The organism is Salinivibrio sp. ML198 (assembly GCF_001996015.1).
In the GTDB taxonomy this organism is placed as follows: Bacteria; Pseudomonadota; Gammaproteobacteria; order Enterobacterales; family Vibrionaceae; genus Salinivibrio; species Salinivibrio siamensis.
The window spans coordinates 1-90,646 of the sequence record NZ_MUEZ01000016.1 but is presented as its reverse complement, the minus strand read 5'-3'; the positions used below and the strand labels follow the sequence as shown (position 1 = coordinate 90,646).

The 90,646-nt window shown below is 52.0% G+C and carries 80 protein-coding genes, 4 tRNA genes and 1 riboswitch; of the genes, 51 read left to right on the top strand and 33 right to left on the bottom strand.

What is annotated here, in order from left to right; translation table 11 throughout:
• The first annotated feature begins 136 nt into the window (after positions 1 to 136).
• A tRNA-Asp gene (locus BZG25_RS12180) sits at positions 137 to 213 on the top strand.
• Positions 214 to 394: 181 nt separating this feature from the next.
• Here the strand turns inward: BZG25_RS12180 and ilvY are convergent.
• Positions 395 to 1,258, bottom strand: a complete 864-nt coding sequence (ilvY, locus tag BZG25_RS12175) for an HTH-type transcriptional activator IlvY (RefSeq protein WP_077579527.1) — start codon at positions 1,256 to 1,258, stop codon at positions 395 to 397.
• A gap of 132 nt (positions 1,259 to 1,390) precedes the next feature.
• Between ilvY and ilvC the strand changes: the two genes are divergently transcribed.
• Positions 1,391 to 2,875 carry a ketol-acid reductoisomerase gene (ilvC, locus tag BZG25_RS12170; RefSeq protein ID WP_077579526.1) on the top strand — a complete coding sequence of 495 codons (1,485 nt, stop codon included), beginning with the start codon at positions 1,391 to 1,393 and terminating at the stop codon, positions 2,873 to 2,875.
• Positions 2,876 to 2,948: 73 nt separating this feature from the next.
• Here ilvC and BZG25_RS12165 read toward each other — a convergent pair whose 3' ends face one another.
• From BZG25_RS12165 to BZG25_RS12150, 4 genes are all read right to left on the bottom strand, one after another.
• On the bottom strand, positions 2,949 to 3,215 hold the full coding sequence (locus BZG25_RS12165) for a ubiquinone biosynthesis accessory factor UbiK (RefSeq protein ID WP_077579525.1): 267 nt from the start codon (positions 3,213 to 3,215) through the stop codon (positions 2,949 to 2,951).
• 93 nt (positions 3,216 to 3,308) lie between these two features.
• The gene (locus BZG25_RS12160) at positions 3,309 to 6,401 is read right to left on the bottom strand and encodes a multidrug efflux RND transporter permease subunit (RefSeq protein WP_046074486.1); all 3,093 of its coding nucleotides are present in this window, start codon (positions 6,399 to 6,401) and stop codon (positions 3,309 to 3,311) included.
• Between the two features lie 12 nt (positions 6,402 to 6,413).
• Positions 6,414 to 7,520, bottom strand: a complete 1,107-nt coding sequence (locus tag BZG25_RS12155) for an efflux RND transporter periplasmic adaptor subunit (protein WP_046074485.1) — start codon at positions 7,518 to 7,520, stop codon at positions 6,414 to 6,416.
• Positions 7,521 to 7,541: 21 nt separating this feature from the next.
• Positions 7,542 to 8,102, bottom strand: a complete 561-nt coding sequence (locus BZG25_RS12150) for a TetR/AcrR family transcriptional regulator (RefSeq protein WP_077579524.1) — start codon at positions 8,100 to 8,102, stop codon at positions 7,542 to 7,544.
• A 167-nt stretch (positions 8,103 to 8,269) separates the two neighbouring features.
• Here BZG25_RS12150 and rep point away from each other — a divergent pair, with 167 nt between their 5' ends.
• Complete coding sequence (rep, locus tag BZG25_RS12145; protein ID WP_077579523.1) at positions 8,270 to 10,291, top strand: DNA helicase Rep; 2,022 nt, start codon at positions 8,270 to 8,272, stop codon at positions 10,289 to 10,291.
• A 46-nt stretch (positions 10,292 to 10,337) separates the two neighbouring features.
• Here rep and BZG25_RS12140 read toward each other — a convergent pair whose 3' ends face one another.
• Positions 10,338 to 10,772 carry a cytochrome c5 family protein gene (locus BZG25_RS12140; protein ID WP_046074482.1) on the bottom strand — a complete coding sequence of 145 codons (435 nt, stop codon included), beginning with the start codon at positions 10,770 to 10,772 and terminating at the stop codon, positions 10,338 to 10,340.
• 323 nt (positions 10,773 to 11,095) lie between these two features.
• Between BZG25_RS12140 and BZG25_RS12135 the strand changes: the two genes are divergently transcribed.
• From BZG25_RS12135 to BZG25_RS12100, 8 genes are all read left to right on the top strand, one after another.
• Positions 11,096 to 11,172 (top strand) — tRNA-Arg (locus tag BZG25_RS12135).
• 35 nt (positions 11,173 to 11,207) lie between these two features.
• Positions 11,208 to 11,283 (top strand) — tRNA-His (locus BZG25_RS12130).
• Positions 11,284 to 11,308: 25 nt separating this feature from the next.
• A tRNA-Pro gene (locus BZG25_RS12125) sits at positions 11,309 to 11,385 on the top strand.
• A gap of 794 nt (positions 11,386 to 12,179) precedes the next feature.
• Complete coding sequence (locus BZG25_RS12120) at positions 12,180 to 13,898, top strand: ABC transporter ATP-binding protein (protein ID WP_046074481.1); 1,719 nt, start codon at positions 12,180 to 12,182, stop codon at positions 13,896 to 13,898.
• Between the two features lie 88 nt (positions 13,899 to 13,986).
• A complete protein-coding gene (locus BZG25_RS12115) occupies positions 13,987 to 15,540 on the top strand; it encodes an ABC transporter substrate-binding protein (RefSeq protein ID WP_046074480.1) in 1,554 nt (517 codons plus the stop codon).
• A 60-nt stretch (positions 15,541 to 15,600) separates the two neighbouring features.
• Positions 15,601 to 16,578 carry an ABC transporter permease gene (locus BZG25_RS12110; RefSeq protein WP_046074479.1) on the top strand — a complete coding sequence of 326 codons (978 nt, stop codon included), beginning with the start codon at positions 15,601 to 15,603 and terminating at the stop codon, positions 16,576 to 16,578.
• A gap of 3 nt (positions 16,579 to 16,581) precedes the next feature.
• Positions 16,582 to 17,520: an ABC transporter permease gene (locus BZG25_RS12105; RefSeq protein ID WP_077579522.1), complete on the top strand. Its 939-nt coding sequence runs from the start codon at positions 16,582 to 16,584 to the stop codon at positions 17,518 to 17,520.
• A 122-nt stretch (positions 17,521 to 17,642) separates the two neighbouring features.
• The gene (locus BZG25_RS12100; RefSeq protein WP_077579521.1) at positions 17,643 to 18,437 is read left to right on the top strand and encodes an SPOR domain-containing protein; all 795 of its coding nucleotides are present in this window, start codon (positions 17,643 to 17,645) and stop codon (positions 18,435 to 18,437) included.
• A 93-nt stretch (positions 18,438 to 18,530) separates the two neighbouring features.
• Here BZG25_RS12100 and BZG25_RS12095 read toward each other — a convergent pair whose 3' ends face one another.
• From BZG25_RS12095 to hemC, 4 genes are read right to left on the bottom strand one after another with little or no spacing between them, the layout of a single operon-like run.
• On the bottom strand, positions 18,531 to 19,727 hold the full coding sequence (locus BZG25_RS12095) for a heme biosynthesis HemY N-terminal domain-containing protein (protein ID WP_046074476.1): 1,197 nt from the start codon (positions 19,725 to 19,727) through the stop codon (positions 18,531 to 18,533).
• Positions 19,724 to 20,854 carry a uroporphyrinogen-III C-methyltransferase gene (locus BZG25_RS12090; protein ID WP_046074475.1) on the bottom strand — a complete coding sequence of 377 codons (1,131 nt, stop codon included), beginning with the start codon at positions 20,852 to 20,854 and terminating at the stop codon, positions 19,724 to 19,726. The genes BZG25_RS12095 and BZG25_RS12090 overlap by 4 nt, the downstream gene beginning before the upstream one ends.
• Entirely contained in the window at positions 20,847 to 21,611 is a 765-nt protein-coding gene (locus BZG25_RS12085) for a uroporphyrinogen-III synthase (protein WP_046074474.1), read from the bottom strand. Before BZG25_RS12085 ends, BZG25_RS12090 begins: the two co-directional genes overlap by 8 nt.
• On the bottom strand, positions 21,608 to 22,543 hold the full coding sequence (hemC, locus tag BZG25_RS12080; RefSeq protein WP_046074500.1) for a hydroxymethylbilane synthase: 936 nt from the start codon (positions 22,541 to 22,543) through the stop codon (positions 21,608 to 21,610). The genes BZG25_RS12085 and hemC overlap by 4 nt, the downstream gene beginning before the upstream one ends.
• Positions 22,544 to 22,932: 389 nt before the next feature.
• Between hemC and BZG25_RS12075 the strand changes: the two genes are divergently transcribed.
• A complete protein-coding gene (locus BZG25_RS12075) occupies positions 22,933 to 25,518 on the top strand; it encodes a class I adenylate cyclase (protein WP_077579519.1) in 2,586 nt (861 codons plus the stop codon).
• 42 nt (positions 25,519 to 25,560) lie between these two features.
• Here the strand turns inward: BZG25_RS12075 and cyaY are convergent, their stop codons facing one another.
• Positions 25,561 to 25,872, bottom strand: coding sequence for an iron donor protein CyaY (cyaY, locus tag BZG25_RS12070; protein WP_046074472.1), 312 nt, complete (start codon positions 25,870 to 25,872; stop codon positions 25,561 to 25,563).
• A gap of 77 nt (positions 25,873 to 25,949) precedes the next feature.
• Between cyaY and BZG25_RS15905 the strand changes: the two genes are divergently transcribed.
• Genes BZG25_RS15905 through BZG25_RS12040 form a run of 6 tightly spaced genes read left to right on the top strand, consistent with a single transcriptional unit; the run spans position 25,950 to position 30,564 of the window.
• Positions 25,950 to 26,060 (top strand): LPS translocon maturation chaperone LptM, encoded by a 111-nt coding sequence (locus tag BZG25_RS15905; RefSeq protein ID WP_046074471.1) that lies wholly within the window; start codon positions 25,950 to 25,952, stop codon positions 26,058 to 26,060.
• Positions 26,061 to 26,084: 24 nt separating this feature from the next.
• Positions 26,085 to 27,338: a diaminopimelate decarboxylase gene (gene lysA / locus BZG25_RS12060; RefSeq protein ID WP_046074470.1), complete on the top strand. Its 1,254-nt coding sequence runs from the start codon at positions 26,085 to 26,087 to the stop codon at positions 27,336 to 27,338.
• Between the two features lie 8 nt (positions 27,339 to 27,346).
• Positions 27,347 to 28,177, top strand: a complete 831-nt coding sequence (dapF, locus tag BZG25_RS12055; protein ID WP_077579518.1) for a diaminopimelate epimerase — start codon at positions 27,347 to 27,349, stop codon at positions 28,175 to 28,177.
• Positions 28,174 to 28,866 (top strand): DUF484 family protein, encoded by a 693-nt coding sequence (locus tag BZG25_RS12050; protein WP_077579517.1) that lies wholly within the window; start codon positions 28,174 to 28,176, stop codon positions 28,864 to 28,866. Before dapF ends, BZG25_RS12050 begins: the two co-directional genes overlap by 4 nt.
• Positions 28,863 to 29,834 carry a tyrosine recombinase XerC gene (gene xerC / locus BZG25_RS12045; protein WP_077579516.1) on the top strand — a complete coding sequence of 324 codons (972 nt, stop codon included), beginning with the start codon at positions 28,863 to 28,865 and terminating at the stop codon, positions 29,832 to 29,834. Before BZG25_RS12050 ends, xerC begins: the two co-directional genes overlap by 4 nt.
• Position 29,835: 1 nt before the next feature.
• Positions 29,836 to 30,564 (top strand): HAD-IA family hydrolase, encoded by a 729-nt coding sequence (locus BZG25_RS12040; protein ID WP_157891182.1) that lies wholly within the window; start codon positions 29,836 to 29,838, stop codon positions 30,562 to 30,564.
• On the opposite strand, the gene BZG25_RS12035 is transcribed toward BZG25_RS12040, so the two are convergent.
• From BZG25_RS12035 to BZG25_RS12020, 4 genes are read right to left on the bottom strand one after another with little or no spacing between them, the layout of a single operon-like run.
• Complete coding sequence (locus BZG25_RS12035; RefSeq protein WP_046074465.1) at positions 30,561 to 31,004, bottom strand: DoxX family protein; 444 nt, start codon at positions 31,002 to 31,004, stop codon at positions 30,561 to 30,563. The two genes, BZG25_RS12040 and BZG25_RS12035, sit on opposite strands and share 4 nt — an antisense overlap.
• A 3-nt stretch (positions 31,005 to 31,007) precedes the next feature.
• Positions 31,008 to 31,748, bottom strand: a complete 741-nt coding sequence (locus BZG25_RS12030; RefSeq protein WP_077639137.1) for a DNA-binding domain-containing protein — start codon at positions 31,746 to 31,748, stop codon at positions 31,008 to 31,010.
• Positions 31,745 to 32,584 (bottom strand): DUF692 family multinuclear iron-containing protein, encoded by an 840-nt coding sequence (locus BZG25_RS12025; protein WP_046074464.1) that lies wholly within the window; start codon positions 32,582 to 32,584, stop codon positions 31,745 to 31,747. The genes BZG25_RS12030 and BZG25_RS12025 overlap by 4 nt, the downstream gene beginning before the upstream one ends.
• Positions 32,585 to 32,638: 54 nt before the next feature.
• The gene (locus tag BZG25_RS12020; protein ID WP_046074463.1) at positions 32,639 to 32,899 is read right to left on the bottom strand and encodes a DUF2282 domain-containing protein; all 261 of its coding nucleotides are present in this window, start codon (positions 32,897 to 32,899) and stop codon (positions 32,639 to 32,641) included.
• Positions 32,900 to 33,140: 241 nt separating this feature from the next.
• Here BZG25_RS12020 and uvrD point away from each other — a divergent pair, with 241 nt between their 5' ends.
• Positions 33,141 to 35,321 (top strand): DNA helicase II, encoded by a 2,181-nt coding sequence (gene uvrD, locus BZG25_RS12015; protein WP_069360776.1) that lies wholly within the window; start codon positions 33,141 to 33,143, stop codon positions 35,319 to 35,321.
• A gap of 86 nt (positions 35,322 to 35,407) precedes the next feature.
• Here the strand turns inward: uvrD and BZG25_RS12010 are convergent, their stop codons facing one another.
• Together BZG25_RS12010 and rarD are read right to left on the bottom strand one after the other, a co-directional pair.
• Entirely contained in the window at positions 35,408 to 36,052 is a 645-nt protein-coding gene (locus tag BZG25_RS12010; RefSeq protein ID WP_077579513.1) for a LysE family translocator, read from the bottom strand.
• Complete coding sequence (gene rarD / locus BZG25_RS12005; RefSeq protein ID WP_077639140.1) at positions 36,049 to 36,981, bottom strand: EamA family transporter RarD; 933 nt, start codon at positions 36,979 to 36,981, stop codon at positions 36,049 to 36,051. Before rarD ends, BZG25_RS12010 begins: the two co-directional genes overlap by 4 nt.
• Positions 36,982 to 37,218: 237 nt before the next feature.
• On the opposite strand from rarD, the gene recQ reads away from it, so the two are divergent.
• The 4 genes from recQ to BZG25_RS11985 all read left to right on the top strand — a co-directional run bounded on the left by recQ (position 37,219) and on the right by BZG25_RS11985 (position 40,599).
• Complete coding sequence (gene recQ / locus BZG25_RS12000) at positions 37,219 to 39,033, top strand: ATP-dependent DNA helicase RecQ (protein ID WP_198531505.1); 1,815 nt, start codon at positions 37,219 to 37,221, stop codon at positions 39,031 to 39,033.
• Positions 39,020 to 39,322 (top strand): DUF3630 family protein, encoded by a 303-nt coding sequence (locus BZG25_RS11995; protein WP_046074460.1) that lies wholly within the window; start codon positions 39,020 to 39,022, stop codon positions 39,320 to 39,322. Before recQ ends, BZG25_RS11995 begins: the two co-directional genes overlap by 14 nt.
• A 112-nt stretch (positions 39,323 to 39,434) precedes the next feature.
• On the top strand, positions 39,435 to 40,103 hold the full coding sequence (locus BZG25_RS11990) for a 7-cyano-7-deazaguanine/7-aminomethyl-7-deazaguanine transporter (protein ID WP_046074459.1): 669 nt from the start codon (positions 39,435 to 39,437) through the stop codon (positions 40,101 to 40,103).
• A 61-nt stretch (positions 40,104 to 40,164) separates the two neighbouring features.
• Positions 40,165 to 40,599 carry a GNAT family N-acetyltransferase gene (locus BZG25_RS11985; protein WP_077579512.1) on the top strand — a complete coding sequence of 145 codons (435 nt, stop codon included), beginning with the start codon at positions 40,165 to 40,167 and terminating at the stop codon, positions 40,597 to 40,599.
• A 559-nt stretch (positions 40,600 to 41,158) separates the two neighbouring features.
• On the opposite strand, the gene elbB is transcribed toward BZG25_RS11985, so the two are convergent.
• Complete coding sequence (elbB, locus tag BZG25_RS11980; RefSeq protein ID WP_046074457.1) at positions 41,159 to 41,809, bottom strand: isoprenoid biosynthesis glyoxalase ElbB; 651 nt, start codon at positions 41,807 to 41,809, stop codon at positions 41,159 to 41,161.
• Between the two features lie 453 nt (positions 41,810 to 42,262).
• Between elbB and polA the strand changes: the two genes are divergently transcribed.
• Complete coding sequence (gene polA / locus BZG25_RS11975; protein ID WP_077639136.1) at positions 42,263 to 45,013, top strand: DNA polymerase I; 2,751 nt, start codon at positions 42,263 to 42,265, stop codon at positions 45,011 to 45,013.
• A gap of 558 nt (positions 45,014 to 45,571) precedes the next feature.
• On the opposite strand, the gene yihA is transcribed toward polA, so the two are convergent.
• On the bottom strand, positions 45,572 to 46,213 hold the full coding sequence (gene yihA, locus BZG25_RS11970; protein ID WP_046074455.1) for a ribosome biogenesis GTP-binding protein YihA/YsxC: 642 nt from the start codon (positions 46,211 to 46,213) through the stop codon (positions 45,572 to 45,574).
• A gap of 149 nt (positions 46,214 to 46,362) precedes the next feature.
• Between yihA and BZG25_RS11965 the strand changes: the two genes are divergently transcribed.
• The 5 genes from BZG25_RS11965 to hemN all read left to right on the top strand — a co-directional run bounded on the left by BZG25_RS11965 (position 46,363) and on the right by hemN (position 50,855).
• A complete protein-coding gene (locus BZG25_RS11965; protein WP_046074454.1) occupies positions 46,363 to 46,980 on the top strand; it encodes a cytochrome c in 618 nt (205 codons plus the stop codon).
• 669 nt (positions 46,981 to 47,649) lie between these two features.
• Positions 47,650 to 48,291: a class I SAM-dependent methyltransferase gene (locus BZG25_RS11960; RefSeq protein WP_046074453.1), complete on the top strand. Its 642-nt coding sequence runs from the start codon at positions 47,650 to 47,652 to the stop codon at positions 48,289 to 48,291.
• Positions 48,288 to 48,773: a Der GTPase-activating protein YihI gene (gene yihI, locus BZG25_RS11955; RefSeq protein ID WP_046074452.1), complete on the top strand. Its 486-nt coding sequence runs from the start codon at positions 48,288 to 48,290 to the stop codon at positions 48,771 to 48,773. Before BZG25_RS11960 ends, yihI begins: the two co-directional genes overlap by 4 nt.
• Before the next feature lie 13 nt (positions 48,774 to 48,786).
• Positions 48,787 to 49,281, top strand: a complete 495-nt coding sequence (locus tag BZG25_RS11950) for a DUF2489 domain-containing protein (protein ID WP_077639135.1) — start codon at positions 48,787 to 48,789, stop codon at positions 49,279 to 49,281.
• Between the two features lie 200 nt (positions 49,282 to 49,481).
• A complete protein-coding gene (gene hemN / locus BZG25_RS11945; protein ID WP_077639134.1) occupies positions 49,482 to 50,855 on the top strand; it encodes an oxygen-independent coproporphyrinogen III oxidase in 1,374 nt (457 codons plus the stop codon).
• A gap of 69 nt (positions 50,856 to 50,924) precedes the next feature.
• On the opposite strand, the gene add is transcribed toward hemN, so the two are convergent.
• The 6 genes from add to glnA all read right to left on the bottom strand — a co-directional run bounded on the left by add (position 50,925) and on the right by glnA (position 59,313).
• Positions 50,925 to 51,926, bottom strand: a complete 1,002-nt coding sequence (gene add / locus BZG25_RS11940) for an adenosine deaminase (RefSeq protein WP_077639133.1) — start codon at positions 51,924 to 51,926, stop codon at positions 50,925 to 50,927.
• An 85-nt stretch (positions 51,927 to 52,011) separates the two neighbouring features.
• Complete coding sequence (locus tag BZG25_RS11935) at positions 52,012 to 54,564, bottom strand: EAL domain-containing protein (RefSeq protein ID WP_077639132.1); 2,553 nt, start codon at positions 54,562 to 54,564, stop codon at positions 52,012 to 52,014.
• A 111-nt stretch (positions 54,565 to 54,675) separates the two neighbouring features.
• Complete coding sequence (gene glnG, locus BZG25_RS11930; RefSeq protein WP_077579492.1) at positions 54,676 to 56,085, bottom strand: nitrogen regulation protein NR(I); 1,410 nt, start codon at positions 56,083 to 56,085, stop codon at positions 54,676 to 54,678.
• Entirely contained in the window at positions 56,078 to 57,142 is a 1,065-nt protein-coding gene (gene glnL / locus BZG25_RS11925; RefSeq protein ID WP_046074446.1) for a nitrogen regulation protein NR(II), read from the bottom strand. The genes glnG and glnL overlap by 8 nt, the downstream gene beginning before the upstream one ends.
• Positions 57,143 to 57,251: 109 nt before the next feature.
• A complete protein-coding gene (locus BZG25_RS11920) occupies positions 57,252 to 57,791 on the bottom strand; it encodes a DUF4124 domain-containing protein (protein WP_077639131.1) in 540 nt (179 codons plus the stop codon).
• 112 nt (positions 57,792 to 57,903) lie between these two features.
• Positions 57,904 to 59,313, bottom strand: coding sequence for a glutamate--ammonia ligase (glnA, locus tag BZG25_RS11915; RefSeq protein WP_046074445.1), 1,410 nt, complete (start codon positions 59,311 to 59,313; stop codon positions 57,904 to 57,906).
• A gap of 518 nt (positions 59,314 to 59,831) precedes the next feature.
• Between glnA and typA the strand changes: the two genes are divergently transcribed.
• Positions 59,832 to 61,658 carry a translational GTPase TypA gene (gene typA, locus BZG25_RS11910; protein ID WP_077639130.1) on the top strand — a complete coding sequence of 609 codons (1,827 nt, stop codon included), beginning with the start codon at positions 59,832 to 59,834 and terminating at the stop codon, positions 61,656 to 61,658.
• Positions 61,659 to 61,725: 67 nt separating this feature from the next.
• Here the strand turns inward: typA and BZG25_RS11905 are convergent, their stop codons facing one another.
• Complete coding sequence (locus BZG25_RS11905; RefSeq protein ID WP_077579494.1) at positions 61,726 to 62,379, bottom strand: DUF2959 family protein; 654 nt, start codon at positions 62,377 to 62,379, stop codon at positions 61,726 to 61,728.
• 52 nt (positions 62,380 to 62,431) lie between these two features.
• Here BZG25_RS11905 and BZG25_RS11900 point away from each other — a divergent pair, with 52 nt between their 5' ends.
• Genes BZG25_RS11900 through BZG25_RS11890 form a run of 3 tightly spaced genes read left to right on the top strand, consistent with a single transcriptional unit; the run spans position 62,432 to position 64,778 of the window.
• On the top strand, positions 62,432 to 63,400 hold the full coding sequence (locus BZG25_RS11900; RefSeq protein ID WP_077639129.1) for a virulence factor BrkB family protein: 969 nt from the start codon (positions 62,432 to 62,434) through the stop codon (positions 63,398 to 63,400).
• Positions 63,372 to 63,806, top strand: a complete 435-nt coding sequence (gene dtd, locus BZG25_RS11895; protein WP_046074442.1) for a D-aminoacyl-tRNA deacylase — start codon at positions 63,372 to 63,374, stop codon at positions 63,804 to 63,806. Before BZG25_RS11900 ends, dtd begins: the two co-directional genes overlap by 29 nt.
• A 27-nt stretch (positions 63,807 to 63,833) precedes the next feature.
• Positions 63,834 to 64,778 (top strand): bifunctional GNAT family N-acetyltransferase/hotdog fold thioesterase, encoded by a 945-nt coding sequence (locus BZG25_RS11890; RefSeq protein ID WP_046074441.1) that lies wholly within the window; start codon positions 63,834 to 63,836, stop codon positions 64,776 to 64,778.
• On the opposite strand, the gene BZG25_RS11885 is transcribed toward BZG25_RS11890, so the two are convergent.
• The 4 genes from BZG25_RS11885 to hslR form a co-directional block, all read right to left on the bottom strand.
• Positions 64,775 to 66,619, bottom strand: coding sequence for an AsmA family protein (locus BZG25_RS11885; protein ID WP_077639128.1), 1,845 nt, complete (start codon positions 66,617 to 66,619; stop codon positions 64,775 to 64,777). The genes BZG25_RS11890 and BZG25_RS11885 overlap by 4 nt on opposite strands.
• A gap of 128 nt (positions 66,620 to 66,747) precedes the next feature.
• On the bottom strand, positions 66,748 to 68,376 hold the full coding sequence (gene pckA / locus BZG25_RS11880) for a phosphoenolpyruvate carboxykinase (ATP) (RefSeq protein ID WP_046074439.1): 1,629 nt from the start codon (positions 68,374 to 68,376) through the stop codon (positions 66,748 to 66,750).
• 322 nt (positions 68,377 to 68,698) lie between these two features.
• Complete coding sequence (gene hslO, locus BZG25_RS11875; protein ID WP_077639127.1) at positions 68,699 to 69,574, bottom strand: Hsp33 family molecular chaperone HslO; 876 nt, start codon at positions 69,572 to 69,574, stop codon at positions 68,699 to 68,701.
• Between the two features lie 34 nt (positions 69,575 to 69,608).
• The gene (gene hslR, locus BZG25_RS11870) at positions 69,609 to 70,013 is read right to left on the bottom strand and encodes a ribosome-associated heat shock protein Hsp15 (RefSeq protein WP_101494489.1); all 405 of its coding nucleotides are present in this window, start codon (positions 70,011 to 70,013) and stop codon (positions 69,609 to 69,611) included.
• A gap of 226 nt (positions 70,014 to 70,239) precedes the next feature.
• On the opposite strand from hslR, the gene gspC reads away from it, so the two are divergent.
• The 14 genes from gspC to cysQ are packed head-to-tail and all read left to right on the top strand — an operon-like array spanning position 70,240 to position 82,857.
• Positions 70,240 to 71,166: a type II secretion system protein GspC gene (gspC, locus tag BZG25_RS11865; protein WP_077639126.1), complete on the top strand. Its 927-nt coding sequence runs from the start codon at positions 70,240 to 70,242 to the stop codon at positions 71,164 to 71,166.
• Positions 71,167 to 71,222: 56 nt separating this feature from the next.
• Positions 71,223 to 73,220, top strand: a complete 1,998-nt coding sequence (gspD, locus tag BZG25_RS11860) for a type II secretion system secretin GspD (protein ID WP_198535225.1) — start codon at positions 71,223 to 71,225, stop codon at positions 73,218 to 73,220.
• On the top strand, positions 73,217 to 74,743 hold the full coding sequence (gene gspE, locus BZG25_RS11855; RefSeq protein ID WP_077607210.1) for a type II secretion system ATPase GspE: 1,527 nt from the start codon (positions 73,217 to 73,219) through the stop codon (positions 74,741 to 74,743). Before gspD ends, gspE begins: the two co-directional genes overlap by 4 nt.
• Positions 74,743 to 75,978, top strand: a complete 1,236-nt coding sequence (gene gspF, locus BZG25_RS11850; protein ID WP_077639124.1) for a type II secretion system inner membrane protein GspF — start codon at positions 74,743 to 74,745, stop codon at positions 75,976 to 75,978. The genes gspE and gspF overlap by 1 nt, the downstream gene beginning before the upstream one ends.
• Positions 75,979 to 75,982: 4 nt before the next feature.
• A complete protein-coding gene (gene gspG / locus BZG25_RS11845; protein ID WP_046074434.1) occupies positions 75,983 to 76,441 on the top strand; it encodes a type II secretion system major pseudopilin GspG in 459 nt (152 codons plus the stop codon).
• A 1-nt stretch (position 76,442) separates the two neighbouring features.
• Positions 76,443 to 77,009, top strand: coding sequence for a type II secretion system minor pseudopilin GspH (gene gspH / locus BZG25_RS11840; protein WP_077639123.1), 567 nt, complete (start codon positions 76,443 to 76,445; stop codon positions 77,007 to 77,009).
• Positions 76,990 to 77,367, top strand: coding sequence for a type II secretion system minor pseudopilin GspI (gspI, locus tag BZG25_RS11835; protein ID WP_241828715.1), 378 nt, complete (start codon positions 76,990 to 76,992; stop codon positions 77,365 to 77,367). Before gspH ends, gspI begins: the two co-directional genes overlap by 20 nt.
• On the top strand, positions 77,351 to 77,989 hold the full coding sequence (gene gspJ, locus BZG25_RS11830; RefSeq protein ID WP_077639122.1) for a type II secretion system minor pseudopilin GspJ: 639 nt from the start codon (positions 77,351 to 77,353) through the stop codon (positions 77,987 to 77,989). The genes gspI and gspJ overlap by 17 nt, the downstream gene beginning before the upstream one ends.
• Positions 77,986 to 78,990, top strand: coding sequence for a type II secretion system minor pseudopilin GspK (gspK, locus tag BZG25_RS11825; protein WP_077639121.1), 1,005 nt, complete (start codon positions 77,986 to 77,988; stop codon positions 78,988 to 78,990). The genes gspJ and gspK overlap by 4 nt, the downstream gene beginning before the upstream one ends.
• On the top strand, positions 78,959 to 80,203 hold the full coding sequence (gene gspL / locus BZG25_RS11820; protein ID WP_158010262.1) for a type II secretion system protein GspL: 1,245 nt from the start codon (positions 78,959 to 78,961) through the stop codon (positions 80,201 to 80,203). The genes gspK and gspL overlap by 32 nt, the downstream gene beginning before the upstream one ends.
• Positions 80,200 to 80,694, top strand: a complete 495-nt coding sequence (gene gspM / locus BZG25_RS11815; protein ID WP_077579506.1) for a type II secretion system protein GspM — start codon at positions 80,200 to 80,202, stop codon at positions 80,692 to 80,694. The genes gspL and gspM overlap by 4 nt, the downstream gene beginning before the upstream one ends.
• A gap of 3 nt (positions 80,695 to 80,697) precedes the next feature.
• A complete protein-coding gene (locus tag BZG25_RS11810) occupies positions 80,698 to 81,444 on the top strand; it encodes a type II secretion system protein N (RefSeq protein WP_052708041.1) in 747 nt (248 codons plus the stop codon).
• 42 nt (positions 81,445 to 81,486) lie between these two features.
• Entirely contained in the window at positions 81,487 to 82,041 is a 555-nt protein-coding gene (gene nudE, locus BZG25_RS11805; RefSeq protein WP_046074428.1) for an ADP compounds hydrolase NudE, read from the top strand.
• A 3-nt stretch (positions 82,042 to 82,044) separates the two neighbouring features.
• Positions 82,045 to 82,857, top strand: coding sequence for a 3'(2'),5'-bisphosphate nucleotidase CysQ (gene cysQ / locus BZG25_RS11800; protein ID WP_046074427.1), 813 nt, complete (start codon positions 82,045 to 82,047; stop codon positions 82,855 to 82,857).
• 43 nt (positions 82,858 to 82,900) lie between these two features.
• On the opposite strand, the gene sthA is transcribed toward cysQ, so the two are convergent.
• Complete coding sequence (gene sthA, locus BZG25_RS11795) at positions 82,901 to 84,319, bottom strand: Si-specific NAD(P)(+) transhydrogenase (protein WP_077579507.1); 1,419 nt, start codon at positions 84,317 to 84,319, stop codon at positions 82,901 to 82,903.
• Between the two features lie 195 nt (positions 84,320 to 84,514).
• Here sthA and fabR point away from each other — a divergent pair, with 195 nt between their 5' ends.
• Both fabR and BZG25_RS11785 read left to right on the top strand, forming a co-directional pair.
• A complete protein-coding gene (fabR, locus tag BZG25_RS11790; protein WP_046074425.1) occupies positions 84,515 to 85,150 on the top strand; it encodes an HTH-type transcriptional repressor FabR in 636 nt (211 codons plus the stop codon).
• A 13-nt stretch (positions 85,151 to 85,163) separates the two neighbouring features.
• The gene (locus BZG25_RS11785) at positions 85,164 to 85,547 is read left to right on the top strand and encodes a YijD family membrane protein (RefSeq protein ID WP_046074424.1); all 384 of its coding nucleotides are present in this window, start codon (positions 85,164 to 85,166) and stop codon (positions 85,545 to 85,547) included.
• An 85-nt stretch (positions 85,548 to 85,632) separates the two neighbouring features.
• Here the strand turns inward: BZG25_RS11785 and trmA are convergent, their stop codons facing one another.
• A complete protein-coding gene (trmA, locus tag BZG25_RS11780; protein WP_077639138.1) occupies positions 85,633 to 86,736 on the bottom strand; it encodes a tRNA (uridine(54)-C5)-methyltransferase TrmA in 1,104 nt (367 codons plus the stop codon).
• Positions 86,737 to 86,914: 178 nt separating this feature from the next.
• A riboswitch (cobalamin riboswitch) is annotated at positions 86,915 to 87,069 on the top strand.
• 55 nt (positions 87,070 to 87,124) lie between these two features.
• Between trmA and BZG25_RS11775 the strand changes: the two genes are divergently transcribed.
• Together BZG25_RS11775 and murI are read left to right on the top strand one after the other, a co-directional pair.
• On the top strand, positions 87,125 to 88,933 hold the full coding sequence (locus BZG25_RS11775) for a TonB-dependent receptor domain-containing protein (protein ID WP_077639119.1): 1,809 nt from the start codon (positions 87,125 to 87,127) through the stop codon (positions 88,931 to 88,933).
• A 79-nt stretch (positions 88,934 to 89,012) separates the two neighbouring features.
• Positions 89,013 to 89,834 (top strand): glutamate racemase, encoded by an 822-nt coding sequence (gene murI / locus BZG25_RS11770; RefSeq protein WP_077639118.1) that lies wholly within the window; start codon positions 89,013 to 89,015, stop codon positions 89,832 to 89,834.
• On the opposite strand, the gene BZG25_RS11765 is transcribed toward murI, so the two are convergent.
• Positions 89,788 to 90,270 (bottom strand): RNA-binding protein, encoded by a 483-nt coding sequence (locus tag BZG25_RS11765; RefSeq protein ID WP_046074421.1) that lies wholly within the window; start codon positions 90,268 to 90,270, stop codon positions 89,788 to 89,790. The two genes, murI and BZG25_RS11765, sit on opposite strands and share 47 nt — an antisense overlap.
• Positions 90,271 to 90,646: the final 376 nt, after the last annotated feature.

Genomic DNA, 90,646 nt, shown 5'->3' with positions numbered 1-90,646 from the left:
CCGAACTCAGTAGTGAAACGAAGCAGCGCCGATGGTAGTGTGGGGTCTCCCCATGTGAGAGTAGGACATCGCCAGGCTTTGATTACAATTGATTAAAGCAAAGAGATATAAGTCTTTAGTCATACAGAATTGGTGCGGAGTGGTAGTTCAGTTGGTTAGAATACCGGCCTGTCACGCCGGGGGTCGCGGGTTCGAGTCCCGTCCACTCCGCCACTACTTAGAAGCCCTGCTAATTTTAGTAGGGTTTTTTTGTTATTGGCAGGTTCGCCCTGCGGGCGAATGAGTCCCGGTTGCCCGCAACCCCGGCCCTCCGCCACTACTTAGAAACCCTAGCTGAAAAGCTGGGGTTTTTTGCATTTAAGCCCCAGCATCATTGTGTTGGGGCTTTTTGTGTTTATCGCATGACATCGAGTAGGGCGTTGAGTAAAGGCTCTTTAACGCGGGCGGCTTTACAACAAAGGCCCAGTTCGAGAGGTTGCACAATTTCTTGGCGTAATCGCTCAACCTTGTCTTTTACTGGGCTGTTATCAATCACTACATCGGGCGCGACACCAATACCACAGCCCAATGCCACCATACTGACAATCGCCTCATGGCCTGCTATTTGTGCGTAGACGTTTGGCTCGATACCTTTACTGGTCAACCATTGATCAGCGAGTTCGCGCGCTGTCCCTGCTTCGGGCAAGATTAATGGTGTGTGCTGCCAGTCAATGGCTTGTAGGTCAATGCCACTGCTGGCCATTGCCGGTGCGATAACCGACAAACTGACTGTATCAATCGGTTGAAACACCAAGCTGGATGACAAGCGTTTGGGTTTAGCGGCAATGGCAATGTCGGCGCTATTGTCTTGCACCTTCTCTTCTGCTTGGGCGGGATCGCCAGTCAGAAGCTGTAGCTCGATATTTGGGTATTGTTGACGAAACCGCGCGAGGAGCTCAGGTAAATGGCTATAGCTTGCAGTGACCGAACAAAAGAGCGTGAGCTTACCGCCGAGCAAAGAGGCATGTTCATTGATACTGGCTTTAGTGGTGTGCCAAAGCTGAAGAATATCGCGTGCGACGGGAAGCAGCGTTTTACCTGCTGGGGTGAGATCGACCGCTTTATTGGTGCGAATAAACAGCGGCTGACCGATATCTTCTTCAAGACGTTGGATGATTCGGCTCAAGGCTGAGGGGCTGACGTGCATCGCTTGTGCGGCCCGGGTGTAGCTTTTGGTGTCACAGAGATGGAGGAAGCCCGTGAGTTGCTTTGCATTCATGATTTTATTGTTGCTGTAATTGCAATGTTATATTGTGAATATATCACTTTAGGCAATATAGTGGTTAGGGTAGTATCAAAAATACGCGGTGAAAACACACCCAATCACGGATTTGAATCAATGGAGCACCCCATGGCGAACTACTTTAATACCCTGAATTTGCGTCAACAATTGGGACAATTAGGCGTATGCCGATTTATGGATCGTGACGAATTTTCCACCGAGGCCGAATTTCTCAAAGGTAAAAAAGTGGTGATTGTCGGCTGTGGTGCGCAAGGGCTCAACCAAGGCTTAAACATGCGCGACTCGGGTCTTGATGTGGCTTATGCACTGCGACAGGCTGCCATTGATGAAAAGCGTCCTTCTTATCAGAACGCGGCTGAGAATGGATTTGAAGTGGGTAGCTACCAAGATTTGATCCCACAGGCAGACTTGGTGATTAACCTTACACCAGATAAACAGCACTCCAATGTCGTCGAAACCGTGATGCCACTGATGAAAGAGGGCGCCGCGCTCGGTTACTCACATGGTTTTAATATTGTCGAAGTCGGTCAGCGTATCCGTGAAGACATTACTGTGGTTATGGTGGCACCTAAGTGTCCGGGTACCGAGGTGCGTGAAGAATATAAACGCGGCTTTGGTGTGCCGACGCTGATCGCTGTCCATCCAGAAAATGATCCTAAAGGTGAAGGCTTTGAGATTGCGAAAGCGTGGGCAGCTGCAACCGGTGGCCACCGTGCTGGCGTACTTGCCTCTTCATTCGTGGCAGAAGTGAAATCCGATCTGATGGGCGAACAAACCATCCTGTGTGGGATGCTGCAGGCAGGCTCGGTCGTTTGCTATGAGAAAATGATCGCAGAAGGTGTTGAGCCAGGTTATGCGGGTAAACTGATTCAGTATGGTTGGGAAACCATTACGGAAGCGCTAAAGTTCGGTGGCATCACTCACATGATGGATCGCTTATCCAACCCAGCGAAGATCAAAGCTTTCGAGCTATCGGAGTCGCTTAAAGAACTGATGCGCCCCCTCTATAACAAACACATGGATGACATCATCGCTGGCCATTTCTCCGCGACCATGATGGCCGATTGGGAAAACGGCGATAAAGACTTGTTCACATGGCGTGAAGAAACCGCACAGACCGCGTTTGAAAACTATCCCGAGTCGGATGTAAGCATCAATGAGCAGGAGTTCTTTGATAACGGTATTTTGATGGTAGCTATGGTGCGTGCAGGGGTCGAGCTTGCTTTTGAAGTCATGGTGTCATCTGGCATTATCGAAGAATCAGCGTATTACGAGTCATTGCATGAATTGCCTTTGATTGCCAATACTATTGCGCGTAAGCGCTTGTACGAGATGAACGTGGTCATTTCCGATACGGCTGAGTACGGCAACTACTTATTCGCAAACGTGGCGACACCGCTGCTGCGCGAACACTTTATGCCAACAGTGAGCGCAGATGTGATTGGTAAAGGGCTTGGAGAAACCTCTAACCAGGTCGACAACGCCACCTTAATCGAGGTCAATGACCGTATCCGCAACCACCCAATTGAGTATATCGGTGAGGAATTGCGCGGCTATATGACCGATATGAAACAAATTGCGCTCGACAAATAAAAGCGCGGATCGTTTGAGATAACGCGGAAGAGAAGCCTGGCCTGAGGGTCAGGCTTTTTTATATCTGCGTGGGTTATTCTTGGTTATCTGTCGATTGACCCACTTTTGTTTCCATGGCATCCAGCTTGGCTTCGAGTTCGGTGAGCTTTTGACGGGTGCGCAGTAACACCTGGGTTTGTACATCAAACTCCTCACGGCTTACTACATCCAGCTTAGTCAGTTGGCCTTGGATGGCTTGGCGCACACGGCTTTCCATATCCGTGCCTAACTCTTTAACAGGCTGAGGCATGGCGTCGTGAATTTGCTTGGCCATTTGCTCAAGTTTTTTGGGGTCAAACATGGAATACTCCTTTATTAACTGTCTTTATTCTATGTAAATACGCACAGCTTGTCGAAAGGATGATAAAAGAAAAGGGCCCGAAGGCCCTTTGGGTTAGTGTGATGCGCGATAGTCTTCATCGAGCTTATCAAGTTCATCGTCTTCGACAAACACAGGCAGTGGTTTGTGCTTGCTGGCCAGGTAGGTGTAAATCACTGGCAGAACGAATAGCGTGAATAACGTACCGATAGCGAGACCCGCTACGATCACAATCCCGATGCTAAAGCGTTGCTCGGCGCCTGCGCCGGTGGCGAACATTAGCGGGATGAGGCCTGCAATCATCGCGGCAGTGGTCATTAAGATCGGACGCAGACGAATTTTGGCCGCTTCTTTTACCGCGTCCATTCGGCTGGCTTGATGATGCAGTTGCTGCTCTTTAGCCACCTCACAGATCAGAATACCGTGTTTGGTAATCAGACCTATCAAGGTTATCAACCCGACTTGTGAGTAGATGTTCATTGATGACAGCCCCCACGCGAGAGCAATTAAGGCACCACAAATCGCAAGTGGCACAGAGACCAAGATCACCAGTGGGTCGAGCAAGGATTCAAACTGAATCGCCAGTACCAGATAAATGATCGCTAAGGCGAACAAGAAGGTGGCATACAGCGCGCTGCCTTCTGTCACGTATTGGCGAGACTCACCGAGGTAATCGTGCTGATAGCCTTTAGGCAACTCTGCTGCCTTGCTTTCGAACCAATCCACCGCGGTACCCATGGTGACACCGGGCGCAGATACCGCACTGATGGTCGCAGCGTTTAGCTGATTAAAGTGCGGGAGTGAGCGAGGCTCCGCGGTGACTTCAATGTCAATCAGCGAGCCCAGCGGAATGGAATCACCGTTGGCCGCACGAACATAGTAGCTCTCAATGGACTCAGGGTTGAGGCGATATTTACGCTCCACTTGCGGGATCACCTCATATGAGCGGCCATCAAAGTCGATACGGTTGACGTAGCCATCCGCCATCATGGTGCCAATGGTGGCGCCAATATCACGCATCGTCACGCCATATGACCCAGCTTTGTCTTTATCAATGCTGATATTCATGGTGGCCGAATCAAAGTTAAGGTTCAGCTCCGAATAGACGAAGTTCGGGCTAGATTGTACCTCGGACATAATTTCGGCGGTCACTTGATAGAGACTTTCGAAATTATTCGGGGTCGTCACCACAAATTGGATCGGCAAGCCGGAGGAGGCACCGGGCAGTTCTGGCATTTCAAAGGTGGTGACCTTCATACCCGGAATGTCTTTCACTTCGTCAGCCATGCGTTTTACCACTTCGGACTGACTGGCTTCCCGCTCACTCCAAGGCACCAGTGAGGCGATACCAAACGCTTGATTCGATTTCGGCACCCCAGAAAAGACCTGAGAAAAGGCCACTTCTGGTTGTTCGTCGAGCTTTTGGTTCACTTCCGCCATGCTGTTTTGGATGTAATCTAGGTTAGCCGTCGAGGGCGCCGTCCCCATCATGACTACCACGCCTTTATCTTCCGATGGTGCGAGTTCACTGGGGATAAAATTAAATAGCACGGGTAAAGAGGCAAAGACGATGACCGCAAAAGATACCACCACAGGACGGCGTTGCATCACCTTACTAAGAAGATGAGCATACTTGTCGGTCATTCCATCCAAGAAGCGGTGAACGGCAAGTTCAAAGCGACTTGGCTTGGCGTTGGCTTTCAGCATGGTCGAACACATTACCGGTGAGAGTGTTAATGCGACAATCCCGGAGACAAACACTGCCCCAGCAAGCGTTAACGCAAACTCTTTAAACAGCGAGCCGGTGATCCCGCCCATCATGGCGATAGGGGCATACACCGCCGCCAACGTCAGTGTCATGGAGATAACTGGCACGGCAATTTCCCGTGTACCAATAATGGCCGCGCGGAAAGGGGACTCTCCCAGCTTGATATGGCGGTCGATGTTTTCCAATACCACGATCGCATCGTCGACCACCAAGCCGATAGCCAGCACCATCGCCAGCAGGGTCATCAAGTTCAGTGAGAAGCCAATCATTTCCATCACCAGCGCCACACCAATCAGGGATAGCGGAATGGTGATAATAGGGATAATTACCGCGCGGAATGAGCCCAAGAACAGGGTGATCACCACCAACACGATCAGTGCCGCTTCAATGATGGTTTTGATCACCTCATTGATGGACTCATTGATTGCATTAGATGAGTCATACAGCACATTCATCTCGATATTGCTTGGCATGTTGCGCTCAACTTCCGGCAACATATCCATGACGTCAGCGGCAATATTGATGGGGTTAGCCGACGGGGTGGCATTGATCGCGGCGACAACCGCCTCAGAGCCATTGGCCAGTGCACGTACCCGATCATGGCTTTTCTCGAGTGAGACCTTAGCGATGTCTCCGAGGCGTACGACACGACCATCTTGGGTATCCACCACCAAGTTACTCAGCTCTTCAGGGGTGGAGACCTGGGTATCGGCACTGCCGTTATAGATCATAAAGGTACCAATCGCCTGACCGGTGGCCGACTGGTAGTTGTTGGCATCAAGCACGGACATCACGTCGGTGGCCGCCAGCTTAAATGCCGCCATTTTCTCCGGATCGAGCCACACGCGAAGGCCATACTTCACCCCGCCGTAAAGGTCGATTTTGGAAACACCATCCACGGTAAACAGCTGAGGTTTGACCACGCGTTCGAGGTAGTCGGTGATCTGACTGGAGTCGAGCTCGGGTGAGGTAAAACCAACATACATCACCGCGGTGGTCGAACCGGTCGACATCGATACTGACGGATCTTCGGCTTCAGCGGGGAGCTGAGCACGCACCGAGTTTACCTTGGCGAGAATATCGGCCAAGGCGGCATTAGGGTCGGTATTAAGCTTCATATTGACCGTAATGGTCGAAGAACCAAGCACCGACTCTGAGGTCATAAAGTCAATATTATCAGCTTGGGCCACGGCTTGTTCGAGTGGCGTCGTAATGAAGCCCTGAATCAAGTCGGCGCTGGCGCCATAATAGCTGGTTGTGATGGTGACCACGGTATTGGTCATTTCCGGGTATTCCCTGACTTGCATCTTAAATAAAGATTGCAGGCCGAGCAGCGCAATCAGAATACTGATTGACGCGGCTAGCACGGGGCGCCGGATAAAAATATCAGTAAAGCGCATCACATCCTCGTCTTACAATTGAGGTAATTGTTCTGGTGGTGTGAGAGCGTCGTTTTCGACGATTTTCACTTTGGAGCCATTGCTTAACCGCACTTGGCCGGAGGTGACGACCTGATCGCCAGGCTGCAGACCTTCGATAATGCGTGCTTGATGGCCACGACGCTCACCGACTTTGAGCACTTGTTGGAACGCGCGTTTTTCCCCTTCTTCTTCGCGGATCACGTACACACTTTCCCCGTACAAGGTGAAATTAATCGCGGTTTGATCAATCACGATTTGCTCTTCAATGGTAGGTAGAACGATATCGGCACGGGCAAACATCCCTGAGCGCAACTGACCATCGTTATTCGGAATATTCGCTTCCACCTTGATAAGACCACTCTGGCTGTTGACCGCAGGCTCAATGGCACTGATAGAGCCGATGAATTCCTTTTCAGGATACGCATCGACAGTAATGCGCAACGGCTGGCTCAGACGGATTTTAGAAATATCTGTTTGTGGCACGGTAAAGCGCAGCTTCATCACCGAGGTATCCTCGAGGCGAGCAATATCCGTACCTGGCTGCAAGTATTCACCTAAGAAAACATCACGCAGGCCAATCACACCATCGAAGGGTGCTTGGATATTACGACGGGCAATGGTGGCTTTCAGTGCGTTAATGTCAGCTTGTAGCGAACGATAATTGGCCTCGGCTTCATCCAGCGCTTCTTTAGAGATAGAGCCTTTAGCAAACAGTCCTTGGTAGCGTTTAAACTTGGCTTCCGCCGCCGGTAGGCGCGCTTGGGTGCTGGCTAAATTGGCTTTTTCAACGCTCGAGTCGAGCTCGACCAGGTTTTGCCCACGCTCAACGGTTTGGCCAGACTCAAAATTAATCACATCGACGACACCGGCAATTTGGGTGGTTAAGGTGATCCCTTGGTTAGGCTCAACAAAACCAATGGCGTCAAGCGTTGGTGTCCAAGGCTCAGCCTCAACCGTCACCGCGGTGACTGGGTGGGTGGGCTCTGGCATGTTTGCCATATACTCTGCAATCTTTTGCTGCTTGAACAGGTTAAAGCCAATCACACTGCCAAACAGCAGCAGCGCGAGGATAACCATAAAGAAAAACCATTTTTTCATCGAAGTAAGCTCCGAACGTCGTTAGTGAAGAGAAATTGCATCCCAGCAAGCGTGGATCGCATCTGCGATAGCATGACTGTCCAGGGTTATAACACCCCGAACCTGTTTGCGAGCTAAACAAAAAGCGGGTTCGAGTCCCAAGGTGATTAATACCTCATCATCGAGGGGCTTGAGCACGCCTTGTTGCTTACCTTCTTGAAAGACTTGATAAAGGTCGGAGAAGGCATCTCGCTCCCGCTGAGCGTGTAACTGGTCGTCCCGTGGCAGCGCATCAAACTGGTCTCGAGACAATAGCAGATGATCGCGTTGTAGCATCATGGTCCAAGTATTGCGCCATAAGCGTTCAAACTGACGTTTGAGTGTTGGCTCATCCTTGACCCCTTGCTGGATATGGGTCGCACACTGCATCATCAGGTGTGAAGACAGTTGGCGAAGCAAATCATCCTTGTCTTTGAAATAGCGATAAATGGTCCCTGCAGCGACGTGTGCTTGTGTCGCCACTTGTTGCATTGAGACTTTATCGAGCCCGACCGTCGCGATTAATTGCTCGGTCGCGGCAAAGATTTGCGTACGTTTGTCCATAGATAATGCACCAAGCAATGAATGAACGTTCATTCATTTTAGAGGTTTTTTCGCGCAAATGACAAGCATAAAGTGTAGCAAGCAAAATGCACTCTGCTGCGGTGAGATAGACATCAGTTGGATTCGCTCTACAATGCTCATTCAGCCACTGATGAGGTGTTGTCACCATGAAACTTAACCCCGCGCAATCCGATGCCGTACGACATATCTCTGGACCTTGCTTGGTCTTGGCAGGGGCCGGCTCGGGAAAAACACGTGTCATTACCCATAAAATTGCCTATTTGGTTCAGCAATGTGGCTATAAAGCGCGCCATATCGCTGCGGTAACCTTTACCAACAAAGCGGCACGCGAGATGAAAGAGCGGGTAGCACAAAGTTTAGGAAAGCAAGAGTCGCGTGGTTTGATGGTGTCGACCTTTCATACCTTGGGCCTCAATATCATTCGGCGAGAATATAAAACCTTGGGGCTCAAGGCAGGCTTTTCGCTGTTTGATGATCAAGACCAATTAGCTTTGTTAAAAGCCCTGACCGAACAAGAGTTGGATAACGATAAAGATTTGCTCCGTCAGTTAGTGCATACCATTTCCAACTGGAAAAATGCCATGTTGGGGCCGGATGAAGCACTGGCTCAGGCGCAAGGCGAGCGTGAGCAACTGTTTGCCGCCTGTTACGCGCGCTACCAAAAACAAATGCGTGCGTATAACGCGCTGGATTTTGATGATCTCATTTTGATGCCGGTCGCGCTACTTAGCCAAAACCAAGCCGTACGCGAGCGGTGGCAAGCGCGCATTCGTTATTTATTGGTCGATGAATATCAAGATACCAACACCAGTCAATATCAGTTAGTGAAGCTGCTAGTGGGTGAGCGTGCACGTTTCACGGTGGTCGGGGATGACGATCAGTCAATTTACTCGTGGCGAGGGGCTCAGCCGAAAAATCTGGTGTATCTTCAGCAAGACTTTCCGCGTTTGCACGTGGTGAAGTTGGAGCAAAATTACCGCTCAACCAGTCGCATCCTCCGCGCGGCCAACATCTTGATTGCCAATAATCCCCATGTATTCGAAAAGACCTTATTTTCTGCTTTACCTGATGGCGACATGCTCAAAGTATTGACGGCCAATAATGAAGAACATGAGGCGGAGCGCGTGGTCGGCGAGCTGATAGGCCATCGTTTTCTCGGACGTACCCAATACAAAGATTACGCCATCCTATATCGCGGAAACCACCAATCGCGTTTAATCGAAAAAGCGCTGATGCAAAACCGCATTCCTTACAAGATCTCGGGTGGGACGTCGTTTTTCTCACGTGCAGAAATCAAAGATATCATGGCCTATCTGCGCCTGCTCACGAACCCCGATGATGACAACGCGTTCTTGCGAGTCGTTAACACGCCACGACGTGAGATTGGCCCTGTGACGTTAGAGAAACTCGGCAGTTATGCCAACCAACGCGGAAAGAGCTTGTTTGCGGCAAGCTTCGAGCTCGGGCTTAGTCAACATTTATCGGGACGTGGTTTGGCGTCGCTACAAGCGTTTACCCGCTGGGTGGTAGAATTATCCGATCAAGCCGAGCGAGGCGATACCGTGGCGGCGGTGAGGGCGCTTTTGCGTGACATTCACTACGAAGAGTGGCTGTACGAAACGTCTTCAAGCCCTAAAGTGGCTGAAATGCGGATGAAAAACGTCTCACAGCTTTATAGTTGGATTGTCGCCGACTTAGAAGGTGATAACCCCGATCAGGTCGAACGCAGCTTAAGAGAGGTGGTTCAGCGCCTTACACTACGTGACATGATGGAGCGGGGGGAAGACGATGATGACGCAGACCAAGTCCAGTTGATGACCTTGCATGCCTCCAAAGGGCTCGAATTTCCTTATGTCTACCTGATTGGCATGGAAGAAGGTTTATTGCCGCATCAGTCGAGCATTGATGAAGACAATATCGATGAAGAGCGGCGTTTGGCTTATGTCGGACTGACCCGTGCGCAAAAGGCGCTGACCTTTGTAGTGTGTCGAGAACGGCGTCAATTTGGTGAAGTGATTAAACCTCAGCAAAGCCGCTTCCTGGAAGAGCTTCCTTTTGACGATGTGGAGTGGGAGTCGCAAAGAAAGCCTGTTTCACAAGAAGAGCGGATGGAGAAAGGGCAAGCCGCGATCGCCAACCTAAAAGCCATGCTGGATAAAAACAAATAACGCCGCAAGGGCGGCGTTATTGTCACACTGGCAATGCGCGGCGGTATTAAAGTGCGTCGAGCATGTGCTCGATGGCCGCCACAATCTCATCATCCGAGCAATCCATACACGTCCCTTTGGCAGGCATCGCATTAAAGCCGTTGATAGCGTGCGTGGTCAGCGTTTCCATGCCTTTATCGACACGTGGCCCCCAAGCGGCGGCATCGCCTGTTTTGGGCGCGCCGGCTGCGCCTGTGCCGTGACACGCGGTGCAGTAGGTGTTGTAGACCTGCTCGCCGCTGCGTGGGCCACTCGGCTCTGCGGCGGCGGTTTGCGTTGGCGCTTCGCCGTCAATATACACATCACCAACCGGGGCAATGCGTTCAGCAATAGCGGCTTTTTCTTGCTCAGACACTTCTAGCGCTTGCGCAGCAGAAGCAAATAACAGGGCCGCCACGGTGGCAACCATAATTTGACCTAGACTTTTTCCCTTTGCGCTCACAATGACACTCCCACATTACTGGTGGCTTAACGCCTTTTTTATCTTATTTGCCGCCAACCTAAGGGGGTGAATCAATCAAGGGTGATTCGGTTGCGGCCTGTCAGTCTCGTCTTAACGGATTTGCCAACGTTGCTGGGTTAACTCCGTGTAAAGATTAGGTGATTATAGCGCTTTAGATTGTTACGTTAAACCGTTATAGTAGAGACCTTACTGACGATTTCTACGCAATTTGTTGAAAAAGAGACCAGTCAGTAAAAAAATTAAAAAAAGTGCTAGACGGCTGGTGGTGATATCCGTAATATTCGTCACCGCCAACGGGGCAAGCGCCCGTAGCTCAGTTGGATAGAGTGTTGGCCTCCGAAGCCAAAGGTCACAGGTTCAAATCCTGTCGGGCGCGCCATTCCGGGGATAAAGGAAATTGGCAAAAAATCAGTGGTGGCTGTAGCTCAGTTGGTAGAGCCCTGGATTGTGATTCCAGTTGTCGCGGGTTCAAGTCCCGTCAGCCACCCCATTATTTTCGCTAACAGCGAATATGTCGGTGAATAGCGCAGTTTGGTAGCGCATCTGGTTTGGGACCAGAGGGTCGGGGGTTCGAATCCCTCTTCACCGACCACTATTACAAACCCTAGCCTAACGGCTGGGGTTTTTTTGTTTATGCCTGTTCGTTGGAGAGCGAGGGTCGGGGGCCGGAAGCCGGCCCAACGGAAGCCCGGTCGCGCGGTAGGCCGCCCCATCGAATCCCTCTTCACCGACCACTATTACAAACCCTAGCCTAATGGCTGGGTTTTTTTTGTTTGGCCCTCCTCCCTATGACCATGTCTTTACTCCTCAAGCTTCCCTGTTATGGGACGGCTTTATATCGCTTTGCGAGTACGTGTTGATGATTCTTTTCTCTACGTGGCGACGTTGAGAGAGGATAAAATGCAGAAATTAGAACTCTATCAAGATTCTGATAGATAAAAAGTCACCAATCAGCAATAAAAACCACACCTTTTGATGTGACTGCTATACCTATCATTGTGTGGTTCAAAAAACTGCCTTTCATTTATTAAGTAATCAATTAACTCGACAAACGCGTTTTTTTTGGTACTTATCGCTGTCATTGTTTACACGCTGTTAAATAACTTTGCTTTATTCTATGCGCGATTTGCTTTAAAACAGGGGAAAGCGTAATACCTTATATCTTTATGATATGAAGTGTATTTTTTGTTTGACGCTTGGGTACACAATCGTAGCCAAGTGAATGAATATTCGAGCCGACTGTGTCATTATGGCATTTTCTGCTGTGATGTTGATTTTTTGTGAAATGTTTGCCAGATTAAATCCGCATCTCTCCGAGGCAAGATCATATCACCTTGTTTTGGTAAGGAAGTCGATCGTCACCTAAGACGATATCAAGGATGAAAAATGTCACTGCTAGAAGTAAATAATCTACGAATAGAGTACCCGTCTCGCCATGGCGTTCACGCCGCCGTGACGTCATTGTCATTAACGATTGAGCGCGGTGAGATTGTTGGCGTGGTGGGTGAGTCTGGGGCGGGCAAGTCCACGGTCGGTAATGCCGTGATTGATTTGCTCAGTCCGCCGGGTCGCATTGCCAGTGGCGATGTGTATCTGGACGGTAAAAAAATCTCCGGGCTAACCCCCAACGAAATGCGCAAAGTGCGCGGTGATAAAATTGGGTTTATCTTTCAAGACCCGATGACCTCCCTGAATCCGCTGTTTACGGTCGAGCAGCAGCTTACCGAAACCATTTTGACCAACTTGAATGTGACGCAGCAACAGGCCTATCAGCGCGCGCTTAATTTAATGGAGCAGGTGGGGATCCCTGAGCCAGAGCTGCGCATCAAACAATACCCCCATCAGTTTTCCGGCGGGATGCGTCAGCGCGTGGTGATTGCGGTTGCGCTGGCCGGGGAGCCGGATCTCATCATTGCCGATGAGCCGACCACGGCGTTGGATGTGTCCATCCAAGATCAAATCCTTAACCTCATCCGCGACTTATGCCAAAAGAAAAATGTTGGCTGTATGCTGGTCACCCATGATATGGGCGTGGTCGCCAATGTGACCGACCGTGTCGCGGTGATGTATCGTGGTGATTTGGTGGAGCTAGGCACCACCCAGCAGGTGTTAGGTGAGCCTCAGCATCCTTACACGCAAAGTCTCATTTCAGCGGTGCCACGCTCTGATATCAAGCTGGACCGCTTTCCGCTGGTCAATTATATCGAGGAAGCCGGTGAAACCCTTGAGCTTGATGTCAAGAATCACTGGCTGGGGCAAAGCCAAGATCAGCGCGCTTACAGCGGTCCGCTACTGCAGGTGAAAGATGTGTCCTTGCGCTTTATTACTAAGGATTCTCTCTTTGCGAGCCGCCGCGAATACGTCCAAGCCTCTGATCATGTCAGCTTTGACGTGGTTGAGGGGGAAACCTTTGGTCTTGTCGGTGAGTCGGGCTCAGGAAAGTCGACCATTGCGCGCGCGATCACCGGGCTTTATCCGCCCAACACGGGGCAAATCATTTTTGAAGATATCGATCTGACTGCGATTAAAAACGAACGCGCCCGACGTCCTATCCGTCGCCAAATGCAAATGGTGTTTCAAAACCCGTATTCATCCATGAACCCACGGATGAAGATATACGACATTATCGCTGAGCCCATTCGTTTTCACCGTTTGGCCGAAAGTGAGTCTCAAATCCGCCAAATCGTCGGCGACTTGCTTGATCACGTTGGCCTGGGTCGCGGCGCAGGGATTAAATATCCGCACGAGTTCTCTGGGGGGCAACGCCAGCGTATTTCGATTGCTCGCGCATTGGCGACGCGTCCGCGTTTACTGATTTGCGATGAGCCGACATCCGCGTTGGATGTGTCAGTACAAGCGCAAATTTTGAACCTGCTCAAAGATCTGCAGGACGAGCTCAATCTCACCATGTTGTTTATCAGTCACGATTTGCCGGTGATTCGCCAAATGTGTGACCGCATTGGTGTGATGCGCAAAGGCCAGCTGTTAGAAGTGGCACCGACAGAGCAACTGTTTACTAACCCACAACACGAATATAGCCGTCAGCTTATCTCATTGATGCCAGAGTTTAAGGGAATGAGCACGGAAGGTTTGCAACCGGCATAGCACGCTATGTCGACGCGGCATTGCGCCGCACCTCATCCATGATGCAAACACAGCAGGGGGCAACCCCTACGCATAAAGGAGCTATGCAATGAAAACAATGAAGAGCAAGATTGCCGTGGCGCTTATGGCCGCCGGCCTGAGCGTTAGTGCCGCGGCTGCAGATATCACCGTCGCGTATGATGCGGATCCGGTTTCACTGGACCCTCATGAGCAGCTTTCCGGTGGTACGCTACAGCTATCACACATGGTCTTCGACCCCTTGGTCCGCTTTACCCAAGAGATGGACTTTGAGCCTCGCCTCGCCACGTCTTGGGAGCGTATCGATAATGAAACCGTGCGTTTCAATCTTCGCGAAGGCGTGACGTTCCATTCCGGAAACGCGTTTACTGCCGACGATGTGGTGTGGACCTTTGATCGTTTGAAATCATCCCCCGACTTTAAAGGGATTTTCACCCCAATCGTTGATATCAAAAAAGTCGACGAGCACACGGTGGATGTGGTGACGGACGGTACCTACCCGCTGGTAGAAAACGTCATGACCTACGTGTTCCCGATGGACAGCAAGTTCTACAGTGGTGAGACAGAAGACGGCCGTGATAAATCTGAGCTGAAGAAAAATGGCTCAACCTATGCGTCGACACACCTGTCAGGCACCGGGCCGTATGTGGTTGACGAACGTGAACAAGGCGTGGTTGTCGAGTTTGACCGTAATGAGAATTACTGGGACAAAGACAGCGAAGGCAATGTGGATAACATCACGCTGCGTCCGATCAAAGAAGATGCCACCCGCGTCGCGGCGCTGCTGTCTGGTGATGTCGACATGATTGCGCCTGTTTCTCCTAACGACTATCGCCGTATCGAACGTGCCGACGAGCTGCAATTGGTGACCATGCCAGGGACGCGGGTCATCACCTTCCAAATGAACCAGAGTGTGGTGGATGAGTTTAAAGATCCACGTGTTCGCCAAGCGGTGGCTTATGCGGTCAACAACGAAGGTATCGCGCAGAAGATCATGAAAGGGGCGGCCACGCCCGCGAGCCAGCAAAGCCCAGTCGGGTATGCAGGCTATAATCCTGATCTCGAGCCACGTTATGACCTGGCGAAAGCGAAAAAACTGATGGAAGAGGCCGGTTACCCAGATGGTTTCTCAATCACCATGATTGCCCCTAACAACCGTTACGTGAACGATGAAAAAATCGCTCAAGCGGTGGCGGCAATGATGGCGAAAATTGGTATCAAGGTTGACTTGCAAACCATGCCAAAAGCGCAGTACTGGCCTGAGTTTGATAAGTGCGAAGCGGGCATGCAGATGATCGGTTGGCACCCAGATACAGAAGATTCTGCCAACTTCACCGAGTTCCTCACCATGACACGTGATGCGGACACCGGTAAGGGTCAGTATAACTGTGGCCACTACTCGAACAGCGAAGTGGATAAGCTGGTGATGGAAGCCAACTCAGAAACGGATCTGGAAAAGCGTAGTGCGATGCTGCAAAAGGTCGAGAAGATCCTGTATGACGAAGCGGCCTTCTTACCTCTGCACTGGCAAGATCCATCATGGGCAGCCAAAAATAACGTTAACATCGAGCCGATCGTTAACGGTATGAACTTCCCTTACTTCGGCGATCTAGTGGTCGAGTAATGGACTAAAACAGGGCCCCAACCGCTGGGGCCCTGATTATCCAATCGCTTAGAGGCACACATGGTAACGTTTTTAGTCAAACGTCTGGTACAGGCACTGATTGTGATGTTTGTCATCAGTCTGGTGGCGTTTGCTATCCAAGACAACCTCGGCGACCCCTTGCGGGAGCTGGTGGGGCAATCAGTATCAGAAGCGGAGCGTGATGCGCTGCGTGATGAAATGGGGCTTAACGATCCCTTCTTAACCAAATATACCCGCTTTGTAGGCAAGGCCCTACAAGGGGATTTAGGCAATTCTTATTTCTTTAAGCGTCCAGTCGTGGACGTCATTTTAGATAAATTGGTGGCAACGCTAGAACTCGTGGCGGGGGCGGCACTGATCATTGTCGTGGTGTCGATTCCACTCGGGGTGTACTCGGCGATTCACCCCAATAGCATGCTCACCAAGATAATCATGGGCTTTAGTATCGTGGGTATCTCGATACCTGTCTTCTTGACCGCGATTATGCTCATGTATGTCTTCTCGATTGAGTTGGGCTGGCTGCCTTCTTATGGGCGTGGAGAAACGGCCAATTGGCTTGGCTGGGAGTCCGGCTTTTTCACCCTGGATGGCTTAGCACATTTGGTGCTGCCCTCCGTGTCGCTGGCATCCATCATGCTACCTTTGTTCATTCGCTTGGTGCGCTCTGAAATGCTGGAAGCCTTGGGAACCGAGTATGTGAAATTTGCACGTGCTAAAGGGTTGCCCGAAAACAAGGTTTATTATCAGCATGCGCTGAAGAACACCATGCTGCCGGTGGTAACGGTTGGTGGTGTGCAAATCGGTACTATGATTGCGTATACCATTTTGACCGAGACCGTCTTTCAGTGGCCGGGGACGGGCTTTTTGTTCCTTGAAGCGATTAACCGTGTAGATACGCCGTTGATTACCGCTTACGTGATTTTCGTCGGGCTGATCTTTGTGGTGACCAACACCATTGTCGATCTGCTGTATGGCTTGATTAACCCAACGGTTAACTTAACCGGCAAGGAGGCGTAAGCGATGACACAAGCGAATACAACACCAAGTCGTTGGCAGCGCTTCTTGGACTCTGACTTCTTCTACCACTTTAAGCGTGACAAGGTGGCGATCGCTAGCTTCACCATTTTCATGGTGTTCTTATTGCTCGCGGTCTTTGCGCCCTTAGTGTCCCCAACCAATCCCTATGATTTAATGGCGATTGATATTATGGACTCTGAGCTCCCCCCTGTCTGGATGGAGTGGAGCGATCCGCGCTTTTTGCTCGGCACGGATAACCAAGGGCGAGATATTTTGTCGACCATTATTTATGGTTTGCGGATCTCTTTGACCATAGGTTTGTGTGCCGTCGGCCTGCAGTTGATTCTGGGGACGGTGATTGGTCTGAGTGCCGGCTATTTTGGTGGCCGCATTGATAGCTTTTTTATGCGTATCGCCGATATCCAGCTGTCTTTCTCGACCATGATGGTCGCTATTATTGTCTCAGCGATTTTTAAAGCCAGCTTTGGCAGTGAGTTTTATAGCCAATACGCGATTTTAATGCTGGTGGTGATTATCGGGATTGCCGAGTGGCCACAGTATGCGCGGACCATTCGTGCCTCTGTCCTGGCAGAAAAGAAAAAAGAATATGTGGAAGCAGCGCGAGTGATGGGTTTCCGCTCGCCACGGATCATGTTCCGTCATATTCTTCCCAACTGCTTGTCGCCCATCTTGGTGATTTCAACCGTGCAGGTTGCCAATGCGATTATGTCTGAGGCGGCACTGTCTTTCTTGGGGCTGGGGATGCCTGTCGATCAGCCATCACTAGGCTCATTGATCAGCATCGGTTTTAATTATATTTTCTCCGGCGCGTGGTGGATAACCGCCTTCCCAGGTATTGTGCTGGTCTTACTGGTGCTAGTGATCAATTTGCTCGGCGATTGGCTACGAGATGTTTTCAATCCCAAAATCTACAAAGGGTAAGGAAAATGGCTGCGTTCGCAGCCATTTTTTTGATGGCTGTCTGACAGCTTGGTGATCCCTTGCTTGAGTCAATGTGTGACTTTGCTTAAGCTGAGCAGATTAGATTATCAAGGGAGCGACTCATGGGGCGGTGGCGAGGTTTGGCTGTCAGTGTGGTAGCAGTGTGGGCAATTAGTGCGCCAGTGCGCGCAGAACAGAACCCTTGCGCCATTATCGACCGCCAACAAGGCTGGCCAATCATTGGCGAGACATGTGATATCGGACAAGGGTTGTGGGGCAATCAATCTCCGGATCCGCAGAGCACGGCGTTTTGGGTGCAATGCGGCGCCACGCAAGGCGTGCCATCACGCCAATTCTATCAGTCTCTGCGTCAAGGCTTACCGGACTTGCCGTTTCAAGTGCAGGTGCGTGAGGGCCGAGGACGTTGCTTAATTGGTCCGTATCCTAACCTAGACGTGGCTCAGTTGGTGCTAAAACGGGTTCGTCAATTTGGGCCAACCAAGCAGGCGGTATTAAGACAAACCCGTCAGCCATTGTCGCAACCGGCCGTGATCCGCTTACCGCCGCTGTCTCAAACCCAATCGACCTCGGGAGCTGAAAAGTCGGCGCCGATGGAAACGGCGATTACCTTGAGCCATTTTGGCTTACCAGAGCCAGAAGCTGGCGATAAGCAATACACCGAAAAATCCATGAGTTGGTTGCGTGTCCCTTATGCGCAGGCGGCACCCCGCTGTCAACGTGAAGGGATGGTGTTGGCCTCCCAGCAGGAATTGGTGCAAGTGGCGCAGGCGACAGATCAGCTCCCCATGCGCTTACCGTACTGGGTACAAGGCGCCAAGGGCGTAGATGCTCGAAGTGGCAAAGTGGTGACACGTAACGCCGATGCGGCGCTCAATGTCTTGTGTAAAAAGCGGTAGTCGCTATCCGCAATAATAAGACGCCCCGCAGTGCGGGGCGTTTTTTCTCATTCGAAGGCAATTGACTGACGGCCTTTTCGGCTGGCGGAAATACTATGCCGCGGGAGGTTGTTCAGGCAGTGCTAACTTTAACGCTGTACGTGAGACATCACTCGCGGCTTTTCCCTGATCAAGCTTATCCAACACATCAGCCAAATACGCATAGTCGGTGACGTCGGCACGATACTCCAGGGCTTTCTCAAAGTGGCTGCGCGCATCTTGCCATTTTCCCGACTGCATAAGCAGTTGCCCAAGGGCGCTGTGAAGTACAGGGTTGCGGCTATCTTGCGTGAGCAACTCTTCCAGCATCACCACCGCGGGGTAGTTATCTGGCAATTTTAGCGTCGGGATCAGGGCAATCAAGCGATCATCGGTGCGCTTTTTCAAGGCCTCGCGTAGCAGAATGTAGGCTTCTGAGTCGGCATTGCGCGCCGCCAGATGTTTGACTAACCCCGCTAAGAGTGAAGGCTGGTTGCGTTTGGCTTTAGGGAGTTGGTTCCAATGCGCCAGCAGTCCCTCGGTGCCTTGTTGACTGGCGACATGGGCCATTACACCTAGCTCAGCTCGCTCGTGTAGGGCATCAAATTGCTCATGATCAAGCAGTTGAGCCTTTTTCAAGGTGGGCAGAAGGTTAAGAAGCGCTGACCAATCTTCTAGATGAATATAGGTGTCTTTTAGCAGCGCCAGCATCACCGGGTTGCGAGGATGCTGACGTTTAATCGCACGCAACGAGGCCAAGGCTTCTTCGTGCTGACCACTTTGGCTATGGAGCTGCGCACGAGTCAGGGCGAGAGCCAAGCTATTGGCGTTAAGATCAGCGGCTTGCTGCAGGTATTGGTCACGCGCCTGCAGGTTTTGTCGCTGTTGTGCCGCCTCCGCGGCAGCCAATAAGTTATGCATAGGCGCATCGCTGTGAGGCCGGGCTTTGGCGAGGAGTTTTTCGGCTTTTTTCCACTCCCCTTCGCGTAACTTAATTAAGCCAGTTTGGGTTTGTTGGCGCGCTTTGCGTTGCTTACGGCCGGATAACCAGCCTGTTGCGGTGCTGCTGATGGATAAAAGCTTTCTCAGTAGCCACTCCAGTGCCCATAATACCGCGATTAACATGCCAATCAGTACCAACAAGGTGGTAACACTCATTTCCAGTGTTTGTTCTGCCGCGGAGATCAAAACATAACCTTGCTGTCCGGCTAATTGAGGGCCAACCACCAGCCCTGCCGCCAGCACAAGGACGAGCAAAAGCAACCTAATCATGATTGGCCTCCTGTCAGCGGTGCAATGTCTCGACGCAGTCGGGTATTAATTTCATCACTGACTAGCGACTGGCTTTTCAGTTTTTGCGGCAGGTCGACGCCAATGGTTTGTTGGTTCAGCTCGTCAAGCTGCTCGACAAAGCGGCGAGTGGCATTGGCGTCTTGATTATAAAAGCGCAGTGTCCAGTCTTTTCCCATCTCTAGCGCTTCGTGATACAGGGTATCATTGCCTTCATACACGGCGCGCATTGCTTGATCGAGTTTGTTTTTTAAATTTTCTTGCAGGTAGTAGCTTTGGGTGGGTGATAACAAGGGCACCACGTTGCCGTCACGTTTGCGGTAGGTGACAAAGTTATCGACAAAGTCTTTGACTGAAGTGGTGAGGTTACTTTTCCAGTCATTCACTGACTCAGAGACAATAGGCGTGTCCACCGCCTCGGCGTCGGGAATGACCGCGCTGGCAAGCGGAAGATTTTCGACCCGCTGTTGCATGCTGGTCAAGCGCAGTACAATCCCATCTCTATCAACCCGTTTCACCGCCTTTAACGCGGTGATATCGTCAGCCATCGCCTGGCGAATCGGCATCAAGGACGGGTCGTTGAGCTGAGCAATGCGGTGATCGGCCGCTTCCATCAGGGCAGTGGCGCTTTGTGCATCTTGTTCGAGCCAAATTTTACGCCCAGCCATTCGGATCAGATAGTCGGCTTCTGCCAGTAACCAGTCATTGGGACGTCGGCCTTTCACTTCAGCGACGGCTTTTTGCAAGCTAGATAAACTGCTGTCCTGCTGGTTCAAACGTGTTTGAGTGGTGGCTTTCAGTTGCTCTCGCGCTTGTTCTGCCGCTTGCTTTTGTTGGTTAAGATCTTGTTCAAGGCGCGAGATATGAGATTGTTGCGCGGATACGGTGTTTTGCAACACGGTGGCTTGCTGGTGGCCATGATAAAATACCCAGCCACTGGAGCCGAGGGCTAAGGCGATGGCGATAGCGCCGAGTAATATGCCGCCACGTCCCCCCGATGAGGTTTGGCTGGCTTTTTCAGGCGCCGGCGCATCTGTCGCGTGGGTCTTGGGTGAAGATGGCGTGGTGGCCTTGCTTTGTTTGGTGTCGGTATTTTTGTTGTCAGTCATCCGAAAGTCCCGTTTTACTTAACCTGAGCAGCGTGTTAACCAGTGCATCATTGGCCACGCTGTCAACGGTCGTAATCGTGTCAAAACCAAGCGCAGTGGCTTGATCTTGAATCCTTTTACTGGGCACCAGTATACGGCATTGGCGCAGCCAGTGCTGTCCGCTCAGTGTGATAAGTTGATCAAAGTAGGCTAATTGTTGGCCACTGGTGATAACGACTGTGTCGATAGCGTCATGCGGCCAGCTTACTACTTGCGATACTAAAGGCTCAATCGCCCATTGTCGCCGATAGGTCTCGCAATAGTGAACTTGTGCGCCTTGTGCTTGTAACGTTTGCCCCATCATATCGCGTCCACTCTCCCCGCGCAGAATCACCACTTGCGTCCCTGTCACGGCACTAAAAGGAGCAAGTGTAAGCATGCCTTCGCTGTCTTCTCGGGTGGGGGTCAAGATAGGCTGCCCTGAGACGGCCTGCCACTCGTTGGCAGTGCGTTGCCCAACCGCGACGTAGTGACAGTCAACAGGCCACCTCCCGTTTTGGTGTTGCAAGGCTTGATGAGCAAATGCCACGGCGCGCGGGCTCACTGCGACCAAGATGCTACCGGAAGGCAGTGAGACGAGCAGACTGGCCAGAGACGGTAAGCCTCGCCCCGGCGTAAAACTGACCAGTGGACAGGGGATCGCCGCTAGCCCTTGCTGGGCGAGTAGGGCGACTAACTGACTGCAGTCTGGCTCGGGGCGAACAACAACCGTGGTCATGCGTCGTCTTGATAAAGCTTATCCAAGATTTGACGCGCGCCTTGAGCAAGAAGCTGCTCTGCCAAATCGGTGCCGAGCTGTTCGCCTTTTTCAAGCGGGCCCGTGACTTCGCCACGTAAAATGGTGGAGCCGTCAGGTTCGCCGACCAACGCACGTAGCCAGATTTTATCGCCTTGAATGTCTGAATAGCTACCAATCGGGACCTGGCAGCCGCCCTCTAGGCGGTTGTTCATTGCGCGCTCACATAAGACGCGCTGCGTGGTGCTGGCATCAGACAAGGGCGCGAGCAAGGTGCGAATGCGTTCATCATCAAGGCGACACTCAATCCCTACGGCGCCTTGGCCGACGGCGGGTAGAATGACTTCTGGTGGGATTTCGCTGCGAATGCGTTCATTCAAACCTAATCGTTTTAAGCCAGCGGCAGCGAGGACAATCGCATCGTACTGGCCGTCATCGAGTTTACCGAGGCGTGTCCCCACGTTGCCCCGTAATGTGTTAATGACCAGATCAGGACGACGCTCGCGCAATTGACACTCGCGGCGCAGGCTAGAGGTACCTACCACCGCGCCTTCAGGTAAGTCGTCAATGCTGTCGTAGTGATTGGAGACAAACGCATCACGTGGGTCGCCGCGTTCACAAATCGTGACCAGCCCTAATCCTTCGGGGAATTCAACCGGGACATCTTTCATTGAGTGCACCGCAATGTCTGCGCGGCCGTCGAGCATGGCTTGTTCAAGCTCTTTAATAAACAAGCCTTTACCACCGATTTTCGCCAAAGGCGTGTCCAGAATCACGTCACCTTTCGTGACCATCGGCACCAGTTCAACCGTTAGCCCCGGGTGAGAGCGCTCTAATGCGTCTTTAACAAATTCAGCTTGCCAGAGAGCCAAAGGGCTTTTGCGCGTGGCAATGCGTACAGGCGTTGAGTACATGGTTTGTTTTCCTTCTTGGTTCATAACACCCATCGTAACATTGGCGCTGGACGACTCGTAATCTCTGCCATGCGGTTTGGCGATTTATGACGGCGTTATGGTCATATAGGTGAAAAAATGTGATCGATAGCGTATTATTTGCGCAAATAATGAGATCTGAAGGCGGCAATATGGCTGACTTACGACTAAGGTAGTAGAGCAAAAAAGTTGATATTGGTCTCAAAAAGCACCTATAGTGCGATGTTGATACCACCACACAGGCATCGGGGTTATTGGCTTTACCCGAGTTGTCGAGAGTGTTACATTGATCACGTTTTGTTATCTGCAATTGGGCGGATACGGTGAAGACAGTAACGTCGACCTGTTGACCGGGATGTCAACGAATCTGGATGATTGCCTTGCAAACATACGTAGAACAGCAAACTGAGCGCATAGAAGCGTTTAACCGCGTGAGAATGGATCGCGCGCGGTCCGCGATGAGCCGTCAGGCGCAAGCTATCTTTGATGTGCTGCCAGTGCTTTTACATCTAAATCACCCCGCATTACCCGGGTTTTGTGGCGACAGCGTGCCTTTCGGTATTGCTGATTACGCGCTCGATGAGACACAACGAGAGTTTGTCTCTGATTGCCTGATCCACTCAAACACCCGCTTCTCTTCTTTAACCGCCTGCGTGGAAGGTCGTGAGCGCCATCCGATCAAAGGCATGTATACCATGGGCAGTACCGGCTCGATGGGGCAAAGCCTCACCAGTGATCTCGATATTTGGGTGTGTATCGATGCCTCTGTAACGGCCGCTCAGCGCGATAAGCTTGATGCCAAATGCATGGCGATCTCGGAATGGGCGTTAAGCCAAGGGATAGAAGCCAATTTTTTTGTGGTTTGTGAGGGGCGCTTTCGTCATCATCTCTCCCAAGCGATGACCAGCGATAACTGTGGCACCAGCCAGCATTTCCTTTTGCTGGACGAGTTTTATCGCTCCTCTATGCGACTCGCCGGGCAAAAGCTGTTGTGGTACATGGTACCACCAGAGATGGAAGGCTGTTATGAAGAGTACGTCGACACACTGGTAGCCGAACATGGCCTTGACCGTCGTGATTGGGTCGATTTTGGCGGCCTGCCGACCATCCCGGCCGAAGAATATTTTGGCTCGAGTTTGTGGCAGCTGTATAAAAGCATTGATTCGCCGTATAAGTCGGTGCTCAAAGCGATTTTGCTCGAGGCCTACTCGTGGCAGTATCCCGGCACCCAGCTTTTGAGTGTGGATGGCAAACGCCGCTTCTATGCAGGCTGGGTCGATGTGTATCAATCTGATGCTTATTATCTGATGCTGGAAAAAGTCACCCGTTACTTGGAGTCGATTGGTGACACGCGCCGTTTAGATTTGGTTCGTCGTTGTTTTTACCTTAAAACCCATGAGAAATTGACCCAGTCCCCAGCGACTGGTTCGGTCGCTTGGCGCCGCGAAGTGCTGCGCTTATTGGCGCGTGAGTGGGGCTGGGATGAACAGGCATTGGCGTATCTCGATAATCGTCGCCATTGGAAAGTCGAGGAAGTACAGCACGCCCACAATGAATTGCTTGATGCTTTGATGCAAAGTTATCGGAACCTGATCCGCTTTGCGCGCCGTAACGACATTACATCCGCGATTAGCCCGCAAGACATCAGCATTCTCGCCCGCAAGCTCTACGCGGCATTTGAAGAGTTGCCGGGTAAAGTCACCTTGCTCAACCCGCAAATTTCGCCAGACTTACACGAACCGGATCTCACCTTTATTCAAGTACCGGAGGGGCGCACTAATGCGCCGGGATGGTATTTGTATAAGCACTCGCTTGATCCGGTCGATATCATCGGTCGTGCCCCACTTGAGCACAACAGCTACCTCTCCAAGCTGGTCGCTTGGGCATTTTTCAATGGGCTGCTAACAGAGTCTACACGCCTGGATACCGTGGTACGCGACGCCGATGTTGATATTGATACCTTGTATCAGCTGGTCAGTGATATTCGTAATACCTTCTCGCTCAACCCTCCACGTCCGACGCTGGATGCGTTGTCGAGCCCATGCGAAATCCGTCAGCTCGCCTTGTTTGTCAACCTGGAGCACGATCCGACATCAGCCTACAAAAAGCCGTCGATGCGCTTTGATTTTAAAAATAGCGATATTTTTAGCTATGGCCCTGAACAAACCTGCTTGGTGGGGAGTGTTGACCTCGTTTACCGCAACTCATGGAACGAAGTGCGCACGCTCAATTACCGTGGCGACGATGCCATTTTGGAAGCGCTAAAAACCATGTTGGGTAAAATGCACCAGGATGCGGTGCCGCCTGAGTCAGTCGATGTGTTCTGTTATTCGAGCAAAATGCGCGGTTTAATCCGAAACTTGGTTTACCAACTGGTGGCTGAGTGCATTGAATTACGTTTAAAGCCGGTTGAAAAAGAGAAGCGTCGTCGTTTTAAAGCCTTACGCATCGGCAAGCAAACTCATGGTTTGTTCTTTGAGCGTCGTGGTGTGTCAGTCCAGCGGTTGGAAAACTCGGTCGACTTTTATCGCTGTATTTCCACCAACAAGGTAAACGGCACGCCAGTGATGGTGGTGGATAATCCGCAGGATGTGCATCCGCCGGAAGTCGTGGATGCGTATGCCAGCGAGGGCTTAGTACAGTTTTTCTTTGAAGATTGTACCAATGGTTACAACCTCTATATTCTCGACGAGAACAATCGGGTGGAAGTGTATCGCCAGTGCAGCGGGGATAAAACCGAAATGGTACAGGGCGTAAACCGTTTTTATACCTCGTCCCACGACCGTTACAGCTACAGCGCGAACTTCATTAACTTTAATTTGCCGCAGTTTTATCAGATTGTCACCGATGACGGGGGCGACACCCAAGCCTTGCCCTTTAAATGTGATGGTCAGTGGCAGCCACCACGTCCGCCTTCTCAAGGCGGGTTTACCGGGCAAGTCGCATCATTTAAGTGAGCATAAGCGCCCGAGCCGCGGGCGCTTATGCGTGACCATGTATCACCAAGAAATAGGTTCGCCAGCGTGCTTGCTGCACTCTTGCTGAACTAAATCCATCAGGATCAAGCCGGTTTTGCTGCAGGTCCACTCGCCGTCTTTGAGGGCGAAGTGGAACCCACCACTTTTTGACGCCACCCAAATTTCTTGCATGGGCTCTTGGCGATTAATGATGATCTGGCTGCCATCATCGAACTCCAGCGTCATCACGTTGCCAACGCTCTCATAATCGATGTCGGCGCCTGAGTCATCGATACCTTCTTCAATGGCCTGCATTTGTAAATCGACCAACTGATGATATTCCGTTGTGTTCATCCCGTTACATCCTATTGCTTTTCATGGTTGTGATGCGATTATAGAGGGCATTGACTCGATAATCACTGGCATTCACTATGCGAAAACTCGTCATTTTACTGATGTTCACTGGCATCATGACACTGACCGGCTGTGGCCAACAAGGGCCCCTGTATTATCCGGACCAACAACCGACGCAAAATCAATAACCAACGACGACAGGGAAGAGCACCTTGGACTATTTCAATTATCAGGACGACGGCCAGCTGTGGGCTGAATCACTGCCCTTGACCCAACTGGCCCACGACCACGGCACGCCCTTGTACGTATACTCGCGTGCCACCTTTGAGCGCCATTGGCACGCGTTTGACCGCGCCGTGGGCGACCACCCGCATTTGGTGTGTTATGCCGTTAAAGCGAACGCCAATATTGGCGTATTAAATGTGCTGGCACGCTTGGGCTCAGGGTTTGATATTGTCTCTCAAGGTGAGCTTGAGCGCGTGCTCGTCGCCGGTGGTGATCCCGCGAAAGTGGTGTTTTCTGGCGTGGGCAAAACGGCCGCAGAGATGCGTCGTGCGCTGGAAGTAGGCATCAAGTGCTTCAATGTGGAATCTCACTCTGAACTCGATCGCTTAAACCAAGTGGCGGGCGAGTTGGGTGTGCAAGCGCCGATATCGCTGCGTATTAACCCCGATGTGGATGCCAATACTCACCCTTATATTTCTACCGGGTTGAAAGACAATAAGTTTGGCATTGCCTTTGATCAAGCGCTGACGAGCTTCCGTTATGCGGCCAGCTTGCCACACCTTAAGGTCGAAGGTATTGATTGCCATATCGGCTCGCAGTTAACCGAGCTAGCGCCTTTTATTGAATCCACTGACCGTTTGCTGGCGCTGATTGATACCTTGGGCGATGAAGGCATTTCTATTCGCCATCTCGATGTGGGTGGCGGCTTAGGCGTGACCTACAGCGACGAGAAACCGCCGCAGCCATCGGAATATGCCAAAGCGCTGTTGGCGCGTTTGGACAATCATCGTCATCTTGAGCTGATTTTTGAGCCGGGCCGTGCGATTGCTGCCAATGCAGGGGTGTTGCTGACCAAGGTCGAATTCCTCAAGCACAGTGAGCACAAAAACTTTGCCATTATCGATGCGGGGATGAACGACTTAATTCGTCCGTCCCTGTATCAAGCCTATCAAGAGATCATTCCCGTGGTGCCGCGCGACGGTGAACCGCAAACCTATGATTTGGTTGGCCCGGTGTGTGAAACGGGTGACTACTTAGGTAAAAATCGCTCGCTGGTGTTAGAAGCAGGCGATTTGCTGGCGGTGCGCTCAGCCGGCGCGTATGGCTTTGTGATGGCGTCAAACTATAACTCACGCTGCCGTCCTGCCGAAGTGATGGTCGATGGCGACCAGGCACACCTTGTGCGCGAGCGCGAGAACTTGGCGTCGTTATGGCAGCTTGAACAGCGCCTACCAGAATAAGGATTGGCATGCAGGTACAGTTTGCAAAAATGCACGGACTGGGCAACGACTTCATGGTGGTTGACTGTGTCACGCAAAACGCGTTCTTTTCGCCGGATCTGATTCGGCGTCTGGCCGATCGTCATCGTGGGGTGGGATTTGATCAGCTTTTAGTGGTTGAGCCGCCCTACGATCCCGAAACAGACTTCCACTACCGAATTTTTAACCCTGACGCATCGGAAGTCTCGCAATGCGGAAACGGTGCGCGCTGCTTTGCGCGCTTTGTGCGAATGAAAGGCCTGACTAATAAGCATCAGATCAGCGTGAGCACCCAAGCCGGTAAAATGCTGCTGCACATTGAAAACGACAATCAAGTACGCGTGAACATGGGCGAGCCGGAGTTCACGCCGGGAAAAATTCCGTTTCGTGCCAACTCGCAAGAGAAAACCTACTTAATGCGGGTGGCGGAGCAGACCTTATTTGTTGGCGCCGTGAGCATGGGCAACCCGCATGTGGTGACCGTGGTTGAGGATGTCGACCACGCCGACGTGGACACCTTGGGGCCGTTACTTGAAAGTCACGAACGCTTCCCTGAGCGGGTCAATGCCGGCTTTATGCAGATCCTTTCACGCAATGCGATTAAGCTTAGAGTGTACGAACGCGGTGCCGGCGAAACCCAAGCCTGTGGCAGTGGCGCGTGTGCCGCGGTTGCGGTCGGGATTATACAAGGCGTGCTGGATGAGCAAGTAACGGTGAGTTTACCCGGTGGAGATCTACGCATTCGCTGGCGTGGGCCGGGCCATCCCTTATCAATGACAGGCCCAGCGACACATGTATTTGATGGACAATTGCAATTATGAATGATGGGGTAGAAGCCTCGACACTGGAAACCATGCCACTAAGCGACGAGGCGGTGGCGGCGTATTTAAAAGACAATCCAGATTTTTTTATTCGCCATCGCGATTTGCTGACGCAGCTGACCGTGCCACACGGTGAGCAAGGCGCGGTATCGCTGGTGGAGATTCAACTCAAGCGCCTGCGTGAGCGGGTGGCGGAGTTGGAAGAAGACATTACCCAACTGATGAGCCTGGGGGCGAAAAACGATGCGCTGTTTCGAGCTTTTGCTGAAGCGCATCAGGCACTGTTGCGTGCCAACACGCCACAGGCGGTGCAAGCGGCGTTAACGGCACTTAGCAAGCAACTGCAACTGACCGTCAGTTTACGGGTATATGCGCCTATCGATGGGCTGCAGACCATCTCGCGTCAGGCGGTGGATCAATTAAAAAGCCATCATTTTGCTGGTCGTCGTTGCTATCTTGGGCGCTTACGCCGTGTGGATGCAGAAGCGGTGATGGCAACGCCACCGGAGCTAGGCTCTTTTGCGCTGGTACCGATTAAAGGGGAAGGCAAAGAGTGGGGACTGTTGAGCTTTGCAAGCGCAGATGGCGGGCACTTTCAACCAGACATGGACACCCTTTTTATCGAACAGCTGGCCTCGCACTTGGCCATATTATGCAGCCAATGGGCGAAAAAGGGTGAGCGTCAGTGACAGCGGTAACGCCTGACCAAGCTGCTCCCCGTTCACTGACGGTCCCGCTCGACCGCTTTTATCAATATCAGCTCAGCGAACGGGGCCTTAGTGCCCATACGCAACGCAATTATCAGCGCCAGTTAGATAAGATTGTCGACTTTCTGACCGCGCGGGGTATCGCCCATTGGCAAGACGTGGATGCGGATTGGGTGCGACAAATTTCGAGCCAAGCCAAACGCGATGGCCTTAAACCGGGCAGTATTGCGTTGCGGCTGTCCGCACTGCGCAGCTTTTTCGACTACCTCGTTCTCACCGAGCAGCTCGCGGCTAATCCGGCCAAAGGGGTCGCCGCGCCTAAGCAAGGGCGTCAGTTGCCGAAAAACCTTGATGTGGATGAAATGAATCAACTGCTCGAGGTGGATCAAGACGACCCGCTGTCGGTGCGTGATCGGGCGATGATGGAGCTGATGTATGGCGCAGGATTGCGTTTAGCCGAGCTGGTTGATTTAAACGTGCGTGATGTCTCGGTACGTAAAGGGGATTTGCGTGTCACCGGTAAAGGGGAAAAAGAGCGCATCGTGCCTTTTTCCGGCATGGCCAAAACTTGGGTAATGAACTGGCTGAAAGTGCGTAACCAGCTCCTCAAAGGGCCAGAAGAGGCGCTATTTATCTCTAAACTTGGCCAGCGAATTTCGCACCGTAGCGTGCAAAAACGTATGGCGGAGTGGGGACAAAAGCAGGCGGTGAATAGCCACATTAATCCTCACAAACTGCGTCATAGTTTTGCCACTCACATGCTGGAGTCGTCCGGGGATTTGCGCGCAGTGCAAGAGCTGCTCGGCCATGCCGATTTAAGTACCACACAAATCTATACCCATTTGGACTTTCAACACTTGGCGAAAGTATATGACGCGGCGCATCCCCGTGCCCGCAGCACAGGGGCTAGCAAACCTCGCGCAGGTAAAAAAAACAACTCGGAGTCGTGATATGAAATTTTATCGTCGCTTAAACGCGTTTGATGCGGTGAGTTTTGACTTGGATGATACCTTGTACGATAACTGGCCGGTGATCGCACGTGCGGAGGCGGCGCTAAACGACTATTTGAGTGAGCACTGCCCGCCGCTCGCCGCGCTTGATAAAGCCACACTTGCGGGATTTCGCCGCCAAGCCCGTGACCAGAACCCTGCCCAACGCTTTGATGTTACCGCGATGCGGGTTGCCCAGCTGACGCTTGCCGGTGAACATGTTGGTTTAACTGCGGAGAAGGCGCGCGCACAAGCCCAAGCGGCGACCACCTTCTTTTGCGGATATCGCAGTGACTTTACTCCGCCGGCGCAAAGTTTGGCTTACTTAAAAGCCTGGTCCGAGAAACTGCCATTGGTGGCCATCACCAACGGTAACGTCGACACCGATGCGATTGGCCTGACGCCGTTTTTCCAGCATATTTTCCGTGCCGGTGAACACGGGGCGGCCAAGCCGAGTCCAGAGATGTTTGATAAAGCTGCGCAGGCCTTAGGCATCGCCCCGGCGCGTATTTTACATGTGGGCGATCACTTAAGTTCGGATGTAGCTGGCGCGCGCCAAGCGGGCATGCAAGCATGTTGGATCCGCCCAGAGCGCCAATCCCCCATGATGCATAAAGGACGCACCTTACCGGATGTGGCGATCGACGATTTATCTGAGCTCGATACCCTTATTCAGCAACGGCACCGCTAATGGGTGCCGCTTGGTTTGCGGGTTAGCCAGTTATCGAGGTTAAGCCAACCCGGCCCCCACACACTGACCACCAACAAGATCACGCCCCACATAATGTGGTCATCATAGCCACGCTCCCATAGCAGTGGGTAGGAGGCGACCGCGACGATGTTGAACACAAATAACGCCAACGTCATTGGCCGTGCGAGCAGGCCCAAAGCAACAAATATCGGCAAAATCAGCTCCGCCGCGGTCCCTAAATAAGCGGCCAGCTGCCACGGCAGCAACGGCACTTGATACTCATACTCGAACAGGTATAGGGTGCTGTCCCAATTTTGGTATTTGATCAGCCCGGATTGAAAAAAAATCCACGCTACATAGACGCGACCCACCAGAAGAAGTAGCGGTTGCAGTGGGGTAAGCGCGCGGGCGAAGGTGTGATTGATTGTGGTTAGCCACATGGCTTACTCCTTAGCATTGCAGGCAGTCGTTGGGGTGGTAAATGCATTCATGGCCGCGAGCTCAGACACACATGCCAGTTGCGTCTCTGACAGGGCGCCTAATGGAGTGTGTGGGCAGGCGTTGAGCACACTGACATGATGGGTATTGAGCGCGTACCAATGCACCTTGTCTTGGTTAGCAACCAGTAATAAAGCTTGCGGCTTCTCGACCACCAAGCCTTCGAACTGCTCCGTGGCGATCGCTTGCCACACGTCACTGACTGCGTAGTCGCTTTCAAATAGACGCGCTTGATGGTTGAGCGGTAAACAAACCTGCGCTTGTTGCTCAGGGCTTAGCGACGCGAGCGCGCTGCCTTCAAACGCCGGAGAGGGAGGGGTGAGAGTGAGCACCACTTGCGCCCACTCAAAACGGGCAAGTTCGGCGCAACAAGGCACGGGCTCGATAATATTGGGCAGGACGCGCAAGGTCGCATCGAACTGTGCGCCATAGTCTTCCATCACCCCGGTTTGCGGGGGATGCACCATCGCATGATGACGCGCTACCGCATCAAAACACGCCTCACCCAGTAGTGCACAGGTCTTGGGATACACGCATTTTAGCGTGTCAGTGAGGGTGATCACATAATGGTTGCGATAAATCTGCAATCGCTTGTCAGCGGCAACGCGACCATCTTTTATCGGCAGCGGCTGAGGGTCATCTCGCAATGTGGCAGCAAAGGCCTGCTGCAAGGTTGCCAGCGTCATACCGCCTCCTTATGTCGAGCCAGTCGGTGGTGGGCTTTGGCTGCTTCTGCTAACAATCGCTCGGGCGCGGGCAAGTCGCTATCCCACTCAATGAGGGTGTGGCGAGGGCCGTGGCGGTCAATCCACTGTTGATAGAGCGTCCACACCGCCTCGCTAACCGGCTGGTTATGGGTGTCTATCCAAATTTCTCCTGCGGGGGTGTGTTTGACGGTAAACCCAGCAAGGTGAATTTCTTTCACCGCATGGGCGGGAATCGCGTCAAGGTAGGTGCTGGCGCTGAAATCATGGTTAAACGCGCTGACATGAACGTTATTTAAATCGAGCAGTAAATCGCAGCCCGTGCGAGCGTGTACTTCGGCGAGAAAGTCCCATTCGTGGTAGTCACCCTGAGCAAAGCTTAAATAGCTCGATGGGTTCTCAATCAGCAGAGGACGCTGCAGCGCGTCTTGAACCTGTTGCACATTGGTGCAAAACACCCGCAATGCCTGCTCGGTGTAAGGGAGGGGGAGTAAATCGTGAAAGTGCTGCCCGTCTATCCGGCTCCAACTTAAATGGTCAGACACAAACAGTGGCTCGACGTGTTTGACCAGTGTACACAATTTGTCTAAATGTGCCCGATCAAGCGGCTCGTCGCTCCCCAGCGATAATCCCACGCCATGACAGCTGATGGCGTAATCCTCACGTAACCGCATCAGGGTTGAGAAGGCAGGACGGTGGGGACGGAAATAGTTTTCACTGTGAATTTCTAACCAGCCAAGCTTTGGGCGATATTGGTCGAAGTAGGCGAGATGTGGTTGTCTGAGCCCCACGCCGGTCAAAACGGTTGCCTCATCCATGGTTGCTCCTTGTAGTCAAATGACAAAGCCCGGGGTTAGCCCGGGCGCGCCATATCACGATGACGAGGTACTGCCGCCGGCTAAGCGATCGCATAAGCCTTTTGGTACCATCACAAACGCATCTTTTTGGCCGTCTTCGGTGGAGGTGCCCGCGCAGGAGCTGGTGTTGGTGGCGCAGTCATTTTGTCCGGCTTTGGCGACGCCATAGCATTTTTCTTTTTCTGCCGCATGGGCCGGTGCGCTAGTGAGTGTGGTCGCGCCTACGGCCAGCAATCCTGTGACAGCGGCGGCAACCGCTAGGTTAGTATGTTTCATCATGCTTCCTCTTCTTGTTCCGTGTTGGTGTTATCAGCCCACTGATTGGTGGTGGGCATATAAACCAAGATAGGAAAACACTGCGCAATCTTTCACCACTTAAGCGATTTTTTGCGTGCTGGTGGCTAACCTGCTGAATTATTGTTTAAAAAAGTTGCGTCGGGATCGGGCGCGCAATTTAGTGGCGAGCTGGTATAATCGCTAACCAGTGTATAAATACCCAGTAAAATGGCAGGTGGCGATGGACGTATCAACTCTTCTTGACGGACTCAACGACAAACAGCGTGAAGCCGTGGCCGCGCCGCTCGGCAACCATTTGGTGTTGGCAGGTGCTGGCAGTGGTAAAACCCGGGTGCTGGTTCATCGTATGGCTTGGCTGATGCGGGTCGAAGAGGCATCGCCGTTCTCGGTGATGGCGGTCACCTTCACCAACAAAGCGGCAGCGGAAATGCGCGGTCGTATCGAGCAATTGATGCAAGGCACCGCCTCTGGCATGTGGTGTGGCACCTTCCACGGCATTTGCCATCGTATTCTCCGTGCCCACTATTTAGACGCCAACCTGCCACAAGACTTCCAAATTCTTGATTCAGACGATCAGCAGCGTTTGCTACGTCGGTTAATTAAAGCGCAAAACTTGGATGAAAAACACTGGCCCGCCAAGCAAGCGAGTTGGTATATCAATGGCAAAAAAGATGAAGGCTTGCGCCCCAAGCACATTGATACCCGCCATGATCCGGTTGAAAGTACTTGGCTGCGGATTTATCAGGCTTATCAAGAAGCCTGTGATCGCGCCGGTTTGGTGGATTTTGCCGAGATCTTGCTGCGAACGTTAGAGTTATTGCGCGATAAAGCGGTGATCCGCGAACACTACCAAGCGCGTTTCCAGCACATTTTGGTGGATGAGTTCCAAGATACCAACAACATCCAATATGCGTGGCTGCGTATGATGGCCGGCCAACAGGCGCATGTGATGATTGTCGGTGACGACGACCAATCCATTTACGGTTGGCGTGGCGCGAAAGTCGAAAATATTCAGCGTTTTCTGGATGATTTCACCACCCCGCAGACCATTCGTTTGGAGCAAAACTACCGCTCAACCAGTACGATTTTGCAAGCGGCGAACACCCTGATTGAAAACAATGCCGACCGGATGGGCAAAAGCCTGTGGACCGAGGGCAAAGAGGGTGAGCCCATCTCTGTGTATGCCGGTTTTAATGAGCTGGATGAAGCGCGTTTTGTGGTCGGGAAAATCAAAACCTGGCAAGACGAAGGCGGCGCGCTCACCGACAGCGCGATTTTATACCGCAACAACGCCCAATCTCGGGTGCTGGAAGAAGCCTTAATTCAAGCCGGTCTCCCTTATCGTATCTACGGCGGCATGCGCTTTTTCGAACGTCAGGAAATCAAAGATGCGCTGGCCTATTTACGTTTGATGGCGAATCGCAATGACGATGCGGCGTTTGAGCGGGTGGTAAACACGCCCACTCGGGGGATTGGTGATCGCACCCTTGAGACGCTTCGTGGCGCGGCGCGCGATCGTGGCCAAACCTTATGGCACACGGCCGAGCAAATCTTGGCAGAAAAAGCACTGGCAGGACGCGCAGCCAATGCGCTGGGCCGGTTTATCGAGCTGGTCAATGCGCTAGAAGATGACACCCGTGACATGGCACTGTATCAACAAACCGATGCGGTGATCCGTCACTCCGGCTTGCGCGCCATGTACGAGCAAGAAAAAGGTGAAAAAGCGCAAGCGCGTGTCGATAACTTGGAAGAGTTGGTGACGGCTACGCGCCAATTTACGCCTCCTGAAGAGGCGGAAGCGGAAGGGATGACACCGCTGTCGGCGTTCTTGGCCCATGCCGCCCTTGAGGCCGGTGAAGGCCAAGCGGACGAGTTTGATGATGCGGTCCAATTGATGACCTTACACAGTGCCAAAGGCCTCGAATTCCCCTTAGTCTTTATGGTCGGGGTGGAAGAGGGTATGTTCCCCAGCCAGATGTCAGCCGAAGAAGCGGGCCGCTTAGAAGAAGAGCGTCGCCTTTGCTATGTCGGCATGACGCGAGCGATGGAAAAGCTCTATCTGACCTACGCAGAAATGCGCCGTGTGTACGGCAAAGATATGTTCCATAAGATCTCGCGCTTTATTCGTGAGCTGCCCGAGGCCTGCTTGGAAGAAGTGCGGATGCGTGCCAATGTCTCACGCCCTGCCGCAAGCGGTGGCCGTTTTTCCAAAACGCAGACTCAGGAGAACTTTAACCAAACCGGGTTTAGTTTGGGTCAGCGGGTTCAACACCCTAAATTTGGTGAAGGCACCATCATCAACTTTGAAGGCAGTGGCGGACAAAGCCGCGTGCAAGTTGCCTTTAATGGGGAAGGGATTAAGTGGTTGGTGACTCAGTACGCCAAACTGGAAGCGCTTTAAGCTCGACCGGTTAACGCCAAAAAACGCCCAGCCTCGGCTGGGCGTGTTGGTATTTATCCTATCACCTGCGTTTTTCAGCTGCATCGTTAGCCGAACACGCCGGCTTGCCAAACGACCGCGCCACCTAGCAGCAAAAACAACAACGCACACAGGCCATCGATAACTGGGGCGACTTTGGTGAGCACTTGCTGTACGCGACTGCCTGATAGCAGCCAGGCGAGTGACGAAAACCAGCCTAATGAGAGCAGAAACACCACCGCCACGGCCATGGCTTTGCCGCTGGCAGACATGCTGGCCGGCACCAAGGTACTCATCAACGAAATAAAAAACACCAAGGCTTTCGGATTAAAAAGGTTGGTCAGCACCCCTTTCCAAAAGGCCTGTTTTTGGCCGCGTACCGCAGGCGCATCATTGGCGGTTTGCACTGGCGCTGTGGTGGCGGCGAGCAAACCTTTAATCGCGCTAAGACCTAAATACATCAGCACACTGCCCCCTGCCACCTGCACCCACATAAACAGTTGCGGGTGCTGATGTACCAACAGGCTGATGCCGGTAATGCTCAGTATTGTGTGCGCCAAAATACTGAGCGATAACCCCAGCGCAATCGCCAAGCCAGTGGCACGGCCATAACGGGTCGCATTTTGGAGCACCAAGGCAAAGTCGGGCCCGGGACTGAGCAGCGCAACCATATGTACCCCCGCCAGCGTGGCGAGAATAGCGAACTCATTCATCCTGATTTTCCTGCTGACAAAGGCGTGGTCTCTATCTTGGCTTCTTGCTGTCGTTTCGCTCGATAGGCATCAAAGCTAAATATCGCCAAGGCGGCCCAAATAAAGGCAAAGGTGGTGGCTTTATCTGGGGTAAAGGGTTCGTCATACAAGCCGACGGCAAGTAAAAACATTAAGCTGGGGCCGATATATTGGAAAAAGCCCAATACCGTCAAGGGTAAGCGGGTGGCGGCGCCGGTAAAGCACAGTAAAGGCACCGTCGTGATCAAACCGGCAGCGGCCAGTAGCATATTCAGGCTGATGGGATTATCGAGCAGGTTGGCGCTGGGTGTATCGGCAAACTGCCACAGATAAATCAGCGCAACGGGCAAGAGTGTGCAGGTCTCCACAAACAAACCCGGCACCGCAGGGAGATTGATTTTTTTGCGCAGTAAGCCGTAAATCGCAAAACTGTTGGCCAGCACCAACGCAATCCAAGGCAGTGAACCAAAGGTGATCAGTTGTACTAATACCCCTACCAACGCTAGCGCGGCCGCAAGCCACTGTAGACGGCGGAAACGCTCACCAAGAAAGATCATCCCCAGCGCTACGTTCACCAGTGGATTAATGTAGTAGCCAAGGCTGGCATCTAGCATGCGGTTATTGACAATCGCCCAGATAAAAATCAGCCAATTACAGCCAATAAAGCAAGAGGTGAGCATCAACATCAACAGCTTTTTCGGCTCGCGGATAATCGGCTTGAGCTGATAAAAACGACGGGTGAAAAAAAGCAGTAATGCCAAAAAAACAAACGACCACAATACCCGGTGCGCTAAAATTTCCGGCGCCGGAATATGGTTGACCGTTTTAAAGTACATGGGGGCGATACCCCACATAATGTAGGCCGCAAGGGCCAGTAACACGCCTTGGCGTGTGCGTTTTGGATCAGGAATCACAGCGCAGTCTCGTTATAAGTGTCGGTCAGGGATGAACACGAACGTGTGCATGTTGCCTAGATGTAACAAGTTGTAAGGGCGGGCGCAAGCACCTTTCTCTGTGCTCAGGGTTTCATCGCTTACGGGGTGTCGGTAGAATGAGCGCCAGTTTGAGTAATGAGCTTGATTATGTCCGCCACCCCCGCCCATGCCGATGCGTCAACCGAAACTGACGTCGCTACCGCTGATCCTGCCATGAGTCCTGCCCATCAGGTACTCAAAGCAGTGTTTGGTTATCACCAGTTCCGCGAGGGTCAGCAAGCGGTGATTGATGCGGCGATTGCGGGGCGTGACGCCTTGGTGATTATGCCGACCGGGGGCGGGAAATCACTGTGCTATCAGATCCCTGCGTTGGTGCGCACTGGCTTGACCGTGGTGATTTCACCTTTGATTTCATTGATGAAAGATCAGGTTGACCAGCTTAATGCCAATGGTGTTGCCGCGGCGTGTTTAAACTCAGCGATGACGCCTGAGGCGCAAGCGGACACCTTGCGCACGTTAAATCAGGGGGAGGTGAAGCTACTCTATGTGTCGCCTGAGCGCGCGTTAGGGCGCGACTTTATCCATCGCTTAACGGAGTGGCAACTGGCGTTGATTGCGGTCGACGAAGCGCACTGTATTTCCCAATGGGGCCATGACTTTCGCCGCGAATATGCCTCTTTAGGCCAGCTCAAACAGCACTTTCCTGATGTGCCTGTGATGGCGCTGACAGCCACCGCGGATGCCACCACGCGCGAGGATATTTTATCCCGCCTTGCTCTGCACGATCCCTTGGTGCATCTGGGTAGCTTTGACCGCCCTAACATTCGCTACACCTTGCTGGAAAAGCACAAACCTTTGGCGCAATTGGTGCAGTTTCTGAGCGGTCAACGCGGCCAATCAGGGATTGTCTATTGCAATAGCCGTAAGCGGGTTGAGCAGGTCACTCAAAAACTGTGTGATAACAATATGCTCGCCGCTGCCTACCATGCGGGAATGAGCACTGAGGCGCGCGGCTCTGTGCAAGAGGCGTTTCAACGTGACGATGTCAACATTGTGGTGGCGACTGTGGCGTTTGGGATGGGGATCAATAAGCCCAATGTCCGCTTTGTGGTGCACTATGATGTGCCGCGCAATATTGAATCTTACTACCAAGAAACCGGCCGAGCAGGGCGAGATGGACTGCCGGCTGAAGCGGTGTTGTTGTATGACCCCTCCGATATGGGATGGCTCCATCGCTGCTTGGAAGAAAAGCCGGATGGGCCCCAAAAGCAGGTCGAAAGCCATAAACTGACCGCGATGGGCGCGTTTGCTGAAGCGCAAACCTGTCGCCGTTTAGTGCTCCTAAACTACTTTGGCGAGCATCGCCAAACCCCTTGTGGCAACTGTGATATTTGTCTCGACCCACCCACCCATTTTGATGGCACCGAACAAGCACAAAAAGCGCTGTCGTGCGTGTACCGTGTTAACCAAAGCTTCGGGGTTGGATATGTGGTGGAAGTGTTGCGCGGGATGCAAAATCAGCGCATTAAAGATCATGGTCACGACAAGCTCTCTACCTATGGCATCGGGCGAGAGTGGAGCCATGAATACTGGGTGAGTATTATTCGCCAATTGATCCACCGCGGTTATCTGGTGCAAAACATTGCCCGTAGTTCGGTGCTGCAGTTGACCGAACAAGCGCGACCATTGCTGCGCAGCGAGATTGCCCTCGAGCTGGCGGTGCCGCGTATTGGCCTCAGCCCTCGCACCAAAGCCAACAAGCTGAGCCAGCGCCATTACGATAAAAAACTGTTTGCCAAGCTGCGTAAGTTACGGAAAGCCATTGCTGACGAAGAAGATATTCCGCCTTACGTGGTATTTAACGATGCCAGTTTGATGGAAATGGCCGAGATGCTGCCGTCATCTCAAGCAGAGCTCCTGGCGGTGAGTGGCGTGGGGCAGCGCAAGCTAGAAAAATTCGGCGATGCATTTTTGGACTTAATTGATGATCATCTCAGTGTGAGTGAATTTGGTTATGGTACCGAGTAACTGGCAACTGATGGCGTCCGACGGCGCCTTGGCGTTTTATCAGCCGCAGCTGGATGCGGATAATGCTAAAGAAGTCTGTCAGCCATTGTTAGAAACCCTCGCAGCCTCTGTGCTTGAGTGGCAACAAGACGCTGACATGATGACCTGGCTGATTGATTTTGAAGGCACGCGCTTGATGCTTAAAGCGGCACATTATACCCAGAGCGTGTGGTTAGAAGCGCTGGATGAGGAGGGCGACGAGGTGATTAGCTTTTTGCGCCGCTGGTGGACGCGTCATCCGCCTCTCTAAATTGCACTGGCACCGTCGATTGATTGCTGTATAATTCGCCACCTCGCGCTACCTGCAGACAGGTAGCTAAGTTTTTTGGGTTCCCTCGCCCCCAATAACAAAAAGGTGCACTATGAGCCACTTTTCTCTTGCTCAGCAGCGTAAAGCGCTGGGCTACCTCGTGATTTTTCATTTACTGATCATTGCCTCCAGCAACTACTTGGTGCAGATCCCCTTTACGGTATGGGGGTTTCATACCACGTGGGGAGCGTTTACCTTTCCGTTTATTTTCTTGGCGACGGATTTAACGGTCAGGATCTATGGTCCAGCATTGGCACGCCGTATTATCTTGCTGGTCATGGTACCTTCGCTGCTGATTTCTTACGTATTATCCGTCTTGTTTTACCAAGGCAGCTATCAAGGCATGGAACAGCTGGGTACGTTTAATCTCACCGTTGCGCGAATTGCGATTGCCAGCTTTATGGCTTATCTGCTCGGCCAGATCTTAGATATTCATGTGTTTAACCGGTTACGCCAGCAACGCCAATGGTGGGTCGCGCCGAGTTGTTCTACCTTGTTTGGTAATGCGTCAGACACGCTCGCGTTCTTTGCGATTGCGTTTTACCAAAGCCAGGATGCCTTTATGGCCGAGCATTGGGTTGAAATTGCCTTGGTAGACTATGCCTTTAAGCTGATTATTAGCTTGGGGCTGTTTATTCCTATGTATGGGGTGTTACTCAACTTGATTATTCGACGAATCACACAGGTGACGCCGTCGGCGACGGTACAGCAAACGTCCTAATTAGTAGCAGAATAAAGAGTCGCATCGCGGCTCTTTTTTTACATCAATGCGGGGAGGTGAGATGGAAATTCGTGCTGGGCACTTAGAGGAGGCGGTAACGGTGCTTAACAGCGTGCCCGAGTTGGATGCGGGTGTATCCTTGGAGCAATGCCACGCGCGATTAGCCGGACGCACGGCATTGGTATTGGTGGGATATCTACACGGTGAGCCTGTGGGGGCGAAAATAGGCTATGCCACCAGTGAGACCCAGTTTTATAGCTGGCTCGGCGGAGTGACCAAAGCGGCCCGTGGCAAAGGGGTGGCGAAAGCGCTACTCAAGGCTCAAGAAGCGTGGGTTGATGAGTCGGGTTATCAAACGCTTGCGGTTAAATCACGCAACCGCTTTACCGCGATGGTGTGCATGCTGGTTTGTCATGGCTATCAGATTGTGGCGTTGGAGGAAAAGGGTCAGCCTGCTGACTATCGCCTTTATTTTGAGAAGAAGATCAATAATTGAGCAGTGAATGCAAAATAATCGCATTTTCTTCTTGATGAACGATAATGAGAATGGTTATTATTAACTTGCACTCAGGGCAAGCCCACATGCTTAACCCTGAAGGCACGACATTGCTCACATTGCTTCCAGTGTATTAGCGGGGCGCTTATCAGACAGTGATTAAGTTAGCCTATTTTTGCTAGGCGACACCTCTCGGGGTGTCGCTTTTTTCTTTTCTGGGCAAGGGCTTTTCGAACCTGGGTTGTTGGTGTGATGGCTGTGGGTGCAATGACAGTTTGATGACAGTGAGAGAGTCTGCGCACAAGATCAACAAATGAAAAAGATTCTCAATTAAGTGTTGAAAACGGTAATGAGAATGGTTATTGTTAACTTGTCTTCAGGGCCAAGCCCACATGCTCAGCGCTGAAGGCACGACATTGCTCACATTGCTTCCAGTGTATTGGGGCCAGCAAACTGTTACTAAGACAGCTTTGACTTTGCGCTCACTTGTTATAGCGACGCCCATCTCGGCGTCGCTTTTTTCTTTTCTCTTCTTTGTCTCTTTGTGGATGAGCGTGGCTTAGGCGAGCTCAACCAATTTTTTTACCATACGATTGATACCAACGGCCGCATCAGTGACGGATGTCGCGAGCATATAGGCGGGGGTGGAAAGCAGATGGTGACGTTGGTCTAACACATAATCCGATACCGGACACTCTATATGTTCACCGCCCATACGGTTAAAGGCGGCGGCGATATCGGGCTCATTACCAATGGTGCCTTTGACGCCTTTCGGGTAGATCTGCGGGATCATAATAGGGGCAATACACATATAGCCAGCAGGCTTCTCGGAACGGGCAAAGGCCTGACACACCGCAAACATATCTTGGTGCACCTGAACCGGATCGCCATTGTAGGCAAAATCCGACAAGTTTTTCGCTGCCCCAAAGCCCCCGGGAACCAGTAAGGCGTCGAAGTCATCGGCGTTCAGATCGGTCAGCGGAAGAATATCTCCACGTACAATGCGGCTGGCTTCAGTGAGCACATTACGCGTTTCGCTCATCGCCTCGCCAGTACGATGGTTAATGACATGGTGCTGATCGATATCTGGCGCAAAGCACTGCCATTGGGCATCGTTTTGCTCAAGGGCAAGTAGGGATAACACAGTTTCTTGGATCTCGGCACCGTCAAACACGCCGCAGCCAGATAAGATCACAGCAACCTTTTTCATGACGCTCTCCTTGTATCGGCATTTACAATATTGCAATCAGAGTGGGCAATGCATAAAGCATCGTCTACGCTTAATGGCGTTTGACAGTGTCGCATTGGCCAAGGGCTTATGCGAAATAGTAGTCAAGATCGCAAGATAAATTGGTGATTATCTCCGCAGTTTGTGATGACTTTCTCTGCAACCTTTGACACCGATAGCGATTTCTTTTTCCACACCACAGGATCCTTTTTCGATCAAGATCTAGATCCTGTTTTTTTATTTAAGTTGATGTTTTTATTTAATAAAAAATCAATTTTTCATGCTTGTTTAGACAAAATCAAAATCCTATAAAATAATTACCAACAAAGTTATCCACAGATTGGCGACCTTGTGGGAAAAACCATGGTTAACAGGGGTCGAGACTCGTGGCATGCTTAACGGCTAACGTGTTTAACTGGCGATCAATATTCTGATATGGCAACTCTTCCCGACAATCCGTTAATCCTTGTGGATGGCTCTTCGTATCTTTACCGGGCATACCATGCGTCTCCCAATCTCACTAATAGCCAAGGCGAACCCACTGGCGCGGTGTTTGGGGTGGTGAATATGCTGCGCAGCCTGTTGCGACAGTACCCGCATTCGCATGTGGCGGTGATTTTTGATGCCAAAGGGAAGACGTTCCGTGACGACATGTACGAGCAGTACAAAGCCAACCGTCCACCGATGCCAGAGGATCTACGCGGGCAAATTGAACCTTTGCACAAGATTATCAACGCGATGGGCTTGCCTTTACTGGCGGTAGAGGGCGTGGAAGCCGACGATGTTATCGGCACGCTCGCCACTCAAGCCTCGAAAGCGGGGATGCCGGTGCTTATCAGTACGGGTGACAAAGATATGGCGCAGTTGGTGGATGAGCATGTCACCTTAATCAACACCATGACTAATGTCGTGATGGATCCTGAGGCGGTACGTGAGAAGTATGGTTTCGGCCCTGAGCATATTATTGATTATCTGGCTCTGATGGGCGACAAAGTCGATAATATTCCTGGCGTACCGGGTGTGGGCGATAAAACCGCGACCGCGCTGATTGCCAATCTAGGTGGCTTGGACGATATTTACGCCAACCTTGATAAGATTGCTGAGCTCAGCTTCCGCGGCGCCAAAAGCATGGCGAAGAAATTGACTGAGCATCGAGAAGCCGCTTACCTGTCATATCAACTCGCTACGATTAAATTGGATGTAGCGCTCGATTTCACCCCTGAACAGCTGGTCAAGCAAGCGCCTGATAATGACACCTTGGTGACCATGTATCGTGATTTGCAATTCCGCCGCTGGCTCAAAGAGCTGGATGAAGGTGATGCGCCGGAAGAAGTGGTGTCTGATGAACCTATCTCGCAAGCGGCCACGATTGACCGTAGTGGCTACCAAACGCTATTAACGCGGGACGCACTAGACACTTGGCTGAAGAAAATTCGTGACGCTGAGGTGGTGGCGGTCGATACCGAAACCGATAGTCTCAACTATATGGAAGCCAATCTGGTTGGGATTTCATTTGCCGTCGCGCCAGGTGAAGCGGCCTATGTACCCGTGGCTCATGATTATCTGGAAGCGCCCGCGCAGTTATCGCTGGATGAAGTGCTGGAGGTGTTACGCCCTTGGTTGGAAGACCCTTCAGCGGCGAAAGTTGGCCAGAATCTGAAATATGATGCCAGTGTGTTTGCGCGTCACGGGATCACCTTAAAAGGGATTGCCTATGACACCATGCTGGAGTCGTACGTCTACAACAGTGTCGCGGGACGCCATGACATGGACAGCCTCGCTGAGCGCTACTTGCAGCACACCTGCATCAGCTTTGAAGAGATAGCGGGGAAAGGCAAGAAACAACTGACCTTTAATCAAATTCCTCTTGAGCAAGCGGCGCCTTATGCGGCGGAAGATGCCGATATTACGTTGCGTTTGCACCAATACCTGATTGGTAAAGTCACCAGTGACGAGAAACTGAAAACCATTTTTGAGTGCTATGAGATGCCGTTAGTCAGCGTGTTGTCGCGTATGGAACGTCATGGTGTGCTAATCGATAAAGACAAGCTGGCGACCCAATCAGAGGCGCTACATACTCGCTTGATTGAGCTTGAGCGTGAAGCGTTTGAGATTGCTGGTGAGGAGTTCAACTTAAGCTCGCCCAAGCAACTACAAGCGATTTTGTTCGAGAAAATGGGCCTGCCGGTGGTAAAGAAAACCCCATCAGGCAGCCCCTCAACCAATGAAGAAGTGCTGCAAGAGCTCTCACTCGATTACCCGCTGCCAGCGCGGATTCTGGAATACCGTGGGTTGGCAAAACTCAAATCGACTTACACGGACAAATTGCCGCGCATGATCAATGCGCAAACCGGCCGCGTGCATACCTCGTATCATCAAGCCGTTACTGCAACAGGGCGCTTATCGTCCACCGATCCGAACTTACAAAATATCCCTATTCGTAACGAACAGGGTCGCCGTATTCGAGAAGCCTTCACCGCGGAACCGGATCACACCATTTTGGCGGTCGATTACTCGCAAATCGAATTGCGGATTATGGCGCACTTATCCGGTGATAAAGCCTTGCTAGAAGCCTTCCGTGAGGGCAAAGATATTCACGCCGCCACCGCAGCGGAAGTGATGGGGGTAAGCCTCGATGAAGTCACCAGTGAACAGCGTCGCCGCGCCAAAGCAATCAACTTTGGCCTGATTTATGGCATGAGTGCCTTTGGCTTATCTCGTCAATTAGGGATTGGTCGCCATGAAGCACAAAGCTATATGGATACTTACTTTGAGCGTTATCCAGGCGTGAAGGCCTACATGGACCGCACCCGTGAACAAGCAGCGGAAAAAGGCTATGTGGAAACCATTTTTGGTCGTCGCCTCTATTTGCCAGAAATTAAATCGCGTAATGGCATGCGTCGTAAAGGGGCAGAGCGCGCGGCAATCAATGCGCCGATGCAAGGAACCGCCGCCGATATTATCAAGCGTGCGATGATACTGGTTGATCAATGGATTCAAGCCAATGCGGCGGATGATGCTCGCCTAGTGATGCAAGTTCACGATGAACTGGTGTTGGAAGTCAAAACGTCATCAATGTCCAAAGTTGAAAGCCAAGTACGGAAATTGATGGCATCAGCGGCTGACTTGGATGTCCCTTTGATTGCCGAAGCCGGTTTCGGAGATAACTGGGGAGAAGCCCACTAAGTTCAGGGTTTTTATTGACCTTTCTGTCGTTTTATACCGAAAGCCGATATTTTTATCGGCTTTTTTTTGGTCACTATCCACCTGATCTTTGGCGTTTTTACTCTAAACCGCCTTATTTTTATGAAAAAAAATTACGTAAGATACTTTTCAATACTGAGTGATTGATATACAGTTAACAACGTAGGGTACAGAGGTAAGATGTTCTATCTTTCAGACCTTTTGTTTCACGTTATTGGATTTGGCTGATTCAGCAGCCCCAGTCAGGATACTGACTGGGGCTTTTTTTATTGGCTAATCGTCAACGCGATGAGTCGACCCTGCCACTGCCTTTTTTGTGTTTTGCTGATTCGCATCATCCCATTCTTTTCAAAAAAATTAGAGTAATTACTTTAATTATGGCTGGAGGCTTGGTTATAATGCGCACAGCTTCTTGTTCTTTATGTGTCTATGGGGGCTGATTGAGCTCGCTTACGCACAAAGATTCGCCGACTCTCGTATTGAGGGTCGGCTTTTTTTTATCTGCGTAAGCGACAGGTGGGCCCTATCCGTCCAAGAGGGTTAATCGGTTGGCTGTGGGTCGTCTGCGATCACCGGCGGTGTTTGTTGATACCAAGCGTCTAGTTTACGGCGCAATTTGTCGACGCCCATCCCTTTGAGCGATGAGTACAACTCGACCTCAACATCCCCGCAAAAGGCCAGTGACGCTTCGCGGATTTTCATCAGTTGCTGCTTACGTGCCCCTGATTTCAATTTGTCGGCTTTGGTCAGTAGCACTAACACCGGTAAGTGAGATTCAACCGCCCAGTAAATCAGTTGCTGATCCAAGTCTTTCATCGGATGACGAATATCCATCAAGACCACTAATCCGCCAAGTTGATCACGTTTTTGTAAATATTCTCCCAGCGAACGCTGCCACTTCTCTTTCATTTCCAACGGGACTTGGGCATAACCATAACCAGGTAGGTCGACAATGTGACACCCTTCGTCCACTTTAAAGAGGTTAATTAATTGTGTGCGCCCGGGTGTCTTACTGGTCTTTGCTAGGCTCTTTTGGTCACAAAGACGGTTAAGGGAGCTAGACTTACCGGCGTTGGAACGGCCAGCAAACGCAATCTCTATCCCCGTATTATCAGGAAGATGGCGAATGTCGGGTGCGCTGGTAACAAACTGGGTGTTACGGTAATTAAGTGATTGCTCCACTGTTAACTCCGTCTCGTCTTGGTGTAGTAGACTGATTACTTTTGTGTGAATTTGTGTAAAATAACCGTGCTCGGTTTTTGATCGGTAATTGTACCATGACGGTAACTAAGTAGTGGTACTGGAAGCTTGATAATTATAAACGGAATGTCATGAAGAAATTAGCGCTAATATTGACTCTCCTCGCCAGCACTTCAGTCTGGGCCCAAGGAGATGCTGAAGCGGGCAAAGCAAAATCCAATACCTGTGTCGCCTGTCACGGTGCTGACGGTAACAGTGTTTTGCCTGATTACCCAAACTTGGCGGGTCAGCACGCCAACTATCTAGAGAAACAACTGAAAGAATTTAAGCTCGGCGCGCAAAGCGGCGGTGAGCAGGGGCGTTATAACGCTGTGATGGCTGGTATGGTGGCACCGCTCTCTGAGCAGGACATGGCAGACTTAGCGGCTTACTATGCAACCTTAACACCCAAGCCTGGCACCACGCCCGAAACGGCCATCGAAGTAGGCCGTCAGCTCTACATGGCGGGCGATCCGGAGCGCGGTATTGCAGCCTGTACAGCCTGTCATGGTCCTCGCGGGAATGGCACCCCTTCTTCTGGTTTCCCGAAAATTTCTGGCCAGCCTGCGAAGTATCTAGCCAGTCAGTTGAAAATGTTCCGTGCCGGAGAGCGTCATAATGATATGAACAAAATGATGCGCTCGGTTGCGGCGAAACTGACGGACAAGGAAATTGATGCACTGTCTAACTACTTAGGCGGGCTTCACTAATAACCGAGCTGTCCAACGAAAACGGTGGCGTAATGTACGCCACCGTTTTTTTTATCTCTTCCATTTATGCGACAGTCTATGACGCTTGGCACGCATTTTGTCAGTACATCACTGATAGCGAAAACGGCGACCTTCTGCGTAAGAGATTGGCTATTCTCTTGCAAGAAAAACACGTCATTTTTTGAAAGACATATTTTAGGTTTATTTAAAATCAGTCAGTTACCTCTGTGTCTTGTTTCCTGACTCAATATTTTATGGCTGGCATTCTAGGCAGTCGCGCTCATTGCGATATGCTACCACTATCAACAGGACGTTGGTCTTAAGGACAAGTGATTGAGCCAAGCAAGGCACATGAGCACCAGGACGGTCTGACCACAGGATGTGGATGTTGCCAAGGTAGGCGCACAAGGACGACGTGACACAGGATGTGTGGTGGGTGTCGAACGACAAGGACGCAGGAAGCGACTGACACGCAGGTATGCGACCCACGATAACAGGACGTTGATACTAAGGCGCCAAGCGCCATGAGTCAGGGATGAACAAGGTACCAGGACGGACACTATCCGCTTATTATCGCAAGCGCGATACGCGACAGGCTTTATGCCTGTCGCTTTTTTATTGACCCACTTTCTGCTACATTCGCGCCAGCTTTTGGCATAGATGAATGATATGCAGCATTGCCCTTTATGTGAGCACACAACAACCCATCTTTATCATACCGACAAACGCAGAGCATACCTTCAGTGCGCGGCGTGCGCGTTGGTGTTTGTTGAGCGCCAGGCATTGCTCGCGCCTGAAAATGAGAAAGCTATCTATGACTTACACCAAAATCACCCTGAGGATGACGGTTATCAGCGTTTTTTATCGCGCGTGATCAACCCTTTACTCGACCGCTTATCGGTGCCAGCAAAGGGATTAGATTTTGGTTGTGGTCCTGGGCCTGTCTTGGCCAGTATGCTGCGAAACGCAGGGCATGATGTCGCCTGCTATGATCCCTTCTATGCGCCACAAACCGACGTACTGGATGCACATTATGACTTTATTACCTGTACGGAGGCCATCGAGCATTTCTATTGGCCAAAGGTGCAATGGCAGCAGTGGTTGTCGATGCTCAAGCCGGGGGGTTACTTGGGCATCATGACCAAGCTGGTTAAAGATCCAGACGCTTTTTCACGCTGGCACTATAAGAATGATCTGACGCATGTCAGCTTTTTTAGCCGATATACATTCCAGTTTTTAGCTCACCAAGCGGGGTTGGAACTGACGTTTATCGGCAACGACGTAATTTTAATGAGGAAACCAGAGTCATGACGCGTAAAAAGAAAACGCGCCGCGTAGGATCGGAAGGCCCGGCGCAATACGTAGATAAGAATCAGAACGAGCAAGACCGCATTGCGCGAATGCTGAAAAAGCAAAAAAAGCGTAAAGGCAAAAAAGCCGGCTCGCGTCATTCAGAAGAAGACAACAAGCAAGTGCGTCGCAGCGGTGGCAAAAAAGACCCGCGCATAGGCAGTAAAAAGCCGATCCCATTGGGTACGGATGCAGAAAAACCTAAGCAACCCAAGCTCACACCAGAGCAAGAGCTCGCCAAGCTTGAGCAAGATCCACAATTGAACGTGTTGTTGGATAGAATCGAAAATGGCGAGAAATTAGGGGCGGGTTTACAAGCTTATGTGGATGAGAAGCTGGATCGGATTGAGGTGCTGATGGATAAACTGGGCCTGCTTGCCGACGATAACGAGTTGGATGATGACGACGACCTGCTGGCTAAATTTGAGCAACAGGACGATTAACAAGGAGTAACCGGTGCAGGAGTGGATCTGGATATTGGCAGGACTTGGGGCGCTCATTATTTTAGCGCTATCGGTTTACGCAGGCGTATTGCTGGCGAAGTTAAAGCGACAAACCAAGTGGCAAGCCGAGATGAAAGAGGCAGCGATCAACCAACGCAATGACAAAATCATTGAGAGTGTTGATGTGATTGCGTTTGCCGCACTACAGAATCAATGCGATTTATCGGAGGCTGCGATCCGCCTTTACATGATCATGGATCATCTACAAGGCGATAAACGGGTTGCGTTTGATAGCTGCTACCCGGCCTTGTTTGAACTGTATGAGGCGGTAAAAGATACCCCTCGCGGTGAGGCAAGGAAGGGATTGAAAAAGAATGAGCGCATGCGACTCGACTTAGACCGAGCCAAACATGAAGCGCGTTTGGAAGAGGCGATAAAAGTTGAGCTTGCGGAAATCCTCGCCTTCACCGGCGCGCGTCACATCCCTGATCATATCCTCACGCACTAAGTGTGACTGCCTGGAATGCAGCCTATCGTGGCTGCTTTCCTCTGTCATTTTGCCTCAATACCCTTATAATTATTGGGCGAAAATCGATCTCACCGACACTTTCGCAACACCAGTGCGGGTAGTGCTAAACACCTTACTCAAGGCTGTGGCACACTAGACGCTGTTACTCCTTTCCTAAGCGCTTTTGCGGAATGTAAGCCATGTCATCACCACAAATCATTTGGGATCAAGCCCTTATCAATAAGTACAACTATTCAGGGCCCCGTTATACGTCGTATCCGACGGCACTCGAATTTCATGAGGCGTTTGCGCCCGCGGAATTTGATATGGCGTGTAGTCAGTACCCTGAGCGCCCGTTGTCGTTGTATGTGCATATCCCGTTTTGCCATAAACTTTGTTATTACTGTGGCTGCAATAAAGTGGTGACACGGCATCAACACAAGGCGGATGAGTATCTAGATGCGCTTGAGCACGAAATCCGTCAGCGTGCTTTCTTGCTGGGTTCACGTCGAGTGACTCAGCTGCATTGGGGCGGTGGCACGCCCACCTTTCTCACCAAGGCGCAAATCTCCCGCTTAATGGGATTGTTGCGTCAAGAGTTTGGTTTTGAGCGCGATGCGGAAATCAGCATTGAAGTCGACCCGCGCGAAATTCCACTCGATATGCTCGATCACCTGCGGAGCGAAGGTTTCAATCGCATCAGTATCGGGGTGCAAGACTTTGATAAAAAAGTGCAGCAGCTGGTCAATCGCGAGCAAGATGAAGACTTTATTCACGCCTTGGTTGAACGTGCCCGTGAACTGGGCTTCCGCTCCACCAACCTCGATTTGATTTATGGCTTGCCCAGCCAATCTCCAGAGGGGTTTGCCAAAACCTTAGCGCAAGTTTTGACGATGCGTCCGGGTCGACTCTCAGTGTTTAATTACGCGCACTTGCCTAATTTGTTCGCGGCGCAGCGCAAAATCAAAGAAGAGGATTTACCGTCTCCGGACGCCAAGCTCACCATGTTGCAAGACACCATCAATACGTTAACAGGGGCAGGCTATCAGTTTATCGGGATGGATCACTTTGCTCTGCCTGATGATGAGCTGGCGGTGGCGCAGAGAGAAGGGCGTTTACATCGCAACTTCCAAGGCTATACCACGCAAGGTGACTGTGATCTGCTCGGACTCGGCGTATCGGCGATTTCGATGATTGGTGATTGTTACGCGCAGAACCAAAAAGAGATGAAAGCGTATTATCAGCAAGTGAATGCTGAACGCCATGCACTGTTTAAAGGCGTGATGCTTGAGCCGGATGATCGCATTCGTCGTGATGTCATAAAAGCGCTGATGTGTAACTTCACCTTAGAAAAAGCGGACATTGCGACACGTTACCAGATAGATTTTGATCAGTATTTTGCTGAAGATCTGGCGTTACTGCAGTGCTTTATTGATGACGAGTTGGTGCAAGTGACCGATCAAACGATTACGGTGACCAAAACAGGCCGTATGCTGATCCGCAATATCTGTATGAGCTTTGATGTTTATTTGCGAGATAGAGCGCGTCAGCAACAGTTTTCGCGGGTGATTTAGCCGTAAAAAAACCGCCAAATGGCGGTTTTTTTACGGCGCGAGGCTCGCGTGGAGAGGCTCTACGGCGACCTAGCGTGTTGCCGCGTGGGCTGTCAGTGCGGATTTCTCGCTATCAGACAAGAAAGCAATCGAAAGACCATTTTCTTGCAATGTGGTGATTTGCGCAGGGGTTAAGCCTGCGGCAGGGGCAGCCACTTCATACTCATAGGGCAGCTCAATGCCTTCTACCGCTGGGTCGTCGGTATTCAAGGACGCCAAAATGCCATGGTCGAGGAATTGACGCACAGGATGTTGTGCGAGATCGGCAATGGTGCTGGTTTGGATGTTTGACGTCAGGCAAGTTTCGATACCTATCTGGTGTTTAGCCAAATAATCCATCAGCGCTGGGTCCTCTATTGCCTTGACCCCGTGACCGATTCGGGTGGCGCCGAGCTCATTGATTGCCTGCCACATACTGGCGGCGCCAGCGGCTTCGCCAGCGTGCACGGTGACTTGCAGGTCGCTGGCCCGTACTTTGGCAAAGTGCTCGGTGAATTGGTCACCTGGTTGGCCCAGCTCATCTCCGGCCAGATCGATGGCGACTAAGTGTGATTTTTGCGTCAGTAGCGCATCGAGCTCGGCCATACATGCTTGCGTGCCGAAAGTACGGCTCATGATACCAATCAAGTTGGTTTTCACGCCAAAGTCGCGGCTACCCGCCTGCACACCATCTACCACGGCTTCTACCACCCCTTCGAGGGGGAGCTGATGCTTCAGCGCCATGTAGTAGGGCGAAAAGCGCAACTCGGCATAATCAATTTGAGCGTTTAAGGCATCTTCTACGTTTTCGTAGGCGACGCGGCGGACGGCATCTAAATCACCTAATACTGCCACGCCCCAATCGAGCTTAGACAGGAACGCGACCAAATCGGGTTCGGTCTCAACCACTTGCACATGTGGGCGCAATGACTCGATATCAGTAGCGGGTAGCGGCATCGCAAATTTTTGCCCTAATGCCAAAATGGTTTCGATACGAATATTGCCGTCTAGGTGGCGGTGTAAATCCGTCACGGGTAAGTCTTTTCTTATCATCATCGGTTCCCAGCAGGTGAGTTGGGGCTCAGTATAGCGAGTGACCTGCTCATCGTCAGTAGTCAGTGTGTCGATGGCGTGACAGCTATCGCGTGGGGAGCTTGTCCGTTACCCGTTCTGTTGGTTGTTCGGTGAGGGGCAGCGGTTTGGCAAACAAGAAACCTTGTGCAAAATGGCAACCGATGTCGCGCAGACGCTCGGCTTCTTCCTGGGTTTCTATCCCTTCGGCCACTAGGTGTACATCCATGCCACGTGTCATGGCAACCACGGCTTCAATGATGCGTTGGTTGGTGCTGTTTTCAGTCATCGAGTGAACGAAGCTGCGATCAATCTTAAGGCTATCAAACGCCATTTGGTGAAGGTATGCCAGCGATGAATAGCCGGTGCCAAAGTCATCGATAGCAATTTTAATTCCCAGCGCACGGATTTTGGTTAACCCTGAAGTTGCCAAGTGTTCGTGGCTCATCAGCTGTGACTCAGTGATCTCCAAGGTTAAATTATCCGCTGGCAGTTGAGTACGATCCAGCACGCTTTGCAGTTTGTCGATAAAGTCGGCCGACAGTAGCTGACGAGCGGATAAGTTCACGTGTAGCTGATAATTGGCTGGCCATAAGCCTTTTTGAATCTGCGCCACGGTGTCATAGGCGGCTTGCTCAAGTACCTGCATGCCGATTTGATTAATCAAGCCACTTTGTTCGGCCACGGGAATGAATTCAGCCGGGGAGACCATGCCGCGTGTAGGGTGGCGCCAGCGCACCAAGGCTTCTGCGCCGCAGAACCGGCCATCAAGCAAGCGGACAAAGGGTTGATAATAGACCTCAAACTGGTGATGCTGAACGGCGTGATGAAGCTCGAGGAGAAGCCGTGATTGCTCTTGAATCCGTGCCTGCATATTGGCTTCAAAGTACACGTACATCGCTGTTTCACTGCGTTTGGCTTCACTCAATGCGAGACCAGCGTGATCAAGGCCTTCATAGATGGCATCGCCAAAGGTGTAGCCAAAGACTACGCCCGCACATGCGTCGACCAGGACATCATCGTTGCCAATGGTGACGGGGCGCTTAAATAAACTCAGTAACTGATCGACCAATGCCTCTGATTGCGTTCGGTTAGTGGTATTGGGCGCGAGAACGGCGAACTCATCGCCACGTACGCGTGCCAGTAGCATCCCAGAGCCATCGGAGAGGGCGCTGAGTCGATCGGCAATCGCGCATAAAAGCGTGTCCCCGCCTTCTTGTCCCAGGCTGTCATTAATATTACGAAAGCCATTGATCCCCAAAATCACCAAGGTATTGGGAGCGTGATAGCGTAAGCCCGTGGCCTGTTCAATCAAGCCTTCCCGCGTATAAAGTTGCGTGAGGTTATCTTGGCGGACTTGTTGGCGCAGCGCATCGAAAGAGTGCTGCAATTTGACCGACATATTGTTAAACGCTTCTTTGAGTATCGCGATTTCCCGCAGGCTTGCGGGTGTATTAATGCGGTAAGTCAAATTGCCGGATGCCAGTTTGGCTGCCGCTTCAGCGGTGTCTCTCAATGGGCGAGTCAGTTGGCGTATAATGAAATACACCACCGCAAGCCCGACCAGTGCCATGGCTACCACCAGATAAATGCTGATTTCTTGCTGGCTAAGAAGGTTTTTTAACAGTAGCTGATCGGGCAGTGCGACCACCACATACCACTGATGCTGAAAGGGAGCGGGCATCGCCACTTTTTTAATGGTGCCATAAAAATGGCCCTTATCGGCAATATCGAAATTAAAGGGCTTGCCTAAACGGCTGGGGTCGGGCGGCCACGCATTTGCGACCTGGCTAATCGTATTGTCGAGGACTGGATTATGGGTAATTTCAGGAAAATGCAAGATATTGCTGGGGCTCTCTTGGCCACTGTGGGCGACCATTCGGCCCTCATCGTCGACAATAAATAATGCCCCGCCGAGCTTTTGTTGACGTTCGCTGAGGAAGCGGTTAAACGCATTGAGCTTGATGTCGCTGGCGACCACGCCCCACACATTATCATCGACCATCACCGGGGCGATGGCCGATAAGGAGACTTCACCAACTTCATCGGCATCACGATAAATGTCGGTCCAGCGCGGTTGCTCGCGATTAAAAGCAGGAATGTACCATGGTCGGATGCGTGGGTCGTAATCGCTGTCTTGGTAAACGACGTTAGCGTTTGGCGTGCGGCCATCAAAAATACGCAGCGTGCCTTGGGTTGCGTCACTCTGCTCCATCAAAATATATTGACCCGCTTGGCTTTTGCGGTAGCCAAAATACGTCCCTTCAGCATCCACCCCAATACTGAGTACCTGCATGTAAGGCATGGCTTGGTAGAGGGAGGTGTAGCTATTGAGAAGATAATCACGCAGCCCTGAGTCAGTCATTGGCGCATCGCCAAGCCGGGCGGCTAGGCTGTCGGCGACAAAGATGTTGGCATTAAAGGGGTGAGCAAGATACTGGCGCAAGTCTCGCTCAATACCGACGGAGTAGTCTTCGAGTAACAATTTGCCGACAAATTGCGAGCTGGCGCGATAGTGGTTGTTGATGGTAATAATGATCACGACCAACGTCAGTGTTAGGACGAGAAACACGGGAAGCATAACGGCAGCGCGTATTGACAATGGGCGTACGTTTCTCATCAGGACAACGACTTCACTCTTATCAGAAAAATAACACGATTGTTGGATTTTACCTCAATCTCTTTACTTAAATTTAGCAGAGGTTCAAAGAGTGTCAGTTTCAATAATGAGTTACGACTCAATATTTAGCTCTTTGAGTTTGCGTGTCAGGGTATTACGTCCCCATCCTAAAATTTTAGCCGCCTCTTGTTTGTGGCCATGAGTGTGCTTGAGCGCCGACTGCAACAAGATGCGTTCGACGCTGGGTAGCGCTTGTTGCAAAATGCCGTGTTGCCCTTGTGTTATCGCATCTTGAGCCCATTGGGTGAGGGCTTGCTGCCAATCATGTGCTTCACTGTCGGCCACCGTGCTGGGCTGGTTGAGCAGTTCCCTTGGGAGATCGGAGGGAAGCACTTCCTTACTGCTGGCCATCACGGTCAGCCATCGGCAGGTGTTTTCTAGCTGGCGGACGTTACCCGGCCAAGGTAACTGGCTCATCATGGTTTCTGTGTCTGGGTGGAGTTGCTTGGCTTCGACATCCAGCTCTTTGGCGGCGCGGGCAAGAAAATGCTGACATAGCTGGGGAATATCTTGGCGCCTATCTTTGAGTGAGGGTAGATGAACGCGGATCACGTTCAAGCGGTGAAACAGGTCGTCTCGGAAACTGCCTTCTGTCACCAAGCGTTCGAGATCTTGGTGGGTAGCCGCGATAATGCGCACATCCACATCGACCGCCGCGTGACCGCCGACCCGATAGAATTGACCATCCGCTAGCACACGCAGTAAACGCGTTTGCACATCCAATGGCATATCGCCAATTTCATCGAGAAATAACGTCCCCCCATTGGCTTGCTCAAAGCGTCCTTGCCTGACCGCGTTGGCCCCAGTAAATGCGCCTTTTTCATGACCGAACAGCTCGGACTCAATCAAGTCTTTGGGGATGGCGGCCATATTCAGGGCGATAAAGGCTTGATTGGCCCGCGGACTATGACGATGTAGCGCTTGGGCGACTAGCTCCTTACCCGTGCCCGACTCACCATTGATTAACACCGAAATCGAGGAGCGTGACAGCCGGCCAATGGCACGAAACACCTCTTGCATCGCGGGGGCCTCGCCGATGATCTCTGGTGTCTGCGTTTGCGGCTGTTGTGACGTTTGTTGCTTTTGCTGCTCTTTATAGTGGGCCAGTGCGCGCTCAACCAGAGCCAGCGCTTCATCAATATCAAACGGCTTGGGCAGGTATTCAAACGCGCCTTTTTGGTAGGCGTTAACCGCGGCATCTAAATCCGAGTGCGCGGTCATGATGATCACGGGTAAGTCAGGGTGTTGCTCTTGTACCGCTTTTAGCAGCGCCAGCCCATCGCTACCTGGCATGCGAATATCGGAGACCAACACATCAGGGCGACGTTCATGCAGGGCACTGAGTACATTTTCAGCATTGCTAAACGTATCGCAGGTGAGGCCGGCGGCACTGAGGGTGCGTTCCATCACCCAACGAATGGAGCTGTCATCATCAACAATCCAAATGGTCCCTTTACTCATGTGGCGTGTCCTTTTCAATGATTGGCAATTGGATGGTGAAGCAGGTATGGCCTGGCCAGCTATTCACGTCAATTTTGCCTTGATGCTGATCGATTAAATGATGGGTGATAGCGAGTCCAAGCCCATTGCCGTCAGCCTTGCTCGTCACCATGGGGTAGAACAAGGTGTCCTGCAGATGCGGCGCGATCCCGGGCCCATTGTCGATGATTTCAATTTGCGCGACCACTCGGTGACGCTCGCCATGGATCACGGTTTGAAAGCCTGTGCGCGTGCGGAGCGTCAAACAGGCGTCAGGCTGACCGCGTATGGCATCGGCAGCATTGGTGGCGACGTTGAGAATCGCTTGCTCAAGCTGCTCAGGATCCATCTCAAAATCGGGTAAGCTGGGGTCGTAATCGCGAATGATCTGGATGCCTTCGTGGTTATCGAGGCTGATCAATTGGCGGACTTTTTCCAACACAACGTGAATGTTTTGTCGTTGGCGCAACCCAGGGCGCTGTGGCCCCAGTAAACGGTCGACCAAGTTTCGCAATCGGTCGGCTTGCTCGATAATAATTTGCGTATATTCAGCCAAGCTCGCATCAGGCAGCATCTTTTCTAGCAACTGTGCCGCCCCGCGTAAGCCGCCGAGCGGGTTTTTTATTTCATGCGCCAAGCCGCGTACCAACTCTTTTGCCGCTTGTTGTTGCGCTTTTTGGGTAAGCTCCTTACTGATCCTTTGTTGTTGGCTGACCACATTCACTTCCAGTAACAGCCGCCCCTCATCTGCTTGATCAAATAACGGACTGGCACTGAGTTGCACCTTTTGTGGCTGGCCGTCCACCACCCAGGTCACATCACTGTCCGTCAAGCTTTGCCCGGCACGTGTGGTGTTGGCAATTTGTCCCCAGTCGACGCTGGCGTGCTGAATCTGCGCGGTGAGCGGTTGTGTCAGCAGGCGCCTGGCACTTTGGTGCATCAGCTGCTCGGCGGCCGCGTTGACGTACTGAATACGCCATTGGCTATCCACCACAATGATCGCGGTGAGAAGATGATCGAACAGTTGAGCGGGGGTCATCCGTGTTGCGTCCTTGTTTGCACTGTTTTGGTGCATTGAGTGTAATCGAGATCCTTGCTTGATGCAGCTTGCACTGCCGGGTTTGTGAATTCATCGGCGTTGTCGCGGATTAATCATGCGTTCGATGTGGCTGATTCACATGGGCGCGATGCAAATACACCTGATGCTCAGAGGATGATGCAATTACCTTGCCGCTTTCTAAATAGCGGACTTGAAAACGATGGGTGCCCCTGTCTATCGGGCTGAGGTGCCATTGTAGTGTGAGCTGTGAGGCGCTGCGCGTCTGCTTAGGGTGAGCCTGAACGGGGTTACCGTCCATCACCAGCTGGACCTGGTCGCTTGGGGAAGCCGCCGGAGCAAGGGTGGCTTTTACTGAAACCTTACCGGGATTACTACGTAACGTCGCGCCATCACTGGGGTGAACCAGTGTGATCGCCACGTTTGATTGACTGGCGGGCTGGGTGGTTGTCTGCGGCGGTTGCGTTAACGATGGCGACACCGACGAGGGAGCATAATACCGCACTTGGTGGGGCGCATTGGGAGGCTGATCGCTGATATGCCACTGTCCGTTTTGATCCCGCCATTGGTAAATCGTGCCAGCCTGGCAGGTGACAGTGAGGCTGAACACGATGATGGCTATCCAGCGCATCGCTTACCCTTCTTTTTCTGCAGATATGGACCATGATAAGCCACATCGTGCGGGTAAAAAGCACAAAAAAGCCCACCTGCGAGGTGGGCTGCAATTTGTGGTGTATGAGCCTTTACACTGAGTAGTACAGCTCGAACTCCACAGGGTGGGTCGTCATTTGGATGCGCTCAACGTCTTCGCCTTTCAGCGTGATGTAAGAGTCGATGAAGTCATCAGAGAATACGCCACCTGTGGTCAAGAATTCACGATCCGCGTCAAGCGCTTGCAGGGCCTCTTTCAGTGACTCGGCAACGGTTGGGATTTCCGCTGCTTCTTCCGCTGGCAAGTCGTACAAGTCTTTGTCCATGGCATCGCCAGGGTGGATCTTGTTCTTAATCCCGTCTAGGCCAGCCATTAGCATGGCTGCGAAGCAGAGATACGGGTTGGCTGTTGGATCGGCAAAGCGAAGCTCAATACGGCGTGCTTTCGGGCTCGGTACCACAGGGATACGGATTGACGCTGAGCGGTTACGTGCTGAGTAAGCCAACATGACCGGCGCTTCAAAGCCTGGGACCAGACGCTTATACGAGTTGGTTGAGGCGTTGGCGAATGCGTTGATCGCACGCGCGTGCTTGATGACACCGCCAATGTAGTACAGTGCGGTTTCAGACAAACCACCGTATTTGTCACCGGCAAACAGGTTTTGACCATCTTTGGCAAGCGACTGGTGGACGTGCATTCCTGAACCATTGTCACCAACCAGTGGCTTAGGCATAAAGGTTGCCGTTTTACCAAAGGCGTGCGCGACATTGTGAACCACGTATTTGTAGATTTGAATTTCGTCGGCTTTGGTGGTCAAGGTGTTGAAACGGGTGGCAATTTCATTCTGACCCGCGGTCGCTACCTCGTGGTGATGTGCTTCAACCACTAGACCCATTTCCTCCATCACTAATGACATGGCAGAACGGATGTCTTGTGATGAATCAACCGGTGCAACTGGGAAATAACCGCCTTTCACACCAGGGCGGTGACCTTTGTTACCCCCTTCGAGAGCGGTGCCTGAGTTCCAGCTTGCTTCGACGTCGTCAATTTTGTAGAACGAGCCAGCCATATCGGTGGCAAATTTGACGTCGTCGAATAAGAAGAACTCTGGCTCAGGACCGATGAGAACGGTATCGGCGATGCCGGTTGCGCGCATGTAATCTTCTGCGCGTTTAGCAATTGAGCGTGGGTCACGGTCGTAGCCTTGCATGGTTGAAGGCTCAAGAATGTCACAACGGATATTCAGGGTGCTTTCCTCGGTAAAAGGGTCAAGCACGGCAGAGCTTGGGTCAGGCATCATCACCATGTCTGACTCATTAATGCCTTTCCAGCCCGCAACCGATGAGCCATCAAACATTTTGCCTTCTTCAAAGAAGTCATCATCAATCTGATGTGAGGGGATAGAAACATGCTGCTCTTTACCCTTGGTATCGGTAAAGCGCAGGTCGATGAATTTCACCTCGTTTTCTTGGATCAGTGCGAGCACGTTTTCTACTGACATGTGAAATAACCTCCGGTGTCAAATTGAGTAAATAGCGAGTTGGCTCCTTGCTTCATGACAAAGCGAAAACCGTGCCAACAATTTTAAGCCGCGCCAAACCGCGTTTAACGCGATAAAACCGTGTGCAGCCTGGGTCAAAAGCGTGCATTGTGCACCATTGTAGTGCAAACATGATCGCATATGGTGCAAGGGGCAAAGACGGTGCGCCGCTTTGCACGAGATGCGTGCAGGCATCGTCCCCTCTCTTTGTAGCAGACAATGCATGACAAGAGTGTGGACGGTCTTTAAAAATTCATTTTTTCTCTCATCACGATGAATCCTTGTATTTGCACAATAAATAACCAACTGTGACAGGGTGAACCCTGAGTGACGGTGAGCCAATTCACATAATAAGGTGGGTTTTGCGACAAAATCTGGTACATTACGGCCGTTTTTTTAATCAGGTGGCGGTGCCGTCGTGTTAGCATAGCTCGCCAACTTCGGCGCGCGCCCCGTCTATCGAGTGAAAAAGAGAGTCCATGACCAAAATACAGACAGATAAACTAAGAAATATCGCCATTATTGCCCACGTTGACCACGGTAAAACCACGCTAGTGGATAAGCTGCTGCAGCAATCCGGTACGCTGGCTTCCCGCGGTGAGGTGGAAGAGCGTGTCATGGACTCAAACGACATTGAGAAAGAACGTGGCATTACCATCTTGGCCAAGAACACTGCCATTAACTGGAATGACTACCGCATCAACATCGTTGATACCCCAGGACACGCCGACTTTGGTGGTGAGGTTGAGCGTATCATGTCGATGGTTGACTCCGTACTACTGGTCGTCGATGCGGTAGACGGCCCGATGCCACAAACCCGTTTTGTGACCCAAAAAGCCTTTGCCCATGGTTTGAAACCGATTGTGGTGATCAACAAGATTGACCGCCCTGGGGCGCGTCCTGACTGGGTGATGGATCAAGTCTTTGACTTGTTTGACACCCTCGGTGCGTCGGATGAGCAATTGGATTTCCAAGTGGTTTACGCGTCAGCCCTTAACGGCTGGGCGAGCCTAGAAGAAACCACAGAAGGCGAGAATATGGAGCCGCTGTTCAACGCGATCGTTGATAACGTTGATGCACCGGATGTCGATATCACCACGCCGCTGCAAATGCAGGTGTCTCAGCTGGATTATAACTCTTATGTGGGTGTGATCGGCGTGGGTCGTATTACACGTGGCTCGGTTAAGCCGAACCAGCAAGTCACGATTGTGAGTGCAGATGGCAGCAAGCGTAACGGTAAAGTCGGCAGTGTTTTGGGCTACATGGGCCTAGAGCGTCATGACGTTGATGAAGCCTCTGCGGGCGATATTATTGCCATTACGGGATTGGGTGAGCTGAAAATCTCAGACACGATTTGCGATCCAAGTAATGTGGAAGCCTTGCCTGCACTGACTGTGGATGAGCCAACTGTGACCATGACCTTCCAGGTGAATACCTCGCCGTTTGCAGGTCTCGAAGGTAAATACGTTACGTCACGTAATATCCTTGAGCGTCTGCAAAAAGAGCTGGTCCACAATGTGGCACTGCGCGTGGAAGAGACCGATAACCCAGATAAATTCCGCGTGTCTGGCCGTGGTGAACTCCATCTGTCTATTTTGATCGAAAACATGCGTCGCGAAGGCTTTGAGCTGGCGGTATCGCGCCCAGAAGTGATCATCAAAGAAGAAAACGGCGAGAAATTCGAACCGTTTGAGACAGTGACCATTGACGTGCTCGAAGAGCATCAAGGTGGCGTGATGGAAAGCATCGGTCTGCGTAAAGGCGAGCTGACGAACATGCTTCCAGATGGTAAAGGCCGTGTACGCATGGACTTTGTGATGCCATCACGTGGTCTGATTGGTTTCCAAACAGAGTTTTTAACACTGACCTCTGGCTCGGGGCTGATTTATCATACCTTTGACCATTACGGTAAGTACAAAGGTGGCGATATTGGCCAGCGCATTAATGGTGTGTTGATCTCAAATGCGGCAGGTAAAGCACTGACTTACGCACTGTTTAACTTGCAAGACCGCGGACGCTTGTTTGCCGAGCACGGTGACGAAGTATACGAAGGTCAGGTGATTGGTATTCATAATCGTGCCAACGATCTGACCGTTAACTGCTTGAAAGGTAAGCAGCTGACCAACGTTCGTGCATCAGGTACCGATGACGCGCAGGTATTGAGCCCAGCGATCAAGTACACCTTGGAGCAGGCGCTTGAGTTTATCGATGATGATGAACTGGTTGAAGCGACGCCGGAGAGCATTCGTATCCGTAAGAAGCTATTGACCGAAACCGAGCGTAAGCGCGCAGGTCGTAAAGGTTAATCACGCGGGCATCACCGCGCGATGTGGACAAAGGGCACCCTCGGGTGCCTTTTTTATTGGCTAGCGTTTAATTGAGGGTTTGGATAAAGCGATTTGACGCTTGGATTGCGCGTTGCATATCGGCAACGGCGCGGTCTATCTCGCCCGAAAGGGCATCCAACTCACCTTGTAACGCACCAATTGCGCGGGCATTGAGGTTGTGTTTGAGATAAAGCCGGTTATCTTGCAAGGTGTTCAGTACCGGTGTCATGGTTTGTTCGGCACGACGCATGGCATCACGTAATCGCTCGTATTCCTCACGAGTCTGGCGTAAGCGCTGCTCACTATCACGCTGTAGGCGTCGATTGGTGTACAAGTCTAATTCTTCTTCCCACTCATCAAACAGCGCGTCAGAGACAGATTCAAGGGCGTCGATGCGTTCACGCACGCGGGTGACGGCATCATGGCTTTGCTGGTACTGACTATCGACTGCCTCATAGGCGGCTTGTAGCTCTCCCCCCTCAAACTCAGTGAGCTGGCTTAAAGCTTGTCGTGCGTCTTTAAATTTTGACTGCGCCGCTTGCTGCGCATCAGCGGCGTCTTCCACTCTGTCGACCATGATATCGCGTTTATGGATGCCCACTTGCTCCATCGCCGAGTAATAGGCAGACTGACAGCCGGTGAGTAGGGTTAAACAGGTCGCAAGCATAAAGATAACCCGCACAGGCAACTCCTTAATCATAAATCATGTACACTCATTACGCTTAAGGCTAACACAAGGTTAAGGTGGAAGGATGCGCAAAATTGGGATCCTGGATGAGAAGACGTGGTGTCATCACCGTGATTGGTTGATGGCGATGCTGGCCCATTTATGGCGGCGTATGGGCGAAGATAGGCTCACGGTGAGTGCGGGCCATATGGCGTATGTGACCCTATTATCTTTGGTCCCCTTGGTGACCGTGGTTTTATCCGCCTTTTCGAGTTTTCCTGGTTTTTCAGAGGTGGGTGAGACGTTACAGCAGTTTGTAATTAACAACTTTGTGCCGGCTGCTGGCGAGGTGGTGGCACGCTACCTCAATGAATTTGTTGCTAATGCCGGTAAGATGACGGCAGTGGGGGTGAGTTTTTTGTTTGTGGTGGCCATCATGCTGATTTCCGCCATCGACAAAAGCCTGAATCACACCTTTAAAATTCAGACCAAGCGACCCACAATGATCGCCTTTTCCATCTATTGGATGGTGCTCACCTTAGGGCCAATTCTGATTGGCACCAGCATTGCGTTGAGCTCCTATTTAACCTCGCTGTCGTTATTACAAAGCGGGATTGCCAATGATTTGTTTACCACCTTATTGCGCGTTTTGCCCTTTATCCTGACCACATTGACCTTCATGGGGCTTTATACGTTGGTCCCCAATACGCGCGTGCGTCTGCGCCATGCCTTTGCCGGGGCGGCGGTGGCGAGTATCCTGTTTGAATTAAGCAAGAAAGTCTTCGCCCTCTATGTGACGCACTTTCCCTCGTATCAACTGATTTATGGCGCGCTGGCGGTGATACCCATTCTCTTTGTCTGGGTGTATTTTAGTTGGTGTATCGTATTGTTTGGTGCCCAAGTGACGGCGACGCTGAGAGAGTCTGAACGTTGGTGGCCGCGCGCGGAGGGCGACGCTTCTCATTTTGGGTCGAGCGCTCTGGATGCGTCATCTCCCCCTTTAACCATTGAAAAAGAGGAAACCCATGATCGCCCTCATTCAACGCGTGAGTGAAGCCAATGTGACCGTAGAAGGCACTCGCGTCGGCTGTATAGGAAAAGGCTTGGTCGTGCTGCTAGGTGTCGAGAAAGGCGACACCGAGACTCAGGCAGCCAAGCTGGCGCACAAAGTGCGCGGTTATCGCGTCTTTGAAGATGACGAAGGAAAAATGAATCTCAATGTGTCACAGGCAGGGGGATCGTTACTGGTGGTCTCTCAGTTCACCCTCGCGGCTGACACGAAAAAAGGAATGCGTCCAAGTTTTTCAGGGGCCTCGCCCGCCGAAGCGGAACGCTTGTATGAGGTGTTTTGCCATGATTGCCAACAGGCTGGCGTGAAGACGCAAACCGGTCAGTTTGCTGCAGATATGAAGGTGAGCTTGGTCAATGATGGGCCGGTGACTTTCTGGCTTCAGGTATAAATGTGCGCCTAACAGGGAGAGATAGGCATGTTTAAAATCGTCACGCCACGCACAGAGCAAGAGCTTGCGCGTTATTATGACTTTCGCTATCGCATGTTGCGCGAGCCTTGGCATGCGCCGCGCGGCTCAGAGCGCGATGCCTACGATGGCAATGCCTGCCATCGCATGATTGTCGACAGTGATGATGACCCCGTCGCCATCGGGCGTCTTTACTTAACCCCAGACAACGATGGTCAGATCCGTTATATGGCGGTCTCTCCCGATTTTCGTAATCGTGGCCTCGGGGCGCTCATATTAATGGCACTAGAGTCATTGGCCCGGCAAGAGGGGGCCAAGCGTCTTGTGTGCAGTGCGCGAGAAGAGGCGGTAAGCTTTTATGCTCAACATGACTTCATTCGTCAGGGGGATCTCAGTGATGAGCGCGGGCCGATTCGTCATCAACAGATGGTGAAACCCTTAGACCCTTTGTCTGATGTGGTACGTCATCCTGAGTGGTGTACCGAGCTGCAGCAGCGCTGGCAAGAACAAATCCCTATCAGCGATAAAATGGGGGTGCAGATCAGCCAATTCACCGGCTATCACTTTGAAGTGTGTGCCAATTTAAATGCCAATTTGAACCCGCGTCACACCATGTTTGCGGGCAGCATTTTTAGTCTTGCCACGCTCGCGGGTTGGGGAATGGTGTGGCTGTTAATGAAAGAGCGTCAACTCAGTGCGGATATTGTCCTCGCAGACAGCCACATTCGTTATCGTCGCCCGGTGGCGGAGCGGCCAAGGGCGAGTGTATCGCTGGATAACTTGAGCGGTGAGCTTGATAGGCTGGAAAACGGTCGTCGGGCGCGTGTCACGCTCGAAGTCGAGTTTTTTAGTGGCGACGATAAGGCCGGCGTGTTTACCGGCACTTACGTGTTGCTGCCATCAGACGATGGCGCCACCGCACAGCCTGCCCCTCAGTTGGCACTACTGCGTTAACGTACACTTGGGGTGGCGGTTTGATAAATCGGCCAATCAATCGACACGGATGTGTCCCCCTGAAGACTACCCGTGATATGGCCACGGTCGGCTTTTAGAGAAAGTTGTTCAAACGGGAACGACCGCGACTGACGTTGCTGGGTCGGCGCTTTTTGAAACCACCCAGACATTCGTTCTGGCCAGCCTTTATCTGGCGTGACATCCGCGTGGCCATTCAGCAGGGTAACCGCAAGGGTGCCATTTAACCCCACGTTGAAACTTTCGGTATCAGACGCCAGCCCAGACCATTGCCCTTGAAGATCGTGAAACCCGCTTAAAGGCAGCGGCCAGTCAAACCATGATTGATAAAGGGATAAGGGGACGTGTAGGCCGTCAATTTGGAATGACCATGGTAGGCTCGGCGTGTTGTAATTCCACTGGCCGGAGGCAGCAAGCTGACCATCGGAAAAACCCAGTAATAATTGACGTAGATTGACGAGCCCATCGCTCGCTTCTAAGCGTAAGTAGGGTTCAGCCAGCCACTGCTGATTGATGCTGGCATAGCTGGCGCTCGCGGTTAGTGTTCCATGGTGTAATTGCCACTGCGTGTCATGCCGCAGACGCAGATCGCGCCCATCGATATCAATGCCATCCACCTTGACCGGGAACCCTGGCGATAACGCTAACCACTCATTGTGTTTCAGCGACAGATCGGTAATGACGATATGTGGCGGCCAATCTGGCAATGCGCCTATCAGCGGCCTAAGCCGTTCGCGGCTGAGGGTGAGGCCATTGGCGCGTAGCCTGTCTATCTGCCAAGCTTGGGGCGAAAATTGGCCGGAAAGCGCGATAAACCCTTCATGCCACTGGCTGGTGAATTGATTGACTATCCACGTATCACCGCGACGCTCCAGCTCCCCTAACGGTTGCTCCCACGTTTGCCCTTGCCAACGGATATAGTCGGCATTAAACGAGGCGCGTAGCTGAGGTTGATGCCACCAAGGCGACTGAGGGGTAAACGCTAATTGTTCCGCTGAAAAGGTCAGGGCATTGACCGACAGATGATCCGTTTCGGCACTGAGTTGACGGACGTCCGCTCGAGCGATGGTGACCTGGGTGTTTGACGGCCAATGTGACAAGGCTTCGCGGAGCCGCTGTTGTGTTTGCTCACTATCCACAATGGCATTGCTAATGGTCAATTGGCTCAAGGCGAGTGCACCAGGTTGCCATTGCCCTTGGGCGCTAAAGGCAGCACGTTGCCATTGAAATGAGACGCCATTGAGTTGCCAGCCTTTTGGCGAGGGTTGGGCATCTAGGAGGGCATCAGAGACCGTTAGGTCGTGCCAATCGATCTGTTTGGCTTCCCATTGCGCGCGACCACGGACCGATCCCCATGGTGAGTCGCCCTTTTGCCACTTATCAAGCTGGGCACTCACTTGGTGCGCTTGCCAATCTCCTCCAATGAGATTTAGGTCGTTGAACAAGATACGACCGATTTGCAGGGACGCAGGCAACATCTCTAGGCTAGGTGGTGGCGTGCGGCCCGTCAGATCGATAGACAGGCCATCAATCCGCAGCCAGTGAATGTGTGGCAATCGCGTAGCATCAAGTTGTACGCGCAGCCGGTCGGCCTGCCAGTGTTGCGGACCGACGTGATAGCTAGGCTTGGTGAGGGTCAAACTCAGTGGCTGACGCCAATGATAGACCACCTGTTTGGCGGAGAGATCGCCCGGCAGCAAAGGTGACACGACATGATGAAACAGCGCGGTGCTGTAGCGCGTGTGAAAGAGGACTGCTAACACCAATAATGCGGTGACACAGAGAATGAAAAAGCTGGCGAACAGTTTGGCCAGGATGCGCATGAACCAACCCTATCAAGGCAATCAGTAGCAATAAGACTGGCGCAAAAGTGTCGTCACTTCAACTATTAGCCAGTATCTCGGTCGGGGAAGAGGCCCCCATATCGCACGCGCGATACGGGGGTAGGGGGTTAGTCTAGCTTAGGTCCGGCTGAGACCAGCGCGGCTCCTTCGGGGGTGTCGGTATATTTTTCAAAGTTATCGATAAAGCGCTGTGCCAGATCGTTGGCTTTGCTTTCCCACTGAAGAGGATCGACATAGGTGTCACGCGGGTCAAGAATGCCGTCGCTCACTTCGTCGAGTGAGACGGGCACTTCCAAATTAAAGATTGGAATTGACTTGGTCTCCGCTTTTTCGATGGAGCCATCTAAAATCGCATCAATGATCGCACGCGTATCCTTGATGGAGATCCGCTTGCCTGAGCCGTTCCAGCCAGTGTTGACCAAATAGGCTTCCGCGCCGGCGGCTTCCATGCGTTTGACCAACACCTCTGCGTACTTGGTCGGATGCAAGGTCAAGAAGGCGGCACCGAAGGCGGCGGAAAACGCTGGTGTGGGCTCGGTAATACCACGTTCAGTGCCCGCGAGCTTAGCCGTAAAACCAGATAAAAAGTGGTACTTGGTTTGCTCTGGCGTCAGCTTAGACACCGGGGGCAGCACACCAAAGGCATCCGCCGACAAGAAAATCACCTTGTTGGCATGCCCCCCTTTTGATACCGGCTTAACGATGTTATCGATGTGGTAAATTGGGTAGGAGACACGGGTATTTTCTGTTTTGGTGTTGTCGTCAAAGTCGATGGTGCCATTGCCACGAACGGTAACGTTTTCCAGCAATGCATCACGGCGAATGGCGTTGTAAATATCGGGTTCTGCTTCTTTCGAGAGCTTGATGGTTTTCGCGTAGCATCCGCCTTCGAAGTTAAACACACCATGGTCGTCCCAGCCGTGTTCATCATCACCAATCAGTTGGCGTTTGGGATCGGTAGAGAGGGTGGTTTTGCCGGTGCCGGATAAACCAAAGAAGATGGCGACATCACCGTCTTTACCCATGTTCGCCGAGCAGTGCATCGAGGCGATATCTTGCAGTGGCAAGAAGTAATTCATCATCGCGAACATGCCTTTTTTCATCTCGCCGCCGTACCAGGTACCGCCGATGAGCTGCATGCGTTCGGTGAGGTTGAATACGGTGAAGTTTTCCGAGTTCAAACCTTGCTCGCGCCATTTGGTGTTGACACACTTGGCACCGTTCATCACCACAAAGTCGGGCTCAAAGTCTTTCAGCTCTTCATCGGTTGGGCGGATAAACATGTTTTTCACGAAGTGTGCTTGCCACGCTACCTCGGTGATCACGCGAATACGTAATCGAGTATTTGGGTTGGCGCCACAATAGCCATCAATCACAAACAGGCGCTTGCCTGATAATTGATCAGTGACGAGGGCTTTCAGATCTTTCCATACCGCTTGGTCAATCGGCTTGTTGTCGTTTTTGCCTTGATCAGACCACCAAATGGTATCGCGGGTGGTGTCATCGCGGACGATGTACTTATCTTTTGGTGAGCGGCCGGTAAAAATACCCGTATCTACCGCCACCGCGCCGAGCTCGGTCACCACGCCTTTTTCGTAGCCTTCCAGCCCAGGTTTGGTTTCTTCCTCGAACAGTTGCTCATAAGAGGGGTTACGGATGACTTCTTTGACATTTTCCAGACCATGACGGGAAAGATCGATGTCAGCGACCTCGGGTTCGACGTTCAGGACAGTCATAGGTGCTCCTTGGGGTAAGATGTTGTTAACTGTCTTTGTGCTAGCAACCTGAATATGTGATTTCAGGGACTGACTCCATATAAGACTGCACACTGGGGTTATTTTGATTGTAGGGTACGGACCACCAGGTGCCATGTCATAGACATGGTAACGCTTAGTTAATCGTTTGCGCTACCCAAAGACCTATTATTGTTTGTACAAAAATAATGCGAGAAAAAATGTGAGTTAAGTCGGGTAGGAATAAGAAAAAAGCCAGCATAATGCTGGCTTTTGAACTCCGTCAGGTGGATTTGCTTCGGAGCGCTAAAAATGTAGCACGCTGTTACTGCATTTGTGAGGAAGAATCCGCGTTTTGCTCGAAAATAGCTGCAACATCAACACTATCGAAAGCGTAGTCTGTGCCACAATAATCGCAATGCAAATGAATCGTTCCCATTTCAGCCACCATTTTATCCACTTCGCTACGCTCAATGGCGGCGATCGCGCTGGCACTGCGCTCACGTGAGCAGCTGCATTTGAATACCACCTCTTGCGCTGGATACAGCGTGACTTTTTCTTGGTGGTACAAACGATACAACACATCTTTAGCAGACAGGCTAAATAGCTCTTCGTTTTTAATGGTTTCAGTCAACTGAGCCAGATGCTCGAAGTCGCTGTTGTCGCCTTTGCCATCTGGCAGGATTTGCAGCATCATCCCAGCCGCATGGGACTTACCGTCGTGCTCACCCGTGCGCAACCAAAGGCGAGTCATCAGTTGCTCGGAACGGGCGAAGTAATCTTCAAGACAGGCTTGTAAGTTGTCAGACTCAAGACCGACAATCCCTTGATAGCGTTCACCATCGACAGGCTCAATGGTGATGATGAGTTGGCCTTTGCCCATCATCTCCGGCAGGGTTGCATCGTCTTTGACTTCGCCCTTGACGCGAGCCGTTCCCCGCAGCTGCTGGTGGTGATCCCCATTAATCACAGCGAGAGAGACAGGCCCATCGCCTTGCAGTTGCACTGTGATTGAGCCGTTAAACTTGAGCGTAGCGGTCAATAAGCTGGTCGCGGCGAGCATCTCTCCCAGCAAGGCATTGACCGGCGCCGGGAAATCTTGGTTTTCCAGTATGCGCTGATAGGTGTCATCGAGCTTGACCAGCTCACCACGAACAGACACATCTTCAAATAGGTAACGGTGTAGTTGATCGTTTGACATGCAATTTCTCTCCGGCAATGGCGCGAATGCGACCTTAATCTATGCCTTGTTTAAATTTACGAATATCTCGGCGTTGCTTTTTATCCGGCCGCCCATCAGGACGTGGGTTGTGTGCATTTAAGCGACGCATTTCTGACTCGTGCTCGCGCTTGGCGAGGCTGCTCTCGGTTTCTTGATACAAGGTTTGCGCGATCGGCGCCCCCTGCCGCTGCTCCGAAAGCGCCATGACAGTGACGGTTTTTTCATCATTGCCTTGGCGAAGGCGGATTTCTGCTCCGACTTCTACCATTTTACTCGGCTTAGCACGTTGGCCATTGTACTGTACTTTGCCCCCGTCAATCATATTGCGCGCAATGGAGCGCGTTTTGTAAAAACGGGCAGCCCATAGCCATTTATCTAACCTGACCGCCGTCAAGGGCGTTGATGCGTGGTTTTTCATCATCCAACTCCTGCGCAATCTGGATCGGCGACATTAGCACAAAATTTACTTTAGAGCAGTATCACAGCATCGCAGTTCCACCTCCCGTCAGGGCAATGACTTCGATAAAATAAAGCTCTATGACTGAAAAAGTCTCACTATCACAAAGCGTTTTTGCTAGCATGCCCAGCTTTTCGTAATCTAATGATGGAATTTGCTGGCAAAAAAAGCCATCAATGGATAAACGGTGACCCAAATTGGTTTAAAAGGAATGATCTCTCAGGCAGGACGCCAACATAATCGCTTCTCTTTTTCGCCACAAACCCTGCGTCGCGCAGCCCCTTGGCTTAATATTGGCTTGGTCTGCGTACTCGCATGGTTGGCAGGTCGTCTGGTGTGGGCTTTCTATCAACCCGCACCATCGGCTTTTACACCTGTAGTACACGAGGCGGGGACATCGCAGTCATCGACCGCAACCTTGTCGATCGCCCCTGTGATGGATGCCCAGCTTTTCGGGCGTTATCAGACGTCGAAGGCCCAACGTCGCCAAGCGGTTAGTCAGGTGCCGGAAACCCGGTTGCAATTGACATTGGTGGGCGTGGTTGCCAGTGATCAGCCGTCGCGTGCGCTAGCGGTGATTGCCAATCGCGGTCAACAGGCGACCTATGGGGTGGGTGAGCAGGTGAAAGGCACCCAAGTTAGCATCGAACAGGTGTTGCCTGATCGGGTGATTTTGCGCCAGGGGACACGTCGAGAGGCACTGCTGATGCCGGGTGTTGAGGCTAATAGTACCCCGCAAACCGTCTTTTCACCGTCAAAAGGGAAGGTGACGCCCCCAAAGTCCGCTCCCCATGAGACAGCCAGCGCTGACTGGCCGGCCAATCTTGCGCAGCAGCTTAATCAAAACCCCCAGCGTCTCCTTGATTATGTGCAGCTCGCGCAAGTGGGTGATGCCAAGGCGCTGAAAGGCTTTCGTCTCACCCCAGGAAAAAATCCGGTGTTGTTTGAACAATCTGGGTTGCAGTCCGGGGACATCGCGATTGCGATTAATGGCCTCAAACTCAGTCGTTCAGTGGCACTGCCCGACATTCTCAGTCGCATTCAACAACAGGGCACGCTTGATCTGGTCGTCGAGCGGCAAGGACAGCAACATGACATTTCGATTCAATTATAAATTACAACCACCGCTGCGCGCGGCAGTAGGAGCGTGACGTGAATTTAAGGCAACGACTGATCCCCTATTTCATCGCTGTGACTTTTCTTTTTTCTGGACTGTCGGCGAGCGCGGCTGAATTCAGTGCATCGTTTAAAGGCACTGATATTCAGGAATTTATTGAAATTGTGGGTCGTAACCTAGAAAAGACCATCATTGTTGACCCCTCCGTGAGAGGCACGGTCAACGTCCGCAGCTACAACACGTTGACCGAAGCGCAGTACTACCAATTTTTCCTCAATGTCTTGGAAGTATATGGCTTTGCCGTGGTGGAAATGGATAACGGTGTCGTCAAGGTGGTACGCGACAAAGATGCCAAAACGTCGCCCGTGCCTGTGGTGGGTGAAGCCGATAACGTGGTGGGCGATGAAGTTGTCACGCGTGTGGTCGCGGTAAAAAACGTTTCGGTGCGTGAACTGTCCCCTCTTTTACGTCAGCTTATCAACAATGCCGGCGCCGGCAATGTGGTGCACTACGATCCGGCTAATGTGATCATGATTACCGGACGTGCAGCGGTGGTGAATCGCTTAACCGATATTATTCAACGTGTTGACCAAGCCGGTGATAAAGAGGTTGAGGTCGTGCGCCTAGAGCACGCCTCTGCCGCTGAAATGGTGCGTATTGTCGATGCACTGAATGAGCGGGACAATGCCAACACGCGCCCTGAATTGCTTGAACCGCGTATTGTCGCCGATGAGCGTCTAAATGCGGTCTTGGTTTCGGGCGAGCCAAAAGTGCGTGAGCGGGTGAAAAAACTGATCCGACAGTTGGACAAAGAGATGGCGACGACCGGGAATAGCCGAGTGATTTACTTGCGTTATGCCAAAGCGGACGAGGTGGTCGATGTGCTCAAAGGAGTGTCGGATAATCTGCTGGAAGAAAAAGAGAAAAAGAGCAAGCCAGGGTCGACACAACAGACGGTGCAGATTTCCGCCCACCAAGGGACCAATGCGCTGGTGATCACCGCGCCGCCCGATATATTGAAAACCTTAGAGAGCGTGATTTCTCAGCTTGATATTCGCCGTGCGCAAGTCTTGATTGAAGCACTGATTGTGGAAATGTCCGAATCCGATGGGGCCAATTTAGGGGTGCAATGGGGGTCGCTCGAAAACGGGGGCATTCAGTTCAACAACACTGGCGTCGGTGTGACCAATTATCTGACGGGACAAAAAGCGACCGAAGATACCACGCGCACGGAAACGCGATTTGATAGCAATGGCGATAGCTACGAAGTGCCTATCACCGAATCGGGTGATTACTCGGCGCTCAATGAAGTCTTGGGGGGGCTAAATGGCCTCGCGGCTGGGGTGATCATGGGCGATTGGACGGCATTGGTGACAGCAGTGGCCTCGAACAATGAATCCAATATTCTGTCTTCGCCCAATCTGATGGTACTGGATAACCAAGAAGCCTCGTTTGTGGTGGGGGAAGAGGTACCCGTCATCACCGGCTCGCAAACTGGCTCGAATAACGATAACCCGTTCCAAACGGTCGAGCGTAAAGATGTTGGCATCAAGCTGAAGGTGACCCCTCAAATCAATGAAGGATCGGCGGTGCTATTGGATATCGAGCAGGAGGTGTCTAACGTACTTGGCGCGAGCGGTGCTGTGGATGTGCGCTTTGGCAAGCGCCAGTTAACCACTTCCGTGATGGTAGGCGACCAACAGATGATTGTGCTAAGTGGTTTGATTGATGAACGCACGGTAGAGAGTGAGTCCAAGGTCCCTGTACTGGGAGATATTCCCGTGTTAGGTCACTTGTTTAAGTCGACCTCGACCCAGACTGAAAAGAAGAACCTGATGCTGTTTATCAAGCCGACCATTATTCGTACAGGCTTAACAGCGGATGGCGTGACGCAGCGTAAGTACAACTATATTCGAGCTGAGCAGCTGTTACGGGCACAAGACGGCGTGAAGCTGATGCCGGATGCCGAAAAGCCGGTGCTGCCAGACTACAACAGCGAGGCAGTGATGCCTGCCGAGGTACGCGCGCTAAAAGCGGAGCTAGCAGGATGAGTGATCGCGCGACAGAGCTCAGCCGAGATCCGGACGCTCGTTGGCAGTTGCCTTTTGGCTTTGCCCGCCGTCATGGGGTGATATTACTCAATGACACTGAGCCTGCACGCCTACTGTGTTTGTCGTCTGTGACACCGAACACCCTTGCCGAGGTTCAACGGGTGTTAGGAAAAAGTTGTGCCCCTGAAATTGTGTCAAACAGTGACTTTGACCAACATCTCACCCGTTTGTATCAACGCGATAGCGCAGATGCTCAACAGCTAATGGCCGATATTGGCGCGGATGCAGACAGTGATGATTTTTTCTCTCTCGCGGAGGAGTTGCCTCAAAGTGAAGATCTGCTGGAATCGGAAGATGACGCCCCGATCATCAAGCTCATAAACGCGATGATGGGGGAAGCGATCAAAGAAAGTGCGTCTGATATCCACATTGAAACCTTTGAGCATGCGTTATCGATTCGTTTCCGTGTTGATGGTGTGTTACGAGAAGTCCTCTCTCCGAGTCGTAAACTGGCGCCGCTGTTAGTCTCTCGAGTGAAAGTCATGGCCAAGCTGGATATTGCCGAAAAGCGCGTGCCGCAAGATGGTCGTATTTCAGTCCGTATAGGTGGCCGTGCGGTCGATGTGCGGGTGTCGACCATGCCTTCATCACACGGTGAGCGTGTGGTGATGCGTTTACTCGATAAGAATGCCGTACAACTTGATTTAGCCCAACTTGGCATGGCACCAGCGCTTCACCAAGGTTTCCGAGCCCTTATTCACAAGCCTCATGGTATCTTACTGGTCACCGGGCCGACCGGATCGGGGAAATCCACCACCTTATACGCAGGGTTACAAACCATTAACAGTGAGGATCGGAATATCCTCACCGTTGAAGATCCGATCGAGTTCGATCTGGCCGGTATTGGCCAGACCCAAGTCAACCCGAAAGTCGATATGACCTTCGCTCGCGGTTTGCGTGCGATGTTGCGTCAAGATCCTGACGTGGTGATGGTGGGGGAAATTCGCGACTTAGAAACCGCGCAAATTGCGGTTCAAGCCTCCCTGACTGGCCATTTGGTGATGTCCACATTACATACCAACACTGCCATTGGTGCGGTGACGCGCTTGCGCGATATGGGGATTGAGCCTTTCTTGCTTTCATCATCGCTACTTGGTGTATTGGCGCAGCGCTTGGTCCGTACCCTGTGCGAACACTGCCGAGTGCCCTATCAAGCCGACGCAACGCAGCAACAATTGTTTGCAGATGTGGGGCTTGCCAATCAAGGCGAAACCATCACCTTATATAAACCAAGTGGTTGCGAGCATTGTCACCAAAAAGGCTACCGCGGCCGCACAGGGATCCATGAGTTGTTGACCGTGGATGAGAACGTACAAGCACTGATTCACCATGATGCCGGTGAGCATGCCATCGAGGAGGCGGTGCGGGCGCAAAGCCCCAGTATCCGCTATGACGGCTTGGCCAAAGTGCTGAACGGGGAAACCACCCTGGAAGAAGTGATGCGAGTGACCAAGGAGAGTTAATGGCCGCCTTTGACTACCAAGCACTGGACGCACGAGGACGCAAACGCAAGGGCGTGATTGAAGCCGATACGGCACGCCAAGCGCGGCAACAATTGCGGGACAAGGGCTTTACTCCCCTCGATGTCCAGGCCACTACCCGTAAGCGTGCGACACAAAAAAGTACGGCTTCTCAGCCGCTTTTTCGTCAGCGCGGGCGCGGTATTAGCACCCAGGAGCTGTCACTGATCACCCGTCAGTTGGCGACCTTGATTGAGGCGGCGATGCCTCTGGAGGAGTGCTTAAAAGCGGTGGCAGAGCAGGCAGAGAAGCCGCGAATTGGCAGCATGATGACCAGTGTGCGCGCGCGAGTGATGGAAGGGTATACACTCGCCGATGCGTTGGCGGATTACCCCAATGTCTTTGACGAACTCTACCGGGCGATGATTTCAGCCGGTGAAAAAGCGGGCCACTTGGGCACCGTCCTCGAACGTCTTGCGGACTATGTGGAAAACCGTCAACGCATTCAAGCCACTTTGTTGCAAGCCATGCTGTATCCAGCGATTTTGACATTTTTCTCGGTACTGATTGTCGCCTTCCTGTTGGCCACCGTGGTACCTGATATCGTCGGTCAATTTGTCCAAACGGGGCAATCACTGCCCGCATCAACCCAATTTCTCTTAAACGCCAGTGACTTTATCACTCAGTGGGGCGTGTGGGTGCTCGGTGGGCTGGCTCTTGTCAGTATGGGGATTCGTCTGTTACTGAAAGACACCCAGCGTCGTCTTGCCTGGGATAAGCAAAAGCTCGCGTTACCGATACTGGGTCGAGTGGCGCGCGGATTGAACACATCACGCTTTGCTCGGACATTGGCGATTTGTACCGCCAGTGCAATCCCATTGTTGGATGGGATCAAGGTCGCTGCACAAGTGATCACTAACCAATATGTGCGCAAGCGGGTATTAGAAGCGGCCGATAAAGTGCGCGAGGGGGCTAGCTTACGTGTTGCGCTCGACCAGTCAGGGCTGTTCCCTCCCATGATGCTACATATGATTGCTAGCGGTGAGCGCAGTGGCGAGCTGGAGCCGATGCTCTCACGCGCAGCCGATAACCAAGACAAAGATTTTGAGGCGCAAGTCAATGTTGCCCTGGGAGTATTTGGCCCGTTAATGATTGTAATGATGGCCGGGTTAGTGCTTTTTATCGTGGTGGCCACCTTGATGCCAATTATTGCCATGAATGACATGGTCGGTTTGTGATTTTATGAATTTTAACAAGGAGAAAGAAATGCGTCGTCAACAAGGTTTCACGTTGCTCGAAGTCATGGTGGTGGTGGTGATTATTGGCCTGCTAGCCAGCTTTGTTGCCCCAAACTTGCTGGGCAACAAAGACAAAGCCGCGGTGAAAAAAGCGGTGGCGGATGTCAGTGCGCTTGAAAATGCGCTGGATATGTACAAATTGGATAACAATCAGTACCCCACCACCGATCAAGGCTTAGACGCGCTAGTGACCCAGCCACAAAGTGATCCGGTCCCCCGTAACTACCCCGCGCAAGGTTACATCAAACGTCTGCCGCAAGACCCGTGGAACAATGACTATCGCTATGTCAGCCCAGGCGAGCACGGTGTTGTCGATATCTTTTCTTTAGGCGCTGATGGCCAAGAAGGTGGGGAAGGGGTTAACCAAGACATTGGTAACTGGAACCTCAACGAGCTGCAATAACATGCGTCAAGCGGCCGGCTTTACCTTATTAGAGATCCTGCTGGTGGTCGTCATCGTCGCGGTGAGCACCTCAGGCGTGATAATGGTGATGCCTGAGTCGGCGGACACCCGCACACAAGAAGCCGGGCAAGCACTGTATCAGCGGATGAAGCTGTGGGCAGAGCAAAGTTGGTTGGAAGGACGCACCTATGGCGTGCGTATCGAACAACAGCGCTATCAACTTTTAGTGTTGGGACAAGAGCAATGGCAACCTGTTAGCAGTGACCGCTGGGCGACCCAAGGCCACCTGCCAGAGCAAAGCCGCTTTGTCTTAACCATGGATGGCTTTGGTTGGCAGCAACAAGATAGGTTGTTCGAGGATAAGCCGCTGTTTGAGGATTTATTTGACGAAGACGATGAGCAGGCGGTGGCGCCACCGCAAATCTGGCTACTGCCCAATGGTGAGCTGACACCGTTTACCCTGATGATTGAAACAGATGGCCGTGCGCTCTGGCAGCTCAAAGCGAATGAACTGGCGCAGTTTACCTGGCAGCGAGCAGGAGAGGGTGATGATGTTAGTACGCGCTAACTCGCAGCAGGGAATGACCTTGCTTGAGGTCTTAGTCGCGGTGGCGATCTTTGCCGTGGCGGCGCTGAGTGTGATGAAAGCCACTGGACAGCACACCCGCTCACTGAGTCGCTTAGAACAAAAAACCTTAGCCGCGATGGTAGCGGATAATCAACTCGCTGAGGTGGTGCTCAGCGCTAAGGTGCCAGATAAAGCCACGCAAGGCACCACCGAGATGGCGGGGCAACAATGGCAATGGCAGTTGGTGCCAGTTGCCACAGAAACGGGCCAGTTGCGTGCGGTTGATATGTCAGTGGCTGCCGCTGCAGAGGCCGATAACCCCTTAGTGACGGTGAGAACCTATGTCGCCACGCGTTGAACGAGGATTTACCTTACTGGAAGTACTGTTAGCGTTGGTGGTATTCGCCAGCATTAGTCTGACCGCATACCAAGTACTGCAAACCGTGCAGCGCAGTGACGAGCAGTCTCAGCAGGTGGGGGAGACCTTACAGGAACTGCAGCGCGCGTTGGTGATCATGGACAGTGACTTTCGTCAAATGGCGGCAAGACGTCAGCGGGTCGAAGGACAAGCGCCAACAGAACAGTTGCTCATCGCGGGTTCAGAGGTATTACAAAGTGATGGGATGGGCGTGCGCTTTACCCGCACGGGCTGGATTAACCCACAAATGCGCTTTCCACGCGGAGAAGTGGTAGCGGTCGGGTACCGTCAGAGAGATGGCAAGCTGGAACGCTTGCGCTGGCGTTACCCAGACCAAGCCGTGAGTGATGAACCCGCGGTGGCGACGCTGCTCAGTGATATTGATGATTTGACCTTTCGCTTCTACGTCAAACAGGATTGGCAAGACAGTTTTGATACCAAACATGCATTGCCGAAAGCCGTTCAAGTGCGCTTTACCCATCCTCGCTATGGGCAGTTAGTGCGCACTTATCTCGTGGCGGGGCAAACCTTGCCGGCACCACTGCAGCGGGAGGCACAATGAATCGTCAGCAGGGCGCCGCCCTTTTGGTGGTGATGATGATCATGGCGCTGATGACCGCGATTGCCGGAAGCATGGCGGCGCGGTTATACACCAACTACCACCGCGCCGAAAACCAGCTGCATTTTCAGCAAGCGTATTGGTTTGGTAATGCGGTTGAAGGCTTGGCGGCATCGGTATTGCGCGAGAGCTTAGCAGGCAGTGAAACGGTGAACTTAAGTCAAACTTGGGCAGAGCCCGCTCGAACCTTTCCGCTGGATGGCGGAAAAGTAAGTGGACACTTACAAGATGCGAGTGCCTGTTTTAACCTCAATAGTTTACAGCTACGTGGCGGCAAAGTGGGTGGGACGACCCCTTATGAGGTCACCGTGTTGCGGGCGCTAGTGGGGCAGTATGTGGAAGAGGATTATCAAGCGGATGTGATTGCTCAGGCAAGCCGTGATTTTATTGATGAAAACAATCAGCTGGATCAGTCTCTCGGGGCGGAAGATGCGCATTATGAAAGCGTGCAGCCTGCGTATGTGACGGCGGATGCTTTGCTGGCCGATGTGAGTGAGTGGCGTGCGGTGCGCGGGGTTAATGGTGATGTGTTTCGGCGCGCCTCGCCTCAGCTTTGCGCGTTGCCTAGCGCTGAGCTTAAGGTCAATGTGAATACCTTAACCGAGAAGCAAGCGCCTTTGCTTTCAGCCCTATTTACCTCCGCGTTACCGGCGGAACAAGCCCAGCAGGTGATTGCCCAGCGCCCGGAGGAAGGGTGGAAAAGTGTCGCCGCGTTTATCGACACCTTGAACCTCACCGAGTTTGATGACGCCGAGCGAGAGCGAGTCGTGTCCCATCTCAGCGTGACCAGCGAGTTCTTTTTATTACAAGCCGATGTGCAGGTGGCCTCTGCCCAACGTCACATCCAGGCACTATTGCACTATCAAGACGATGGCGAGGTTTCTGTTTTGCGCCGTCGGTTCGGAGGAATGCGTGAGCGAGCGACTGATAATAAGGATCAGTGATGCCAGCCAGCCCATTTATTGGGCGCAGGTTCGTGCCAGTGATAACCAAGTGGTTGAGAGCGGCAGTTGTCAGCAACTGTCAGCGTTAACCGAGCAAGCACAAACGCGGCGAGTAGTGGTGCTGGTGGACAGCACGTGGCTGACATTAACCTCGGTAACATTGCCCCCAGGGTCAAGGCGCCAACGCGACAAGGTGGTGCCTTACTTGCTCGAGGAAGCCTTGGCGGAAGAGGTGGAAGCAGTACATGTGAGTATTGTTGACACCCAGGCAGACACCGCATATGTCGCCGTGGTAGCGCACCAGCAAATGCAAGCTTGGCAACACGCGCTGGATGAGGCAGGCATTGATGCTCGCCAGTGGATCCCCGATGTGCTTTGTGTACCTTGGTCGTCTGATTCGCTCTCACTCTTGGCATTGGGTGAACAGTGGCTGTGCCGTTTTAGTGCAAATCAAGGCGTGGTAGGCTCGGCGGACTGGCTCGCCTTTTGGGGGCAGACTTGGTGGCAACACCGCCAAGACAGTGAGGAAACCCTGTCACCTGAGCAGCCCGACTCTCTCACTATCAAAGGCTATGGCGACGACAAGCCACAGGCTGATAATCCCTTAAGCGCGTTACCGCTCACTGTCGAGTGGCAGTCAGATCACGCAATGCATCTATTAGCGGTGCAGAGTCATGGCGTGACGGCAAACCTACTGACCGGCGGATATCGTCCTCAAAGTCAAACCAAGCAGACACTTAGACCCTTTTTGCCCGCAGCCTGTCTGTTGATCGCCATGGCTGGATTGCTTGGCGTCGAGCAGTGGCTGTCGATTCGTGACACCCAGCAACAAGCCCGTGCATTACGGGGACAAAGTGAAGCCCTTTTTCGCCAAACCTTGCCCGAGTACGAGCGGATCCCGACTCGCTCATACATGGTGCGGCAAATGGATGCAGAGATAGCTCGGCTAGAAAACCAACAACATGATGCGGCGCTTTTACCCTGGCTGGTCGAACTGGCTCCTTTACTGGAAGATGTACCTGGTATCGAGCTCGAGGCGCTGCGCTACCAAGCCAATCGAGAAGCCTTGATACTGCGAGCAACCGGCAATGATTTCGCGCAGTTTGAGCGCTTACGTGCCACCTTGAGTAAGCATTATGCGACAGACTTGGGGCAGCTTAATCGCAGTGGTGAGACGGTCAGCGGTGAATTTACCCTAAGGAGCCAATCATGATCGCACGTATTCAGTCTCAGTGGCAGTCGATCAGCTTGCGCGAGCAACGGCTCGTGTTGATTGCGGTGGGAGTGCTGTTGTTAAGTTTGCTGTATTGGGGCATCGTGGTGCCGATACAGGCACAGGCGGAGCAAGCGCGCGCCGCATTGGTCAGTGAGCGAAAGGTTTACAATGAGCTACAACAAAAGCGCAATCACATCATGCAATTGCGCTCACAGTCTGGACGCAGTCGCCAAGCAGTGGCCAGTCGAAGCCAACCGCTCAACCAAGTGATCGCGGCCAGTGCGGGTGAGTTTAATCTTACCATTACACGGTTGCAGCCTGGGGAGGACAGCGTGCAATTGGGGCTCGAACCTCTACCGTTTAACCAATTACTACGGTGGATCGAGCAACTCTCTCAGCTGCATGGCATTCAAGTCGCTCGCCTGAGCACTGAAGCGACCGATACGGCCGGTGTGGTGCAAGTAACCCGACTGCAGCTGGAGCGGTAAACGATGTGGAAGAAAACGCTGATAGGGGTGGGGTGTGTATTGGTTTTCGTTGTGAGTGCGATAGTGCACGCCCCAGCAACACTACTGCGCTTAGCGCCTTTGCCGGCCGAGCTACAGCTGAGTGGGATCAACGGCACCGTGTGGCAGGGGCAAGTCAGGCAACTGCGTTGGCAAGATCAGGCTGTCGGCCCAATACAATGGGATCTCCATTGGCACCGGCTATTGACCAGCGCCACGCTGGAAGCCGCGATAAAGGTCCAAAGCCCTCAAGGTGTCAGTGGTAAAAGCGTGGTGGGCTTTAATGGCACCGAGCTAACGCTTTCTCAAACCTTGCTCTCTGCTCCCGCGCATCTGCTGACCCGTTCGGTGGCGTTACCGCCGAGCGTGGCGATTGATGGCCGGCTTGATGTGATTGTACGCGAGGCGGTGTTGGCCGAGTCAGGGTGTCAGCAGTTAGCGGGGCAGATTCAGTGGCAGCAGGCCGGACTCACCCTGCCCTCAGGGCGGCTCAATGATATTCCATTGCGTGCTTCTCTCGCCTGTGATGGCCAAGGTGTCGCTGCGCAGGGTCAAGGCGATTCCCCCTCGTTGAGTAATAAGTTTTCATTGTCAATTACACCGTCTGGGCGATACTCTGTGTCAGGATGGCTGAAGCCGGGGCCGGCCTATCCTGAGCCGATGAAAGCACCTCTCTCTTGGTTGGGTGCACCGGATAATCAAGGACGCTATCGCTTTTCTTTTCGCGGCTAACAAGGCCTGATAGGCTTATCAAAAAGGGTGGCAAATCACGATATGACGCAGCGTAAACTTCCTTACATTCAGTCTAAGCAGGTGGTCGCCACTTCTCGCTTGTTTAAAGTGGAGTCGCTGGAGCTGATTTTTAGTAATGGCGTCGAGCGTACCTATGAGCGGATGAAACCGTCGGGGCGTAATGCCGTGATGATGGTGCCGGTGACCGAATCGGGCGACCTCTTACTGGTACGCGAATATGCCGCAGGCACAGAACAGTATGAGCTAGGTTTTCCCAAAGGGCTGATTGACCCGGGTGAAGCGCCCGAGCAAGCGGCGGTGCGGGAGCTGAAAGAGGAAATTGGGCAAGGTGCCCGTGAGCTAGTGCCACTGAAAGAGGTTGTTCTGGCACCGTCGTACTTTTCTAGCCGCATGACGCTGATGTTGGCACGTGATTTGTATCCAGAAAGCTTGGAAGGGGATGAGCCTGAACCGCTTGAAATCATTCGTTGGCCACTTGCCCAAGCGGAAGAGTTACTCACCCACGGTGATTTTTGTGAAGCGCGCAGTATCACCGCATTAATGATGGCGCTGAAGTACTTACAATCTGAGAGGTGAGGCATGGCATTGCCTGAGTTGTTACCCGAGGTGATTGATATTGCTCGCTCTGCGGGTCAGGTTATTTTAGATATTTACCAAGACGGTGATTTTGAAGCGATCACTAAAAGTGACCAAACCCCAGTAACCAGTGCTGATTTGGCGGCACATAAGCTGATCACGGAAAAGCTTACCGCGTTGACGCCAGACATCCCCGTGTTATCAGAAGAAGACTGTGGTGTGCCATTAAGCGACCGTCAGCAATGGCAGCGCTATTGGTTGATTGATCCCCTCGACGGTACCCAAGAGTTTATTGCAGGTAGTGGTGACTTTGCCACTATTATCGCGCTGGTGGAGGACAACCATCCCGTCATGGGCGTGGTCTATGCCCCCGTCTCCGGGGTGACCTACTATGCTTGCCAAGACAAAGGGGCCTGGAAAATCACCCCAGATGGCGAAATGCATCGCATCTCGACAATGAAGCGAGAAGAGACGATTACCTCACTCTCTATCGCCATCAGTCGCCGTCAAGATATTCATGCGGTCACCGAAAAGCTGGCACCTGAAATTAATTATGATTTGGTGCCATTAGGCTCCGCGGCACTCAAAGCCTGCTTGGTCGCAGAAGGCGCGGTCGACTGTTATTTACGCCTAGGGCCGACGGGGGAGTGGGACACTGCCGCTACCCAATGCATTGTTGAGCAAGCGGGTGGACGTATTCTGAGCACAGAGCTCGGGGCTTTGTCGTACAACGAACGGGACTCATTACAGAACCCTAACTTTATTGTGTTGGGGGATGAGTCGCTCGCGTGGTCGTCGATACTGCAGGCATCGTAATGATTGACGGCACCGCCAGGTGCCGTTTTCTTTTATGGCCGGTTCAGAACAAACGATTTAAGCCATTGAGGGCTGCCACCCGGTAAGCTTCGGCCATGGTCGGGTAGTTGAAGGTGGTATTCACAAAATAATCGATGGTATTCCCTTCGCCTTTTTGCTCAAAAATCGCTTGGCCGATATGAATGATTTCCGAGGCGCGCTCGCCAAAGCAGTGAATGCCTAATATTTCGCGGGTATCGCGGTGGAAAAGGATTTTTAAACTGCCGACATCCATCCCCGCGATTTGCGCGCGTGCTAAGTGCTTGAATAGCGATCGGCCAACTTCATACGGGACTTTTTCTGCGGTGAGCTCTTGCTCGGTTTTACCCACTGAGCTGATTTCTGGAATGGTATAGATCCCCGTGGGGATGTGTTCAATCAAGCGCACGTTGGCATTGCCTTGGCAAATGGCTTCGGCCACCACGCGCCCTTGATCATAAGCGGCACTGGCAAGGCTAGGATAACCAATCACATCACCGACGGCATAGATATGCCCCACTTCTGTTGCGTAGCTTTCGCTATCAACGTCGAGCTGCCCACGCGAGTTAGGTGTAAGGCCGACCGAGGACAAATTGAGTTTATCGGTATTGCCTGCGCGGCCATTGGCATACAGCAAGCAATCTGCTTTCATTTTTTTGCCTGACTCCAGATGCACAATCACGCCATCGTCGGTGCCCTCAATGCGCTCATAGGTCTCATCATTGCGGATCATGACACCACTGCTGCCAAAGTGATAAGACAAAGCATCAGAGATTTCGTTGTCCAAAAACGACAGCAAGCGATCACGGGTGTTGATTAAATCCACTTTGACCCCGAGCCCACGGAAAATAGACGCATATTCACTGCCAATCACGCCTGCGCCATAGATAATCACGTGGCGCGGGTCATGGGCTAACGACAAAATGGAGTCACTGTCGTAGATGCGTGGGTGGGAAAAATCCACATCAGCGGGTTGATAAGGGCGAGAGCCGGTAGCAACCACAAAGTGATCGGCTGTATAGGTATCAGCGCTGCCATCACTATGATGCACGGTTAAGGTATGCGCATCGACAAATTCGGCGCTACCATGGAGCAGGGTACATTGGTTTCGGTCATAGAACCCTTGGCGCATACGGGTTTGTTTGCCTATGACCGATTCAGCATGGCTGAGAATGTGTGAGAAGGTACTGTGGATACTCTTGCTGTTTTGGGTGTAGATAGGGCTTTGATTGAATTCAATGATCCGGCTGACAGTGTGGCGTAGTGCTTTAGACGGGATGGTGCCCCAATGGGTACAGCCACCGCCAACGGTGCTTTCTCGCTCAATCACTGCCACCCGCTTACCCGCTTTGGATAAGCCCATGGCGGCACCTTCACCACCGGGGCCACTACCTATCACGATCGCATCAAAATGATCTTGCGGGCGAGGGCTCGACTTGCTCATAGGGTTCAGACCTTATTTTCATTATTGCAACATCTATTTATGACCAGTTTAACGCTTATTATCCGTAAGGTTAACTTTCGCGAGCAAATCTGTGTTCAAATCCGCGTCGCCGCGATGGGGAACACTGCCTGGATTGGCTGATTTAAACGCTAAAATTGCGTATAGTGGCAGCATGGTGACCATGGATAGAGTGCGATGGGTATTCGAGCACAACAAAAAGAAAAAACGCGCCGTTCTGTCATTGATGCGGCGTTCAGCCAGCTCAGTGCTGAGCGCAGTTTTTCCAGCCTCAGCTTGCGCGAAGTGGCGCGAGAGGCGGGAATCGCGCCCACCTCTTTTTACCGCCACTTTAAAGACATGGATGAGCTGGGGTTAACCATGGTTGATGAGGGCGGGCTATTGCTCCGTCAATTGATGCGTCAAGCGCGTCAGCGGATAGCCGCGGAAGGCAGTGTGGTGCGTACTTCGGTAGAAACCTTTATGGAGTTTATCGAGAGCAGCCCAAATGTGTTTCGGTTGCTTTTGCGCGAGCGTTCAGGCACCTCTTCGGCGTTTCGTGCCGCTGTGGCAAGGGAAATACAACATTTTGTTGCTGAGTTGACCGAGTATTTACAATCTCGTACGCAGCTCACCTATGAAGAAGCGTACAATCAGTCAGAAGCGTGTGTGATTTTGGTCTTCAATATGGGTGCGGAAGCGCTTGATCTTGACCCTCACGCCCGCGCAGAATTGGCAGAGCGAATGGTGTTACAATTGCGCATGATAGCCAAGGGAGCTTACTGGTATCGAAAAGACCGTGAGCGGCGAGCCTTACAGGAAAAACTGTCATAAAACAGGTGAAGACATGGAACACGAGCAAGTGAAATCAGAACGTAAATTTTTGCTGCTGGCACTGGTTACCGGCATTTGTGGAAGTGCAACACTCGCGACACTGTTCGTCAGTGGTGTGGCATTTTCTATTTTTCCCATTCTTGCGTTTGTACTGGCCGTGCACGCTTGCTACCAACTTCACGAACGCCAGCCACTGACGGAAGGCACGCCGCTGATTGCGTTTGCCTGCTTCTTGGTGGGGGCATTTGGCTATTCAGCGTTTATTCGTATGCAAATGCCAGAGCTGGGCGGCAACTTCTTCTCGATTTTGGTTGCGATGGCACTGGCGTTCTGGGTCGGCCACAAACTGGGCTTTTTCAGCCGCAAAGCGAAAAACGATACCGCCTCTGACGTCTAATTGCCTCTAAAACAGCTGTGATTGAAACCCAAAAAAGGCGTCGAGAAGACGCCTTTTTACGTTTATCCGAGCTTGCTTGCCGTGACTATTTGCGCTCTAACCACACCCCGGCTTCGGTATGGTGGGTGAACGGGAATTGATCAAACAGCGCACAGCGACTCATGCGGTGTGTTTGGCTGAGGCGCTCTAAGTTCTCGGCCAAGGTCTCAGGGTTACAGGAGATATATAAAATCCGATCGTAACCTTGCACCATTTTGCAGGTTTCATCATCCATGCCCGCACGAGGGGGATCGACAAAAATGGTATTGCACTGATAGTCACTCAGCGTGACCCCTTGATCTTTTAAGCGGCGGAACTCGCGCTCGCCATTGATCGCCTGAGTGAATTCTTCGGCAGACATGCGAATAATCTGCACATTGTCGATGTTGTTGGCGGCAATATTGTACTGCGCTGATTGCACTGAGGGTTTCGCCAGCTCGGTGGCGAGGACGCGGCGAAAGTTTTTCGCCAAGGCGAGGGAAAAGTTGCCGTTCCCGCAATACAGCTCCAGCAAATCACCTTGGCTATCGCGAGTGCAATCGATGGCCCACTCCAGCATTTTCTCCGCCACCGGCCCGTTGGGTTGGGTAAAGCTGTTTTCAATTTGCTGGTAGATCAGCGTCTGACCATCGGCATTGAGCTTTTCTAAAACGTAGTCGCGGTCTAGCACTTTCTTTTGCTTGCGCGCACGGCCAATCAAATTGAGATTAAAGCCCTCATCGTTCAAACGTTGTTTAAGCGCTTGCGCGGCGCTGTCCCACTCTTCGTCTAGCTGGCGATGATAGAGCAACGATACCAAGATCTCACCGCTTAAGGTGGAGAGGAAATCAACCTGGAACAGTTTACGTCGTAAGGCGTCGTTGGGCTTGATGGCCTCCATTAATAGCGGCATGAGGTCATTGATCAAGCGGCTCGCGGCAGGAAAGGTATCGACCCGGTACTTCTGCTTGGTCGCAGGATCAAACATGATGTAATACAAGTCGTCGCCTTCATGCCATACCCGAAACTCTGCGCGCATCCGATAGTGGGTTTCCGGTGAGCGAAAGATCTCTAGCTCAGGTGCGTGAAACGGCGCGAGTTGTGCATTGAGTCGTTGGACTTTCTCAGCAAGCTGTGTGTCGTAGTCAACGGCGGTGTGAGCCTTGGTCATGATGGCTGCCTCAGCGATTGGAAAATGAGCGCAGATTTTAGACAAATCCCCAGCCATGTCCACCCTTGCTCACGATTCTCCCTTATTCAATAAGGTTATCAATGGACAATATCCATCTAGACGGCTAATATCCAGGCGTGGGAAAGTGATCCTGTCTTGCTATATGTGACGGATCACAGGAATGCGGTGAGAGCCCGCAACTGACGCGCAGCGGTATTAGAGAACGATCCTAACCGGCCTTAGGCCAGACACTGTCGGCAATACTGATTAATGGTATGCGATGGGAAGTCGTTAGCAGTAGGCGGCGAAAGCCATGCTCTTAAGTCCGAATACAGCCCACACTCGCAGCACAGTGCTGCCTATTCTCGCGATTAGGAAGGAAGATCCAATGAACAAACAGATTGTGGCGAGCCTGGTGGCGACGTCACTATTCCCTGCGGCCGCGTGGGCCGAGCAAAACACTGAAACGGTGGTGGTGACCGCCAGTCGGTTTGCGCAGTCCGATGCCTCGGTATTGCAATCAGCAACCATTTTGACGCGTCAAGACATTGCGCGCTTGCAGGCGCGAAGCCTTGTCGATGTATTGCGCACGGTGCCGAGCATCGAGATTGCTCAAAGCGGAGGTAGAGGACAAATTGCCTCTATTTTTATGCGCGGCACGGAATCAGACCACTCTTTAGTCTTGATTGATGGCATGCGTATGGCGTCATCCATTAAAGGCTCGGTAGATTTTAATCAGATCCCAGTGAACAGTATTGAACGCATTGAGATCATTCGCGGCGCACGTGCCACACTCTATGGGTCGAGCGCGATTGGTGGGGTGATCAATATCATTACCAAAACCAATAAAGAGCGAGCCAATGTTTCTGCGACCGTAGGCAGTTTGGATCATCATGCTGTTAGTGGCGCATGGGCAACAACGTTGGGCGATAACGGTCACTTTTCAGGCATCGCTGGGTATGAGTCGAATGATGGATACAATGTTCATCCGACAGCGAGCAACCGGGGTGATCAGCATGGTTTTACCGGCCGCAACGCGCAGCTTGGCTACAGTCATCGCTGGAATACATTTTGGTCGGCCGATGTGACGGGGCGCTGGTACCAGAATGAGTACGATTACGATAATTTTGGCAGCTTAAAACATGGCTGGCTAGAAAGCCAAGCACTGGCCAGCACGCTGAACTACCGCTCTGACGCTTGGAGAGCAACACTCAGCGCAGAAATCTCCCAACAAGAAAACTTCGACTATCGTCCTGGCAGTGACCGTAAAAACAATAAAACCTCAGATGTTGAGCAAGTCTCTACCTCGTTGGGACTCCAGTATCAAGCCACGGAGGATTGGCTGCTTGGTGGCGGTGTGGATTATCGACAAGACACCTTTAATGAAGGCAGCTTGATTACCAACCCCGATGATATTGCAATCAATCCGCGCGATAACCTGGGCACTTACCTTTTAACGCAATTTAGCCCAGTAGAAGCACTGTCTATTGAGGCAAGCGCACGTTCGGATGATAACGAACAATACGGACAGCATGCGACGTGGCAGACGAGTGCGGGTCTTGCGATAGCGGAAGGGTATCAATTGGTCGCTAGCTACGGCACTGCTTTTAAGGCACCAAGTCTGACTGAGCTTTACGGATGGGGCGGTAATGCAACGCTCAAGCCGGAGGAGTCGTCAAATACGGAGCTTTCGCTGCGTGGAGCAACGGCTGACGTTGATTGGTCACTCACAGGCTATATTAACAATATCGATAATATGATCGATTGGGATGCAGAGGCCAAGAAAAATCGCAATATTGGTGAGGTAACGATTAAGGGTGTTGAGCTCATTGCGAACTTTGATGTGGCATCACTCCATAACCAGCTTTCGTTGGCGTATAAAGATCCCAAAAAGGATAACACCGGTGAGCAGCTCGCACGCCGCGCCAAACGGGTGGCGAAATGGGATGCGTCGTACCAATGGGAGCGACTGCAGCTCGGTACTCAGTGGCAGTATCAAGGTGACCGTCTGGATTATTCCGGTGGAGAGATGTTGGGAAGCTATAGCCTGTGGGCGGTCACTGCATCCTATCAAGCGACCGATAACCTGACCGTGAAAGGCAAAGTCGATAATGTGTTTGATAAAGAGTACGAGACAGCGGGTGGTTATCCTGCCGCTGAGCGCGCCTATTTTATGACGTTGGACTATCAGTACTAGTGATTGCTTGTCGGCGAAACTAGCTTTCTTCACGCCCTTGTCGTTATGATAAGGGCGTTATTGATTGCATGAGTGTCCCATGGCGCAGCCCAATATTTTGATTTTTGACTCTGGTGTGGGTGGCTTATCGATTTACCAGTCGGTACGAGAGCAGCTTCCTGACGCTAACTACACCTATTTGTTCGATAACGAAGCTTTTCCATACGGTGAGTTAGATGACACGCGCTTGGTCACACGGGTGGCGGCTCAAGTGCGCGCTGTGTGTGCGCATCATGATATTGATATCGTCGTCATTGCATGCAATACAGCATCGACGCTGGTATTACCCACGCTCCGTCAGCAGTTGGCGCTTCCGGTCGTGGGAGTTGTACCCGCGATCAAGCCTGCGGCCGCAATGAGTCAGCAAAAGGCGATTGGTTTATTAGCAACACCCGCCACGGTGGCTCGTCCGTATACCGAACAATTGGTGGCTGACTTTGCCAAAGATTGCCAGGTAGTCTCAGTCGGTACCACGGCACTCGTGCATATGGCAGAGCGCAAACTACGGGGTGAGGCGGTGAACCAGCAAGATCTAGCGGCGATATTGCGTCCGTTTAAAGCGAGCGTCGATACCCTCGTGCTTGGCTGTACTCACTTCCCTTTACTGCGTGATGAAATTCAATCAGTGGTGGGGGATGAAGTCCACTTAATTGATTCGGGAGAGGCGATTGCGCGTCGCGTGCTCTCGCTGGTGAGTCTAGATAGCGACGCAAGGGCTACCGCAGCGACGTCGAAGCATTGCGCTTATGCGACGGCAACCCCTATTAAAGCCGATGCCTTGGCGGACTTTATCCGATCGATAGGTTTTACGGATGTCAGCTATTCGCCTGCTTTTTTGGCTCATTCGCTTCACGGACTTTAAGTGTCCGCTCGCCATAAACATTATTATTGAGCGCATTGATAGCATCGTCGGCATGCCCGGCGGCCATCACCACAAAACCAAACCCTCGGCGTTTCCCCGTCCGTTTGTCTTTCATTAGACGAACGGCAAACACTTCTCCATGTTCGCTAAACAGCGTGCGTACATCATTTTCATTCGCACGATAAGGCAAGTTTCCAACGTATAGCGTTTTACTTTGCGGAGACTCTTCTTCTTTTTCGCTCGACGAGGTAGATGTAGATGGTGCTTGCTCTGGCTGAATAAAGTTGGGCAAAGGAAGATATAGGCAAGCCAGGCCACTAAGTATCGCACCCACAGCAAACGTGAGTGCGGGTGAGCTGACGTCCATCAGGCTGACAATAATTGCGCCAAGGACGGCGATGCAGATGACTAAAGCAAAATTAACTGGTGATTTCATAAGCGTAATTAAATAGAACGATTAAAGTGATGACATGACAACATTTCGGCAATGCATGTCGTGAAAAAGACCAAGAAAACAAGCCAGCGTTACCTTGCGGTAAAGGTCTCGTATCAATAATGTTTCAAATCGCTGGTTATTCATCATTTTAGGTGGATTATTGCTCAGTCGAAATAAAAAACGTAAAAATCCCTTGTCAGTGTGATCCGCGTCGCTATACTACGCCCCACATCGACACGGCAAGCGATTTACTGCCATGTCGAGGCAAAAAATCAAGTAAAAATAAACGCTTGACGTGAGTTTTTAAAAGATTAAGATGGCCGGCCTACTTAACGCCAAGCGTTAGGGGAGTCAAAAAGAGGTTTTATTTCACCCG

Excerpts from the sequence above, each read along its gene's own strand:
- BZG25_RS12120 (WP_046074481.1), top strand. The coding sequence starts at position 12,180 with ATGTCACTGCTAGAAGTAAATAATCTACGAATAGAGTACCCGTCTCGC.
- BZG25_RS11785 (WP_046074424.1), top strand. The coding sequence starts at position 85,164 with ATGGAACACGAGCAAGTGAAATCAGAACGTAAATTTTTGCTGCTGGCA.
- murI (WP_077639118.1), top strand. The coding sequence starts at position 89,013 with ATGGCGCAGCCCAATATTTTGATTTTTGACTCTGGTGTGGGTGGCTTA.
- BZG25_RS11905 (WP_077579494.1), bottom strand. The coding sequence starts at position 62,379 with ATGATTAAGGAGTTGCCTGTGCGGGTTATCTTTATGCTTGCGACCTGT.
- recQ (WP_198531505.1), top strand. The coding sequence starts at position 37,219 with ATGAGTCCTGCCCATCAGGTACTCAAAGCAGTGTTTGGTTATCACCAG.
- BZG25_RS11965 (WP_046074454.1), top strand. The coding sequence starts at position 46,363 with ATGAAGAAATTAGCGCTAATATTGACTCTCCTCGCCAGCACTTCAGTC.
- ilvY (WP_077579527.1), bottom strand. The coding sequence starts at position 1,258 with ATGAATGCAAAGCAACTCACGGGCTTCCTCCATCTCTGTGACACCAAA.
- BZG25_RS11810 (WP_052708041.1), top strand. The coding sequence starts at position 80,698 with ATGTGGAAGAAAACGCTGATAGGGGTGGGGTGTGTATTGGTTTTCGTT.
- hemC (WP_046074500.1), bottom strand. The coding sequence starts at position 22,543 with ATGTACTCAACGCCTGTACGCATTGCCACGCGCAAAAGCCCTTTGGCT.
- hslO (WP_077639127.1), bottom strand. The coding sequence starts at position 69,574 with ATGTCAAACGATCAACTACACCGTTACCTATTTGAAGATGTGTCTGTT.
- hemN (WP_077639134.1), top strand. The coding sequence starts at position 49,482 with ATGTCATCACCACAAATCATTTGGGATCAAGCCCTTATCAATAAGTAC.
- BZG25_RS12165 (WP_077579525.1), bottom strand. The coding sequence starts at position 3,215 with ATGTTTGACCCCAAAAAACTTGAGCAAATGGCCAAGCAAATTCACGAC.
- BZG25_RS12040 (WP_157891182.1), top strand. The coding sequence starts at position 29,836 with ATGAAATTTTATCGTCGCTTAAACGCGTTTGATGCGGTGAGTTTTGAC.
- add (WP_077639133.1), bottom strand. The coding sequence starts at position 51,926 with ATGATAAGAAAAGACTTACCCGTGACGGATTTACACCGCCACCTAGAC.
- BZG25_RS12105 (WP_077579522.1), top strand. The coding sequence starts at position 16,582 with ATGACACAAGCGAATACAACACCAAGTCGTTGGCAGCGCTTCTTGGAC.
- BZG25_RS12075 (WP_077579519.1), top strand. The coding sequence starts at position 22,933 with ATGATTGCCTTGCAAACATACGTAGAACAGCAAACTGAGCGCATAGAA.
- BZG25_RS12020 (WP_046074463.1), bottom strand. The coding sequence starts at position 32,899 with ATGAAACATACTAACCTAGCGGTTGCCGCCGCTGTCACAGGATTGCTG.
- gspG (WP_046074434.1), top strand. The coding sequence starts at position 75,983 with ATGAATTTTAACAAGGAGAAAGAAATGCGTCGTCAACAAGGTTTCACG.
- gspH (WP_077639123.1), top strand. The coding sequence starts at position 76,443 with ATGCGTCAAGCGGCCGGCTTTACCTTATTAGAGATCCTGCTGGTGGTC.
- gspM (WP_077579506.1), top strand. The coding sequence starts at position 80,200 with ATGATCGCACGTATTCAGTCTCAGTGGCAGTCGATCAGCTTGCGCGAG.
- ilvC (WP_077579526.1), top strand. The coding sequence starts at position 1,391 with ATGGCGAACTACTTTAATACCCTGAATTTGCGTCAACAATTGGGACAA.
- dapF (WP_077579518.1), top strand. The coding sequence starts at position 27,347 with ATGCAGGTACAGTTTGCAAAAATGCACGGACTGGGCAACGACTTCATG.
- BZG25_RS12110 (WP_046074479.1), top strand. The coding sequence starts at position 15,601 with ATGGTAACGTTTTTAGTCAAACGTCTGGTACAGGCACTGATTGTGATG.
- BZG25_RS11775 (WP_077639119.1), top strand. The coding sequence starts at position 87,125 with ATGAACAAACAGATTGTGGCGAGCCTGGTGGCGACGTCACTATTCCCT.
- BZG25_RS12025 (WP_046074464.1), bottom strand. The coding sequence starts at position 32,584 with ATGGATGAGGCAACCGTTTTGACCGGCGTGGGGCTCAGACAACCACAT.
- BZG25_RS11920 (WP_077639131.1), bottom strand. The coding sequence starts at position 57,791 with ATGCGCTGGATAGCCATCATCGTGTTCAGCCTCACTGTCACCTGCCAG.
- pckA (WP_046074439.1), bottom strand. The coding sequence starts at position 68,376 with ATGACTGTCCTGAACGTCGAACCCGAGGTCGCTGACATCGATCTTTCC.
- BZG25_RS12160 (WP_046074486.1), bottom strand. The coding sequence starts at position 6,401 with ATGCGCTTTACTGATATTTTTATCCGGCGCCCCGTGCTAGCCGCGTCA.
- fabR (WP_046074425.1), top strand. The coding sequence starts at position 84,515 with ATGGGTATTCGAGCACAACAAAAAGAAAAAACGCGCCGTTCTGTCATT.
- BZG25_RS12100 (WP_077579521.1), top strand. The coding sequence starts at position 17,643 with ATGGGGCGGTGGCGAGGTTTGGCTGTCAGTGTGGTAGCAGTGTGGGCA.
- rep (WP_077579523.1), top strand. The coding sequence starts at position 8,270 with ATGAAACTTAACCCCGCGCAATCCGATGCCGTACGACATATCTCTGGA.
- BZG25_RS12090 (WP_046074475.1), bottom strand. The coding sequence starts at position 20,854 with ATGACTGACAACAAAAATACCGACACCAAACAAAGCAAGGCCACCACG.
- BZG25_RS12155 (WP_046074485.1), bottom strand. The coding sequence starts at position 7,520 with ATGAAAAAATGGTTTTTCTTTATGGTTATCCTCGCGCTGCTGCTGTTT.
- gspJ (WP_077639122.1), top strand. The coding sequence starts at position 77,351 with ATGTCGCCACGCGTTGAACGAGGATTTACCTTACTGGAAGTACTGTTA.
- BZG25_RS12030 (WP_077639137.1), bottom strand. The coding sequence starts at position 31,748 with ATGACGCTGGCAACCTTGCAGCAGGCCTTTGCTGCCACATTGCGAGAT.
- BZG25_RS11765 (WP_046074421.1), bottom strand. The coding sequence starts at position 90,270 with ATGAAATCACCAGTTAATTTTGCTTTAGTCATCTGCATCGCCGTCCTT.
- typA (WP_077639130.1), top strand. The coding sequence starts at position 59,832 with ATGACCAAAATACAGACAGATAAACTAAGAAATATCGCCATTATTGCC.
- BZG25_RS12115 (WP_046074480.1), top strand. The coding sequence starts at position 13,987 with ATGAAAACAATGAAGAGCAAGATTGCCGTGGCGCTTATGGCCGCCGGC.
- glnA (WP_046074445.1), bottom strand. The coding sequence starts at position 59,313 with ATGTCAGTAGAAAACGTGCTCGCACTGATCCAAGAAAACGAGGTGAAA.
- BZG25_RS11935 (WP_077639132.1), bottom strand. The coding sequence starts at position 54,564 with ATGAGAAACGTACGCCCATTGTCAATACGCGCTGCCGTTATGCTTCCC.
- BZG25_RS11995 (WP_046074460.1), top strand. The coding sequence starts at position 39,020 with ATGGTACCGAGTAACTGGCAACTGATGGCGTCCGACGGCGCCTTGGCG.
- gspF (WP_077639124.1), top strand. The coding sequence starts at position 74,743 with ATGGCCGCCTTTGACTACCAAGCACTGGACGCACGAGGACGCAAACGC.
- elbB (WP_046074457.1), bottom strand. The coding sequence starts at position 41,809 with ATGAAAAAGGTTGCTGTGATCTTATCTGGCTGCGGCGTGTTTGACGGT.
- BZG25_RS12050 (WP_077579517.1), top strand. The coding sequence starts at position 28,174 with ATGAATGATGGGGTAGAAGCCTCGACACTGGAAACCATGCCACTAAGC.
- gspK (WP_077639121.1), top strand. The coding sequence starts at position 77,986 with ATGAATCGTCAGCAGGGCGCCGCCCTTTTGGTGGTGATGATGATCATG.
- trmA (WP_077639138.1), bottom strand. The coding sequence starts at position 86,736 with ATGACCAAGGCTCACACCGCCGTTGACTACGACACACAGCTTGCTGAG.
- glnL (WP_046074446.1), bottom strand. The coding sequence starts at position 57,142 with ATGACCCCCGCTCAACTGTTCGATCATCTTCTCACCGCGATCATTGTG.
- BZG25_RS12095 (WP_046074476.1), bottom strand. The coding sequence starts at position 19,727 with ATGATTAGGTTGCTTTTGCTCGTCCTTGTGCTGGCGGCAGGGCTGGTG.
- polA (WP_077639136.1), top strand. The coding sequence starts at position 42,263 with ATGGCAACTCTTCCCGACAATCCGTTAATCCTTGTGGATGGCTCTTCG.
- dtd (WP_046074442.1), top strand. The coding sequence starts at position 63,372 with ATGATCGCCCTCATTCAACGCGTGAGTGAAGCCAATGTGACCGTAGAA.
- sthA (WP_077579507.1), bottom strand. The coding sequence starts at position 84,319 with ATGAGCAAGTCGAGCCCTCGCCCGCAAGATCATTTTGATGCGATCGTG.
- BZG25_RS12035 (WP_046074465.1), bottom strand. The coding sequence starts at position 31,004 with ATGTGGCTAACCACAATCAATCACACCTTCGCCCGCGCGCTTACCCCA.
- nudE (WP_046074428.1), top strand. The coding sequence starts at position 81,487 with ATGACGCAGCGTAAACTTCCTTACATTCAGTCTAAGCAGGTGGTCGCC.
- BZG25_RS12010 (WP_077579513.1), bottom strand. The coding sequence starts at position 36,052 with ATGAATGAGTTCGCTATTCTCGCCACGCTGGCGGGGGTACATATGGTT.
- BZG25_RS11900 (WP_077639129.1), top strand. The coding sequence starts at position 62,432 with ATGCGCAAAATTGGGATCCTGGATGAGAAGACGTGGTGTCATCACCGT.
- BZG25_RS11990 (WP_046074459.1), top strand. The coding sequence starts at position 39,435 with ATGAGCCACTTTTCTCTTGCTCAGCAGCGTAAAGCGCTGGGCTACCTC.
- cyaY (WP_046074472.1), bottom strand. The coding sequence starts at position 25,872 with ATGAACACAACGGAATATCATCAGTTGGTCGATTTACAAATGCAGGCC.
- BZG25_RS11890 (WP_046074441.1), top strand. The coding sequence starts at position 63,834 with ATGTTTAAAATCGTCACGCCACGCACAGAGCAAGAGCTTGCGCGTTAT.
- BZG25_RS15905 (WP_046074471.1), top strand. The coding sequence starts at position 25,950 with ATGCGAAAACTCGTCATTTTACTGATGTTCACTGGCATCATGACACTG.
- uvrD (WP_069360776.1), top strand. The coding sequence starts at position 33,141 with ATGGACGTATCAACTCTTCTTGACGGACTCAACGACAAACAGCGTGAA.
- glnG (WP_077579492.1), bottom strand. The coding sequence starts at position 56,085 with ATGAGTAAAGGGACCATTTGGATTGTTGATGATGACAGCTCCATTCGT.
- gspI (WP_241828715.1), top strand. The coding sequence starts at position 76,990 with ATGATGTTAGTACGCGCTAACTCGCAGCAGGGAATGACCTTGCTTGAG.
- BZG25_RS12150 (WP_077579524.1), bottom strand. The coding sequence starts at position 8,102 with ATGGACAAACGTACGCAAATCTTTGCCGCGACCGAGCAATTAATCGCG.
- BZG25_RS12085 (WP_046074474.1), bottom strand. The coding sequence starts at position 21,611 with ATGACCACGGTTGTTGTTCGCCCCGAGCCAGACTGCAGTCAGTTAGTC.
- gspE (WP_077607210.1), top strand. The coding sequence starts at position 73,217 with ATGAGTGATCGCGCGACAGAGCTCAGCCGAGATCCGGACGCTCGTTGG.
- cysQ (WP_046074427.1), top strand. The coding sequence starts at position 82,045 with ATGGCATTGCCTGAGTTGTTACCCGAGGTGATTGATATTGCTCGCTCT.
- BZG25_RS11960 (WP_046074453.1), top strand. The coding sequence starts at position 47,650 with ATGCAGCATTGCCCTTTATGTGAGCACACAACAACCCATCTTTATCAT.
- hslR (WP_101494489.1), bottom strand. The coding sequence starts at position 70,013 with ATGAAAAACCACGCATCAACGCCCTTGACGGCGGTCAGGTTAGATAAA.
- yihI (WP_046074452.1), top strand. The coding sequence starts at position 48,288 with ATGACGCGTAAAAAGAAAACGCGCCGCGTAGGATCGGAAGGCCCGGCG.
- BZG25_RS11885 (WP_077639128.1), bottom strand. The coding sequence starts at position 66,619 with ATGCGCATCCTGGCCAAACTGTTCGCCAGCTTTTTCATTCTCTGTGTC.
- BZG25_RS11985 (WP_077579512.1), top strand. The coding sequence starts at position 40,165 with ATGGAAATTCGTGCTGGGCACTTAGAGGAGGCGGTAACGGTGCTTAAC.